This window comes from Phenylobacterium sp. SCN 70-31, from assembly GCF_001724605.1.
In the GTDB taxonomy this organism is placed as follows: Bacteria; Pseudomonadota; Alphaproteobacteria; order Caulobacterales; family Caulobacteraceae; genus Phenylobacterium.
Genome location: NZ_MEEX01000020.1, coordinates 1 through 84,537 on the forward strand (window position 1 = coordinate 1; position 84,537 = coordinate 84,537).

Below are 84,537 nucleotides of genomic sequence, written 5' to 3' on the forward strand. Positions count from 1 at the left end.
GATCCCTGCATCTCAAACAGGATGGGCTGGCTTCGTCCCTCGCCCCATCATCACCACCGCGTGCGGAACCCACCCCTGCCGCGCGAGCGGCTTAGTCCCCTGGCGCGCCCGAGACTTTCCTCCTCCAAAGCTCGAACACCAGAGAGTGCCAATAGCTAGCCTCGCCGTTTCCCGCATCCGCTGGCGCAGCGGGCTCAAGCGTGCTGGAGACATGGGAACACTCCCGTCTGAGAGGGATGGACCTCTGATCTCAGACAAGAGTGGGCCGGCCGCGTCGCGCCTCATCATCAACACCGCGTACGCCACCCACCCATGCCGCGCGAGCGGGTTAGTCCTCCTGGCGCAAGGACGCCGCTAGGTCGACCGCCATTCGCCTCAAGTCAGCTCCAGCCCGGCCATCCGTCCGTCGGCGCGCCAGGTTTCGAGGATGCGGATGAACTCGAAGGGGCTGCCGCCGTAGAAGCCGTTACGGATGGCCCGGCCCGAAGCGTCGCCCTCGTGGTTGAAGTAGTTCGGTGTGCACTCGGGATCGAGGGCGGCCCGGTTTCGCGTCACATTCAGGATAGCGCCGACCCAGTCACGCTCCGCGCCTTCCGACGGCTCGATCGTGCGAACGCCGCGCTCGATGCAGGTCTTCAGGACCCCGGCGAGATGGCGACTCATCTCGTCAAGCATGTGGGTGAAGTTGGTCGTGCTGGCCTGCTGGGCGTTGCCGATGATGAAGCGGTTGGGGAAGCCGCGGCTGTGCAGGCCGAACAGGCTGGAGACACCATCGCGCCAGGCGTAGGTCTGGCTGACGCCGCCGCGGCCGTAGGTCTCGAACCCGCAGCGGGCGGCGTAGTCGGTGCCGAACTCGAAGCCGGTCGCGAAGATCAGGCAGTCGACGGGGTAGGCGACGCCGCCGACGATTACCGCGTCCTCGGCGATCCGCTCGATCCCGCGCCCCTCGGTGTCGACCAGAGTGACGTTCGGCCGGTTGAAGGTCGGCAGGTAGTCCTCCGAGAAGCAGGGTCGCTTGCAGAGGTACTTGTAGTAGGGCTTCAGCCGCTCGGCCGTCTTGGGATCGGTGACGATCCCGTCGATCCGCGCGCGCAGGCTGTCCATCTTCTGCAGGTCCAGCGTGTCGCGCAGGCGCGTGAGCGTCTCGCCGCTCAGGGGCTGGCCGTCCGGGCCGACCGGCGGCTCGGGCGAGGTCATCAACGTGAAGTCATGCACACGCGCACGGTGCCAGCCGGGCATGAGCGCGGCGGCCCAGGCCGCGTCGGTCGGCGTGTCGATCCGCTCGTCGATCGAGGAGGGCGTGCGCTGAAAGACGTAGAGGTCCTTCGCCCACTCGCCCAGGTGCGGGATGCATTGCACCCCCGTGGCGCCGGTGCCGACCACGCCGACGCGCTTGTCCGCCAGCCGATGGAGCCCGCCGCGCTCGTCGCCGCCTGTGTAGGCGTAGTCCCAGCGGCTTGTGTGGAAGCTGCGCCCGCGGAACGTCTCGAGGCCCGGTACGCCCGGCAATTTCGGGCGGTGCAAGGGACCGGTCGACATGCACACGAAGCGCGCCAGGAAGGTGTCGCCGCGCCGGGTTGAGACCTGCCATCGGGCCAGGGGCTCCTGCCAGCGCAATTCCGTGACCTCGGTCTGGAACCACGTGCGCTCCGGCAGGCCGAACTGTGTGGCGATGCGGCGGCAGTGGTCGAGGATCTCGGAGCCCGGGGCGTACTTTCTGGGCGGCACATAGCCGGTCTCTTCCAGCAGCGGCAGGTAGCTGTAACTCTCCACGTCGCAGGAGATGCCGGGATAGCGGTTCCAGTACCATGTGCCGCCGACGTCGCCGCCCTTCTCGACGAGGCGCACGTCGCCGACGCCGGCTTCCAGCAGCCGCGCGGCCAGCATCAGTCCCCCGAAGCCGGCGCCGATGATGAGCACGTCCATCTCGGCCTTGACCGGCGCGCGGTCGATGGGGGCGTCGATGTAGGGGTCGTCCAGATAGTGCTGAAGCACGCCGCTCGCCGCCGCGTACTGGCCGACGCCGTCGGACCGCAGCCGGCGGTCGCGTTCCTGCCTGTAGCGCGCGTGCGCCTTCGCCACGGCGTCGGCGACGCTGTCGGGTGCGCCATTGACCACTTCATCCATCCGCCAGCCCCACTCGAAACGTGCATTTTATTTACGTATGAGTATCAATTGTTACGAGATTGATGGCAAATGCGCTAGCTCTGATCGCGGTCTTGCGACATTTTACGAACTGGGACGGCCCGCCGCGGGTCTGTCGATAGGAGGGGGCGATGGGCGAGCGGCTGAGGGAGTGGCGGCGCGGCTGGCGCACGATGGGGGGCGCTCTGCTCAGCGCCGGCGCGGGGATCTCGATCTTTGGGGCGGTGAACGGCTTCTTCGTGAAGCCGCTGACGGCCGAGTTCGGCTGGACCCGCGGCCAGGCGACGCTGTCGTCCGGCGCGATCCTGCTCACGGCCCTGCTCATGCCGGCGCTGGCGGCGGTGGTCGACCGGGCGGGACCACGCCGCGTGATGCTGGCGGGCGGCGTGCTGTTCGCCGCGGCCTATGTGGCGCTCGCCTCGATGCAGGGCGAGATCTGGATGTATGCGGCGATCATGCTGCTGATCGGGCTGACGGCCGGCCCGGCGACCGCGCTCTTGGTGGTGACCCGTCCGCTCGTCGCGGCGTTCACCCACTCCAGAGGCCTCGCCATCTCGGCGGGCATGAGCGGCGCGGTCTTCGTCTGCCTGCCGCTGCTGCCGTGGCTGCAGCATCTGATCGCCACCTACGGCTGGCGGGCGGGCTACCTCTTCATGGCGCCGCTGTCCCTGGTCATGGGCGTGGCTGCGTTCCTGCTGTTGCCGGGTCGCGTCGCTGTCGCCGGCGCCGACGTGATCGAGGGCGGCGAAGGCCTCTCGCTCCGCGAGGCGATCCGCCAGTCGCGCTTCTGGCTGCTGCTGCTCTCGACCGTGGCCGTCAGTCTCGTGGGCGGGGCGTTCAGCACCCAGCTCCAGCCTCTGCTGTCCGATCGCGGCGTGCCCGGCGTCACCGCGGCGCTGTTCGGCTCTCTCTACGCGGGCTCGGTGGTGGCGGGACGCGTGATCGCCGGCCTGATGCTGGACCGCCTCTGGTCGCCAGCGGCCGGGGCCATCTGCCTCGCCACCGCATCCGTGGGCGCTGTCTTCTTCCTGTTGGCGGGGCCCGACCAGACCTTGCTGGCGGTAGGCGTCGCCCTGGTCGGTGCGGCGGCGGGGGCGGAGGCCGACATGATGGCGTTCTTCGCGGCCCGCTACTTCGGCCTGCGTGCGTTCAACGCGATCCTGGGCCTGCTCGGCATGTCGTTCGGCCTGGGCATCGCCTTCGGTGGGATCGGCGCTGGTGTGCTGTTCGACCTGGAAGGCTCTTACGATACGATGATCCGACTGGCGGTGGGCCTGGGCGTGGTGAGCGCGGCTGCGCTGCTGCTGTCCGGACTGGCCGGCCGGCGTCAGGCCTCGGCTACGTGAGGCGAGGCGACCGGCGCGAGACCGATCCGCATCAGCGCGGCCACTTCGTCGGCCACCGCGCGGCGCTCGGGCTCGTCATAGGCCACAGCCCCCCCCGCGAGCCAGGTGCCGATACCCGGCAGGACGAGCATCAGCATGTCGAGGTCGACGTCCTCGCGCATGGCCCCGTCCGACTGCATGCGCGCCAGGCGATCTCGGGTGCGGCGGAACAGCGTGTGGCTGTGGGCGTCCATCTGCGTCTTCTGCTCGGCGTTCAGGGCCTCGGAACCGATCAGCGGCCGCAGCGGGCTGATCTCGGGATCCAGGCGGGCCAGCGCGCCGGCGCGTGAGATGGCGAACGAGGCGTCCTCGGCCGAAAGGCCCAGCGCGGCGGCCTCGTCCTCGCTGAAGAAGAAAATGCGATAGGCGCGCTCGTAACAGGCCGAGACCAGCGCCTGCTTGTCGCCGACGTGCTGGTAGAGCGCGCGCTTGGTGGCGTTGGCGGCCTCGGCGATCTCGTCCAGCGAGGTGGGATCCACCCCCTTGGCGTTGAACAGTCGCGACGCCGCCAGCAGAATCGCCTCGCGCTTGGCGGCGGCCAGTCCGGCACGGTCGAAGGCGGCGATCCGCGCGGGGCGCAGCGGCGACAAGTCGATCCAGGGTGGATCGACCCGGGCCGCGCGATCGGTCGCGACACCGTTCTCAAGCAGGCCGACGATCGCGTCGATCAGCGCCGGGCGGTCGGCGCTGACGTCGCGGGTCCAGTGGGCGGCGAGCGGCGCCCAACTGATCGCGCCGAGGATGCAGCGGGCCGCGACCACGGCGTCGCAAGGGCGCACTTCGCCGGCCGCGACGCCGGCTTTCAGTAGGCTGGCGAGGCGCGCGATGACGCCCTCATGCAGGCTGACGACGGTTTCGCGCTCGGCGGGGCGCAACAGGCCGATCTCTCCCAGCGCGGCGATTTCAGGCTCGCGAGGATCGAGCGCCGCGGCGATGAAGCCAGAAACGACCTGGAGGGCGGGGCGGCCCGACCGGGCGGCCTCGCCGAGCGCCCGCGCCAGGATCTCGCACGAGCGGCGATAGACTTGGAAGACCAGGTCCTCGCGATCCTCGACGTAGTGGTAGAGGGCATTGCGCGACACCCCCAGCGTGTCGGCGATGTCGGTCAACGAGGTCATTAGCACGCCGCGAGCGTTGAGTTGCTTGGCGGCCTCGTCGAGGAGCTGGTCGCGACGCAGCTTGGCGGGGAGCCGGCGCGGCGGCCGGGGACGTGAGGTCTTGCCGCCCGGGCGGTCCGCCTTGGCGCGTCCGCCGTCGCGATCGCCCGACCCTGCCATCCGCTCTCCAATCGACGTTCCAGTCTCCTGATGTAGGCGATCCGGGATGCCCGCGCAAAGCGAAACGCATCGCCTTGTGGGCCCAGCGACGTCGATGCTTATCGAGTTGACCCCACATTCCGGTTGACATGATTTACGCATAATCGTCTTTTGATACGTGAACGTAAATTAAAGAGCGTCCAGCGACGCGATTTGGGGGATTGGGGATGGGTCGGTTCACGGCTGAAGGGGCGTTCGGCGCGGCGCTGGTCATCGCGATGGTTTCCGGCCCGGTGCTGGCGGCCGAGGCTGGCCAAGTCGAGGAGCTCGTGGTCACTGCGTTCAAGCGCGAGGAAACCGTCCTGAAGGCGCCCGCCGCGATCAGCGCCCTGTCCGGCGCGGCGCTGCAGGCTCGCGGCCTCGACGGGCTGGACGATATCCAGTTCGCGGTGCCCAGCCTCCAGAGCGGCAAGATGCTGGGCACGACGGCCGTGGTCATCCGCGGCGTCGGCCTGCTGAACCAGGGCTCGCCGGGCGTGGCGATCCACACCGACGGCGTCTACCAGCCGCGTCCGACCATGGGCGACCTCGTCCAGGCCGACCTGGAGCGCGTGGAGGTGCTGCGCGGTCCGCAGGGCACACTCTACGGCCGCAACGCCAACGGTGGCGCGATCAACTTCATCACTCGGGCGCCGAGCGACCAGGTCGAGGGCTACGTCCAGGGCTCGGTCGCGAGCTATGCCGAATACCGGCTGCAGTCGGTGGTCAACGTGCCGCTGGGCGACCGCGTCCGGACGCGGACGGTCGTCAACCTGCAGGACCGCAACAAGGGCTTCGTCGAAAACGTCGCCAGCGGCCCGGACATGGATGAAGGCAAGAGCCTTTCGGCCCGTATCCGCACCGCGATCGACATCACCGAACGGCTGACCGCCGACATCTCGCTGGCGGCGCTCCACGACGACGGGCCGACCAGCTACTTCGTGCTGAACGCGCCGCCGACCGCGGCCTCGGTCGCCCGCTATCCGTTCCTGGGCGGCATCGTCCTGCCCGCCGGCAAGCGCCAGACCACCGCCAACGGGCGCAGCGAATTCAAGCGCAGCTACAGCTCGGCCGCTGCGACGCTCAGCTGGAATCTGGACGATGTCGAGGTGCGCTCGATCTCGTCCTACGCGCGGCTGTCCGACGACTTCCGCACCGACTCCGACGCCTCGAACGTCGACGCCTTCGCCCAGCACAACGTGAACATGTCGCGGGTCTTCACCCAGGAGCTGAACGTCTCCGGGACCTGGGGGCCGCTGGACATGGTGGTCGGTGCCTACTTCATGAACGACCGCGCGCCGGCCTACCTCAACATCGACTTCCCGCTTGGGCTGACCCCGCTGACCCCCGGTTCCGCGCTGACCTTCGGTGCGCACCGCGCGCAGACCAAGGCGTACGCGATCTTTGCCGACGGCAGCGTTCGCGCCAGCGAGCGGCTGCGCCTGCTGGGCGGCGTCCGATATTCGGTGGATGAACAGGAGGTGGCGCTGCGCCACACGCTCACCATCGCGGCCGGCCCGACGCGTATCGTCAGCGTGACCTGCCCCTTGCAGGACTTCGACAAGCAGTTCGAATCCTTCACGCCGCGAGCCGGCGTGCAGTACGACCTCGACGGTCAACGCAACGTCTACGCGACCGTCTCGCGCGGCTTCAAGGCGGGCGGGTTCAACCTCGCGTCCTGCGGCCAGTCGTATAGGCCGGAGAAAGTCACGGCCTATGAAACCGGCTTCAAGGGCCGGCTTCTGGACGGCGCGCTGACGCTGGGCTCGGCGGCGTTCTACTACGACTACACGGACCTGCAGTTGCAGCAGATCGTGGGGCTCACCGCCGCCGTCACCAACGCGGGCAAGGCCAAGGTGCGCGGTGTGGAGTTCGACGCCGTCTGGACGCCCGACGACCACTGGACCCTCAACGCCAGCGGCGCGCTGCTGAAGGCCACGTATAGCGACTTCGTCAACGTCGACGGTCTGGCGCCGACCCTGGGCGTCCAGGACGTAGCGGGCAACTATCTCAACAACGCGCCGAAGCGCTCGCTGAACGTCGGCGCGGCCTATCGCATCGAAGCGATCGCCGGCGGCACGCTGACCGCCCGCGTCGACGCCAGCTACCGCTCGCGCATCTACTTCCGCGAGTTCAATACGCGCCTGGACTCGCAGGGGTCCTATACGCTGGTGAATGCGAACCTGGTCTGGGACAGCGCCGACGGCGACTACCGGGTGCGTCTCTTCGGCACGAACCTCTTCGACAAGGCCTATGTGAACCGCATGGGGTCGGCCGACACGCTGGGCGCGCGCTATGTCGCCTTCGGCGCCCCGCGTCAGGTGGGCGTCGAGCTTCGTCGCAACTTCTGATCTGCCGGCCGCGGCCGGCAGGGCCGCGGCTCCCCCTATGCTCGGAGACTTCGAATGCCGCAGATCATCGCGAATGGCCTCGCGCTCGAGTACGAGGAGGCTGGCTCCCGCGACGGTGAGCCGCTGCTGCTCATCGCCGGCCTGGGCACCCAGCTCACGCGCTGGTCGCCGGGGTTCGTCGCGGCGCTGGCGGCCGAGGGCTTCCGCGTCATCCGCTTCGACAACCGCGACATCGGCCTGTCGCAGAAGGTCGACGACCTGGGCCTGCCCGACATGGCGGCGATCTTCGGCGCGCTCGCGGCCGGACAGCGGCCGGCCACGCCCTACACGCTGGGTGACATGGCCGCCGACGTCGTCGGACTGATGGACGCTCTGAAGATCGAACGGGCGCACCTGGCCGGCACGTCGATGGGGGGCATGATCGCCCAGACTGTCGCGGCGGAGAGTCCGGAGCGGGTGCTGTCGCTCACCTCGATCATGTCGACGACGGGCAACCCGGAGCTCCCGAAGCCCCTGCCGGCTGCGGCCGCCGTCCTTGCGGCTCCGCCGCCCGTGAACCCCGACTTCGAGGCGATGGTGGAGCGTGGCATGGCCAGCCTTCGGGCCTTCTCCAGTCCGGGCTTCCCGTTCGACGAGGCCCTTCAGCGCGAGAACCTGAAGCGCGACATGCTCCGCGGCTTCCATCCGCCGGGGCTGCAGCGCCAGTCCGCGGCGGTGATGACGGCCGGTGATCGCCGCGCGGCGCTGCGCACAATCACGGCGCCGACGGCCGTGGTGCATGGCGTGGACGATCCGCTGGTGCCCGTCGCCTGCGGTGAGGATACGCACGCCAACATCGCGGGCTCCGACCTCACGCTCATCGATGGCATGGGACATGAGATCCACGCCGCGGTGCAGGATCGGGTGGTGGCCGCTATCGCCGCGGTGGCCGCCCGCGCGCGCACGGCGGCCTGAACGGAGATGGGTGAGGTGAGAGCCATGTGGTCAGCGCTCGGACGTCTTGTCGCCCTCGCGACGCTGACGGTCGGCACGGCGGGCGTTGCGGCGCCGGCCCTGGCGGCTGCGACGACGGATCCGGGCGAGGCGTCTTACAAGACCTACTGCGCCGCCTGCCATGACATGCCGGACGTCACCCGCGCGCCCAGCCGCGCGACGATGGCGCGGATGTCCGGGGGTCAGATCCTCAACGCCATGATGACGGGCAAGATGACCGCCCAGGCCGCGGCGCTGAGCTCGAAGGAGATGGAGGCGGTCGCCGCCTACCTGTCGCCGCCGCGCCAGGCCGCCCACGACTGGGTCAAGACGATGTCGTGTCCGGCGCAGCGCCGCACGCCGAACCTGGCCGCTGCGAGCCCGGTCGGAAACTTCGGCTTCGACCCGAAGAACCGGCGCAACCTGTCGTTCGCCCAGAGCGGCTTCAAGCCGGGCGATCTGTCGCGGCTGCGGCTGGCCTGGGCCATCGCCTTCCCCGACACCGTGTCGATGCGCTCGCAGGCGGCGGTGGTGGGCACGACGCTGTTCGTGCCGGTGGGCGAGAGCGGCGGACGGCTGTTCGCTTTCGATGTCTCCGACCGCGCCAGGCCCTGCGTGCAGTGGGTTTATGAGGCCGGGCGGACGCTGCGCAGCAGCGCAGCCTTCGGCGTGCGCTCGGACGGCCGCGCCGTGGTCATGGTCGGCGACGCGGCAGGCCACCTGCACATGGTCGACGCCCGCACGGGCAAGCGCCTGTGGGAGACGCAGAGCGGGCTCTTCCCTACCTCGATCTCCACGGGCACGCCGGTTCTGGTCGGCGACCGCGTGATCGCGCCGTCATCGCAGTACGAGATCATGGTCGGCGCCTCGGACGCCTACGAGTGCTGCAAGGTCCACGGCGGCGTCGTGGCGCTCGACGCCATGACCGGCCGGCGCCTCTGGACCTATCGCACCATGGAGGCCGCCAGGCCGGTTCGTGATCGTGGCGACGGCCAGATGCTGTGGGGACCGTCCGGCGCGCCCGTCTGGACCTCGCCGGCCATCGATGTCGGCCGCGGCCTGGTCTATGTCGGCACCGGCGAGGCGACGTCGCCGCCGGCGCATCGCAACACCAACGCCCTGATCGCGATCGACCTGGCGACCGGCAAGGAAGCCTGGTCGTTCCAGGCGACGGCCGACGACATCTATCTGAGCGGCTGCAACCGCGCCCCGGTCGGCCGCAACTGCGTGCCGGCGACCGAGACCGTCTATCGCGATGTCGACTTCGGCGCCTCGGCCGTCCTCGCCAAGCGACCTGCCGGCGGCGACCTGCTGCTGGGCGGCCAGAAGTCCGGCGCCGTCTGGGCGATGGATCCGGACCGCGGGACGGTGGTCTGGCGCACCGACCTGGGCGCCGGCGGGCCGGGCGGCGGCGTCCATTGGGGCATGGCGGCGGACGATCGCCGCGTCTATGCCCCGATCACCCTGCCCGGCGACCCGATCCCCGGCCAGGACGTGCCCGCCCACATCAAGCACGGCCTCTACGCGCTGAACCTGGACAGCGGCGCGATCGACTGGGCCTTCCATGTCGGTCCGACCTGCCCGCCCGAGCAGAAGGCGTTCACACCGTACTGCCAGCTCTACTTCGGGATGTCCGGCGCGCCCACCATCGTCGGGGACGCGGTGATCACGGGCGGCATCGACGGCCGGCTCTACGTCGTGGAGAAGGCGAGCGGGCGCCTGCTCTGGCACTACGACACGGCCCGCAAGTTCGACACGCTCAACGGCGTCGACGGCAACGGCGCGGCAATCGACAACGCCTCGATCGTCGCCGTGAACGGCCTGCTGATCGTAAACTCCGGCTACGGCCAGTTCGGCATGGGCGCAGGTAACGTCATGCTGGCGTTCGAGGCGGTCCCGTAGTCCGTCGGGTGACACCCTCATGCCGCTGTGCTTCGCCTTCCGCCAGTAGAAGGTCTCCTCGCTGATCCCGTGCCCCGGCACACCTCCGGCGTCGGGCTTCCAGCTTCCTTCTTCCAAGCGCTCTTTCCACCCGGTTTGCACGTCGTGGTTTCGGCCTGCTTCCAAAGGCGAACCGACCCGGTCGGTGGCGACCGGCGAGTTCTACATCGGCTGACGGCACAGGAAGCGATGTAGCGGGGGCGAACTCGCCGCTATCCTGTCCGGCGGGAACGCGCTGCGAGCGCTATTCGCCGCCCGCGCCCGAGGCGCCCTTTCGCGGAAGCGGAGCAACGCGCCGCAGAACGTCGCGAATTGCGATGCTGGAGTGGATGCGCGCCACGCCTGGCAATCGGGACAGGATCTGGTGATGGATCTGTTCGTAGGCCGCCGTGCCTTCGGCTGAGGTGCGCAGGATGTAGTCGGCGTCGCCCGTCATGAGGTAGCATTCCTCGATCTCCGGGTGCTTGCGGATCGCCGCCTCGAACTGTCGCATGGCGTCCTCGGTCTGACGCTCCAGCGTGATCCGCACGAACGCCACCACCTGTGCGGCCTGCTGATCCGCGATCAGGGCGGTGTAACCCAGGATGACCCCGCGATCCTCGAGGGATTTGAGGCGTCGCAGACAGGACGAGGGGGAGAGTCCCACCTCGGCCGCCAGCGCGGAGTTCGGCCGGCGACCATCCAGGCGCAGGATTCGTAGAATTTTTTGGTCGATGTGATCCAGGACGATCATATTATGCGAATTTACCTGCAAGATATTGCAACATGAAGTCAAATATGCGGGATAATCCACCGGTTTGGTGGGATATTCTGCAATCGTCCCGATATTTTTCACCGCGTCGATGGGTGTCGGGGAATATTCATGGGTCGTTGGGGTGACGAAGACGTCAGCGCACGCCTTACGGTCGATCTGGATGCTGTCGTCGAAAACTATAGGCGCATAGAGTCGACGTCCGCGCCGGCCGCGGTGGCTTCCGTCGTCAAGGCCAACGCCTACGGGCTTGGCGCCATTGCGGTGAGCGGCGCCTTGTACGCCGCCGGATGTCGACGGTTCTTCACCGCTCAGTTGGGCGAGGCGCTCGCCCTGCGAAACGCGCTACCGGACGACGCGACGTTCTACGTGCTCAATGGGCTCTGGCCGGGGACCGAGATCGAAGCGGCCCAGGCCGGCATCGTCCCTGTGCTCAATTCGCTCGACCAGGTGCGACGGTGGCGCCGCGTCGCGGCGTCGTGGGGCGGCCGCCTGTCGGCGATCCTCCAGATCGACAGTGGCATGTCCCGGCTCGGACTGACCAGGGAGGACGTGCGGGTGCTCGCCGGCGACCCCGACCTGCTGTCCGGGTTCGAGGTTCAGTTCGTGATGACGCACCTGGCCCTGGCCGACACCCCCGGCTCCTGTTGGAACGACATCCAGCTCGCGACCTTTGAAAAGCTGTCGAATCTGCTGCCAGCCATTCCGCGCAGCTTCGCCAATTCGGCGGCGGCGCTCACGCGCCCACAACGTCCTGGAGATCTCGTCCGGGCCGGCATCGGGCTCTACGGGGGACAGGCCATCGCCAGCGGCCCGAACCCGATGCGGCGCGTCGTCGATCTGAGCGCGAGGGTGCTACAGGTCCGCGACGTACCGGCCAATACGGGCGTGGGCTACGGCATGACCCATGTGACGAGGGCGCCAGCGCGCATCGCGACGATTGCAGTGGGCTATGCGGACGGCTGGCCGCGCAGGCTCGGCGGTCGTGGCGCGGCCTTTCTGGATGGACGCCGGTTGCCTGTCGTCGGCCGGATCTCGATGGACAGTATGACGCTGGACGTCACGGATCTCCCGCGTTCGGCGCTGGACGCCGGCGATTTTGTCGAACTGCTGGGGGAGAACCAGTCCCTGGAAGACGTCGCCGCCCAGGCTGGAACGATCTCGTACGAGATTCTCACAAACCTCGGACCTCGCCTCGATCGCACCTACGCGCGGTACGGCGCGGGTCCTCTTGATGGGCGTGTTTACGCATGAAGGTTGTCGTTCTCGGCGCCGGCGTGATCGGCGTCTCGACGGCGTGGTTCCTGGCCACGTCAGGCCACGAGGTCGTTGTCGTGGACCGCCAGTCCGACGTCGGTCTGGAGACGAGCTTCGCGAACGCCGGCGAGATCTCGCCGGGCTATGCTTCGCCGTGGGCGGCGCCGGGGGTTCCGCTGAAGGCGATCCGGTGGCTGATGATGGCGCATGCGCCGCTCATCCTGCGTCCCAAGGCCGACCTGGCGATGCTGAGTTGGTTCATGGCGACGCTGCGGAACTGTACAGGCGCGCGCTATGAGTTGAACAAGCGCAGGATGGTGCGGCTCGCCGAGTACAGTCGCGACCAACTGATCGCGCTGCGTCAGGAGACGGGGATCGGGTACGACGAGCGGACGAAGGGAACGCTCCAGCTCTTCCGAAAGCCCGCGCAGTTGGATGCCGCCGCCAAGGACATCGAGGTCCTGCGCGCGGACGGCATACCCTTCGAGATTCTGGACCGAGCGGGCTGTTTGGCTGTCGAGCCCGGCCTTGCTCGCAGCCGGGAGGATATCGCCGGCGGGCTCAGGTTGCCGGGCGACGAGACGGGGGACTGTTTCAAATTCACCAACGCACTCGCCCGGCTAGCCGAGGCGCGTGGCGTGCGCTTCGAGTTCGGCCGCCGCGTCCTTCGGCTTCGGGAGGGGGATCGCGGCGTGGCGGCGGCCGTGACGGACCAGGGCGAGATCCACGGGGACGCCTTCGTCGTGGCGCTGGGGAGTTACTCGCCGGCGCTCGTACGTCCGTTCGGACTGCGGCTGCCCGTGTACCCCGTCAAGGGCTATTCCCTAACGGCCGATATCGCAGCCGAAGGCCTGCCGCCGGAGAGCACCTTGCTCGACGAGACGTACAAGATCGCCATCACCCGTCTGGGCGATCGCATCCGTGTGGGCGGAATGGCGGAGGTCTCGGGCTTCGAACGAACGCTCGACGCGCGCCGGCAACGGACACTGGACTACTGCCTGGAAGGTCTGTTCCCGGGAGCGGCCGACCTGTCGCAAGCCACATACTGGGCCGGCTTGCGGCCGATGACGCCGGACGGCACGCCGGTGGTCGGCGCCACCCATGTCCCCAACCTCTATCTCAACACCGGACATGGAACGTTGGGCTGGACCATGGCCTGCGGTTCGGGGCGTATCGTGGCCGACCTGATCGGCGGCCACGCGCCCGGCATACGGTCGGACGATCTGGCTATCGCGCGGTATGCGAGGTAGCGAGACCGGCCCCTGCGCCACAGGGACCGGAACAGACATCCTCGAGCCAGACCTGCGTGCCGCAGAGCCGGACGTCGCCATTCATGCCGTCCCGCCAACGATCCCTTGTCTCGCGGATTAAGTGACGATAGCGTTACTTGTGAGCGGGGCGGGATGGACCTCGCCTCAGGGAGGATCTCATGAACAACCTCACGCGCCGTAGCGCCGGCCTTGCGGCTCTCGCCGGTCTGGCCGGCGGGACCGCAACGCAGGCCGCGCCGGGCAAGGGCGGGGCGTCGCTGCCCCCGATCGTCATCTATCACCTGGAGGGACGGCGCTCGGAGCGCGTGGTCTGGCTGATGGAGGAACTCGGGTTTCCGTATCGGCTGGAATTCAAGCGCGGCGACCTGCAGGGCTCGATGGACCTGATCCGCGAATTCAGCCCCATCGTCCCGATGGCTCCGACCGTGAAGTACGGCGACCAGATCCTGGTCGAGTCGGGCGCGATCCTCGAACTCATCGTCAACCGCCATGCGCCGGGGCGGCTGCAACCCGGCCTCTCCAGTCGCGACTATCCCCACTACCTGATGTGGATGCACTTCGCGGAGGGGTCTCTGGCTTCGCGCCTGTTCTCGGACTACCGCGCCTGGATGGCCAGGCCGCCGAAGGAACGCTCGCGGATGGTCGACTCCGAGGCCGTGGTCGAGTTCGCCGAAGCGTTCCTGCGGGAGCACCCGTGGTTTGGGGGGGCCGCCTTCTCGGCCGCCGACATCATGATGCACTTCCCGCTGCGGGTGGCGACCGATCTCAACCTGGTGGACCGCGCGCAGTTTCCCAAGGTGGCGGAATGGAAGGCCCGGGTGGAGGCGCGGCCCGCCTATCGGCGGATGCTGGCCAAGGCGCGTCCCGACGGGATGATCGGATCGCTGCCCCCGCTGCCGCAGCATGCGCCTTCGGGACCGCGCCCTGCACAGCCGCGCTGACCCGCGCAGGCGGAGGCCCGGGCCGACCGACCGACGGGTGGCCGATCCACGTCCTCCGTCGGACGGCGCACGCGCCGGAGACGAGGGACATCGGGGCGCGCGCCACCTGCCTCGACGCTGGACGCGGGCAGGCGGCCTCGGGGAAGATAGGGCGCCGGCGCAAGGGCGGTCGGCGGAGCCGGGCGGGGGCGCGTGGACAGGTCTGACAGATCGGAGCGGTCGGTGAAGGCCGTGCAGAAGCGCGTCAAGGGCGCCGAGCGGAGGGACTTGTTCCTGGAGGCCGCAGCGTCCATCGTCCTGGATCAGGGCGTCGGGGCGGTGACCATGGAGGGCGTGGCCCAGCGGTGCGGCGTGAACAAGTCTCTGCCCTACCGCTACTTCGCCGACCGTGACGCCGTGCTGGCGGCGCTGTTCGACCGCGAGCACGCCCGGTACGCGGCGTGGTGGGCCGAGGCGCTTCCGGCCGACCCCACCTTCGAGGCGGCGGTCAGGGCCGCGCTGCGCCATTGGTGCGCCCGCGCCGACGACACGCAGCAGCTCTACTTCAAGCTGGTCACCGACAACGGGCGCCTTCGCGAGCGGGCCCGGGGCATCCAGGAGGAGAACGTCCGGGGCTGGGCGGCCGGGCTGGTGCGCACCTATGGCCTGCCGCCGGCGGTGGCGCGCCAGTATGCGTGGTTCATGGTGACCGGCGTCACCGGTTTCCTCGCGGCCCGCGACGGAGACGACGATGCGCTGATCGACACCGTGACGATCGCCGTCGTGGCCGGCGCGGAGGCGTTGAAGGCGCGGCACGCGGCGGCCTGACCGCCGCAGGGGACTTGCGGGCAGCCCATAAGTAACGTTATCGTTACTTATGGGCGGGGAGTCGCCGCCCCGGAGGACACGATGAAGCTGTACGGCGAAGACAATCCCGCGCCCAACCCCCGGCGCGTCCGTATCTTCCTGGCCGAGAAGGGGGTGCAGGTGGAGCTCGAGCGGGTGCCGATGCGCGAGCGGGCTCACAAGTCGCCGGCGTTCCTGGCGCGCAACCCGCTGGGGCAACTGCCCGTGCTGGAACTCGATGACGGCGGCCATCTCAGCGAGAGCGTCAGTATCTGCCGATATCTGGACGACGTCTCGCCCGGACCGTCGCTGTTCGGTGAGACCGCGTTGGAGCGGGCTCGGATCGACATGTGGATACGGCGGATCGAGTTTCAGTTGATGGCGCCGATCGGCCAGATCTGGCGGCACACCCATCCCCTGACCGCGGCGCTGCTGACCCAGTATCGGGACTTCGGCGAATCGAACCGGCCCCGGATCGCACAGATCTATGCCTGGCTGGACGACGAACTGCGCGAGCGTCCCTTCATCGCCGGCGACCGCTATTCGATGGCCGACATCGTCGCCCTGACCACGATGGACTTCGGCCTTTTCATCGGCGTGGAGATGCCGCCGGGCGCCGCCGCAGTACGCGAATGGCACGAGCGGGTGTCGGCCCGGCCCAGCGCCCAGGCCTGACGCGGCGATTGTGGGCGCGCTTGTCACGCCCAATAAGTGACGGTAACGTGACTTAGACTTAATTTGTTCGCCAGCTGGCGCGGAGCACCGGACGCAGGTTCCGGCGAGCTCCGCTCGCCGGTCCCTGGCGCCAATCAAGAGCCGCCGATGGCGGCGAGGGGAAGGAACTGTGATGACCACACTCATCGGCTCGCGCCGCGCCGAGCGCCTGCATCTGCGCCTGGGCGTCGCTATCGGCGCGCTCGGCGTCGCCATCGGCGGGCCCGTCGGCGCCCAGGAGGCCGCTTCAACCATCGACGAACTGGTGGTGACCGCCCAGAAGCGCGCCGAGAACGTGCAGGACGTTCCGCTGTCGATCACCGCAGCGACGGGTGAGACCCTGGAGGCGTTGCGCGTCACCCAGCCCCAGCAACTGACCCTCATCGACCCCAGCGTCCGCTTCAAGCAGAGCCTCAGCAACAGCACGTCCGGTTTCCTCATCCGCGGCATCGGCACCAGCAGCTTCTCGGCCGGCATCGAACAGAGCATCTCCACCGTCGTCGACGGCGTTGTCCTGGCCGATCCGGGAAGCCTGTCGACCCTGGCCGACGTGGAGCGCGTCGAGATCCTGCGCGGGCCGCAGGGGATGCTGTTCGGCAAGAACGCGTCGGCGGGCCTGGTGCATTTCATCACGAAGCGGCCGGTGCTGGGAGACAACGCCGGGCAGGTCCGGGTCGAGCTGGCGGAACGCGGCGAGCGCAATTTCGAGGCCATCGGCAATGTGGCGTTGGGCGAGACCGCCGCCCTGCGTCTGGTGGTCGTTCACAACGAACGCGACGGCCTCATCAAGAATCTGGCGAAGTCCGGAGCCGACACCGACCCGCGCGAGGTGACCGGCGCGGCGCTGAAATTCCTTTGGCGGCCGACCGAGTCGCTGACCGTCTTCGCCAGCGCCGACGTCTCCCAGAGCGACACCTTCTGTTGTTCGTCCACATGGCGGAAGGTGACGCCCGGCTACGCGCCGGCTCTGGTCAACGCCCAGTACGGAATCGTGGCCGGACCGAAGAACCTCAGCGTGGCGGCCAACGGCGACTTCTACGGCAGCAGCCGCACCGAGGGCCTGGCGCTGCATCTCGACTACGAACTGGGCGACTTCACGGTCAGCTCGATCTCGGCCTATCGCAAGGCCCGCCGGGTGGGCTTCTACGACGGCGACCTGACGACCGTGAGCTACATCGACACCAACGGCGGGGCGGGGGAGACCGAGTGGTTCACCCAGGAGCTGCGCCTCACCTCGCCGGTCGGCGAGCGGTTCGACTACGTCGTGGGCCTCTACTACTTCGACTCGACGGCCGACTCCGAGATCACCCAGCGTGGCCAGCTCACCTGGATCTTGCCGGCGTCGAACGGACAGGTGGTGCGGGTCGTCCCGACCCAGCCGGCCGGCACGGTCTTCCAGACCTCGACGTTCAACACCATCCGCTCGAAGAGCTACGCGGCGTTCGGCCAGGCCACGCTGCATGTGACCGACAAGCTGGACATCATCGGCGGTCTGCGGGGCACCCACGACGACGTCCGCCTGGACTACCGCCGCGACCCGGTCCCCGGCACGGTGTTCATTCCCGGTTCGGTGGCGCTGCGCTTCGACCAGTCCATCAAGAACGACAATCTCTCGTGGCGGATCGGCCCGCGCTACAACTTCACCTCGGAGATCATGGGCTATGCGACGGTGTCGCGCGGCTACAAGGGGCCGGGCTTCAGCGGCCTGGGCGCCACCGTCTTCGGCGCGAACCAGCGCGTGCTTCCCGAGATTCCGACCAGCTACGAGGTGGGCCTGAAGTCGACGTTCTTCGACCGTCGCCTGCTGGTGAACGTCTCGGCCTACAACACCAAGGTCCGCGACTTCCAGGCTCAGGTCTCGGACCTGTCCAGCCCCACCTATTCCAGCCGCATCACCAACGCCGGTTCGATCCGGACGAAGGGCGTCGAGTTCAACCTCGTCGCGCGGCCCGTGGCGGACCTCAGCGTCACGTTCGGCGGCGCCTACACCCACGCCCGCTACCTCGATTTCAACGGCGTGCAGTGCTACTTCGGCCAGCCGAAGGTGGCTCAGGGCGGGCCCTGCACCGCGCCGCCGGCCAACCCCACGTCCATCGACGGCTTCTTCAACGCCAAGGGCCTGAGGCTGGCCGCCGTCCCGACCTGGGTGCTGGGCTCGACCGTCTCCTACGAGCGCCAGCTGACCGACCAGGTGCGCGCGTTCGGCCAGGTGAACTGGAACTGGCAGAGCGACACCAACTACTCCGCCAACGGCGATCCCGGGACGATTCAGAAGGCCTATGGCCTGGTCGGCGGGCGCGTGGGCGTGAGCGGGCCGGACGACCGGTGGACGTTCGCCATCTTCGCCAGCAACCTGTTCGACAAGCGCTGGGCCGCGCAGATCACCCCGTCGCCGGTGACCGCGCTGAATCCCGGCGGCTACCTCCAATACTTCAGCCCTGACTCGGTCCGCCGCGTCGGCGCGAGCTTCCAGACGCGGTTCTGACGTCGAATGTCCGCGGCGCCCCTCGCGCCGCGGACATCTGCCGATCGGCCGGAGTTCGACCTGAAAGGCGGAGCCCCTCGGCGGGGGCTCAGATCCGGACTTTCGCCCAGTCGCAGATCAGCGTGGCGGCCGCGTTTCGCACCTCCGGGCTGTCCTCGAAGTAGTGGGCGCCTGGGATCAGTTCGAGGGTTTTGTCCTTCGAGCCCAGGAAGCTGTAGATGTCGCGGGCGTCCTGGGGGAACACGCCGGTGTCGGCCGTCCCCTGGACCACCAGTGCGGGTTCGCTGAACTTCTCCAGGTGCGGCTTGCCCTGGCACTTCGAGGTCTCCAGGCTCCACATCGAAAGCCATGTCTTGATGTTGTTGGCCCGTCCGATGGATGGCGTCTTGTTGGCCACCGCCGGATGTCCGCGGTAGCACATCGGCGTCGCGCGGTCGGACGGGTCGATGGTCCCATCCATCATCCGCAGGTCGCCCCAGCAGCGGAACAGGGGGAAGACGCGGTCGGGAATGCCGGCCTCGTTGAGACGCTTGAGCTCGGCCTTGGCCCAGTCGGTGATCCGCTGGTTGCGGGCCTTCTGCGCGGCGCGGTAGCGCGCGATGAACTCGGGCGTATAGGGCGGCTTGTTGGCCTCGCTGAAGGGATCCAGTTCGGGATCGGTCGGGATCGGGTCGAATTCGTCGATCACCGAGGCGTCCATCCAGTCGGTCAGCACCTCGGGCCGGCCTTGGTGCGCATTGAGCGACACGTACAATTCGGCCTTGGGCAGGGTCTCGTACGCCTCGCGCGCCGCGCCGGTGAGCGCCCCCGCCAGCGTCGGCCGGATGGCCTCGCCCTGATAGGCGCCCATCAGGGAGCCGCCCCCCGAATTGCCAAGGATGATGACCGTCTCCACGCCGGCGACCTCGCGCAGCCAGCGCATGCCGACGCCGATGTCGAGGATCGCGTGCTCCAGCAGGAACTGATCCTCGAAGCCGCGATAACGGGTGTTCCACCCCAGGAAGCCGAAGCCCCGGGTGGCGAGGTAGGGGGCGATGTAGTGTTCGGAGAAGTCGACGTTGTAGTGGGTGGCGATGAAGGCGGCCTTGGGCTTCTGGCCCTTCGGCGTCCAGTATATGCCCTGGCACGGATGGCCGCCGGCCTGGATGCGTGGCGCCGTCGGTGACGGGAAGCCAAGAAACTGGGTGTCCACCTTCGACAACAGATCGCTCAAGCCTTCCATCGGCGCTTCCCCTGATCCTATAGTTCGGTATCTAAGCAATAGCCGTGGGAGGTGATGATGCAAGGCCTGATGCAGGACATTCCGCTCACTCTGGACCGCATCATCGACCACGCCGCCCGCTGGCACGGCGACCGCGAGATCGTCAGCCGCGACGCCGAAGGGCGGATGAACCGCACCACCTACGCCGCCGCCCACCTCCGTGCGAAGCAGGTGTCGAACGCGCTCAGGGCGCTGGGCGTCGGCATGGGCGACCGCGTGGCCACGATGGGCTGGAACGGCTACCGGCATTTCGAGGCGTGGTACGGCGCCGTCGGTATCGGCGCGGTGCTTCATACGCTGAACCCGCGCCTGTTCCCGGAACAGATCGCCTACATCATCAACCACGCCGAGGACCGGCTGATCCTGGCCGATCCCGCGTGCCGGCCGCTGATCGAGCAACTCCTGCCGCAATGCCCGACGGTGGAGCGGGTGATCTGGTTCGACGAGGATTTCGACGCCTGGATCGCGGGGCAGCCGGCCGAGTGCGCCTGGGGCGGGTTCGACGAGCGCACCGCCGCCGGCCTCTGCTACACCTCGGGCACCACCGGCAATCCGAAGGGCGTGCTCTACGGCCACCGCTCGAACTACCTGCACTGTCTTATGACGCTCCAGGCCGACGCCCTGGCGCTTTCGGCTCGCGACACCGTGCTGCTGGTTACGCCGATGTATCACGCCAACGCCTGGGGCGTGGTCTATTCGGCGCCCGCGGTGGGCGCGAAGCTGGTGCTGCCGGGCCAGAGGATGGACGGCGCCTCGGTGCACGAGCTGATCGAGACCGAAGGCGTCACCTATTCGGCCGCGGTGCCCACGGTCTGGCAGATGCTGTTGACCCATCTCAAGGAGACGGGCGGGAAGCTCTCGACGCTTCAGCGGGTGACGATCGGCGGGTCGGCCGTGCCCGAAAGCATGATCCGCACGTTCCGCGACGACTACGGCGTGGACGTGATCCAGGGCTGGGGGATGACCGAGACCTCGCCCCTGGCCACGGTCTCGATCCCCGACGCCCGGGTGGCGGCGCTGAGCGACGAGACGCAGCTCGCCTACAAGCTCAAGCAGGGGCGGCTGATCTGCGGCGTCGATCTGAAGCTGGCGGACGACGCGGGCCGCACGCTGCCGCACGACGGCAAGACCTTCGGGCGACTGATGGTGAAGGGGCCGACCATCGCCTCGGGCTATTTCCGCGGAGAGGGCGGCGCGGTGCTGGACGCCGAGGGCTTCTTCGACACCGGCGACGTCTCGACCATCGACCCGCACGGCTACATGCAGATCACCGACCGCGCCAAGGACGTCATCAAGTCGGGGGGCGAGTGGATCAGCTCCATCGAGGTCGAGAACCTCGCCGTGGGGCATCCGGCGGCCGAACTCTGCGCGGTGATCGGGGTGGCCCACCCCAAGTGGGACGAGCGGCCGGTCCTGCTGGTCAAGCTCAAGCCCGGCCAGGACGCGACCCGCGAAGACTTCCTGGCCTTCCTGGACGGCAAGATCGCCCGCTGGTGGACGCCCGACGACGTCGTCTTCGTGGACGACATTCCCCTGGGCGCCACGGGCAAGATCGACAAGAAGCTGCTGCGCCAGCGCATGGCGGACTATCGCCTCCCCGAATCCGAGAAGGCCTGACGTCGGATCGGGCGCTGGATTGGGGCGCCGGGTCGGAACCCAGGGTCAGACAGGCGCGTCCGACGACACGTCGTCCACCTCGGGGGCCAGGTTGCGACCCACGTGCTGCAGCAATCGCCGCAGCGTCAGGACCTCGTCTTCGGTCAGGCCGGCGAGGGCGATCTCGTTCACCTCGGCGATACAGGGCGCCAGGGTCTCGCGCAGGGCGCGGGCCTCGGGTGTCAGGTAGACGTGGGTCTTCCGCCGGTCTTCGGCGCTCTGACGGCGCACGACGAACCCGCTCCGCTCCAGGCTCTTCAGCGCGGTGACGGTGGTCGGCTCGCGCATGCCCACGCGCCGGGAAAGCTCGCGCTGGGTCAGGCCCTCCTCGCGCCACAGTACGCGCAGGAACCGCCACTGTCCGGCCGTGACCCCGTGGGGCGCGGTCCTGCGCTCCAGCGCCCGGGAGAAGTTCCGGAACGCGATCCGGGTCAGGTAGCCGATGCTGTTGTTGGGGTCGGCGTAGAGATCCGCCGTCGACTCCTTGCTCATGACGGTTCCTTCGCATCCAAACCGCCCCGCCGCAACGTGAGGCTGTGACCGACCCCGGTCAGGCGGCGCCGAACCACGTCGCAAGAAGGCGGGCGGTGGTCGCCGGCTTCTCAAGTGTCGTCAGGTGGCCGCAGTCCTCGATCACTTCAAGCCGCGCGCCGGGAACGCCGGCGACGATCTCGGCCTGATGCGCTTCGGTGGTGATGCCGTCCTGGCGGCCCCAGATGACCAGGGTGGGGCAGGCGATCTGTCCCAGGCCAGGGCGGCTGTCGGCCCGGCTCATGATCGCCCGCTGCTGCCGCAGGAAGGTCTCGGCTCCGGTGTCTCCTGCCATACCCCGCACGATGTCCAGCAGGGGGGCGTCCTCCCGGCGTGCGGGATGGACCAGGATGGGAATGCGCTCCTCGGCCACCTCGGCGAACTTCCCGGCCTCCACCAGCCGGATATAGCCCATGCGACGTTCGGTCTGCGCCGGGCCGTCGTTGGGCGCGAGGGTCGAGAGGAGGGCGAGACGGCGCACCCGCTCGGGCGCCTGGCGCAGGACCTCGAAGGCGACGAAGCCGCCCATCGCCTGACCCGCCAGGTCGAACCGGTCGGGGGCGGTCGCCAGCAGCCGCTGCGCCATGCCGGCTATGGTGTCGTCCTGTATATGGTCCGCCAGGACGACGTCGTGACGGGTCTTCAGGGCCTCGGCGGAGTCCCCCCACGCGGCGTGGGTCATGAGCTGGCCTGTGACGAGGACGACGGTCATCAGACCACCCGATTGACCAGAGGATCGCCGGCCCGCAGGCGGCGGCAATTGTCGAAGGCCACGTCCAGGCTGCGCCCCAGCGTCTCGGGCGTCAGCCAGGCGGCGTGAGGCGCCAGGACGACATTGGGAAGGGCGAAGAGCGGCGCGCTCGGGTCGACCGGCTCGGTCTCGAAGACGTCGAGCCCGGCGGCCGCCAGCCGGCCGGCGGCCAGGGCTTCGGCCAGCGCGGCCTCGTCGACCAGTTCCCCGCGCGCGGTGTTGATCAGGATGGCGCCGGGCTTCATGCGCGCCAGGGCTCCGGCGTCCAGGATACGCCGGGTCTGGTCGGTGAGCGGCGCGTGCAGCGACAGGATGTCAGCCTCAGCGAGCAGTGTCTCGAAATCGACAGCGCGCCCGACCGCGTCGGGCTTGGGGCTGCGGGCGGTGTAGACGACGTCCGCGCCCAGGGCCTTCAGCACCGGCGCCAGCCGTGTCGGCACGCCGCCATAGCCGAGGAAGCCCACGGTGCGGCCGGCGACCTCGCCGACGCTGTCGATCACGCCCAGATCCGGTCGCCAGCCGTCTCCGGCGCGCACCAGCGGGTCGAAATAGGTGAGGCGGCGCAGCGCGGCGAACATCAGCGCCAGCGTCATCTCGGCCACCGCCTGGCTGTTCGTCCCCGGCATGTTGGCCACGGCGATTCCGCGCGCCTTCGCGGCCTCCAGGTCGATGGTGTTCACGCCCACGCCCAGCTTCTGGATCAGCCGCAGGCCCGGCGCCTGGTCCATCATCGCGGCCGTCACGGGCTTCAGAACGTGCAGCAGCACCTCGGCGTCGGCGATCTCGCAGGCGAAGGCGGCCTCGTCGGCTTCGTCCACGGCGGCCCAGTCGAAGCCGTCGGTGAAGGCGCGCGTCTTCAGGTCGGCGACGAAGCCGGGACTGGCGCGGTATTGCAGGACGGCCTTCACGCCAGCGTCTCGGCGACCGAGGCGGGCAGGGCGCCCGCGCCCGCGAAGACCGCGTCGGCGCCCATCTCCTCTTCGATCCGGAGCAGTTCGTTCCACTTCGCCATCCGCTCCGAGCGGGTGAACGAGCCGACCTTGAGCTGGCCGGCGTCCCAGCCGGTGGAGAGGTGGGCGATGCTGACGTCCTCGGTTTCGCCCGAGCGCGCCGAGACGATGGCGCTCCAGCCGAGGGCGCGGGCGGCTTCGAGCGCGGCCTTGGCGCGCGACACCGTGCCGGCCTGGTTCACCTTCACCAGCACCGCATTGCAGGCGCCGGCCGCGGCCGCCTTGCGGACACGCTCCGCATTGGTGACCAGGAAGTCGTCGCCGATCACCTGCACACGCTGCCCGAACCGCGCAGTGGCGTCGGCCATGCCCGCCACATCGTCCTGACTCACCGGGTCCTCGATGGACAGGATCGGATAGCGCGCCGCCCAACCGGCCACGCGATCGACCATCTGGGTGGTGGAGAGTTCGGCGCCGTCCAGGGGCAGGCGGTAGCCGTCGCCGTGGCCCAGTTCGTTGGCGGCGACGTCCAGCGAAATGAAGACGTCGTGGCCGGCGCGCCAGCCGCTGCGGTCGATGGCGCGGGCCAGGGTTTCGAGGGCCTCCTCGTTCGAGGCGAAGAGGGGCCACCATCCGCCTTCGTCGGCGACACCGGCCAGTCGCCCGCTCTCCTCCATCAGGGCGCCGGCGGCGCGATAGACGTCGGCCGTGATCTCGAAGGCCTGCCGCACGGTCGCGGCGCGGGGGCACATGACCATGAAGTCCTGAACGTCCGTCCGGCGTCCGGCATGGGCGCCGCCGCCGAAGATCTGCACCTCGGGGAGGGGAATACGCACCCGCGCGTCGCCGGCCAGGTAGCGCCACAGCGGCAGCCCCTCGGCTGCCGCCGCGGCGTGCAGCGCGGCCAGGGACACGGCGACCGCGGCGTTGGCGCCCAGGCGCGCGAAGCCCGGCGTCCCGTCCAGGGTCTCGAGCGCAGAGTCGAGCCCGGCCTGATCGCGCACGTCACGGCCCGTGAGCGTGCGGGCGATCTCGCCGTTCACCGCCGCCACGGCGCGGTCCACGCCGAAGCCGCCGAACCGTTCGCCGCCGTCGCGCAGGTCCAGCGCCTCGTGGGCCCCGCGGGACGCGCCGGCCGGCGCCATCGCCCGGCCCCGCGCCCCACCGGCCAGCGTGACGTCGGCCTCGACGGTCGGGCGCCCTCTGCTGTCCCAGATCTGCCGGCCGCGGACGTGGGTGATCGTATGCTTCATCGGGCTCCCAGGTGTTGATGCAGGGCGTTCCGCACATCGGCGAACCGCCCGGTGTCGCGCGTGAGGACCGCGACGGCGGCCTCACGGACCGTCGCCTTGTCCCGCGGGTCCGTCAGGTATTCCACCGGCGACTTGCCGTCGACCCTGGCCAGCAGCAGGCCGGCGAGAAGGGGCGCGGCCCGGGCTTCCAGATCGCCGGGCGCCTCCCAGTCGACGCCGGCGAGATAGCCGTCGAGCAGGGCGCCGAAGGCCTCGGCGAAGGCGGCGGCGTGCGCGGGCTTCCACACCGCCTTCAACAGGAGGTGGTTGGCGCAGAAGGCGATGTCGAAGGCCGGATCGCCGTACCAGGCGCATTCGGCGTCCAGCAACACCGGGCCGGTCGGGCCGACCAGGATATTCTTGGGGCTGACGTCGCCGTGGACCAGGGCCAGCCGGTGCGACCGCGTGGTCTCGGCCAGGTTCCGGAGGCGCGGGGCGATGTCGGGATGGGCCTGCGCCGTGTGCTCGAGATAAGGAGCCAGACGCAGGGCGTCGAACAGCGGCGTCGTGTCGAACGCGGCCGCGATCGCCGCATCGCGGGCGGTCCGCGAATGCACGCGGGCCAGGCCGGCGCCAAGTGTCCGGGCAAAGGTGGGATCGACACGGCCGGCCGCCAGCTCGGCCTTCCACACCGGGTGATCGGCCGGCTCGAACCACGTCATGGCGAACAGGTGGCGGTCGGCGTCCTCGGCCAGGACGCGAGGCAGGACAGGCCCGCCCAGGTCGGCGGCCGCGCGCAGATAGGCCGCCTCATAGGCCGAGCGCTCGACCGGGGCCTGCCAGTCGGCGGCGACCTTGAGCTGTTCCAGGGCGCGCTTCACGCAGATCGGGCCGCTCGCCAGGTCGGCCCGGAACACGTCGCTGGACACGCCGCCGGACAGCGGCGTCAGGACCGGCGTCTCGTCGGCCCTCGCCAGTCCGGCCGCGCGCAGCCAGTCCAGGATGTCGTCCTTCCCCCCCATCCGGGGCGTCAGAACGTCTGGCGGAAGACCGCCACGTGGGCGCTGTCCAGGTATTCGTCCAGCCGCGCGATCCTGCCGTCGCGCAGGCGACAGATGATGGCGGCGGGCAGGCTCACGCGCTTTCCGTCCTTGCGGACGCCGCGCAGCACGTGCTGCTGCACGAAGCCGCCCGGGAACACCTCGACCCGCCGCTCGTCGTAGACCCGCTCGTCGATGCGCCCGACCATGCCCTTCAGCGTGGCCAGGTTCTCGTCGCGCGTCTGGATGGCGTCGTCGAAGTTGTGCCAGATCTCGACATCGGGCGTGTAGCTGTCGCCCACGGTCTCGACGTCGCCCTGCTCGATGGCGTCGAAGAAGCGCTTGGCGAACGCGCGCATCGCGGCGTCATCCATCCTCAAGTCCTCCCTGTCGGTCGTCCGCTCTATTCAGCGGGCTGCAGTTTGCGGCGCTTGGCCAGCGGGGTGATCACGCTTTCGTCCCGCACGCCGTCGGCCTTCATCGGCGCATGGGCCACGTCGTCGTCGTCGAACGGCTTGCCCACCCAGGAGGCGAACTCCAGGCACACGCCGTCGGGATCGAAGAAGTAGACCGAGCGCACGAAGACGTCGTCGGTCACCTCGGCGCTCGAGCCGCTCGGGGAATTGTCGTGGTTGAGGATGGGAGAGACGGTGATCCCCTTGTCCTGCAACTTCCGCACGTAGTCGTCGAACTTCTCGGCGGGCACGTCGAAGGCGATGTGGTTCATCGACCCATGCGCGCTCATGAAGTCGCCCTGGGTCGGGAGCGCGCTGGGCGCGGCGTGACCCGGTTGGGCCGGCGGCGCGTGCTTGAACCAGAAGAACGCCAGGCTGTCGCCGTTGCCGATGTCGAAGAAGAAGTGCTGCCCCAGGTCGCGGGGCAGGTCGATGGTCTTGGTCAGGGGCATCCCCAGGATGTCGCGGTAGAACTTCACCGTCTCGGCCATGTCCTTGCAGACCAGGGCCAGATGGTTCACGCCGCGGATCTCGAACTCGCTGTTGGTCTTCGCCATTGCGATCCTCCCTTGCGGAAAACTTACGTTGTTAGGGTTCTAAGCGTCAACTTTGTTGACGATGTGACTATCAGCTGCGGCGAGCGCCGCCCAGGAAGTCGCCGGCGTTGAAACTCTCGGGCGCGGCGATCTCGACGATCGGCTCCTCGCGGTTGTCGTACTCCATGCGCAGCGCCCGCGTGATCACGGCGTGCATGGCGTACAGCGTGGTGATGTAGGTGAACTCGAAGATCTCCTCGTCGCTCCAGAAGGTCTTCAGCTTGTCGAACACCGCCGACGGCGTGCGGCCGTCGCCCGCGGTCAGGCAGTCGGCGTAGGCCAGCACCGCGCGTTCCTTGTCGTCGAACACGTCCGAGACCGTCCAGTGCGGCACCGCGGCGATCTTCTCCTCCGAGACCCCCAGGCCCCGCAGCGACTTGCAGTGCTGGGAGAAGACGAACTGGCTGCCCTTCACCCAGCCGGCGCGGGTCTGGCCCAGTTCGCGCAGCACCGGGTCGATCTTGCGGTCGGGATGGCGATAGACCGCGAAGCCGTCGACGGCATGCTGGAAGATGTCGGGACAGAGGGCGAAGATGGTCCACCAGTCGCCGGGGGTTCCGGTCGCCGTGCCCGGGTTCGCCACCGGATCGCGGCCCTCTCCGAACAGGCGGTCATAATAACGGTGGATCACCTCTGCGGTCACTTCGGAGCGGGGAACCTGGCGGAGTTCGGGCATGTGTTCGTCCTTCGCTGTGTGTCGGCCCGGCGGCCGTATCGTTGGCGGGTGGGAAAGGAGAAGGCGCGGCTCGCGCCCGAGTCACCCCGATAATTTTTGTCGGTCCGCGGCCAAATTTTTGTCCGTCCCGCTCCCGCCGTCCGAGATGCGGTGTCAGGCGTCCGAGCCCGACAGCGGCGGATCGAACAGCAGCGGTGGGCCCCAGTCCCGCCCCAGGACGCGCGACATCTGGCGCAGGTCGTCCTCTCCGAGGCGGCGCGCCAGCTCCTCGGTCTGCATGCGGATCGCCTGCTGGGCGTCGATGTGCATCGTTTCGCCCAGGTTGGTCGGCGTGACGATCTTGACCCGTCGGTTGGTGGGATCGTCCGCGAGCGATACGATGCCCAGTTCGATCATCTGGTTGATTGTGGCGTGGATCGCCTGGCGGCTGACGCCCATGTTCCGCGCGATCTCGGAAGGACGATTCACGCCGAGGACGATGTGGGCCATCACCATCGACTGCGGGCGGGTCACCTTCGGCCAGCCCCGGGCCCGGAAGTAGTTCTGCAGGCTCTCGTCGCACCAGTAGAAGGCCTGCAACAGCGAGAGCAGGAGCGGCTTCGAATTTTCCTCTGACGCCACCTACGCCCGCCCCACGGTGTCCCTCCGGTTTCAGTGGGCCGGTTCCCCGGCTTTGTCAAAAGCGTTGACACTTCGCCCGAAGGCGCCGGCAAATCACTTCGACATCTAATCATATGAGCGGGGGAGGGAGTTCACGATGAGCGAAGAGGCCTTGACCGGACAGTCGTCGGCGGAGTCCGAAGCCGACGATGCGCCCTGGGCCCCAAGCGAGGCGTACGGCTTCTATGTGGTCGGCGTGTTGATGCTGGCCTACATGTTCTCGTTCATCGACCGCGTGCTCCTGAGCCTGGTGATCGACCCGATCCGCGCCGACCTCGGCCTGTCCGAGACGCAGATAAGCCTCCTGATCGGCTTCGCCTTCGCGGCGTTCTACACCTTGCTGGGCCTGCCCTTCGGGCGATGGGTCGACACGCGCGGCCGCCGCAACCTCATCGCCCTGGGCATCGCGCTCTGGAGCCTGGCGACGGTAGCCTGCGGTCTCGCCAACAGCTTCTGGCGTCTGTTCGCCGCACGTATGGCTGTGGGGGTGGGGGAGGCGACGCTCTCGCCGGCGGCCTACTCGATCATCCCCGACTATTTCTCGCCCCAGAAGCTGGGCCTCGCGATGGGCGTCTACTACTGCGGCGTCACCCTCGGCGGCGGCCTCGCCATGCTGGTGGGGGGCGTCGTGGTCCAGTGGGCCGCCGCCGCCGCGCCGGTGCTGCCGGTGGTCGGGCAGGTCGAGGCCTGGAAGGTCCCGTTCTTCATCGTGGGCTTCCCCGGCCTGCTCGTGGCGCTCCTCGTCCTGCTGACCGTGCGCGAGCCGCCGCGCCGCCTCGAAAAGTCCGGGGCCGCCTCGGCCGCCCCGCCGGTGCGCGAGGTGATCGCCTATGTCTGGGAGAACCGGGGCGCCTACGGCCCGGTGTTCGCGGGCTTTTCGGCGGTGGTGATCGGGGGCTACGCCTTCAACGTCTGGGGACCGGCCTATTTCATGCGGGTCCACGGCTACGATCCGGCCGAGGTGGGCGTGATCTTCGCCCTGGCGCTGGGGGTCTTCGGCACCCTGGGAGTCCTTTCGGGCGGCGTGATCTCGGACTGGATTTCACGCTCGGGCAAGCTGGACGCGCCGATTCGCGTCTCCATGTGGGGCGCGATCATCCAGGCTCCGCTCTTCGTGGGGGCCTACCTGTCGCCCTCGCCGATCGTGGCGGCGGTGCTGTTCATCGTGGCCATGTACTTCGGCAGCGTCTACGGGGGGCTCCAGGCCGCCGCGGTCCAGTCGATGACGCCGAACCGCATGCGGGGCCAGGTGGCCGCGCTCTACCTCACCATCGCCAACATGGTCGGCCTGGGCCTTGCGCCCACATGGACCGCCTGGATGACCGAGAACCTGTTTGGCGGGCCGCAGGGAATCGGCAAGTCGCTGGCGCTCACCACGGCCATCGCCGTCACCACGGGCGTCGTGCTCATGGCGCTGGCGCTGAAGCCGGCGGCGAAGCGGATCGCCGCGCTGAGATGAGGGGACTACTCCGCCGCCTGCCGGCTGCGGGCGTTCCGGGTGGTGAAGGTGCGCCAGTCCGATTCCCGCGTCACCACCCCCTCGAAGGAGGCCAGGTCCACCTGGCGGACCGACGCCGTCGTTCCGATGGCCGGTTCGCCCTTCTGGACGGCCTTGGCGGCGGCGACCATCTGGCGTCGGAACTGCACGATGGCCACGTCGGAAGAACCCAGGTGGTCCGCCGAGCGGTCGGCGATCGGGCCCATGGTCTCCCACATCGCCATGTCCTGCGCCGGGATGCCGTGGATGCCGGTGAAGTCCCCGGCCCGCATGGCCTCGCGATCCTGAAGGTAGCCGTTCTCCAGGTTGCGGACCTTTGTCCAGTCGGCGTTCAGGTCGACGCCGGGCACCGCGGCGCAGAACGTCCGCCAGCTGTCCTGGCTGATCCCCTTCGTGGGATGCCAGGCCACCCAGTAGAACATGCAGTTCACGTCATCGATCGGCACCAGCATCTGGGCCAGGTTGTATTTGTCGTTCGGCGGGATCAGCACCGTGAACGGAGCGATGAACACCGTGGTGCGGATGTAGACGTGCGTCTCCGGATTCACGATCGGCCGGCGGATCGCCGCATAGTGGAAGCCGTAGTCGGTGACCTCGGCCTCGAGGCGCGGCGCCTTGTCGTTCGACGGCCGGAGCCACGCGGTCTCGGTGGCGGTCGAGCCTTCGACCTCCGCGGTCGGCATATTGGTGGAGTGCAGGCTCGAAGAGTGGGCGGAATCGATCGCGCCTTCCAGCACCTGGGCCCAGTTGCAGGCCGCATGCATCTTCACGATCGAGACCTTCGTGTCGGGCTCGGGCGCCCAGGCCGGCGTCTCGAACGGCCGGACGGCGTCCGCTTCGCCCATCCACACCCAGACGAAGCCGCCCGCCTCGTGTGTCGGATAGGCCCTGGCGCGCAGGTTGCGCATGCGGCTGTCGGGTGGCTCGGACGACATGTCCACGATCTCGCCGTCGGTGGCGAACTTCCACCCGTGATAGAGACAGCGCAGGCCGCAGTCCTCGTTGCGGCCGAAGACCAGCGAAGCGCCGCGGTGGGGGCACTTCTCGTCCAGCACGCCCACGCGCCCGCGGGTGTCGCGGAAGACCACCAGGTCGACGCCCAGCAGGCGGCTCTTCACCGGCGCGCCGTCAGCCTCGACTTCTTCGGACATGCAGGCGGGAAGCCAGTGCTGGCGCATGATCCGGCCCATCGGGGCCTCACCTTCCACGCGGCACAGGAGGTCGTTGTCGGCGGGTCTCATGGGCGGTTCCGGGCGCTCTTGGGGGCGTCGTTGAAAAGACTTAGATATCGAAGTAATTACCTTCCGGAGGCCGCGGAGTCCAGTGCGGCCCCGGACACGTGACGGGAGCAGCATGACCGACCGCATCCTCCGTTTCGGGGTCATCGGCCTGTCGCGTGGATTCGTGCTGACCCGGCCGATGTTCCTGAAGGACCCGCGCGTCCGCCTCGTCGCCGCCGCCGATCCCCGGCCCGAGGCCCGCGCCGCCTTCGAGGCCGAGTTCGCCGGACGCGCCTACGAGACCGCGGCCGATCTGTGCGCCGATCCCGAGGTCGATGTGGTCTACGTCGCCTCGCCGCACGGCCTGCACGTGGACCATGCGACCGCCGCCGCGCGGGCGGGCAAGCACGTGCTTGTCGAGAAGCCCATGGCCCTGACCCTGGCCGACTGCCGCACCATGCGCGCCGCCGCCGCCCAGGCGGGCGTCCGCCTGCTGGTCGGCCCCAGCCACGGCTATGACGCGCCCGTCGTCCGGGCCGCCGAGCTGATCCGGACCGGCCGCTTCGGCGCGCTGCGGATGCTGACCCTCATGAATTTCACCGACTTCATGTACCGTCCCCGGCGGCCCGAGGAACTGGATCCGGCGGCCGGCGGGGGCGTGGTCTTCAGCCAGGCGGCGCACCAGGTTGACGTGGCCCGCCGCCTGGCGGGCGCGCCGGTGGCGAAGGTGCGCGCCCAGGCCCTGGGTTGGGACCCCGAGCGCCGCGCCGAGGGCGCCTACCAGGCCCTTCTGACCTTTGCGAACGGCGTTTCGGCCAGCCTCGTCTATTCCGGATATGGCCGCTTCGACACCGACGCTCTCGTGGGCTGGGTGGGCGAGCTGGGCCAGCGTCGCTCGCCCGACGACTATGGCGCCGCCCGCCGCCGCCTGACCGGCAGCGGTGACGAGGCCGAGCTGAAGCGCCTGCGCGCCTACGGTTCGGGAGCTGCGGCGGAACCCGAACGGGTGGGGCACGAACATTTCGGCTTCGTGCTGGCGAGTTGCGAGGGCGCCGACCTGCGGCCCACCGCCACCGCGATCGAGGTTTACGGCGACGCGCGCGAGGTGATCGACCTGCCGCCGGCCGAGGCGCCGCGCCAGGGTGTCGTCGACGAGGTCTGGGCCGCGGTGGTCGAGGGCCGCCCGGCCACCCACGACGGCGCGTGGGGCCAGGCCAACCTGGCCGCCTGCCTGGCCATTCTGGAATCGAGCCGGGAGGGCCGCGACGTCCTCCTGCCACATGGGGGAGACGAACCTTGAGCCGACTGCGCCTGACCCTGGCCTGCTGGGACTACGACCGCACCCGCGCCCTGGCCGACGGCCGGGTCCGTCCCGAAGGGATAGACCTCAACCTGCTGCCGCTGGAGGTGGAGGAGACCTTCTTCCGCATGCTGCGCGGCCGCGAGTTCGACGCCTCGGAGATGTCGCTCTCTTCGTACTGTGTCTCGCTGCTGCGCGACGATCCCGCGTTCATCGCCATCCCGGTGTTCCCGTCGCGGTTCTTCCGCCACTCCTGCATCTTCGTCTCGGCGAAGAGCGGCATCCGCGAGCCGAAGGATCTGGTCGGCAAGCGGATCGGTGTCCCCGAGTACCAGATGACGGCGCCGGTCTGGATCCGAGGCATCCTGGCCGACGAGTACGGTGTCGATCCCGCCAGCGTTGAGTACTTCACGGGCGGCGAGGAGGAGCCCGGCCGCGACGAGAAACTGAAGCTGGACCTGCCGTCGCAGTTCCGCGTGACCCCCATTCCGGCCGACAAGACCCTGTCGGCCATGCTGGCCGAAGGCGAGATCGACGCGCTGCACACCGCCCGGACGCCTTCGACCTTCTATTCGCGCCCCGACGACGTGAGCCGCCTGTTCCCGGATTTCGTGCCCGTGGAGAAGGCCTACTACCAGCGCACGGGCCTGTTCCCGATCATGCACGTCATCGCCCTGCGGCGGGACGTCTATCTCGAGAACCGCTGGATCGCGCGCTCGCTCTACAAGGCCTTCGTCGAAGCCCAGAAGGTCGCCTACGAAAACCTGCGGGTCACCTCGGCGATGATCTCCATGCTGCCCTGGCAGGTCGCGGCGGTGGAGGAGGCGGTGACCGAACTGGGCGCCGACTGGTGGCCCTATGGCGTGCAGGAGAACCGTGCGGTGCTGGACACCTTCCTGCGCTACCACCACGAGCAGGGTCTGTCGAAGCGCCGCCTGCAGGTGGAGGAGCTGTTCGCGCCCGAGACCTTCGAAGCGTTCAAGATCTGAGGCGGCCGTGGACCTCGCCTCCGAAGAAAGCCTGGGTTTCCAGGTGCGACGCTGCCACCGCGCCTTCGACCGGTTGCTGAACGCCCGCCTGGCCCGGCATGGCCTGTCGTCCGGCTTCTGGGGCTTCCTGCGGGCGCTCTGGCAGGAAAGCGGCGTCACCCAGGCGCGGCTGTCGCAGCTCAACAACGTGACGGCCCCCACGGCGGTCACGACCCTGAACGCCATGGCCCGTGCGGGCCTCGTGCGCCGCGAGCGCGATCCCGCCGACGGGCGCAAGCTGCACATCTTCCTGACGCCCCGCGGACGGCGGCTGAAGGAGGATCTCGTGCCGATGGCGCAGAGGATCAACGAGGCCGCCTCGGCCGGGATTTCGCCGGAGGACCTGCGCACGACGCTCCGGGTGCTCGATCGCATCAGCGCCAATCTCGCCCGCGAGATCGAACAGGAGGCCGCGCCGTGATCACCTTCTACGGCGGGCCGACGCCCAACGGCCGCAAGGTCGCGATCCTGCTCGAAGAGCTGGAACTGTCCTACGCCTATCGTGGCGTGGACATCCTGGCGGGCGACCAGTTCGAGCCTGGGTTTCTGGCGCTGAACCCCAACAACAAGATGCCGGTCATCGTCGATCCCGATGCGCCCGGCGGCGAACTGGTGCTCTGGGAGTCCGGAGCGATCCTCTGGCACCTGGCGGAGACGCGCGGCCGGTTCCTGCCCGTGGAACCGAGAGCGCGCGCCGTCTGCCATCAGTGGCTGATGTTCCAGATGTCGGGCGTCGGCCCGATGTTCGGCCAGAACGCGCACTTCAGTTTCTACGCCGAAGAGAAGCACCCCTACGCCATCGCCCGCTACGCCAACGAGGTGGACCGCCTGCTGCGGGTGCTGGACGAGCGACTGGCCGAGAGCCGTTTTCTGGCGGGCGACGCCTACACTATCGCCGATATCGCCACCTATCCGTACACCCTGCGCCAGGCCGACACGCGTCGGACCGAATGGGTCAATCTCGCCCGCTGGTCCGACGAGATCGGCGCCAGGCCGGCGGTGCGACGCGGCATGGATGTGGGGCGCGAAGAGCTGCGCAAGGAGACGATCGAGGGCGGGCTGGCCGGGCTTACCGACGATCAGCGCTCGATCCTGTTCGGAGCCCGGCAGTACCGGCGGCGCTAGCGGTCGGCGCGCAGGGCCGTCTCGAGGCGTTCCAGGCCCTTGGCCACCGAGGCGGCGTCGGCTCCGAAGCCGATGCGCAGATGGCCGGGCGCATCGAAGTATTCGCCGGGCGTCACCAGCACGCCGTGGTGTTCGTAGAGCTTCCGGGAGAGAGCCCGGGTGTCGTCGACGCCGGTGACGCGTGGGAAGAACATGCAGCCGTACGGAGGCAGTTCGCCCTCGATGAGGCCGGCCTCGGCCATGGCCTGGGCATGGCGGGCCACCAGCGGCCGGGTCTGCGCCAGTGACCGCTTCCAGTGGGCCTCGAACACCTCGCGCGCCTCGAGGACGTGGGCGGCCAGCGCGTGGGTCAGCTTCGAGACCCCCATGTCGCCGTCGGGCGCCGCCTCCCGGATGCGCGCCACCAGGGCGGGCGCGGCGGCCAGCCAGCCGAACTTCAGCGCGAACAGGCCGAAGACCTTGGTCAGGCTGGAGACCGTGACGATGTTGTCGGCCAGCCGGGCGGCCGGCTGCGGCGGAACGCTGGCGCCCTGCCCGGCGGGGCGGGTCGCGAAGTCGGCGTAGACCTCGTCCACGATCAGCGCCGCGCCGACGCGTCCCGCCACCTGGGCCGCCCCGGCGATCTCCGCGGGGCTGAGCAGGACGCCGCTGGGGTTGTGGAGGTTGGTGACGAGCACCGCGCGGGTCTGTGGGGTCAGTCGCCGGGCCAGGTCGTCGAGATCCAGGGCGAAGGTGGGCGCAGCGCGTCGGAAGCCTTCGACCTGTGCGCCGGCGTCCCGCGCGCTGCGGGTCAGGATATCGAAGCCCGGCTGTTCCACCAGCACATGCCCGCCGTCACTCGCGAGCGCCTTCAGGGCCAGGGCCAGAGCGCTGGTGGCGCCGGTCGTCGTGATCAGTCCGTCGGGCGACAGGCCGTAGCGATGCGCCAGCGCCTCGACGGCGTAGCGGTTGCCGTCGGCGAAGACGCTGACGTATCGCGGCGACACGCGAAGGGAAAAGGCGTCTCGAACGACCTCCATCAGATCGGCGGTGGGTTCCGAAATGGTGCTCTCGAAGAGGATGGCGGTGTCGGGGTCCGCTTCGCGAAGGCGCACGGCGCCCCGGACCCAGTCGGAATAGCTGGCCGCGTCGAACAGGGTATCGGCTCCGGCGCGACGCCGCGCTTCCGCTGCGCCGGGATGTTGGACGTTGTTCAAGTAGCGGTCCCAATGCGCGCGCGGCCGAAGTGCTGCAGCCTCTATAGCTTAGGCGCCGTGGGCGGAGTTTCTTTGCGATCTCGACCCCTGACGAGGGAAAATGCGCCGCCCCTATGCGCTTGCTTTTCGGGGTGAGCATAACTCATGCGGCAGGGGAGGGGCTCGGCGGACGGGGCGGGCGGCGGCGTCGGACGGCTGCACAACAACGAAAGGATAATTCGCGCGCGTGTGGCTAGGCTTGCCGCGTCAGACCCGTCTCCGGAGCCATCCCGCCGATGAAGCGCCCGCTGTTCCTCGTCGCCCTAGCGGCCGTCCTGTCGCTTCCGGCGGAGATCGCCGGCGCGGCGACCGTCGAGGCGTCGGCCACAGAGCCTGCCACGGCGGCGCCGGTTCCCCGGATTTCGGCGACCCGGAACGCGGGGGTCTTCGGCGGCCAGTCGCTGCGCTACACGGCCACCGTCGCCGAAGTGGTGGTGAACGATACCGAGGGGCGGCCCGTGGGCCTGGCCACCACCATCGCCTACGTCCGCGACGGGGTGAGGGACCGGGCGAGGCGGCCCGTCATGTTCCTGTTCAACGGCGGCCCCGGCGCCTCGTCCTCGCCGCTGCACATGAGCGCCATGGGCCCTTACATCCGGCCCAAGGCCGCGCCGGGAGATCGGGCCAGCGGCGGCTGGGCGCCCAATCCCGCCAGCCCTCTGGACGCCGTGGACCTGGTGTTCATCGACCCCGTCGGCACGGGCTTCTCGCGCACCCTGCCGGGCGCCGACACCAAGGCGCTCTACAGCACCTCGGGCGACGCCGTCGCGGCGGCGCAGGTGATCCGCGCCTGGTTGAAGGCGAACGGCCGCGAGGCCTCGCCGCGCTTCCTGGCCGGCGAGAGCTACGGCACGACGCGGGCCGCCCAGGTCGTCCGCGCGAACCCCGATCTGCGCTTCGACGGCGTGCTGCTGATCGCCATGGCGGCCGAGAGCCCCGGTCGCGAGATGCCTCATGTGGTCAGCCTGCCCACCATGGCCGCCGGCGCCTGGAGTCACGGGAAGATCGACCGCGCCGGCCGAACGGTGGACCGGCACTTCGACGACGCCGTCCGGTTCGCCCGCACCGATTACGTCAGCGCCCTGATCCAGGGTTCCAGCCTGCCGCCGGCCGAGCGCCGGCGCGTCGCCGAGCGTATGTCGGCCCTGGTGGGCCTGCCGGCCGACCTCATCGAAGAGAAGAACCTGCGTCTTTCGAAGAACGACTGGATGTTCAACGTTCTGAAGGATCGGGGGCTGCGCACCGGCCTGCTGGACGTGACTATCACCGCGCCGCTGGAGCCGGGGCAGGACGGGGCCATCGACGACCCGGCCCTGGGCGTCGTGCCCCGCCGCGCGGCCGGCGCGCCCGCCGGCCCCCCGCCGTCGCCGGCCGCCATCGGGCCGGTGGAGAGCCCGGTGGTCGGCCGCTACCTGACCGAGGTGCTGAAATACCCCGGCGTCGGGCCGTATTACGGTGTGAACTTCGCGGTGAACGCGGCCTGGACGCACGAGCGCGGGCTGAACCCCTTCGAGGGCCTAGCCCAGGCGATGCGGGCCGACCCCGCGCTGCGGCTCTTCTGGGCCGCCGGCTACTACGACCTGACCACCCCGGCCTACGCCGGCCGCTACACCCTGGACCAGGTGGGCGTGCCGCCCGGCCAGCTCACCGCCGCCTACTTCGCCGGCCCGCACGGCGTCTACGAGGGCGAAGAGAACCTGAAGCGGTTCACCGACGCGGTGCGGGCGTTCGTGGCGCGTAGTGGGCTTCATCGCCCGCGGCGCTGTGAGGTCTCAGCGCTTACGCAACAACATCGGGCGCCGACTTTCACCGCCCGGTCGGCAGCGGACTCCGCCGACGTCGCTTGAGGGTCGCTAGCGGACACGTGCTCACTTCCTTTGAGGAAGCCGCCCTGCATCGCCAATAAGCCTCTCAAGGTGAGCAACTGCCGCATGGGCAATCCCGAAAATTGACGTGTCGGGCATTAGCGACCCCAGGTGCTCCGTCGGCGGCGTAAAGGTGTGGCCCGAACGGCTATCGGTGATTGCCTTTGGGGTGCCCTTCAGAGCAAAGTAGATGACCTCGCTGGGATCGTGCGTATTGCGGAAGGTCACATCTCCATTCGGCTCGAAGGTTACATCAACTTCAAGCCTAAGGCCCTCAACCACCCGAATGTCGTAGGCGTGTTCTATAGAGCGTTCGATACCATGCTCCTCCGCGTTGCGAGCATACAATACGAAGCTCAACAGCGGGTCTGATCTTTGCTCACCGAGCACGCGTGCGAACCATCCCTCACTCGTGGAATCGCCCTTCGCCCCCGCTCCGAGCTTGGCAAATACGAGCCTTGTGGCGACGAGGAAATTTGCCCAACTATCGTCCAAATCCGAAAATTTTCTCGCCTTTTCCATTTCTATGAGAGAATTCTTTGCGCGCCTCAGGCGCGCTTCAGCCTACTGTAGAGCGACAGTCTTCATCCATTACGTATCGCGAAGCCCGCCGACGCTAGCAAGCAAACGACTCAAGATCGCCTAAGGATCGTGAACCGTCATCGCCTTCTGGTCTCGAAGCTGACCTCACCTAAATCGCGACGGTGGCCCGTCCGGTCTTGCAAAGACCCCGGCCCGACCTACTTCGACGCCGCCCGGATCAGCGTGCGGACGTCGTCGGCGAAGGCTTCGGCGGTGTCGCCCAGGTAGAGCATGTGACCCGACGCATAGCGGCGCAGCATGACGCGGTCGGCGGGGAGGCCGGCCTGCTGAATCTCGTACTCGGCCGGCGCCGTGTGGGTGGCGAGGTCGTAGTAGCCCGAGGCCACCAGAACCCGCATCGTCTCGTTGCGACGCATGGCGACGGCCAGGTCCGTCGCGAAGCTCTGGCCCGGCGGCACGCCCGTCCGGTTCCAGTTCCAGGCGGGCAACAGGTCCTTCCAGACGATGGCGCCGTAGGGCCGCTCCATGCGGATCTTCAGGTCCTCGGACGCCATCTGGTGGAAGGCGGCGACGAAGCCCGGGACATAGCGGCCCATCGCCGGATCGTCGCCGACCGGATCGCCGCCGCTCCCGGCCAGGGGCAGGGTGTAACGGCTGTCGTAGACGCCCACCTGCAGGCCCCGGTCGGCCAGCAGCCGGCGCGAGAACTCGGCGTCGGAGAGGCGCAGCGACTTCGCCCAGACCTCGGGCGCCAGGCCCGTGTAGCCGGCCAGGCGTGCGGCCATCGCGTCGCGCTCGGCGACGGAGAGCTGGCCCGCGCGATCCCGCTTCAGCGCCTCGGCGTAGTCGCCCTGGGCGAAGGCCCGAACCTCCTGGTGGAAGGCCTCCAGGCTGCGGCCCCTGCGGTCGATGCGCTCGTGATACCAGGCGGTGTCGGCCAGGGCGGGCAGTTGCAGCGCCTGACGCACCTCGGCCCCGCCCGCCTCTCCGGACGCGCCGCGCGCGCCCAGCGTGGTCCCCAGCAGCACGACGCCGTTCAGGGTGACGCCGCGCATCAGGCCCACATACAGAGGCCCGCCCATCAGCGCCCGCGGCAGGACGGCGGCCCGGATCGAGCCGTAGCTCTCGCCCATGACGAACTTGGGCGAACCCCAGCGGCCATGTTCGGTCAGCCACAGCTCGATGAACTGGGCCACGGTGTCGGCGTCTTCGTCGACGCCCCAGAAATCGGCGGTGGAGCCTTTGCCCACGACGCGCGACCAGCCGGTGCCGACAGGGTCGATGAACACGAGGTCGGCCACGTCCAGCACGCTGTAGGGGTTGTCGGCGACGCCGAAGGGCGGCGTGTTGGACGGGTTCACCTCGCGATCCAGGACGACGCGGCGCGGCCCCACCACGCCCATGTGCAGCCACAGCGACGACGAACCCGGCCCGCCGTTGAACACGAACATCACCGGCCGTCTGGGGTCGCGCGGCCCGTCCCGGAGGTAGGTGAACGAGAACAGCGAGCCGATGGGGTCGCCCGCGCGGTTGTACAGGTAGGTCTCGCCGGCGATCGAGGTGTAGGCGACCTTCTGGCCCTTCACGGCGATCGTGCGCTGGGCCGTGAACCGCTTCGGCGCGGCCAGGGGCTCGACCGGGCCGGGCGGCGTCGGCCGCGACATCGGGATGGCGAAGGGGCCGGCAGCCTGTGACGGTGCGGCCTGTGACGGTGGGACCTGTGTCGGAGGAGATTGCGCCGGCTGGGATGTCTGGGCGAAGGCCGGCTGCACGGCCAATGAGACTCCAGCCAGGGCGACTGTGGCGAGGAACAGGGCCGTCTTCATGCGGGCGGAACCTTGGGCAGGGCTTCGAGCAGCCGGTCGACATCGTTCATGTCGTTGAACACCGAGAGCGAGACGCGGAAGCGGTTGGCGCCCACGGTCATCCGCACGCCGGCCCTGGCCAGGGGCTCGGCCAGCCCGGCGCGGGCGTCCTTCAGCGCGAAGGCGACGAGGGGCGTGCGGCTGCCCTCGGGCGTGAGCGGGCGGTAACCGCGGCGACGCAGCTCGCCCTGGATGGCGTCGGCCATCGGCTGCCGCCAGGCCTGGATCGCCGGCACGGTCAGATCGTGGATGAAGCCCAGGCTGTGTTCGAGCTGGACGACCCCCGTCCACGATGTCGTGCCCATGGCGAACAGGCCCTCGGCGCCCTTGGCGTGGCCATAGTCCGCCGGACGTTCCCCTGGAGGATCAAAGGGGTAGAGGTGGGTCTGAAAGCGTCCGCCGACCTGATGATAGCCCCACCAGGGGCGTTCGATCCGATCCCGGACCTCGCGGCGCACATAGAGGAACGCCAGGCCGAAGTCGCCCATCAGCCACTTGTAGGACGAGCAGGCCGCGAAATCGACGCCGCTCGCCCGCAGGTCCAGCGGGGTCGAGCCCGCGCCGTGGACGATATCGGCGTAAACGAGGGCGCCGTGGGCGTGGGCGATGTCGCACACCCGCTTCAGGTCGTGCTCGAAGCCGTTGACGGTCGAGACGTGGCTGAGCGCGACCAGCCGCGTGCGGGCGTTCACCGCCGCCTCCAGCGCGGCCATCTCGATCCGTCCGTCGCCGGTCATCGGCAGGGTGACGACGTCCATCCCCGCCTTCGCCAGTTCGCCGTAGGTGTAGAACGAGCCGAAGAAGTGCAGGGCGTCGGTCACGATCCGCCCGCCGCCGCGCGGGACGCCCAGCGCCGCCAGCACCAGATTCTCGCCCATGGTCGTGGACTGGATGAGGCAGAGTTCGTCCGGCGCCGCGCCCACCAGGGCGCCGAAGCCCTCGATCGCCGCGCGTTCCTTGGCGCCCATGTCGTAGCCGGTCCATGTGGCGTCACGGGTCTTGAAGCGCAGGTACTCCTCCAGCGCCGCCCTGGCGCCGAGGGGCATCGGATGGGTGGAGCCGGAGTCGAGATAGACGTAGGGCATCTTCGCGAACGCCGCCTTCGCCGGCAGCTTCGCGGTGACTCCCGAGGCATCGGCCGAGGCGGCGTGCGCGACCGCCGGGACTGTGGCGGCGCCGGCGACCAGGGCTCTGCGGGTGACGTCCATCGAGGCTCCTTGCCGAGCGCAGGCTAGCGGGGGGCGGCCGAATTATCCTTCCGAAGTTGAAGTCCGGCCTGGTCGGCGGCGAATGATTTATCCAACCCTCATCGGAACTGCCGTGCGGTGAGCGGCACCGCCATCGTGCTCTTCTGGGCCGACAGCGTCACGATGGAGCGCACGTCCACGACGCCTGGCAGCTTCAGCAGCACCGAGAAGATGAAGTCCTGATACCAGGTCACGTCGGGCGCCAGGATCTTCATCATGGCGTCCATCTCGCCGAAGACGGTCCAGCATTCGAGGATTTCAGGTATGCTGTTGATCGCCCTATAAAACTGGGCTCGCTCCTGTTCGGTGAGGGTGGTCATCTTCACCTGGGCGAAGATCTGCATCTTGAAGCCCAGCTTTTCCTGGTCGACCACGGCCACCACCGCCTTGATGTAGCCTTCCTCCCGCAGGCGCTGGATGCGCCGCCAGCAGGGCGACTGCGACAGCCCCACCCGCTCTGCGAGTTCGCCGGTCGACAGCGACGCGTCCCGCTGCATGATCTCCAGTATTTTGATGTCGATGGCGTCCAGGGCGGGCATAGAAATCTCTCCTTAGGGTGCGCCCGCGCATAGCGGTTGCACGTCCAGCCTGTGTCAAGGCAGAGACGCGTTGCTGGTTCGGGATCCACGGGTGGCGCCGGGGGCGCATTGGCCATGCGCCCGGTTCCGACAGGCTGCATGATCAATCTGTGTCGGCCGGACTACGGTTCCAAGAACGAAAAGAAAAACCGGCGGGCCGGTCCTACCGTTCGAAGAGGGCAGGGGTCCGGCTGGGGACACGCGTAAACGCGGCTTCGGCGCTCACGTCACACCTGGGGGAACAGGATGAGCGGCAATTCCATTCGCGGGCGGATGCTGGCGTCGACGGTGCTCGGCGGGCTGATGCTGATCGGCGCCGAACCGGCGATGGCTCAGGCTTCGGAGACGGGCGCCTCCGAGGTGGGCGAGATCGTCGTCACCGGGTCGCGCATCCGGCGGGCCGAGACCACCACCGACGCGCCGGTGACGGTCCTCGACGCCCAGACCCTGACCGATCGGGGCTTCATCCAGGCCGGTCAGGCGATCAACGAACTCACCGCCAACATGCCCCAGTTCTCGATGGCGGCCGGCAGCGGTTCGGCGGCGGGCAACGGGCAGCAGTTCCCCAACCTGTTCGGTCTCGGCGCGGGGCGCACCCTCACGCTGGTGAACGGACGCCGGTTCGTGACCACCTCGGCCGGCGCCGGCGCCGGCGCCGGCGCGGGTGAGCGCGTCGTCGACACCAACACCATTCCCACGGGCCTGATCCAGCGCGTGGATATCTCCCAGGCCGGCGGCGCGGCCGTCTATGGTTCGGACGCCATCGCGGGGGTCGTGAACTACATCCTGAAGCAGGACTTCGAGGGCCTCGAGTTCGACGCCCAGTACGGCATCAGCTCGCGCGACGACTACCCGCAGTACAGCATGCGCGCCACGGCGGGCCGCAACTTCCTCGACGACCGTGCGAACGTCGCGATGAACGTGGAATGGTCCAAGACGCGCCCGCTCTACGACTACGACCGCCCGCGCTCGAACCTGGGCCGGGTGACGATCTCCAACCCGCGCAACACCGGTCCGGCCGACGGCATCCCGGGCGTCACCGAGAACCTCAACACGCGGTTCGTCAGTTTCAACGCCAACGGCGTCCTGTTCAATCCGGGTCCGCCCTTCGCCAGTTCGATCTACCGCGTGAACGGCGTGCCGCAGCAGTTCAACGCCGCGGGCACGGGCCTCGTCCCCTACGACATCGGCAATCTGCTCAACAACGCCGTGCCGCCTTTCACCAGCGGCGGCGATGGAAACCCCTACCAGGAGCTTGCTGCACTTTATGCCGGCGTCGAGCGCTGGAGCGGCACGGTCATCGGTCACTATGACATCACCGACCGTGTCAAGCTGTCGGGCGAGCTGCTGTTCGCGCGGGTCGAGACGCGCGACCCCTATGGCAACCAGGCCAGCAACACCGTCCTGAACAACGCGGCCAGCGGCGCGGGAGCCATCTCGATCTCGCGCACCAACCCGTACCTGTCGCCGGCCGTCCTGGCCGTGATCGGCCCGGCGGGCGCGCCGCTCTCGTTGTCCAAGTGGTGGAGCGACCTGCTTCCGACGCGCGAACAGAACTACCAGACCGACACGGTTCGCGCGCTGGTCTCGCTGGACGGCGACTTCGATCTCGGCGACCGCAACTTCTACTGGAGCCTCTCGTTCAGCCACGCCGAGGCGGACGGCAGGATTCGCGGCTACGGCGTCTACACGGCGCGCTTCAACAACGCGATCAACGCGGTCCGGAACGCCCAGGGCCAGATCGTCTGCGGCATCAACGCCGACGCCACGACGGCCAACGACGACCTCGCCTGCGCCCCGATCAATCCGTTCGGCGTCGGCAACGTGAGCCCCGAGGCGCGCCTCTACGCCACCACCCAGATCGGTCAGGACTACCTCAACACCCAGGACGATTTCCTCGCCACCTTCGGGGGTGACCTGTTCACTTTGCCCGCCGGCAAGATGAAGTTCAGCTTGGCCTATGAGCACCGTGAGGAGAAGGCCAAGTTCGTCCCGCTTCAGTCGATGCAACGGGGCCTGGTCGGTTCCCAGGTGCCGACCCTGGCCTCGGGCGGCGCCTACAACACCGACGAGTTGTCGGGCGAACTCCTGGTGCCGGTCCTGGGCGGGGACTTCTCGCTGCCCTTCGCCCGTACGGTCGAACTGAACGGCGCCTATCGCTACGTCGACAACTCCATCGCCGGCAAGGAAGACGTCTGGGGTGTGGGCGGTCGCTGGGAAGTGGTTCGGGGCTTCGCGTTGCGGGCCTCGCGCAGCCGTAACTTCCGCGCGCCCAACCTGGACCAACTCTTTGCGCCCCAGCGCACTGTGCTCGCCAACTCGGGCAACGACCCCTGCGACGCCGACCGGATCGCCGGCGGCCCGAACCCGGCCGTGCGTCTGGCGAACTGCCAGGCTCTGTTCGCGGCCAACCCGGGTTACGGTCCGCTGGCCACCTTCCAGAACCAGTCCGAGAATTTCTCGCGCGCCCTCGTCACCTCGGGCGGCAACCCCGATCTGCGCAACGAGATCTCCAAGACCTGGACCTACGGCTTCGTCTTCCAGCCCAGCTTCATCCCGGGCCTGACCATCGTCGCCGACCGGGTCGAGGTCGATCTGAAGGACGGCCTGTCGGCCTTCACGCCGCAGAGCTTCATGGCGACCTGCTACGACAGCGCGCCGCAGCCGGCCGACATCTGCGCCACCTTCACCCGCGACGCCGACGGCAACACCGCGACGGCGCGCTCCACCACGTTCAACGCCGGCCGGATCACGTTCCGCGGCGAGGTGTACAACATCAACTACACCTTCCCGATCGGGCGCTATTTCGACGATCGCGACCTGGGCGAGCTGGAACTGAACCTCGAAGCCACCCGGATCGAGAAGTACGAGATTTCGGTGACGGGCGTGGACCGCACGCGGGTCGACAACACTTCGTCCACGCCCGACTTCGGCCCGTCGCCCGACCTGTCGATGCGGCTGGATGCGCGCTATCGTAAGGGGCCGTTCCGCTTCAGCTACTCGATGAATTACCTGTCGCCGGTGAAGCAGACCTACACCTCGACGATCGAGGACACCCCGACGCCGACGATCAAGGAGAACATCCGACACAACGTGTCGGCCTCGTACGACTATCTCAACTACACTTTCCGCGCCGGGGTCACGAACCTCACGGACGAGGAGCCCTCGTTCCCGACGCGGAACTATGGGGACATCCTGGGGCGGCGGTACTTCGTGGGCCTCCGCGCCAGCTTCTGAACCGCGCGGCCTTCCCCCCGGATCGCGCGCAGAGGCGGCGACGACGCATCCCACGCGTCGTCGCCGTTTCCCGTTTTCCCCCGGGGGCGGAGAAGGGGCGGGGAGTATCGCCGGAGGGTTCGATATGGTCGCCAGCATCGCAGGCCTGAACGTGTTCGACGCCGCCGCCGTGCGGGAGAGTCTGACCTGCGAGGCGGCCATCCCCCTGGTGCGCGAGGCGATGATCGCGCTCTCGGACGGCCGGGTCCGTCAGCTTCTGCGCAGTTTCATCGGCCTGGGCGAGGGGCGTACGTTCGCCATCATGCCCGCCGCCCTGTCCGAGCGCGGGGCGTTCGGCGCCAAGCTGGTCAGCGTGTTTCATGACGGCCAGGGCCGGAAGGCGCACGAAGGTCTGGTCGTGCTGTTCGATGGCGGGTCGGGCGCGCCTGTGGCCCTGGCCGACGCCGGAGAGGTCACGGCGATCCGCACCGCCGCCGCCAGCGCCGTCGCCACCGACGCCCTGGCGCGCAAGGACGCGCGTGTCCTCGCCATCGTCGGAACCGGCCGGCAGGCCGAGGCCCACTTCGCCGCCCTGCGGCAGGTGCGCGACTTCGACGAGGTTCGGGTCTGGGGCCGCGATCCGGCGCGGACGGCCGACTTCGCCCGCGAACACGATCTGACGTCGGGCGATCTGCCCGGCGTCCTGTCCGGCGCGGACGTCGTCTGCACCGTCACCGCGGCGACGGACCCGGTGGTGCGGGGCGCGTGGATCGCGCCCGGAACCCATGTGAACGTCGTGGGGTCCAGCGGGCCCGGCCAGGCCGAAATCGATGGCGCGCTGGTGGCCGTGGCGCGCTTCATCGTGGATCACCGGGAACATGTGCTGGCGCATGGCGGCGAGTTCCTCCGCGCCAAGGCGGCCGGCCTGGTCGGCGACGACCACATCGCGGGCGAAATCGGCACGGTGCTGACCGGGAAGATCGCCGGTCGTGCGTCAGATTCGGACGTGACGATCTACAAGTCCCTGGGCCACGCGGTCCAGGACCTGGCGGTCGTGACGTGGCTGCATGAGAGGGCTCAGGAATGCGCGTGATCGATCGCGAGGAGGTCGCGCGGAAACTGACCTACGAGGTCTGCATCCCGCTGGTCCGCCAGGCCATGATCGCGTTCTCGCGCGGCGAGACGCGGCAACTTCTGCGCTCGATCATCCCGCTGGCCGACGGCCGCATGTTCGGGATCATGCCGGGCGCCCTGGGTGAGCGCGCGGTGTTCGGCGCCAAGCTGATCAGCGTCTTCCCCGACAACTTCTCCAAGGGACTCCAGTCGCACCAGGGGGTGGTGGTCCTCTTCGACGGCGAGACCGGGGTTCCCGTCTGCGTCGCGCACGCCGGAGAGATCACGGCGATCCGCACCGCCGCGGCCAGTGCGGTGGCGACCGACGCCCTGGCGCGGCCCGCGGCGTCGCGGCTGGCCGTCCTGGGGTACGGCGAGCAGGCGGCCACCCACATCCGCGCGATCGCCCAGGTTCGGCGTCTGTCGCGGGTCTCGGTGTGGGGCCGCGATCCCGGCCGGGCGGCCGCCTTCGCCGAGCGCATGGGCGCCGAAACCGGTGTCGCCACCGTGGCCGCCAAGGATGTTGAGACCTGTGTCGCCGAGGCCGAGATCGTCTGCACGGTCACCAACGCCCGGGAGCCGATCCTGCTCGGTCGCTGGATATTGCCGGGCGCCCACCTGAATTTGGTGGGCTCCAGCTACGCCGGGCCCACCGAGGTGGACCACGACGTGGTCACCGTCTCCCGCTTCATCGCCGACAGCCGCGAAGGCGTGCTGGCCCAGGGGGCCGAGTTTCTGAAAGCCAGGGAGGCCGGCCTGGTGGGGGACGACCACGTCGTGGGCGAGATCGGACAGGTGCTGGCCGGGGACATCCCCGGCCGCCAGTCGCCCGACCAGATCACCGTCTACAAATCCCTGGGGCACGTGGTGCAGGATCTGGCGGCGGTCAAGGCGCTGTACGACGCGAAGTAGGAGACGCCGACCACTAGGGGCTCCGGCGTCCCCAACCTCACAGATTTCTCGCAATTGCCGGCGTTCGCAGACGCGACGATCACCCATCGTGCCGGGCTGTCTGTGCGGTCCGGAACTGGCCTGCGCTTCAGCCCAAGGTCGCAGGCTGGAACAGCTCCACCACATTGCCGGACGGATCCTCCGCCAGGATCTGTGCGCCGCCCGGGCCGCGGACGATGTCGTTGCGGAACGCCACGCCCTCGGCGCGTAGACGTTCAACCTCGGTGACGATGTCGCCGACGATGATCTGGAAGCGGTTCCAGCCGCCGGGTTCGGGCTGGCGGCCGTCCGGCATGGGGTAACCTGCGGAACTGCCCTTGCCGCTCAGCAGCAGGCGGATCGGACCGCGTTCGACCGCGGCGAAGACGGGAGAGATGTTGGGCAGTTGGCGGAAGCCGAAGTGACGGACGTACCAGTCCACGCAGGCCAGTACGTCACCGACCATGTATCGGATATTCACGGGGTTCATGATCGCGGGGGTCTCGCTCATCTCGGGTCCTTCCCTCTAGGTCACGGCGCGAGGGTGCGCCGGAGCAGGTTCAGCAAGGCGGCTATCGCCGCCTCGCGCCCGGCGCCTGCGGCGATGGTGTCAGCGGTCTCGTGTGTAGCGGCGAAGAGCAGGCGCGCCGTGGCGTCGGGATCGACCGGACCGAAGGATTTCGCTTCCTGGCCGGCGCGGATGATCGCCGCGATGCGTGCAATGCCGTTGTCGGCCAGCGGTCGCCGTTCGGCGAAATCGGAATGGAAGATCGCCTCTCCGAAACCGCGTCGTGACAGCGTGAAGTCGATGAAGGCGATGGCCTGGGCGTCCACCAGTCCGGGCCAGTCCACCGGGCTCTCGACCTCGGTGGGCAGGGGATGGGTAACGTCGAACTCGGACACCAGGCGACCGCGCACGGTTTCTAGCAAGTCATCCCATGTCGGGAAGTAGAGGAAGAAGGTGCCCTTCGCGATCCCCGCCGCTCGGACGACATCTTCGACCCTCACATCGGCGCCGTGGGCCTGGAGCAGCCTCTCGGCGGCTTCGACGATCTCCAGCCGGCGCGCCTCGGGCGAGAGGCGCCGCCGAGGCGGCTTACCCATGACGATCACCCTAATGACCAAGGGTCATTAACTGCTCGTCGTCGGCCAGTGTCAAGGGCCTGGGGAAGGGTTACCGGCCGCTCACAAGCGCACGGATATCGTTGCTGAACTGCACCCGGACGGGCGCTTCCCGATACATCATGTGGCCGCCGGGGTAGCAGCGGAACGACATGGCGGCCTTGAGAGCGGGCGGCAGGTTTCGGGCGGTCTCGTCGTCGCCGGCGCAGTTGGCGAGCGAATCGTAGAGTCCAGAGGCCACCAGCACCCTCAGCTGCGGATCGAGCGCCGCCGCCTCGGCCGTCGCGGGCAGCGGCGGCCCCAGCTTGGGCGGCCCGGCGCCCGTCCGTACCGCCTCGGCGATAGCCGCCTGCCGTTCCTCGGGGGTGACGGGGCCGGTGGCGTAGTCCCAGCGCGCGCCCACGCCCTGGGGCGCCTTGCCGTCCGGCAGGTAGCCGTCGGTAAGAGGTTCGAGCCCGACATAGGGGAGGTCGGTACGATAGCCGAGGTCGCCGCGCAGATAGGCGAGGATGGCGTCCCGGGCGGACACGCGCGGCTCGTCGGCGATGCGCATGTCGAAGACGTTCAGCGTCTTGCCGGGGACGAGCTCGGTGCGGAACTGCCGCGGCGTGACGATCAGGGTCTGGCGGTCGATCCTCGCAATGGGGATGCCGATCAGGCGCGAGAGCCCGGCGGCGATGGTCTCGCGCTCGTCGGTCGTCAGGCTGTCGCGCCGGGCCAGCGCGGGGCCGTAGACGTCGCGCGCCCAGGCCTCGGCGGTCCGGCGCACCGCCTCGGGCGTCGCCCCCACGTCGGGGGCCAGCCGGCCGTGGTGAAGCGCGGTCGCGGCATAGCCCGCGATCCGCAGATGGCTGACCGGCGCGTCGTCCCCCAGCCGGGAGAGGCCCGTGCCGCCCGAGACGAGGCCCAGGCCTGCCACGGGAATGCCCCGCGTCATCAGGGCGTGGCCGACATTGGCCGCGCGCCCGGCGCCCCAGCTCTCGCCGATCAGGTAGAGCGGCTGGGCCTCGGCGCCGTGGAGCAGCCGCCAGGACCGGACGAACTCGGTCACCGACGCCACGTCGCCACGCGTCCCGTAGAATGCCTGGGCGTCCTCGGCCCTGGCCGGTCGGCTGAACCCCGTGCCGATGGGGTCCACGAAGACGAGGTCGGCGTGGGTGAGCCAGGTCTCGGCGTTGTCCACGAGGCGCGCGCCTTCGCCGCGTTTCGGCCCGGCCACCTCGAAGTGCAGGGTCGCCGAATTGGCGCCGGGTCCGCCGTTCCAGACGAACGCCAGGGGGCGCGGCTTGCCGGACGCGGGGACGCGGTAGGCGATGTAGAACATGAACCCGCGCGGCTGACCGGTCTCGGCGTCGCGGATGGCGATGCGTCCCGTCTCGGCCTCGTAGCGCAGCGGCTTGCCGCCGATGAGGATCTCGTGCCGCGTGACGACGGGGCGCTCCGCGGTGGGCAGCGCCAGGGCCGGCGTGGCGAAGGCCAGCGCCAGGGTGAAGGCGGAGGTGAGCGCGCGTCGCATGCCGGCCTCTACCGCGGCGCGCCGCCGGTCACCCAGGCGCGGATGTCGGCGTTGAAGGCCTTCAGCGTGGGCTCGTGGGTGTAGGCCATGTGTCCGCCTTCATACTGGCGCTGGAAGACCCGGTCGCGCGGCCAGTCGCTCTTGGTCACCATGTAGCGGGCGGGGCCGACGGTGGTGGTCAGGTCGTAGACGCCCGTGCCGATCATCAGGCGGAACTTGGGATTGGCCCGAAAAGCCGGGCCGATGCGCGCCTGGTAGTCGTAGTCGAGGAACGGACCGCCCGGCCCCAGCGTGCCGTCCCACGCCCAGCCCGAGGTTCCGGGCGCGCCGCTGCGGTAGTCGTCGGGCGAACGGGAGACGCCGAGGTTCTGCTGGTAGTGGGCCAGCATGGCCGGCCGGGTGAGTCCGATGACCGGACCGAAGGGGTCCTGGGGCCGCTGGCCCGCCGCGGGCGCAGCACCGGCGTAGCGGGCGTCGTACATGCCGAGGAGCTGATCCTCGCCCTTCAGCAGCTCGCGCAGGAAGGCGATCTTGGTGATCTGCAGGTCGTTGGCCAGATAGTAGTCGGCGCCGATTCCCGTCATCGCCTGAAGCTTGTCCGCCACCGTCCTTCGCTCGGCGGCCGGCAGGTCGTGGCCGCGGAGCAGGGCCTGGAGGTATTCGCCCATCCCCCAGGCGTAGGACTCGTCGACCGCCGCCTCGATGGGGCGGCCTTTCCAGGCCGGCGCGCGCCCGTGATAGGCGGCGACGGCGGCCAGCGCCGTGAGGTTGGTGGCGTAGGCCAGGACGTTCTTCGCCCGCTGGCTGGTTTCGATCATATTGACCGCCTGGCCGAAGAGGAACACGCCCTCCAGCGGCATGAGGTCCGCCAACTGGCCGGCCATGAGCGCGGCGCGCAGGGTGCCGTAGCTCTCGCCCAGCACGTACTTCGGCGAGGCCTCGCGGCCGTTGGCGCGGCACCAGGCGACCACGAAGTCCGAGACGGACCGGGCGTCGCCCTCGACCGAATAGAAATAGTCCCGCTTTCCGGCCGGCAGGATCCGGGACCAGCCGGTCTCGGCCGGGTCGATCAGGACGATGTCCGCCACGTCCAGCACCGTCTCGGTGTTGTCCACCAGTTCGAGGCCCAGGGCCGGCGCCCTGGGGTCCTGGGCGACGCGGTAGCGCTTGGGACCGAGCGCCAGCATGTGCAGGGTCGCCGACGAGGAACTGGGTCCGCCGTTGAACGCGAAGAGAACCGGACGCTTCGCGGGATCGGCCTTCTCGGCGACATAGGATGTGGTGACGAACCGGGCCGTGGGCTGGCCGTCGGCGCCCGCGATCAGGGTTTCGCCGACCGTGGCCGCGTAGGCGACCTTCCGGCCGTTGAAGACGCCGGTGCGGCGGGTCACGACGGGCGCCGAAGACGCTGTGGCCGAGGCCGCGGGCTGGGCCTGCGCCAGGGCCGTCGCCCCGGCCGCGGCGACGGCGCCCGCCGCCAGAAGGTCGCGCTTGGTGAAGCCCGCCATCGTCGTCTCCCGTAAGCCCGTTTTCCGTGAGCCGCCTCAGGCTAGCGAGGCCGTGGCGGATTTTCATTGCGTTGTGGCGTAGGGCCGCCACCGGGCGGGAATAGGCTATGTGGCGTGTCCGCGCGCTCTGCATTGAACTTGTCGCGGTTCGGGGGGCGATCCGGCAGATCGAATAGAAATGCCGCCGCGCCGAGGTACGATGTTGCGAGCTCGACCTGTCTTGTCCGTGCTTGCCCGACCCTTGCTCGCCCGACCCTTGCTCGCCCGACCCTTGCTAGCCTGACCTTGCTCCACTGACCCTGGGGATGACCGAATGCCCATCCGCGCCGCTTTCGTCCTGGCCGCGCTGGCCCTCGCCACGGCCCAGCCAGCGGCCGCGGCGACGCAGAGGTTCACGGTCCTGGCCAACGGCGAAAAGGTGGGCCACCTGGTCGCCGAGCACGAGGGGCGCGCCGCATCGGTCGACTACGCGGTCAGCAACAATGGGCGAGGGCCCAAGGCGAAGGAGCAGATCCGGTTCGATGCGGCCGGCATGCCGGTTTCCTGGACCATCGAGGGATCGTCGCTGTTCGGCAGCCCGGTCAGCGAGCGGTTCGCCTGGACCGACGGCCAGGCCGAGTGGACGAGCCAGGCGGATCAAGGGCGTCGGCCGGCGGCGAAGCCCATCCTCTACATCGGCAACGACGTCAGCCCGTGGATGCTGGGCGTCTATGTGAAGGCCCTGCTGAAGGCGCCCGGCCGGACGCTTCCGGTCCTGCCCTCGGGCGAAATGCGCCTGACGGAGGTGCGGAAGATCACCCTGCCGGGGGGACAGGGCAAGGAGCCGGTCTCGCTGACGGTCTACGAGCTGTCCGGCATCGACCTCAGCCCCGACTATGTGCTCGTCGATTCCCGGGGCGAGCTGTTCGGCACTGGCGGCGGGCGCCTGATCCGGGAGGGCTACGAGGCCCATGCGCCGCGGCTCGAGGCGCTCCAGCGGGAAATCTCCATCCAGCGCGCCGAGGATGCGGCGAAGGCGCTGGCCCACCGGTTCGACGGGCCGGTCCGCATTCGCAACGTGCGCATCTACGACCCCGAGAGCATGACCGTGGGCGCCCCGTCCGAAGTGTTGGTCTTCCGGGACCGCATCGCCGGCGTGGCCCCGATGGGCGCGTCGACCCCCATGCGCCCGGGCGAAACCCTGATCGACGGGCAGGGCGGCGTGCTGATGCCGGGCCTGCACGACATGCACGCCCATTCCAGCTTCTCGTCCAACCTCTTCAACCTCGCGGCCGGGGTTACGGCGGTCCGGGACCAGGGCAACGACAACGACGCGCTGCTGGAGATGATGGAGGGCCTGCGCACCGGCCGGCTGATCGGCCCGCGGATCGTGCGCAACGGCTTCCTGGAGGGGCGCAGCCCGTTCTCGGCGCGCAACGGCCGCATCGCCGACAGCCTGCCCCAGGCGCTGGACCACGTCCGCTGGTACGCCGACCATGGCTACTGGCAGATCAAGATCTACAACAGCTTCAATCCAGACTGGGTGGCGCCGGTGGCGGCCGAGGCCAAGCGGCTGGGCATGGGCGTCAGCGGCCACGTCCCCGCCTTCTCGTCGCCCGACCGGGTGATCCGCGACGGCTACGACGACATCGCCCACATCAACCAGCTCATGCTGGGCTGGATTCTGGACCCGAAGGAGGACACGCGCACGCCGTTGCGCCTCACCGGCATGGCCCGGGGCAAGGACCTGGACCTCTCGTCGGAACGTGTCCAGGCGACGGTGCGGCTGATGAAGGAGAGGGGAACGGCGCTCGACACCACCGCCATGATCCTCGAACGCCTGATGCTGTCGCGCTCGGGCGAAGTGCAGGCGGGCGACGCGCCCTACCTCGATCATGCGCCGATCGGGTACCAGCGCTACCGGAAGCGCAATTTCGTCACCATCAACAGCCCTCGGGACGACGCCGACTACCAGGCCGGGTTCCGGAAGGTGCTCGAGGTGGTGAAGATGCTGGACGACGCCGGCGTCCAGCTTCTGCCCGGAACGGACGACGGGACGGGTTTCTCGTCCCATCGCGAGATGGAGCTCTACGTCGAGGCTGGTATCCCGGCGGCCAAGGCCCTGCGGATCGGCACGCTCGATGCGGAGCGCTATTTCCGCCGCGATGGTGACCTGGGAACGATCCAGCGCGGCAAGCTGGCCGACTTCATCCTGATCGGCGGCGATCCCACGGCCGATATCCGCGACATCCGCAAGGTGCGGATGACCATGGTGGGCGGCGTGGCCTTCTATCCCGCCGAGATCTACGAGCACCTGTCGGTGAAGCCCTTCGCGCCGCCGCCGCCCGTCTCGAAGGCGCCCTGAGCGTGCCGGCTCCGAGGCGCGACGCGCGGACGATCCGGACCCTCGAGCCGCCTCGGTCCGAGCTGCCCGTGCGGCGCGCCGAAAAGGTTCACAAGATCGGCTGCTACACGGACGATCCGCCGGCGCCCGAGGCCGCCTGCCGGTTCTGAGGGGGACGACATGACCGAACAGCTTCGCCACGGGGTCAAACTCATCGACCTCGTCATGTTGGGCGCCGGCACGGCGATTGGCGCCGCCATCTTCTCGGTGCTGGGGCCGGCCGCCCAGGTCGGGGGGAACGGCATCCTCATCGCCGTGGGGATCGCGGCCCTCCCGATGGTGCTGTTCGGCCTCGTCTACGCGTTCATGGCCTCGGCCGTGCCGAAGACCGCGGCGTCCTACGAATGGCAACGCGAGTTCACCCACCCGCTGATCGCCTTCGGGATCGTCTGGCTGCGCGTTCTGTCGAACGCGGTGGTGATGATCATCCTGGCCCAGGTGCTGGTGAACTATCTCGGCATGGTGATTCCGCTGCCGGCCAAGCCGGTGATGCTCGCGTTCTTCGTTGCGGTCTGTGCGATCAACTACATCGGCGTGGCCGTCGCGGCGCGGGCCCAGACCATCCTGATGCTGGGCCTGCTGGCGGTGTTCGCCGTCTTCGTGGCGGCCGGAGCGCCCAGCATGAAGCCGCAGCTCTTCGTCGAGGCGGCGTCCGGCGGCTGGTTGCCGATCCTTGCGGCGCTTCCGCTGATGATCCAGCTCTTCCTGGGAATCGAGACCGCCACCGAGGTCGGCGAGGAGGTGGCCAACCCCAAGACCACCGTGCCGCTCGGGCTGGCGCTCGGGCTGCTGCTTACCGTCGTGGTCTATCTGTCCATCTCGTTCACCGCGCTCAGCCTCGTCGGCCCCGAAGCGCTGGCCGCCAGTCAGGCGCCGCTGCTGGATGCAGCGAAGGTGGCGCTGGGGCCCGTGGCCACGCCGCTCATCGTGGTGGCCGCGGTGCTGGCCCTGACCAAGTCGATGAACGCCGTCTTCCTGGTCTTTTCGCGCTTCCTGTTCGCCATGGGCCGCTCGGGCGTCCTCCCCGCGGCGCTGGGGAAGATCCATCCCCGGTACGGCACGCCCCACGTGGCGATCATGGTGGCCTTCGCCGCCTCGGTGGCGGGCCTCCTGCTGCCCTCCAGCCTGCTGTTCCTGCTGATCGCCGTGAACATCCCCACCATGATGAAGTACCTGGGCTCGTGCCTGGCCGCCTTCAACGTCGCCAGGGATCACCCCGACGTGCACGCCCAGGCCCGCCTGCGCTTCGGCCGGGGCACGGTGATGACGCTCTCGGTCCTGGGCATGGCGGCGGCCCTGGTCATCGCGGCCCTGGGCTTCAGTTCGGACTGGCGGCCCTACGTCCTGCTTTCCGTCTGGCTCGCGATCGGCCTGGCCTACTACGCCTGGCGCCGGAGGACGACCGCGCGCGCGGTCTGAGCGGGCGCAGCGGGCGGCCGCCCGCCCCGACACCTCTCCCGCGACACGGCCTGGGAATTCTTCCCGCAACCGGCGAGCGAACTTGCCTCCGCCGGAGGTTTCCGGTGGAGTATCGCCAAGCTCGGGGGCGAACGGGGGCCAACCGGCGATTCCTGCGTAGGGGGACCGTCCGTGCCGGTTGTCACGACTTTCGAAGCGCTGCTGTCGCAGTACACCTGGAACGGCGTTCAGGTGGCTGGACGGCCCGTTTTCCTGACATTCTCGTTCGATCAGGTCGCGGCCACGTCCGCAGGCGGCCGCCTGCCGTCGGCCTTCCTGGCGAGCTTCCGGGCTTTCTCGGAGAGCGAGCAGGAGCTTGCGCGGCGCGCGCTCGCCATTTGGGCCGACGCCAGCGGCGTCACCTTCTTTGAAGTCGGTCCCGGACAGGGCGATCTTCGTTTCGGGTCCTACGATTTCACGCTCGCGCCACCCCAGCTGACCGACTTCGCCGCCTTCGCCTACTTCCCGCAGGTCTTTGATTTCGCGGACGGCGCCTGGGAGGACGACTGGGGCGGCGACATGTTCTTCGATTACGGCTTCGCCGATTTCGAGACCCTGTTGCACGAGATCGGCCACGCTCTGGGCCTGGATCATCCGTTCGAGGGGCCGATCACGCTGGACCGCTCTGTCGACAGCACGGACCAGACGGTCATGAGCTATACGGCAGGCGCCTCCGAGGTCACCGGAATTGGACCGCTGGACCGCGAGGCCATCCAGTTTCTCTACGGTCCGCCGTGGTCGGACGGCAGCCAGGCCGCATCCTGGTCGTGGGACCCGGTGAACAAGGTGCTGACCCAAGCCGGGGGTGACGCCAACGACCGGCTCGCCGGCGTCGCCGTCGCCGACCGCATTCAGGGCGGCGCCGGCGACGACTACATCATGGCCCGCGGCGGTGCGGACTCCGTGGATGGCGGTCCCGGCAACGACACCGTGTCCGGGGGGGACGGGGCCGACACCGTCCTTGGCGGCGCCGGCGACGACATCCTCGACGGCGACAACGGCGACGACGAGCTGTTCGGCGGCGCCGGTGACGATGAGCTTTGGGGGATGAACGGCGCCGACACGCTGCGCGGAGAGGATGGCGACGACTACCTCAGCGCCGGGGCTGGGGCGAACCGGCTGTTCGGCGGCAATGGCGCCGACACCCTGGTGACCAGTTCGGGCGCCGACACCGTGGATGGCGGCGCGGGTGACGATGAACTCTGGTTCGTCCATTCGACGACCGCGCCGGCTTCGCTGAGCTACGCCAGTCTGACCGCTGCGGGGGGCGTCTACACCAGTATCGAACTCATCGCGATCTTCGGGGGCCCGGGCGACGACACGATTCAGGGTGGTCATCTGCCGGACTATCTGTCCGGCGGCCAGGGCGCCGACTCCATCGTCGGGGGCGCCGAGGCCGACGAACTGTATGGCGGGGCGGGGTCGGACACGCTGTCCGGCGGAGATGGGGCCGATGTACTGGCCGGCGGTTCGGGCGACGACTGGCTGATCCCCGGCGCCGGCGCAGATGATATCTGGGGAGGTCCCGGCGTCGACACCGTCGATTACTCCGCCGATCGCGGGCCGGTCGACGTCACGATCAACCAGCCGCGCGTGGTGGACGGGGCTTCCGAGACGATGGCGGAGGTCGAGAACCTCGTCGGCTCTCCCTATGCCGACCGTCTTCGCGGCGATGCAGGCGACAATCGCCTGTTCGGCGGTGGCGGCAACGACACTGTGATCGGCGGCGACGGCGCGAACTATCTGCGTGGCGACGAAGGTAACGACAGCCTGATGGGCGGCGCCGGCTTCGACGACATCAACGGCAACATGGGAGACGACACCGCGTCGGGCGGGCCGGGCGACGACTGGGTCGTGGGCGGCAAGGACCAGGACCGCCTGTTCGGCGACGAGGGCGACGACCTCGTCTATGGCAACCTGGGCGACGACACGCTCGACGGCGGACCCGGGAACGACGTGCTCCGCGGCGGGCAGGGGAACGACACCCTGACAGGCGGCGCCGGGAACGACTTCATTTCGGGCGACCGCGGCGACGACACGGTGGCGGGCGGCGCCGGCGCCGACATCTTCCACATCTTCGCCGAGGCGGGGATCGAGCGCGTCGTCGACTTCAACCTCGCCGAGGGCGACAGGGTCATGCTCGCGCCGGGGAGCCAGTACACCGTGAGCCAGGACGGCGCCGATACCGTGATCAGCCTCGTCGGGGGCGCGCGGATGATCCTCGTCGGCATTTCGATGAGCGGCCTGACGGGCGACTGGATATTCGGCGCCTGACGCGGCGCCGAGGCGTCCTCGCCTGCGCCGCCTGCCTTTGACGGCGAATGATGCTAGCTGGTGCGGCGGTAACCGGCGGGGAGGTCATGGCGCGCACGGTCGGGCAGGCAGGAGGCGTTCGGGGGCGGCGGCGCAAGGGGGAGGGGCCGGATCTGCGCGAGTCCATCCTGGATGCGGCCGAGGCGCTGTTCTCGCGGCACGGCTTCTATGGCGTGACGGTCAGGCAGGTGGCCGCCGAAGCCGGCGTCGATACGGCGCTGATCCACTACTACTTCGGCGCCAAGCGGGAGCTGTTCGAGAGCGTGTTCGCCCGCCGGGCCGAGATCCTCAACGCCGCACGCCTCGACGCCCTTCGCGCCTACGCCGAATCTCAGGCCGGGCGTCTCTCGGCGGAGGGGATCATCGAGGCGTTCATCGATCCGCTCATCCAGCGCGCCCTCACGAACGACGAGGGCTGGCGGAACTACTTTCGGCTCGTCGCCCTGGTGAACAACACGCCGGCCTGGGGGGGCGAGACCATGCACCGCTTCTTCGATCCGGTCGTCCACAAGCTCATCGACACCCTGGCGCTGGCCCTGCCGCGGGCCGAGCGGCAGGACCTCTACTGGGCGTATCAGTTCCTGACCGGGGCGATGATGCTCACGTTGTCCGAGACCGGTCGCATCGATCAGCTTTCGAACGGGCTATGTCGCTCCACCGACATGGAGGCCATCCGCGAACGACTCTACGTCTGGTGCGCGGCGGGCCTGGAGGAACTGGTCCGACGCGGCCGTTGAGGCGCGGACGGCCCGCCGATTTGGCGGTGCAACATCCGGTCGCACCCCGTTGTCCGACTGCCCGGGACGATCTCGCGGATCGCAGGGACGCGCACCTGCCGAGAAAGTCGAGACCGTATATTTTATCAAATAAAACAAATATATGAATGTGAATTCCGATGGCTGTCCGTCTGGGGGCGGGCGTCGCCTCGGTCACCTTTCCCGCCGCGCCGAGCGCGGCCTGCGGGCGACATTTCATGTTGAGGTGAAATTGGGGCTTGCGTGCATTGCAGCAAAGGCGCAGAAAGGTCCTGCCCTTTTGGGCGTTTCCTCCCTAATGAACTGGCCGCGCCTCCGGGCGCGGCCTTTTTTTCATGCTTCCACGCCCCGGACGGTTCCTTGCCCAACGGTGTTCATCCGGCCCGGAAGGAAGCCTCGCGCCCGGTCTGGTTGCGCTCCGCGCCGCCTCCGGACCCCGCGGCCGACGCTTCGGGGGCGTCGAACGTCTTCAGATTCGACGATGTCACCCAAAATGGGGGTTACATCTCGCTCGACCGCGGCTTCGCCGCCGTTGCTCATCCCCGTGGCGCCCGTTTCCCCCGCGCCTCGGGCGACAGGCTGAGACCTCCCGGCGCCGTCTCGCGCGCCGATCGGACGCCGGCGCGATCGAAACGCTCGGCGCAGTCGCGCTTTTGGCGGCATTTCGGTCAGAATTTGCGGTTTGCAGGCCTCGAAGAGCATTGGTACGAGGCGAACGGCCTCGACTGTCTCCAGGTGGCTGTGTCTGGGGGCGCGGGGTTCCGCCGGAGTCGACTAACCCCCTGACGCACCGTGAGTTCCCGGCGGGGTGCGCCGGATGATCGCCGTTCTGGAAAGCGCCCGCCAGGGTTGCTTGCTTTCCCGTTTTCGATGGTCGAGTTTCGAATTTATGGGGGGGCGAATGATTCAAGACTCAGAGCATGGCAAGCGTCTGGCCCAAAACCTCGTCGAACTTCTTGCTCCGTACGAGGAAGAATTGATCCAGCTCGAGCAGGACGCGCCGGCGTTTGGTCCACTTCGGAGGGCCTTGGGTATTGCCATTGCTGAGGCTTGTTACGTCATCTCGGATGTGCCTACGCGAGCGGAGAACGTTGTTCCGCCAGCCGATGACCCGGCGAGCCAGACGCGATAGAGCAGATCCGCCCCAAGGAGATCCAAGACTACTCATGGCCAGCAAACCAGAAGCCGCCGCGGACCCGATCGACGTGGCGGTCGGCGCGCGGATCAGGCTGTTGCGAAAGGTTCGGGGCTTGTCGCAGCAAGCCCTGGCGGAAGCCGCCGGCGTGACCTTCCAGCAGATCCAGAAGTACGAACGCGGGGCCAACCGCGTGTCGGCGTCGATGCTGCAACGCATCGCAAAGACCCTGGGCGTTCCGGTCGCGGAGATGTTCGGAGAGACTTCGCCGTCCAGCGGCGCCGTGGACGAGGTCGCCGCGCTTCTGGCCGAACCCGGGGCGCTCGAACTGCTGAAGGCCTATGCGGGCCTGCCGCGAGGGGTCTCACGCTCTGCGCTGGTCGAGTTCGTGCGCAGCCTGCGCCAGCCGACCTGACCGCGACGAGTTGGGCTCAGCTTTCGGCGGACGCCCTTTTTCGTGCGCTCTGGCCTCCGGCCCTGGTCGCCACTTTGGCGGGCGAGGGCGGTTTCAGGCCGCGAAAGCCCCGACGCGCGCGGAATTCTCCGCATGCGGTTCTTCCGCATGATCGATGGAGGGGGTGATCGGCTTGGCCGCGCGCCGGCGACCTAACGCCCCGCCTGTTCCTGCGCGTAGCCGAGCTGTTCGTTCAGGCGGTCCAGCACGGTGATGGCCGCCTCGGGGACGACGGTGCCGGGCGGGAAGATGGCGGCGACGCCCATGTCTTCCAGAGCCTTGAAGTCCTCGGGCGGAATCACGCCGCCCACGAACACCAGGATGTCGGGCCGGCCCAGCTTGGCCAGTTCCGACTTCAGTTCGGGCACCAGGGTCAGGTGGCCGGCGGCCAGCGAGCTGGCGCCCACGGCGTTCACGCCCTTTTCCACCGCCTCGGCGGCGGCTTCGGCCGGCGTCTGGAACAGGTCGCCGATCTCGACGTCGAAGCCCAGGTCGGCGAAGCCCGAGGCGATCACCTTCTGGCCCCGGTCGTGGCCGTCCTGGCCCATCTTGGCCACCATGATCCGCGGCTTCCGGCCGTCGGCCTGGACGAAGGCTTCGGCCATCGCCTTCGCGCGCTCGCCCGCGGGCGTCGCGCCGGCCTCGCGCAGATAGACGCCCTTCACAGCGTCGGCGTTGGCCTTGTGGCGGCCGAACACCTTCTCCATCGCGTACGACATTTCGCCCACGGTCGCCTTGGCGCGCGCGGCGGCCACGCACAGCTCCAGCAGGTTGGCCTTGCCGGCGGCCCCGGCGGTCAGCGCGTCCAGCGCCGCGGCGAGGGCGTCGGGATCGCGCTCGGCCTTCAGTCGGTTCAGCTTGGCGATCTGGGCGTTGCGGACGGCGGTGTTGTCCACCTTGAGGACCGGAATGTCGTCCTCCACGTCCGGGCGATAGCGGTTCACCCCCACCACCGACTGCTTGCCGGAATCGATCCGTGCCTGGGTGCGGGCCGCCGCCTCTTCGATGCGGCGCTTGGGAAGGCCGGCCTCGATGGCCTTGGTCATGCCGCCCAGGGCCTCGACCTCGGCGATGTGGTCCAGCGCGCGTTCGGCCAGGTCGGCGGTCAGGCGCTCGACGTAGTAGCTGCCCCCCCAGGGATCGACCACGCGGGTCTGGCCGCTTTCCATCTGGATGAACAACTGGGTGTTGCGGGCGATGCGCGCCGAGAAATCCGTCGGCAGGGCCAGGGCTTCGTCCAGCGAGTTCGTGTGCAGGCTCTGGGTCTGGCCGCCCGTGGCGCCCATGGCCTCGATGGCCGTGCGCGGCACGTTGTTGAACACGTCCTGGGCCGCCAGGCTCCAGCCGCTTGTCTGGGTGTGGGCGCGCAGGGCGAGCGAGCGGGAGTCCTGCGGGTCGAAGGTTTCCTTCATCAGCTTCGCCCAGAGCAGGCGGCCGGCCCGTTGCTTGGCGACCTCCATGAACATGTTCATGCCGGCGCACCAGAAGAACGACAGGCGCGGCGCGAACTTGTCCACCGTCATGCCGGCGGCGACGCCCGCGCGGACGTACTCGATCCCGTCGGCCAGGGTGTAGGCCAGCTCGAGGTCCAGCGTCGCCCCGGCTTCCTGCATGTGGTAGCCGCTGATCGAGATCGAGTTGAAGCGCGGCATCTCCTTCGCGGTGTAGGCGAAGATGTCGGCGATGATCCGCATCGAGGGGCCGGGCGGATAGATATAGGTGTTCCGGACCAGGAACTCCTTCAGGATGTCGTTCTGGATCGTGCCGGTCAGCTTCTCGTGCGGCACGCCCTGTTCCTCGGCCGCCACGATGTAGAGCGCGAGCACCGGCAGAACGGCGCCGTTCATCGTCATCGACACGCTCATCTTGTCGAGCGGGATGCCGTCGAACAGCGTGCGCATGTCGAGGATGGAGTCGATGGCCACGCCGGCCATGCCCACGTCGCCGGGCACGCGCGGGTGGTCGGAGTCGTACCCGCGGTGGGTGGCCAGATCGAAGGCGATGGACAGGCCCATCTGACCCGCCGCCAGGTTGCGGCGGTAGAACGCGTTGGAATCCTCGGCCGTGGAGAAGCCCGCGTACTGGCGGATGGTCCACGGGTTGGTGGCGTACATGGTGGGGTAGGGGCCGCGCACGAACGGCGCCAGTCCCGGGTAGCCGCCCAGCGCCGTGAACGCCGCGGCGTCGTCGGGTCCGTAGGCCGGCTTGACGTCCACGCCCTCGGGCGTGGCCCACGGCGCGCCCGAGGGCCGGGAGAAGACGCCCACATCGCCGTCGAACGGCAGGGTCGAGAAGTCGGGGAAGCTCATCTCGAAGTCCCTCCCGCGGTCTTGCCCGCGGTCTTGAAAGTGAAGCCGCGCATCATGCGCCCGCCGCCTCGTAGGCTTCCGACAGCCGCACGGGCGTCAGCGCCGCGCACCGGCCGTCGGGGCCGGGGAGGCGGGCGTCGGCGGGGTCCGGCGTCGCCGGCGCCGCCGGATCGACGTCCACCGGCGCCTCCTCGGTGGGCGGGAAGGCGGTGACGCCCAGGATCTTGGGCGCGCCGCGCGCCGCGTTCGCGGCCTCGACCTCGCGGGCGATCAGGCCGGCTTCCAGCGCCGCGATCAGGCCGCCCGCGGCCTCGATGGCCTGGAGTTTCGCCCACGCCGCCCGGGCGATCTGGTCGGTCAGGGCCTCGACATAGCCCGATCCGGCTGCGGGATCGGCCACGCGTCCGATCTCGCCTTCCTCCATCAGCACGAGCTGGGCGTTGCGGCTCTGGCGTCGTGCGAAGGCGGTCGGCAGGCCCAGCGCGTCGGTGAAGGCGCCCAGGATCACCGCGTCGGCGCCTCCGGCCGCGGCGGCGAAGCCGGCGGCGGTCAGGCGGATCATGTTGGTCCAGGGGTCCTTGGCCGTGAGCATCCGCCGCGACGAGCGGGCCTCGATCCGCGCGGTGGCGCCGGCCCCGCTGGCGGTCGCGATGCGTGCGAACACCTGCCGCGCGGCGCGCATCTTGGCGAGGCTCACGAAGTAGTCGGCGTCGGCGGCGAGGCCCAGGGTGATCCGGCCGAACGCCTCGCCCACGGGCAGGCCCGCACGGACCAGGGCCTTGGCGTAGGCGATGGCCGCCGAGCCCGCGAACGCCACCTCCAGCGCCTCGCCGCCGCCGGCCTCGTGCGCGATCCGGCCCGAGGCCAGGAAGAGCTGGGCGTGGGGATAGGTCTGGGCGAGGCGCACGCCCACGGTGGCGGCGCTGACCAGATGGCTCTCGATGGGGCCGGGGCTGGCGCCCGCCGCGGCGAAGGCGCTCAGCGGGTCCATATGCAGGTTCAGCTTCGCGCCGGGCGACGACTTGGCGACGGCGTGCAGCGCGTCGGCCGCCTTGGCGCCCAGGAACCCGGCGTCCAGGCCCACCGGCGCGAGCTCGACCACCACATCCTTCAGCGCGCGGCTCAGGGCCTCGGGGGTCGCGTGTCCGGACACGATCACCGAAGCGGCGCCGCCTTCGAGGTCGGCCAGCAGTTCGGCGTTCACGCGCGCCGGGTCCGGGTGGGCGGAAAGCGTCCGTAGGTCCCAGGGCCGCTCGGCGTCGTAGGGGCGGACGGGGAAGCCGGCGGGCGCGGGCGCGGCGGCGTACAGCGGCGCGATGGGGAGACCTTCGACGGTGGCCTTGGTCAGGCTCTCGAACGGCTTGTCGCCCAGCGTCTTGGCCACCAGGGCGCGCCAGGCGTCCTCGCCGGCAGGCGTGATTCCAGGGTCGAGACGGGCGATGTCGGCCATGCGGCGAGATGCGCTTCCACGCCCGCGGGCGTCAAGTTCACGCAAGGGGAGAGTAGGGGCCGCTACAGCTCCTGGATCAGCCGCCAGAAGCGCTTGGTGGTCACATACTCGCGGTTGCCGATGGCGTCGGGCTCCGCCCCGTTCAGCACCGCGCCGATGTCGGCCGCCATCGCCGGGCTGCGGACATAGTAGCTGTGCCGCGCCAGCGGGTCGCCGCGCCCGCCCACGTGCCGGCAGTCCACCAGCACGATCTTCTTCGGGATCAGGTCGATCAGGCGCGGGCCGTCCGAGCCCAGGCGGTCGGGGTTGGACTTGGTCTTGTCGGAAACCAGCAGGGCCCGGTCGTCGGGGTTGAAATAGACCGTCACCTGCCGCCCCAGCCGTGGCAGCAGCCGCAGCTTGGTGTCGGTTTCGAAGGCGTCGTCGTCCTCGTCGGGCGCGGCCAGCATGATCTCGTGGAAGACGCGGGTGAGCGCCTTCGGATCCTTGGCCAGCGCCGCCTGGAGCCCCTGGCGCAGGACGTAGCAGCCCATGCTGTGCGCCAGCAGGTGCAGTCGCCGCTCGCAATAGGCCTGCTGGTTCAGCTCCTCCAGGTAGTCGCACAGTTTCAGATAGGTCCGGGCCAGCGCCGGCCCCGACGCGCGGGCGTCCTCCCGGTCGCTGTAGTACGACATCAGCGGCACCGCCTGGCCGTCCGACGGCCAGCTGAAGACCACGATGTTCACGGGGGCGCCGTTGACGCGGACGTCCTGCGCCAGCCGTGCGCCGGCCTCCAGCGCGCCGGTGAAGCTGACGTTGAAGCCGTGGATGAAGACGAGGGTGTCCGACTTCTCGCCGCTCATCAGCCGGCGCAGATCCTCCAGGAAGCGCTCGGACCCGCCCTTGATTCCCGTCGCCGTCTTGCGTTCGGCGTAGACGGTGACCCCGGTCAGCTTCGGCCCCCCGGCGCCGGCCTCGAAATCGGCATAGCCGAATCGCAGCGCGGCGACCCCGTCCGGATTGAACCGCGGCCCGAAGGCCTGGAGCTTGTTGCCGGCCTGGTAGTTCCTGTTCGTCGCGAAGAAGACCCTGACCTGCGCCATCACAGCCCCAAAGCACATCCTTTGCGTGAAGAGAACAACTTGCGGGTGATTTCGCAACGGCTGGTGACGATATCGCCTTCCGTCGCGCCAGGGTGTCACGATCCGGCAAGACCGGCTTGACGCTCGCAATCGTCTGCGTACAACGTAAATAGAACACTCCTTCCCCCTTTTTCGAGGATGCGCTCCATGGCTCTGCCGCCCGTTCTGCGTGATCGTCTCCGCCTGCCGGTGATCGGCTCGCCGCTGTTCATCATCTCGGTTCCGGACCTGGTGATCGCGCAGTGCAAGGCGGGAATCGTGGGGTCGTTTCCGGCGCTGAACGCGCGTCCGGCCTCGCTGCTGGACGAGTGGCTGCACCGGATCACCGAGGAACTGGCGGAATGGGACCGCGATCATCCCGACACGCCGTCGGCCCCCTATGCGGTCAACCACATCGTCCACAAGACGAACGACCGGCTGGAGCACGACCTGGAAGTCTCCTGCAAGTGGAAGGCGCCGGTGGTCATCACCTCGCTGGGCGCGCGCGAGGACGTGAACAAGGCGGTCCACGCCTCGGGCGGCGTGGTGCTGCACGACGTCATCAACTCCACCTTCGGCCGCAAGGCGGTGGAGAAGGGGGCCGATGGCCTGATCACCGTGGCGGCCGGGGCCGGCGGGCATGCCGGGGTGCTGTCGCCGTTCGCGCTGGTCCAGGAGATCCGCGAGTGGTTCGATGGCCCGGTGGCGCTGTCGGGCTCGATCGCGAACGGACGTGCGATCCTGGGCGCCCAGGCCATGGGCGCCGACCTCGCCTACATCGGCTCGGCGTTCATCGCGACCCAGGAGGCCAACGCCGACCCGGGCTACAAGCAGATGATCGTGGACTCGTCCGGCGACGACATCGTCTACACGAACCTCTTCACGGGCGTTCACGGCAACTACCTGCGGCCCTCGATCGTGGCGGCGGGCCTGGATCCCGACGACCTGCCGCATTCCGATCCCTCGAAGATGAACTTCGGCTCGGGCGGCAACCAGAAGGCCAAGGCCTGGCGTGACATCTGGGGCTGTGGCCAGGGGATCGGAGCGCTGAAGGAAGCCCCGACGACGGCCGAATACGTCGCCCGTCTCGCCGCCGAATACGAGGAGGCCAAGGCCGAACTGGCGCTCAAGACTTCGTTCACCGCCGGTCGGGCGCTGCTCGCCGCCGAGTAGGGGTTTAGGAAAACTGCGTCGGCTTCCAGCTTATTCAGACTGATTCCATAGGAATAAGAGGTCTAAAGGTCCCCCTCTGAAAACGAGGGGGATCCCGCATGACTTCGCTTGCGCTTCGACGCGCCCGTCCGGCCGCCGTCCTTTCGGCTTTGCTGTGCAGCGCCGCGCCGGCCGCCCTGGCCCAGACGACTGCCCTGGCCCAGACGACGGCCCTGACCCAGACGGCGGCGCCCGCCGCGGAGAACCACGCCGCCGTGGTCGCCGCGGTGGCCGAGGCCGCGGACTCCACGACGGTCGGGGAGATCACGGTCACGGCGCGCCGTCGCGAGGAGACCGTGCAGGACGTCCCGCTGGCGGTGTCGGTGGTGGCCGGCGACAAGGTCGATGCGACGGGCGCCTTCAACGTCGGCCGCCTCCAGCAGCTCGCCCCGACGCTCCAGTACTATTCGTCCAACCCGCGCAACACGGCGGTGAACATCCGCGGCCTGGGCGTGCCGTTCGGCCTGACCAGCGACGGCTTCGAGCAGGGCGTCGGCTTCTATGTGGACGACGTCTATTACGCCCGCGTGGCCAGTGCGACGCTGGACTTCCTCGACGTCTCGCGGATCGAGGTGCTTCGGGGACCGCAAGGCACGCTCTACGGCAAGAACACCACGGCCGGCGCCGTCAACATCACCACCAACCAGCCGACCTTCGACTTCGAGGCCAAGGCCGAAGTGTCGTTCGGCAACCTCGACTTCAAGCAGGCCAAGGCGGCCGTCTCCGGTCCTCTGAGCGACACCCTCGCGGCGCGGTTCGCCGTCTCCACCACCACGCGGCGGGGTACGATCTACAACATCACCAGTCGCCAGTGGGCCAACGGCCAGGACAACCTGGGCCTCCGAGGCCAGGTCCTCTATCGGCCCAACGACGACCTCGCGATCACGCTGGCGGCCGACTACAACAAGCAGGACGCCGAGTGCTGCGCCCAGATCTTCGTCCGCACCGGCGCCACCCAGCGCCCGCTGAACCGGCAGTACGCCGCCCTGGCCGCCGCCCAGGGCTACACCGTCGTCAGCACCAACCCGTTCGACCGGCTGACCGATGTGGACGCCAACCTGAACGCCGGCAACGAGATCGGCGGCGCCTCGGTGCGGGTGGTGTGGAACCTCGGTCCGGGAACCCTGACGTCGGTCACCGCCTGGCGCTACTGGGACTGGAAGCCGGAGAACGACCGCGACTTCCTCGGACTGCCGATCGTCACGAAGTCGCAGAACCCGTCCCAGCAGGATCAGTATTCCCAGGAGTTGCGCTACAACTACGGCAGCGAGCGCCTGGACGTCGTCGTCGGGGCGTTCGCCTTCAAGCAGCGGATCGACACCCAGGGAACCGAACAGCACGGGCCCGCATCCAGCCGCTGGAACATCAATCCGACCAGCGCGCTGGCCAACGATCCCACCGTCCTCGACGGCCTGGTGGCGCGCAACACCCAGTTCCTGAAGAACACCAGCTTCGCGCTGTTCGGACAGGCGAGCTGGAAGGTCAACGACCGCTTCACCATCCAGCCGGGGGTGCGGCTCAACTACGACAAGAAGGAGGGCTACTACGAACGTCTCGTCTTCGACGGCCAGGGCCTTCCGGTGCTGTTCAGTCAGACCGATGCGCGCAAGGTCGCGCAGCGCGGGGTCTTCGCGCCGCAGGTGAGCGCCCCCGAATTCAGCGACTGGAACTTCAGCTACGACCTGACGGCCAGCTATGCGTTCGCGCGAGAGATCCGGGGCTATGCGACCTACGCCAAGACCTTCAAGACCGGCGGCATCAACCAGAACGGTCTGCCCACCGATACTGCGGGCAATCCCATCCTGGCGGCCGGCTCGATCAAGCCCGAGGACGTCGACCACTTCGAGGCCGGGCTGAAGACCCAGTTCTGGGACCGGCGCGCCACCCTCAACCTCGCGGCCTACCGCACCGACATCAAGGACTACCAGGCGACGGTGACCAACGGTCAGCTCGGCGTGCTGCGCGGCTATCTGGCCAACGCCGGCAAGGTTCGCAGCCAGGGCTTCGAGTTCGACTTCTCGGTCCAGCCCAGCGAGCGGTTCACGGCCTATGTGAACGGCGCCTACGTCGACGCCACCTACCGCAAGTTCGTCGATGCGCCGTGCCCGCCGGAGCTTTCGGGCGGAACGACGGTGGCCGCGGGCCAGACGCCGAGCGCGCCCGGCACGCCCGGAGGCCTCAGCCCCGCCAACTGCGACATCTCGGGACAACGCCTGCCGGGCGTGTCCAAGTGGAGCTTCTCGTTCGGCGCGGAAGCCAACTTCCCGAGCACATTCCTCGGGCGGGAAGGGGAGGTCTACCTGGGCTACGACGGCAGCTACCGGTCGAACTTCTCGTCCAACGCCTCGCCGTCGATCTACACCTGGGTGGATGGCTATTCGCTCTCCAGCTTCCGGGTCGGTTTCCGCACGCCGGAGGGGATCAACGTCTTCGGCTGGGTGCGCAACGCCTTCGACGAGAAGTACTTCGAGCAGCTCGCCGTAGGGCCCAGCAACACGGGCCTGATCGCCGGCCAGCCGGGCGACCCGAGGACTTACGGCCTTACTCTGAAGGCCGCGTTCTGAGGCGGGTGTCGGACGTGGAAGGCGCCTGTGCCCCGTGCGGGCGTCTTCCTCGTCGTCACCTCCCGGAAGCGGGCCCGCGGGGATGCGGAGCCAGAAAATCTGCGCGCGCTTGCAGCTTAATCCCTGTTATTTTATCGGAATAATATGATCTATCACTCCCGCGCGGATCGGGGGCGCGCCCGCCGCGTTGCCTGTCTGGGCCGCGCGGCCTGTCTGGTATGTTCTCCGGAACCTGCGGGAGCCGTCGTCATGTCGATCGATCCACCCCGGAGTCGCCGCTGGCTCATGACCGGCGCTCTGGCCGCCGGGGCGGCCGCGCCCGTTCCCGCTCTCGCACAGCGGGGCAGGGCGGTGTCGCTGCTGAACGTCAGCTACGACCCCACGCGCGAACTCTACAAGGACGTCAACTCCGCTTACGTCGACTATTGGAAGCGGCGCACGGGCCAGACGCTGACGATCAATCAGAGTCATGGGGGCTCGGGTCGGCAGGCGCGGGCGGTGATCGACGGGCTGGCGGCGGACGTCGTCACCCTGGCCCTGGCCTACGACATCGACGAGATCGCCGCGCGCGCGAAGCTGCTGCCCGGGAATTGGCAGTCGCGCCTGCCCGACAACTCGGCGCCCTACACCTCGACGATCGTATTCCTGGTGCGGAAGGGCAATCCGAAGGGCGTCCGGGACTGGGCCGATCTGGTCCGCCCCGGCGTACAGGTGATCACGCCCAATCCGAAGACCTCGGGCGGCGCGCGCTGGAACTACCTGGCCGCCTACGCCTGGGCGTTGCGCCAGAAAGGCGGGATGCCGCAGTCCGCCGAGGCCTACCTCACCCGCCTGTTCCGCAATGTGCCCGTCCTGGACACCGGCGCGCGCGGATCCACCACCACCTTCGCCGAGCGCGGCATCGGGGACGTCCTGCTGGCGTGGGAGAACGAGGCCTACCTTGCCCTCGACGAGTTCGGGGCGAAGTTCGACATCGTCTACCCCAGCCTGTCCATCCTGGCCGAACCGGCGGTGGCGCTGGTCGACCGCAACGTCGATCGGAACGGCACGCGCGTGCAGGCGCGGGGGTATCTGAACTTCCTCTACAGCCCCCTGGCGCAGAACCTCATCGGCAAGCACCATTTCCGGCCGCGCAACGCCCAGGCGCTGGCGAAGTACCGGACGAAGTTCCGCGACCTGCCGCTCGTCACCATCGATGGACAGTTCGGCGGCTGGAAGAAGGCCCAGGCAGAGCATTTCAGCGACGGCGGCGTGTTCGACCGCATCTACAGGCGCTGACGGCCCATGACCGCCGCCGCCCTGCCGAGCGCGCCGCCCCGGTCGCGCCGCCGATGGAAGCAGCCCAGCATCCTGCCGGGCTTCCCGCTCGCCATGGGCTGGACGCTCACCTGGCTGGGCCTGATCGTCGTGCTCCCGCTCACCGCCCTCATCCTGAGGCCGTGGGAGCTCGGCGTTGGCGGCGTCTGGGCCACCCTGACCGAGCCCCGGGTCCTGGCCGCGCTGCGACTCAGCTTCGGCGCCGCGGCCCTGGCCGCCCTGACGAACCTGCCCCTCGGCCTGCTCGTCGCCTGGACGCTGACCCGCTACGAGTTTCCCGGACGACGCATCGTCGACGCCATCGTCGATCTGCCCTTCGCCCTGCCGACGGCCGTCGCCGGTATCGCGCTCACGGCGCTCTATGCGCCGACCGGTCCCCTGGGCGCGCCCCTGGCCGCCGCCGGGATCCAGGTCGCCTACACGCCGGTCGGGATCTATCTGGCGCTGATGTTCATCGGCCTCCCGTTCGTGGTGCGGACGGTGCAGCCCGTCCTCCAGGACCTGGACCGCGAGGTCGAGGAGGCGGCCCAGACGTTGGGCGCCACGCACCTCCAGCGGTTCGCCCTCGTGATCCTGCCGGCCGTGCTGCCGGCGCTGATCTCGGGCTTCAGCCTGGCCTTCGCCCGGGCGGTCGGCGAGTACGGCAGCGTGATCTTCATCGCCGGCAACATGCCCCTGAAGTCCGAGATCGCCCCGCTGCTGATCGTCATCAAGCTGGAGCAGTACGACTACGCCGGCGCCGCGGCCGTGGGTCTGGCCATGCTGGTCATCTCGTTCGGGGCGCTCCTGGCCGTGAACGGCCTCCAGCTTCTCCTGGCCCGGCGGGGCCGCGCATGAACCCCGCCGTCCGCCTGCCGGGCTTCGCGCCCCTGATGCTGCTGGGCGCGCTGGCCGTGCTCGGACTTCTGATCGTGCTGCCGCTGGGGGTGGTGTTCCAGCAGGCGCTCAGCCAGGGCCTGGGACGCTATCTCGAGCCTCTGACGCATCCCGATTCCCTGGCCGCGATCCGCCTGACCCTGCTGGTCGCCGCGATCTCGGTGCCGCTGAACGCGGTGTTCGGCGTGGCCGCCGCGTGGGCCATCGCGCGGTTCGAGTTCCGGGGAAAGAGCCTGCTTGTCACCTTCATCGACCTGCCGTTCTCGATGTCGCCGGTGGTTTCGGGCCTCGTCTGGGTGCTGCTGTTCGGCGCCCAGGGTTGGTTCGGCCCCTGGCTCATGGAGCACAACGTCAAGATCATCTTCGCCACCTCGGGCCTGGTGCTGGCTACGGTGCTGGTGACGCTGCCCTTCGTGGCCCGCGAACTGATCCCGCTGATGCAGGACCAGGGCGCCGACGAGGAGGCCGCCGCGCTGACCCTCGGCGCCGGGGGCTGGACGACCTTCCGGCGGGTCACCCTGCCCAATATCCGCTGGGCGCTGCTCTACGGCGTCCTGCTCTGCAACGCCCGCGCGATGGGCGAGTTCGGCGCGGTCTCGGTCGTCTCCGGCAGCATCCGGGGCCAGACGACCACTTTGCCGCTGCACGTCGAGGTGCTCTACAATGACTACGAATTCGTCGGCGCTTTCGCGGCGGCCTCTGTCCTGGCCGGCCTCGGCCTCGTCACCCTCGTCCTCAAATCCTTCCTCGAATGGCGTCATTCCGGTGAACTTTCGGCCAGCCGACGACACTAGCGCCGCCACGGCCCTCGAGATCAAAGGCGTCTCCAAGGCGTTCGGGCGGTTCCCGGCGCTGAAGAGCGTGTCTCTTCAGGCGCGCGAACGCGAATTCCTGGCGCTCCTCGGCCCCTCGGGTTCGGGCAAGACCACCCTGCTGCGGGTGCTGGCCGGTCTGGAGACGCCGGATTCCGGCGAGGTGCGGTTCGGCGGCGAGGACTTCCTGGCGCTGCCCGTGCGCCGCCGCCGCGTGGGCATGGTGTTCCAGCACTACGCCCTGTTCCGCCACATGACCGTGGCCCAGAACATCGCCTTCGGCCTCACGGTGCGAAAGGCCGCCGAGCGTCCGTCGAAGTCCGAGATCGCCGACCGGGTGAACAACCTGCTCCAGCTCGTCCAGCTCGAAGGCCTGGACAAGCGCTATCCCTCCCAGCTCTCGGGCGGTCAGCGTCAGCGCGTGGCGCTGGCCCGGGCGCTGGCCATCGAGCCCAGGATGCTGCTGCTGGACGAGCCGTTCGGCGCCCTCGACGCCCAGGTCCGCCGCGAGCTGCGTCGATGGCTGCGCGAACTGCACGACCGCGCCGGCGTCACCACCGTCTTCGTCACCCACGACCAGGAGGAGGCGCTCGACCTCGCCGACCGGGTGGCGATCCTGAAGGACGGGGAGCTGGTCCAGCTCGGCACGCCGAACGAGGTCTACGAGAACCCGGCAGATCCCTTCGTCTTCGACTTCCTGGGCCAGACCTGCCGCATGCCGGGCGTGGTGGCGCAAGGGCGGCTCCAGGTAGCCGACTGGGTGTCCGAGGCGCCGGCCGGCGCGCCGCAGGGCGCGGTCGAAGTGTTCTTCCGGCCCGACGAGGTGTCGTTCGGCGCGCCCGATGCGCCGGGCCTGCTGGCCCAGGTGAAGGGCGTGGCGCAGCGCGGCCCCGACGTGCGCATAGACTGTCGGGTCGGCGAGGCCGACGTGGAGTTCCAGGCCCACGGCCCGACCTTGCCGCAGGGCGTCGGCGCCGGCCGCTCGGTCCGCGTCCTGCCGCTGAGGCCGCAGGTCTACGCGGCCTAGCTAGACCCGAGCGCGCCGCAGGCGCGGGATTCAACCGCGAACGAACGCGAAGGAACGCGAACGCGCCGTTGTAGCACCACCCGCTGACCTTCGCCCCGGACCTTTTTCGCGTTCGTTCGCGTTCGTTCGCGGTTCCTTTCAGGCCGCCTTCGGCGGGGGCGGCGCGCGGCCGTTCATCTCGTCGCCGGCGTCCGCCGACAGCCGCACGAACCACAGCATCGAGATCATGGTGAAGAGGCCGCACGCCACGAATGCGGGGGCCACCACCTCGGCGGTCAGCCGCGTCTCGCCGTGCAGCGTCATCAGCAGGTGCAGCAGGCTGGCTGCCAGCCCGATCCCCACCGCCTGGACCAGTTGCTGGACCATCGCCGAGGTGGTGGCCGCCCGGCTCATCTCGGGCGGGTCGATTTCGGCGTAGGCCATGCCGTTCAGCGCGGTGAACTGGAGCGAGCGGAAGAAGCCCCCGATTCCCAGGATCGCCATGATCGCCCAGTGCGGCCATTCGGGGCGGAACAGCGCATAGGACATGAAGCTGACGCCGACGATCACGGCGTTGACCAGCAGCACCGTCCGGAACCCGAAGCGGCGCAGGATCGGCGGTGCGGCCGTCTTCATGGCCAGGGCGCCGGCTGCGGAGATGAAGGTCATGGTCCCGGCGGCGAACGCCGACAGTCCGAACGACACCTGCAGCAGCATGGCCAGCAGGAACGGATTGGCGCCGATGGCCGTGCGCATGAAGGCGCCGCCGACCGTGGCGGCGTTGAACGTGGGCTTGCGGAAGATCGAGAGGTCGACCACCGCATGCGGCGTCCGGCGCGCGTGCCAGCCGTAGGCGCCGAGGCTCAGCGCGCCCAGGGCGAGGAGGCCCGCGACCCGCCACGGCGAGACGGCCTCGGCCCCCAGGCTCTCGAAGGCGAAGATCAGCGCCGCCAGGCCCAGGCCGGTCAGCAGGATGCCGGGGATGTCCACCGGAGTCGGGGCTTCGGCCCGCACCTCGGGGATGTAGCGGCGCACGAGGAACAGCCCGGCGGCCGCGATCGGCAGGTTCATGAAGAAGATCCAGCGCCAGTCGGCGAAGGTGACGATGGCGCCGCCGACCACCGGCCCGATCACCGGCCCCAGCAGCGCCGGCATGGTCACCACCGACAGTGCGCCGACCAGTTCGGACTTCGGCGTGCTGCGCAACAGGATCAGGCGGCCCACGGGCATCATGGTGGCGCCGGCGGCGCCCTGGATGAACCGGGCGGCGATCATCGACCAGAACCCCGGCGCGAAGCCGCACGCCATCGAGCCCACCGCGTAGAGCACGATGGAGGCCAGGAAGACGCGTCGCGCTCCGAAGCGATCGGCCAGCCAGGCCGACAGCGGCAGGAACACCGCCGCCGATAGCATGTAGACCGTGATCGCCACGTTCAGCCTGAGCGGCTCCACCCCGAATGTCCGGGCCATGGCGGGCAGGGCGTTGACGATCACCGTGGCGTTCAGGGTCTGCATCAGCAGCGCCGAGCCGATGATCGCGGGCGCCATCCATCCGCGCGTGATGCGCCCGGAGTCGCGGGGCGCGGCGGCCTCCGGGGCGGTCTGAAGCGGCTCGTCGCTCGGGCTCACAGGTCGGCCAGCCGTTCCAGGGCCGGCGCCGCTTCGGCCAGCAGATGGCGCTCCGCCGGCGTCAGTTGCGCCAGGCGCTCGACCAGCCAGTCGTTCCGCTCCCGGCGGATCTCGTCCAGCTTGCCCTGGGCGGCCGGGGTGATGGTCAGGCCGCACCGGCGTCCGTCGCTGTCGTCCCCGCGGCGGGCCAGGAGGCCGGCGGCTTCCAGCCGCTTCACGTGCAGGCTCATGGTCGGCCGGGTGATCCGCTCGGCGTCGGCCAGGGCGCTCACCCCGATGCCCGGCTGCTTGCGCACCTGGACCAGCACCAGCACGTCCTGGGCCGACAGCCCGGTGCGCTGTCCGGCCTGCCGCAGCCGGCGCGAGACATGCAGCACCGCCGGCCGGACGGCCTCGGCCAGGGCGACGATGTCGGGTGGGGTCTGCGGCATCCGGCGTCTAGATAGTTAGGTTGACTAACTATCTAGTTCGCGTGACGTCCGTACGCAAGTGTCCGTCCCAGGGAAGGCCGCCTTGTCGGCGACCTTCCGAAAGGTTCGACAAAAGCCGTTCTCAGAGAACGCTCAACATCTCGGCCACCAGCGGGTGGCGGACGATGTCGCGGTCGCCCAGGCGGACCACGGCGACGTTACCGATCTCCTCCAGCTTCGACGCCACGGGCGCCAGGCCCGAGATCTCGGGCAGCAGGTCGGACTGGTTCGGGTCGCCCGTGACCACCATCGTCGAATGCCAGCCCAGGCGCGTGAGCAGCATCTTGAGCTGCACGTAGGTGCAGTTCTGCGCCTCGTCGATCACCACGAAGGCGTTGTTCAGCGTGCGACCGCGCATGAAGCCCACAGGCGCGATCTCGATGGCCCCTTCGCTCATCAGCGCGCGCACGCGCTTCATCGACAGCCGGTCCGACAGCGCGTCGTAGAGCGGCCGGAGGTAGGGGGCGAGCTTCTCCTCGGCGTCTCCGGGCAGGAAGCCGATGCTCTCGCCGGCTTCCACCGCCGGGCGCGAGAGCACGATGCGGCCGACGCGCCCGCTCTCCAGCGCCTCCACCGCCTTGGCGATGGCGAGGTAGGTCTTGCCCGTGCCCGCCGGGCCGAGCGCCAGGACGAGGTTGCGCGCGTCGATGGCGTCCATCAGCGCCTGCTGGCCCTCGGATTTCGCCTTGATGGTCTTGAGATAGCCCTGATCGCGACCCGGAACGCGGTCGTCGTTGTGATGCGCCAGCGGCGACCAGCCGCGATCGAGCGGCAGCCGGCGGATCTTGTCGTCTCCCTCGAACTGACCGGCGTCGAACGCGCCTTCGCGCAGCTGTCGCTTCAGAGCCCGCTTGCTCATAAGGCCTCCTCAGGGGGCTGGAAAAATCGGGGCAAGAAAAAAGGGCGTCCCATGTGGGAGCGCCCTTCGGATGGTGGAGGAGAACGGCGGCGACGCGGTGCGCGGCCCGGCGACCCGTGAGGCGGTCCTGCCTCGCTTGCGTGACCGGGCGATGGGGCCCGGGGGATCGACAGACTCTGCGCCATCCAACTCCGTCCAGCGCGGGATGCGGGGCGAAAACCCCCGCGGCGGCTTACGGGAAGGCTTTCGCCCCCTCGAATCGCCCGACTAGAATGATCCTAACGCCCTTTCCGAGTCGTTAAACAGGGGCGCTTGCAAAGAAGAGGGGTCGAGACTTGGCTGTCTACAACTTGGGCAATGTGACACCTGAGCTACCGAATGATGACGAATACTGGATCGCGCCGACGGCGTCCGTTATGGGGCGGGTGATTCTGAAGAAGAACGCGTCGGTCTGGTGGGGCGCCACGCTGCGCGGCGACAACGACCCCATCGTGGTGGGCGAGGGCTCCAACATCCAGGACGGCAGCGTCCTGCACACCGACACCGGCTCGCCCCTCACCATCGGGCAGGACGTGACCGTGGGCCACATGGTCATGCTTCACGGGTGTACGATCGGCGACGGCAGTCTCGTGGGCATCGGCTCGATCGTGCTGAACGGCGCAAAGATCGGAAGGAACTGCCTGATCGGCGCCGGCGCCCTGATCCCGGAGGGCAAGGAGATCCCGGACAACTCGCTGGTCATGGGCTCCCCCGGCAAGGTGGTCCGCGAACTCAGCCCCGAACAGGCGTCCCGCATCGCCTGGGGCGCGGCGCACTACGTCGAGAACTGGAAGCGCTACCGGCGGGATCTGGCCCTGACGGGTTGACCTCCCCAGCGGCGCCCGCCAAGGGTCCGGCCCATAGAGGGAGAGAACGTCATGGCCTACGAGTTCATCAAGGTCGACCGCGAAGGGCCGATCACCACCATCACGCTCAACCGTCCCGACGTGATGAACGCGATGCACTCGCCCGCGCACTTCGAGATGGACGAGGCGCTGAACGCCTTCGCCGCCGACCCGGACCAGTGGGTGGGGATCGTCACCGGCGCGGGCGACCGCGCCTTCTCCGCCGGCAACGACCTCAAGTATCAGGCGTCCGGCGGCGAGATGAAGAGTCCGCCGTCCGGCTTCGCGGGCCTGACCTCGCGCTTCGACCTGACCAAGCCGCTGATCGCGGCGGTGAACGGGGTGGCCATGGGCGGCGGGTTCGAGATCGCGCTCGCCTGCGACATCATCGTGGCGTCGGACAAGGCCGTCTTCTCCCTGCCCGAGCCGCGGGTGGGCCTGGCCGCCCTGGCCGGCGGCCTGCACCGGCTGCCCCGCGCCATCGGGACCAAGCGCGCCATGGGCATGATCCTGACCGCCCGCCGGGTCTCGGCCGCCGAGGGCAAGGACCTGGGCTTCGTCCATGAGGTCACGACGCCCGAGGACCTGATGCGCGTGGCCACCGATCTCGCCAGGAGCATCTGCGAACTCGGCCCGATGTCGGTCCGCGCCTCCAAACAGGCGGTCTACCAGGGTCTGGACGAGGCCAGTCTGGAAGCGGCGCTGAAGGGCCAGAACAAATACCCGGCCGTCGCCGCCCTCTACGCGTCCGAGGACTTCAAGGAGGGCCCGCTCGCGTTCGCCCAGAAGCGCGCGCCGCAGTGGCAAGGGCGTTAGGCGTCGGGAACGACCGCCCCGGGGAGAGGGGGCTCAAGGCTTCGCTTGACTGATTGGCACAAAAAGAGAACATTCTGACATAGCTTCGGGGGAGGCCGTGTTGGAAAAGCTGTCGGCATACTTTTCGTTCAAGGGGCGGACGAACCGCCAACTCTACTGGTTCACCGTCCTTTGCGCCTATGCCGCAGTCCTTGTCGGGGTTTTCGCGGTCTCGTTCATTCCGGTCGTCGGACCGATCGCAGGCGCCATCGGCTTCGTCCTCCTGATTTGGGTGGCGCTGGCGGCGGCGGTTCGCCGGTTGCACGACCGGAACAAGTCCGGCTGGTGGCTCGTCGCGATGTACCTGCCCATCGCGGTCCTGGGTGGGCTATCCGGCGTCATGTCGAGGTCCGAACCGGAGGCTGCGGCGGCGGTGAATCTCCTCACGCTGCCGTTCTCGCTCTGGATTCTCATCGAACTCGGCTTCCTGAGAGGAACAAGCGGCGCCAACCGCTTCGGTCCCGATCCGCTCCAGCCGCCCGCCGAGGTTTTCAGCTAAGGTGTGGCTCCTTCCTGGGTGAGGATGGCGCGCGCCCGCGAGGCTGGCCCGTGTCGGGAGGCGGATGCACCCTCACGCGGAAGGTTGACGCATGCGTCATTTTTTAGGGCGGGCCACCTTGTCTCCTCCCGCGGCCTTTGCCAGTTTGCCGCCAACTAAACAGTGATCGGGGGAGGGCGGGCCGTGGCGGACCGTTTCGACTACATCGTCATCGGCGCCGGCTCGGCGGGCTGCGTGCTGGCCAATCGCCTGACCGAGGACGGAACGACCAAGGTCCTGCTGCTGGAGGCCGGCGGCAAGGACAAGTCGCTGATGGTCACGATGCCCGCGGGCGTGGGCGGACTGATCAGCAAGCAGAATCCGTTCAACTGGGGCTTCTGGACCGAGCCCGAGCCCAACCTCGACAACCGCAAGCTCTGGTGGCCGCGCGGCAAGGGCTGGGGCGGATCGTCGTCGATCAACGGCATGATCTACATCCGCGGCCACGCGCGCGACTACGACCAGTGGCGCCAGACGGGCCTCGCCGGCTGGGGCTATGCGGACGTCCTGCCGTACTTCAAGCGCTCCGAGAGCCTGGAGGGCGGCGGCGACGCCTGGCACGGCGGGGAAGGGCCGCTGCATGTCTCCAAGGCCGCTTCACCGAATCCCATCTATCGCGCCGCCATCGAAGCCGGCGCCCAGGCCGGGTATCCGGTCACCAAGGACTTCAACGGGTATCAGCAGGAAGGCTGGGGTCCCTACCAGCTCACCATCCACAAGGGCGAGCGGTGGAGCGCGGCGCGGGCCTATCTCTACCCGGCGCTGTCGCGCCCGAACCTCACTTGCCTCACGGGCGCGCGGACCAGCCGCATCCTCATCGAGGGCGGCCGCGCGGTCGGCGTCGAGGTCGTCACCGACAAGGGCGAGCACAAGACCTTCCACGCCGATGGCGAGGTGATCGTGTCGGCGGGGGCCGTGCAGTCGCCACAGATCCTCCAGCTTTCGGGGATCGGCGCCGGCGACGACCTGGCCCGGCATGGGATCAAGGCTGTCCACGAGCTGAAGGGCGTGGGCGAGAACCTCCAGGACCACCTGGACGTCTGCATGAACTGGGAATGCCCGCAGCCGATCACGATCCATTCGCTGCGCAAGGGCGCCAGGACGCTGCTCATCGGCATGGACTACGTGTTTCGCCGCCAGGGGCTGGGCCGGGAGAACATGCTGGAGTCGGGCGCCTTCCTGCGCTCGCGTCCCGATCTCGACCGGCCTGACCTCCAGGTCCATACCGTGCTGGCCATGATGCAGGACCACGGCAAGGTGGCGATCAAGAAGGACGGCTTCACCTTCCACGTCTGCCAGCTTCGCCCCGAGAGCCGCGGCCGGGTGAGCCTGCGCAGCGCCGACCCGCTGGCGGACCCTGCGATCTTCGCCAACTACCTGTCGGCCGAGGAGGATCGCCGCGCGATGCGGCAGGGCGTGAAGATGATGCGCGAGGTGGCCGCCCAGGCGGCCCTGAAGCCCTACATCAAGGAAGAGTACTCGCCGGGCGCGGGCGTGCGGTCGGACGCCGACATCGACGCCTGGATCCGCCGCTCGGCCGAGACGATCTATCACCCGGTGGGCACCTGCCGCATGGGCGCGGCGGGCGATCCGATGGCGGTGGTCGACGGCGACTGCCGGGTGCAGGGGCTGTCGGGCCTGCGGGTCGTGGACGCCTCGGTCATGCCGACGCTGGTGGGCGGCAACACCAACGCGCCCACGATGATGATCGCCGAGAAGATCGCCGACTCGATCCGCGGCCGCGCGTTCCTTCCGCCGGACGACGCGCCGGTCTACGAGGACGGCCGCCAGGCCGCCTGAGCCGAAGGCCCGCCGTTCGCGCTTCGTGAACGGCGGGCGGGCGCCGCTCGCGAAGCTGTCGCGCGCCTTCGCGCAGAGGCGGATCCGGTCCAACGCGGTTTTGGCGACGGGTGGGGCGTCGCTTCACCAACCGGACCCGCACATGATCTTGCGTACCCTTCTGGCTGGCCTCGCCGGCCTGTGCCTGACCACGACAGCCGCCGCCGAGACCGCGGAGCTCACCGTCACCTTCAAGGGCATGACCGCGCACCAGGGCGCGATCCTGTTCGTGCTCTCCGACAGCGAGGCCTCGTACGACAACAAGGCGCCGCCGCGGGCCAGCGGCATGGCGCCGGTGCGCGGCGCGGAGGCGTCGCAGACGCTCACGGGCCTGGCGCCCGGCCGCTACGCCATCAAGGCGTTCCACGACGTCGACGGTGACGGGAAGATGGGGACGAACCCCTTCGGCATGCCCACCGAGCCCTTCGCCTTCTCCAACGACGCCCCCGCCGTGATGGGGCCGGCGCCGTGGGCGGCGGCGGCCTTCGAGGTGAAGGCCGGCCGCAACGTCCACCAGATCACCATCGACTGAGGCCGCGCCATGGATCGCCGCGAACTCCTCTCCGGCCTCGCCGCGACGGCGGCGGCCAGCATCGTCACCCCCGAAGTCGCCCGCGCCACGGCCCAGGCCGACCGGGCGGCCGCCTCCGGCCTGGACTGGCGCGTCGCCTTCGCCGACCTGGACGCCGACATGCCGCGCACGCCGATGCGGCGGGTGCGCGGACGCGCGCCGGCCGGCCTGTCGGGCGCGCTGTATCGCAACGGCCCCGGCAAGTTCCACAGGCCCGGCGGCTCGGTCGCCCACTGGTTCGACGGCGACGGCCTGGTGCGGGCCTTCCGCATCGCCGACGGCCAGGCGACGCTCGAGGCCCGCTTCGTCGACACGCCCAAGCGCCGCGCCGATACGGCGGCGAACGCCGTCGTCACCTCGGGGTTCGGCACGCCGGCCGGACCCGGCGCGCGGCTGCGCAACGGCGACGACGCCAACGCCGCCAACATCTCGGTGATGCGCGTGGGCGACGAGCTGTGGGCGCTGTGGGAGAGCGGCTCGCCGATCGCCCTCGACCCGGCCGATCTCTCGACCAAGGGCCTGCGGACCCTGCGACCGGACCTGGCCCACGCCCCGTTCCTGGCCCATCCGCGCCGCGAGCCGGGCGGCGACATCTGGAACCTGGGCGTCTCGGGCGCCCGGGCGATGGTGTGGCGGCTGGGGGCGGACGGGACGCTGAAGTCGGCGCAGATGGTCGAGCTGCCGATGGCGAGCTACGTCCACGACTTCACCGCCACGCAGCGTCACCTGGTGCTGATCCTCCAGCCGTGGGTGCAGTCGATGATGGTCCAGCCGTTCGCCGACAGCTTCGAATGGAAGGCGGGCCTGGGGACCAAGGTGCTGGTCCTCGACAAGGACGACCTCTCGGCGCGGCGGGTCTACGAGCTGCCCGCCGCCTTCGCCTTCCACTATGGGGCGGCCTGGGCCGAGGCGGACGGGACGATCCGCTTCGACGGCTGCTTCAGCGAGGACGCCAGCTTCGCCACGGAGAACGGCCGCCGGCTGATGCAGGGGACGTGGACGCCCGAGCCGTCGCCGGACCTGAGCCTGGTCACGCTGCGGCCCGACGGCCGCGCGAGCCTGAAGCCCACGGGGGTCTCCGCCGAGTTCCCGCGCACCGACGGCCGGGTCGCGGGCGGACCCCGGCGCTGGACCCTCCACGCCACGGGCGGGGGCCAGGCCACGCCGCTGTTCAACGGCGTGGCGACCCACGACTGGAAGGACGGCCGCAGCGACGCCTTCCTGTTCGGCGCGCACCAGCTCACCGAGGAGGCCGTCTTCGTGGCCCGGCCGGGCGGGACGGCCGAGCTGGACGGCTGGCTGCTCATGCCCTCGGTCAACACGCGGGCGAGGGCCACGGAGCTGCACGTCTTCGACGCGCGGCGGGTCGCCGACGGGCCGCTCTGCACCTGGCGCGCCGACCGGGTGCTGCCGGTCAGCCTGCATGGCGGGTTCGTGCGGGCGTAGGGAAGGGGCCCCGTGCCCCCTCCGTCGGCTTCGCCGCCACCTCCCCCGCCTTGCGGGGGAGGAGCGGGTTCAATCCGCCGTCTTGTCCGGCACGACGATCAGGCGGAAGGCGGCGTCGGGCTTGAGCCAGGCCTGGGCGGCGCGGCGGACGTCGTCGGCGGTCACCTGGCGGGTACCGGGGACGATCTCGCGGGTGGCGTCCAGGCGGCGGGGGTCGGCCTGGGCGCCCGACAGCTCGGTGAGCCAGTAGCCGTTGGTGAGCTGGGCGCGCTGGAGCGCCTCGATCCGCGGGGCCTTGGCGCGGGCCAGTTCGTCGGCGTCGACGTCCGTCGAGCGCAGGTCGGCGGCGATCCTGGCGACGTCGTCGAAGAAGCCCGGCAGCTTGTCCGGCGGCGCCTCGATGGTGGCGGCGATGAAGCCCCAGCCGGTCCAGACCAGGCTGTGCAGCGAGCTGACGTTCGGCGAATAGGTCACCCCCTGGGCCTCGCGGAGCTGCTCGGTCAGGCGCAGCTTCATCACCTCGCGCAGGACGGCGGTGTCGCGCGCCTGCTGTGGGTTCGCCCAGTAGTCGGTGGTGGCCCAGGCCATGTAGCCCATCGCCTGGTCGGCGCGGCCCTTGTGGGTCAGGACCAGGGGCTGGGCGTTTCCGCCGGGATAGGCGACGGCGCGCTCGGCCGGCGGCAGGTCCCGGGGCGCGGGTCGGCGCGGCAGGGCGCCGAAGGTGGCCGCCACCCGGGCGATGGCGTCGTCCACGGTGATGTCGCCCACGATCACCACCTCGACCGCGCCGCGGGCCAGGTCGCCCGTGACCGCGGCCTTGAGGTCTTCGAGGCGGCCGTTCGCGATCTCGTCCCGACTGGGGAAGGTCCAGCGGCGGTCTCCGGAGTGGATGATGGCCTGGAGATCGCGGGCCAGGACGCCGCCGCTGGTGGCCTCGTACTGGTCGTGGATCGTCCGGCCGCCGGCCTTGATCCGGGCGAAGGCGGCCTCGCGCCAGGCGGGCTCGGTCATGTAGGCGGCCAGCACCTGAAGCTGGACGGGCAGGTCGCCGGTGCGGGTCGCGCCCGACAGGACGAAGGCGTCGTCGGTGAAGCTGAAGCGGCCGCCGTAGACCCGGGACGCCAGCACCCGCTCCATGTCCTCGACGCCGATCTTCGCCAGGCCGCCCTCCATCAGGGCGGCGGCGGCCCAGTAGGGACTCTGACGGTCGCGGGGCAGGCCGGCCATGCCGCGGCCCACGTTCACGCGCACCAGCACCTCGTCGTCGCGGAAGTCGGTGGGCTTGACGGTCAGGCGGACGCCGTTCGCGAAGCGGACGAAGGTGGTCCCCAGGTCGGCGATCTCGCGGCGCTCGGCGACGCGGCCGGGCTTGCCGAAGCGTTCGTAGGGCCAGGCGGCGGCCGTGGCCTGGGCCGGCGGCGTGACGGCCACCGCCTGCGATTGGGCCAAGGCGGCCAGCAGCGCGCCCTCGCCGCCCTCGACCGGCGTCGGCGAGGCCATGAAGACCAGCGGCCCCTGGCCCTGGAACACCTCGCGCAGGGCGCCGTCGACCGTCCCGGCCGTCAGGCCCTTCACCGCGTCCTCGAACAGGGCCAGGTCGTCCTCGGGCGAGGTGACCACGGTGTGGTCGGCCAGCGAGGCCAGGATCTCGCCGGCCAGGTCGGCCGGGCGGCGGGTGGCGGCGCCGGCGGCGGCGGCGCGCAGGCGGGCCCGCGTCTCCTCGATCTCGCGGTCGATCTCGTCCTGGCGGACGCCGTACTGGACGATGCGGCGCTGCTCGCGCTCGGCGGCGGCCAGGGCCTCGCGCCAGCGCCCGGCCTCGGCGTTGACCCCGACGGTGGCGATCTCGGCGGCGTCGTCCTGCTGGAACTTCGAGGCGCCGGCGGCCAGGAACGGCGGGTCGGCGCTGCGCGCGATGACCGAGTATCGGCGGTTCAGGACGGCCAGGCCCAGGCCCCGGATCAGGTCGGCGCGTCGCTGGGCGGCGGTGTCGGGCGCCAGGTCGGGCGGCGCGACCCAGGCGATCTGCAGCGACTGGGTGACGCCGGGGTCCACCACCAGCCGGGCCTCGGCGCCGCGGACGGCCACCGGCCCCTGGGCCGGGGCGGCCTGGGCCGGCGCGCGGGCGGTCCAGCCGGCGAAGGCGTCGCGGATCTTCTGCTCCATCCGGTCGAGATCGAAGTCGCCCACGGCCACGAAGACCGCGCGCTCGGGCCGGTACCAGGCGTCGTAGAAGGCGGCGATACGGCTGGCCGGCGCCGTCTTCAGCACGTCCACCGAACCGATCGGCAGGCGGGTCGGCAGGCGCTGGTCCTTCAGCAGGAAGTCCAGCCGCCGGACGAGCACCCGGTAGCCGGGGGTGTCGCGGGCGCGTTCCTCGGACAGCACGATGCCGCGCTCGCGGTCGACCGCGCCGGGGTCGATGGTGAGGTTGAAGGCGGTCTCGCGCATCAGCTTGAGCGAGGTGTCGACCGTCTCGTCGTCGGTGCGCGGCAGGTCCAGCTTGTAGACGGTCTCGGAGAAGCCGGTCGAGGCGTTGGTGTCGGCGCCGAAGGCCAGGCCCAGGCGCTCGAGGATCTTCACCATCTCGCCTTCCTTGACCTCCTTCGAGCCGTTGAAGGCCATGTGTTCGAGGAAGTGGGCGAGGCCGCGCTGGTCGTCGGTCTCCATCATCGAGCCGGCGTCGATCCAGAGGCGGAAGGCGGCCTGGCCGGGCGGAACCGCCTGGCGGCGGAGGGCGTAGCGCATGCCGTTGGGCAGGGCGCCGAAGCGGATCGCCGGGTCGGCGCGCAGGTCGGACCGCGCCTGGGCCCATTCGNTCGCCGGCGGGGGCGGGGGTGGGACTTTGGGCGGGACTCTGGGCCGGGCCTTGGGCGGGGGCGGGCGAGGCGGCGAGGAGGGCCAGGGCGGCGGCCAGGGCGGCGGTGAGCGCGGGGGCGAGCGCGGGGCGGGCGGCCCGGAAGGGATTCATCTCGGAGGGCTTATCAGTTCACGGACCGGCCCGCACCTTCGCCAAGCGGTGCGGCGGCGGCAAGGCGCGAATGCGGCGGAGAGGCGGGGGGACGTCGGAGATGCGTCGGTCGTTGCGGCTGTTTGGAACCACAGAAGACACGGAAAACACGGAAGGGGCCTGGGTGTCCTGAGCCTCCGCGGGAGCGGAGGCTCCGTCATGGGACCGCGGAAAACGCGGAAGGGCGCGGAAAGCGCAGCTTCGCCTTCCGCGTCTCTCCGCGGGCTTCCGCGGTTCTCGGC

The 84,537-nt window shown here is 69.3% G+C and carries 69 protein-coding genes; 39 read left to right on the forward strand and 30 right to left on the reverse strand.

The window, feature by feature from the left end:
• Positions 1 to 375: 375 nt before the first annotated feature.
• Positions 376 to 2,127, reverse strand: coding sequence for an NAD(P)/FAD-dependent oxidoreductase (locus ABS78_RS15055; protein WP_293380879.1), 1,752 nt, complete (start codon positions 2,125 to 2,127; stop codon positions 376 to 378).
• Between the two features lie 149 nt (positions 2,128 to 2,276).
• Here ABS78_RS15055 and ABS78_RS15060 point away from each other — a divergent pair, with 149 nt between their 5' ends.
• Positions 2,277 to 3,491, forward strand: coding sequence for an MFS transporter (locus tag ABS78_RS15060; RefSeq protein WP_293380882.1), 1,215 nt, complete (start codon positions 2,277 to 2,279; stop codon positions 3,489 to 3,491).
• Here the strand turns inward: ABS78_RS15060 and ABS78_RS15065 are convergent.
• On the reverse strand, positions 3,473 to 4,807 hold the full coding sequence (locus tag ABS78_RS15065; RefSeq protein ID WP_293380885.1) for a TetR/AcrR family transcriptional regulator: 1,335 nt from the start codon (positions 4,805 to 4,807) through the stop codon (positions 3,473 to 3,475). The two genes, ABS78_RS15060 and ABS78_RS15065, sit on opposite strands and share 19 nt — an antisense overlap.
• A 206-nt stretch (positions 4,808 to 5,013) precedes the next feature.
• On the opposite strand from ABS78_RS15065, the gene ABS78_RS15070 reads away from it, so the two are divergent.
• Genes ABS78_RS15070 through ABS78_RS15080 form a run of 3 tightly spaced genes read left to right on the forward strand, consistent with a single transcriptional unit; the run spans position 5,014 to position 10,050 of the window.
• Complete coding sequence (locus tag ABS78_RS15070) at positions 5,014 to 7,176, forward strand: TonB-dependent receptor (protein WP_293380889.1); 2,163 nt, start codon at positions 5,014 to 5,016, stop codon at positions 7,174 to 7,176.
• 54 nt (positions 7,177 to 7,230) lie between these two features.
• Positions 7,231 to 8,130 (forward strand): alpha/beta hydrolase, encoded by a 900-nt coding sequence (locus tag ABS78_RS15075; protein ID WP_293380892.1) that lies wholly within the window; start codon positions 7,231 to 7,233, stop codon positions 8,128 to 8,130.
• Positions 8,131 to 8,154: 24 nt separating this feature from the next.
• The gene (locus ABS78_RS15080; protein WP_293380895.1) at positions 8,155 to 10,050 is read left to right on the forward strand and encodes a PQQ-binding-like beta-propeller repeat protein; all 1,896 of its coding nucleotides are present in this window, start codon (positions 8,155 to 8,157) and stop codon (positions 10,048 to 10,050) included.
• Between the two features lie 283 nt (positions 10,051 to 10,333).
• Here the strand turns inward: ABS78_RS15080 and ABS78_RS15085 are convergent, their stop codons facing one another.
• The gene (locus tag ABS78_RS15085) at positions 10,334 to 10,822 is read right to left on the reverse strand and encodes an Lrp/AsnC family transcriptional regulator (RefSeq protein WP_293380898.1); all 489 of its coding nucleotides are present in this window, start codon (positions 10,820 to 10,822) and stop codon (positions 10,334 to 10,336) included.
• 129 nt (positions 10,823 to 10,951) lie between these two features.
• Here ABS78_RS15085 and alr point away from each other — a divergent pair, with 129 nt between their 5' ends.
• The 6 genes from alr (at position 10,952) to ABS78_RS15115 (ending at position 18,333) form a co-directional block, all read left to right on the forward strand.
• Positions 10,952 to 12,094 carry an alanine racemase gene (gene alr, locus ABS78_RS15090; RefSeq protein WP_293380901.1) on the forward strand — a complete coding sequence of 381 codons (1,143 nt, stop codon included), beginning with the start codon at positions 10,952 to 10,954 and terminating at the stop codon, positions 12,092 to 12,094.
• On the forward strand, positions 12,091 to 13,347 hold the full coding sequence (locus ABS78_RS15095) for a D-amino acid dehydrogenase (protein ID WP_293380904.1): 1,257 nt from the start codon (positions 12,091 to 12,093) through the stop codon (positions 13,345 to 13,347). Before alr ends, ABS78_RS15095 begins: the two co-directional genes overlap by 4 nt.
• A 179-nt stretch (positions 13,348 to 13,526) precedes the next feature.
• Positions 13,527 to 14,309: a glutathione binding-like protein gene (locus tag ABS78_RS15100; RefSeq protein ID WP_293380907.1), complete on the forward strand. Its 783-nt coding sequence runs from the start codon at positions 13,527 to 13,529 to the stop codon at positions 14,307 to 14,309.
• Between the two features lie 222 nt (positions 14,310 to 14,531).
• A complete protein-coding gene (locus ABS78_RS15105; protein ID WP_293380910.1) occupies positions 14,532 to 15,116 on the forward strand; it encodes a TetR/AcrR family transcriptional regulator in 585 nt (194 codons plus the stop codon).
• Between the two features lie 81 nt (positions 15,117 to 15,197).
• Positions 15,198 to 15,809 (forward strand): glutathione S-transferase family protein, encoded by a 612-nt coding sequence (locus tag ABS78_RS15110; RefSeq protein ID WP_293380913.1) that lies wholly within the window; start codon positions 15,198 to 15,200, stop codon positions 15,807 to 15,809.
• A gap of 172 nt (positions 15,810 to 15,981) precedes the next feature.
• Entirely contained in the window at positions 15,982 to 18,333 is a 2,352-nt protein-coding gene (locus ABS78_RS15115) for a TonB-dependent receptor (protein WP_293380916.1), read from the forward strand.
• Between the two features lie 88 nt (positions 18,334 to 18,421).
• On the opposite strand, the gene ABS78_RS15120 is transcribed toward ABS78_RS15115, so the two are convergent.
• A complete protein-coding gene (locus tag ABS78_RS15120; RefSeq protein WP_293380919.1) occupies positions 18,422 to 19,546 on the reverse strand; it encodes a hypothetical protein in 1,125 nt (374 codons plus the stop codon).
• Positions 19,547 to 19,612: 66 nt separating this feature from the next.
• Here ABS78_RS15120 and ABS78_RS15125 point away from each other — a divergent pair, with 66 nt between their 5' ends.
• Complete coding sequence (locus ABS78_RS15125; protein WP_293380922.1) at positions 19,613 to 21,211, forward strand: long-chain-fatty-acid--CoA ligase; 1,599 nt, start codon at positions 19,613 to 19,615, stop codon at positions 21,209 to 21,211.
• A 45-nt stretch (positions 21,212 to 21,256) separates the two neighbouring features.
• Here ABS78_RS15125 and ABS78_RS15130 read toward each other — a convergent pair whose 3' ends face one another.
• The 9 genes from ABS78_RS15130 to ABS78_RS15170 all read right to left on the reverse strand — a co-directional run bounded on the left by ABS78_RS15130 (position 21,257) and on the right by ABS78_RS15170 (position 28,102).
• A complete protein-coding gene (locus ABS78_RS15130) occupies positions 21,257 to 21,742 on the reverse strand; it encodes a MarR family transcriptional regulator (RefSeq protein WP_293380925.1) in 486 nt (161 codons plus the stop codon).
• Between the two features lie 58 nt (positions 21,743 to 21,800).
• Positions 21,801 to 22,493, reverse strand: a complete 693-nt coding sequence (locus tag ABS78_RS15135; protein WP_293380928.1) for an alpha/beta fold hydrolase — start codon at positions 22,491 to 22,493, stop codon at positions 21,801 to 21,803.
• The gene (locus ABS78_RS15140) at positions 22,493 to 23,440 is read right to left on the reverse strand and encodes an NAD(P)-dependent oxidoreductase (protein ID WP_293380931.1); all 948 of its coding nucleotides are present in this window, start codon (positions 23,438 to 23,440) and stop codon (positions 22,493 to 22,495) included. The genes ABS78_RS15135 and ABS78_RS15140 overlap by 1 nt, the downstream gene beginning before the upstream one ends.
• Complete coding sequence (gene eno / locus ABS78_RS15145) at positions 23,437 to 24,735, reverse strand: phosphopyruvate hydratase (RefSeq protein WP_293380934.1); 1,299 nt, start codon at positions 24,733 to 24,735, stop codon at positions 23,437 to 23,439. The genes ABS78_RS15140 and eno overlap by 4 nt, the downstream gene beginning before the upstream one ends.
• Positions 24,732 to 25,736, reverse strand: coding sequence for an aminoglycoside phosphotransferase family protein (locus ABS78_RS15150; protein WP_293380937.1), 1,005 nt, complete (start codon positions 25,734 to 25,736; stop codon positions 24,732 to 24,734). Before ABS78_RS15150 ends, eno begins: the two co-directional genes overlap by 4 nt.
• Positions 25,737 to 25,744: 8 nt before the next feature.
• Complete coding sequence (locus tag ABS78_RS15155) at positions 25,745 to 26,128, reverse strand: nuclear transport factor 2 family protein (RefSeq protein ID WP_293380940.1); 384 nt, start codon at positions 26,126 to 26,128, stop codon at positions 25,745 to 25,747.
• A gap of 29 nt (positions 26,129 to 26,157) precedes the next feature.
• Positions 26,158 to 26,766 (reverse strand): VOC family protein, encoded by a 609-nt coding sequence (locus tag ABS78_RS15160; RefSeq protein ID WP_293380942.1) that lies wholly within the window; start codon positions 26,764 to 26,766, stop codon positions 26,158 to 26,160.
• A gap of 70 nt (positions 26,767 to 26,836) precedes the next feature.
• Positions 26,837 to 27,481: a carboxymuconolactone decarboxylase family protein gene (locus ABS78_RS15165; RefSeq protein ID WP_293380945.1), complete on the reverse strand. Its 645-nt coding sequence runs from the start codon at positions 27,479 to 27,481 to the stop codon at positions 26,837 to 26,839.
• Between the two features lie 153 nt (positions 27,482 to 27,634).
• Positions 27,635 to 28,102, reverse strand: a complete 468-nt coding sequence (locus ABS78_RS15170; RefSeq protein WP_293380948.1) for a MarR family winged helix-turn-helix transcriptional regulator — start codon at positions 28,100 to 28,102, stop codon at positions 27,635 to 27,637.
• A 136-nt stretch (positions 28,103 to 28,238) separates the two neighbouring features.
• On the opposite strand from ABS78_RS15170, the gene ABS78_RS15175 reads away from it, so the two are divergent.
• Positions 28,239 to 29,600: an MFS transporter gene (locus ABS78_RS15175; RefSeq protein WP_293380951.1), complete on the forward strand. Its 1,362-nt coding sequence runs from the start codon at positions 28,239 to 28,241 to the stop codon at positions 29,598 to 29,600.
• Positions 29,601 to 29,605: 5 nt separating this feature from the next.
• Here the strand turns inward: ABS78_RS15175 and ABS78_RS15180 are convergent, their stop codons facing one another.
• Entirely contained in the window at positions 29,606 to 30,880 is a 1,275-nt protein-coding gene (locus ABS78_RS15180) for a Rieske 2Fe-2S domain-containing protein (RefSeq protein ID WP_293380954.1), read from the reverse strand.
• A gap of 112 nt (positions 30,881 to 30,992) precedes the next feature.
• Here ABS78_RS15180 and ABS78_RS15185 point away from each other — a divergent pair, with 112 nt between their 5' ends.
• From ABS78_RS15185 to ABS78_RS15200, 4 genes are read left to right on the forward strand one after another with little or no spacing between them, the layout of a single operon-like run.
• Positions 30,993 to 32,159: a Gfo/Idh/MocA family oxidoreductase gene (locus ABS78_RS15185; protein WP_293380957.1), complete on the forward strand. Its 1,167-nt coding sequence runs from the start codon at positions 30,993 to 30,995 to the stop codon at positions 32,157 to 32,159.
• Positions 32,156 to 33,148 carry an ABC transporter substrate-binding protein gene (locus ABS78_RS15190; protein WP_293380960.1) on the forward strand — a complete coding sequence of 331 codons (993 nt, stop codon included), beginning with the start codon at positions 32,156 to 32,158 and terminating at the stop codon, positions 33,146 to 33,148. Before ABS78_RS15185 ends, ABS78_RS15190 begins: the two co-directional genes overlap by 4 nt.
• A gap of 7 nt (positions 33,149 to 33,155) precedes the next feature.
• Positions 33,156 to 33,608 carry a MarR family transcriptional regulator gene (locus ABS78_RS15195; RefSeq protein ID WP_293380963.1) on the forward strand — a complete coding sequence of 151 codons (453 nt, stop codon included), beginning with the start codon at positions 33,156 to 33,158 and terminating at the stop codon, positions 33,606 to 33,608.
• Complete coding sequence (locus ABS78_RS15200) at positions 33,605 to 34,312, forward strand: glutathione S-transferase N-terminal domain-containing protein (RefSeq protein WP_293380966.1); 708 nt, start codon at positions 33,605 to 33,607, stop codon at positions 34,310 to 34,312. The genes ABS78_RS15195 and ABS78_RS15200 overlap by 4 nt, the downstream gene beginning before the upstream one ends.
• Here the strand turns inward: ABS78_RS15200 and ABS78_RS15205 are convergent.
• Complete coding sequence (locus ABS78_RS15205) at positions 34,309 to 35,508, reverse strand: pyridoxal phosphate-dependent aminotransferase (RefSeq protein WP_293380969.1); 1,200 nt, start codon at positions 35,506 to 35,508, stop codon at positions 34,309 to 34,311. The two genes, ABS78_RS15200 and ABS78_RS15205, sit on opposite strands and share 4 nt — an antisense overlap.
• A 275-nt stretch (positions 35,509 to 35,783) precedes the next feature.
• Between ABS78_RS15205 and ABS78_RS15210 the strand changes: the two genes are divergently transcribed.
• Positions 35,784 to 37,394, forward strand: a complete 1,611-nt coding sequence (locus tag ABS78_RS15210) for a hypothetical protein (protein ID WP_293380972.1) — start codon at positions 35,784 to 35,786, stop codon at positions 37,392 to 37,394.
• 21 nt (positions 37,395 to 37,415) lie between these two features.
• On the opposite strand, the gene ABS78_RS15215 is transcribed toward ABS78_RS15210, so the two are convergent.
• The 4 genes from ABS78_RS15215 to ABS78_RS15230 form a co-directional block, all read right to left on the reverse strand.
• Entirely contained in the window at positions 37,416 to 37,934 is a 519-nt protein-coding gene (locus ABS78_RS15215; protein ID WP_293380975.1) for a hypothetical protein, read from the reverse strand.
• Positions 37,935 to 38,152: 218 nt separating this feature from the next.
• The gene (locus ABS78_RS15220) at positions 38,153 to 39,781 is read right to left on the reverse strand and encodes a hypothetical protein (RefSeq protein ID WP_293380978.1); all 1,629 of its coding nucleotides are present in this window, start codon (positions 39,779 to 39,781) and stop codon (positions 38,153 to 38,155) included.
• The gene (locus ABS78_RS15225; protein ID WP_293380981.1) at positions 39,778 to 41,028 is read right to left on the reverse strand and encodes an aminotransferase class V-fold PLP-dependent enzyme; all 1,251 of its coding nucleotides are present in this window, start codon (positions 41,026 to 41,028) and stop codon (positions 39,778 to 39,780) included. The genes ABS78_RS15220 and ABS78_RS15225 overlap by 4 nt, the downstream gene beginning before the upstream one ends.
• A 98-nt stretch (positions 41,029 to 41,126) precedes the next feature.
• Positions 41,127 to 41,606 (reverse strand): Lrp/AsnC family transcriptional regulator, encoded by a 480-nt coding sequence (locus ABS78_RS15230; protein ID WP_293380984.1) that lies wholly within the window; start codon positions 41,604 to 41,606, stop codon positions 41,127 to 41,129.
• Positions 41,607 to 41,891: 285 nt separating this feature from the next.
• Here ABS78_RS15230 and ABS78_RS15235 point away from each other — a divergent pair, with 285 nt between their 5' ends.
• The 3 genes from ABS78_RS15235 to ABS78_RS15245 all read left to right on the forward strand — a co-directional run bounded on the left by ABS78_RS15235 (position 41,892) and on the right by ABS78_RS15245 (position 46,886).
• Positions 41,892 to 44,882, forward strand: coding sequence for a TonB-dependent receptor (locus ABS78_RS15235; RefSeq protein ID WP_293380987.1), 2,991 nt, complete (start codon positions 41,892 to 41,894; stop codon positions 44,880 to 44,882).
• Positions 44,883 to 45,006: 124 nt separating this feature from the next.
• A complete protein-coding gene (locus ABS78_RS15240; protein ID WP_293380991.1) occupies positions 45,007 to 45,954 on the forward strand; it encodes an ornithine cyclodeaminase family protein in 948 nt (315 codons plus the stop codon).
• Complete coding sequence (locus tag ABS78_RS15245; RefSeq protein WP_293380994.1) at positions 45,945 to 46,886, forward strand: ornithine cyclodeaminase family protein; 942 nt, start codon at positions 45,945 to 45,947, stop codon at positions 46,884 to 46,886. The genes ABS78_RS15240 and ABS78_RS15245 overlap by 10 nt, the downstream gene beginning before the upstream one ends.
• Positions 46,887 to 47,013: 127 nt before the next feature.
• On the opposite strand, the gene ABS78_RS15250 is transcribed toward ABS78_RS15245, so the two are convergent.
• From ABS78_RS15250 to ABS78_RS15265, 4 genes are all read right to left on the reverse strand, one after another.
• On the reverse strand, positions 47,014 to 47,415 hold the full coding sequence (locus tag ABS78_RS15250; protein WP_293380997.1) for a VOC family protein: 402 nt from the start codon (positions 47,413 to 47,415) through the stop codon (positions 47,014 to 47,016).
• Positions 47,416 to 47,435: 20 nt separating this feature from the next.
• Entirely contained in the window at positions 47,436 to 48,008 is a 573-nt protein-coding gene (locus ABS78_RS15255) for a TetR/AcrR family transcriptional regulator (protein WP_293381000.1), read from the reverse strand.
• 70 nt (positions 48,009 to 48,078) lie between these two features.
• A complete protein-coding gene (locus ABS78_RS15260) occupies positions 48,079 to 49,542 on the reverse strand; it encodes a peptidase S10 (RefSeq protein ID WP_293381003.1) in 1,464 nt (487 codons plus the stop codon).
• A gap of 8 nt (positions 49,543 to 49,550) precedes the next feature.
• Complete coding sequence (locus ABS78_RS15265; protein ID WP_293381006.1) at positions 49,551 to 51,050, reverse strand: hypothetical protein; 1,500 nt, start codon at positions 51,048 to 51,050, stop codon at positions 49,551 to 49,553.
• Between the two features lie 313 nt (positions 51,051 to 51,363).
• On the opposite strand from ABS78_RS15265, the gene ABS78_RS15270 reads away from it, so the two are divergent.
• From ABS78_RS15270 to ABS78_RS15300, 7 genes are all read left to right on the forward strand, one after another.
• On the forward strand, positions 51,364 to 53,394 hold the full coding sequence (locus tag ABS78_RS15270) for an amidohydrolase family protein (protein WP_293381009.1): 2,031 nt from the start codon (positions 51,364 to 51,366) through the stop codon (positions 53,392 to 53,394).
• A gap of 2 nt (positions 53,395 to 53,396) precedes the next feature.
• Complete coding sequence (locus ABS78_RS15275; RefSeq protein ID WP_293381012.1) at positions 53,397 to 53,543, forward strand: hypothetical protein; 147 nt, start codon at positions 53,397 to 53,399, stop codon at positions 53,541 to 53,543.
• Between the two features lie 10 nt (positions 53,544 to 53,553).
• Entirely contained in the window at positions 53,554 to 54,852 is a 1,299-nt protein-coding gene (locus ABS78_RS15280; protein ID WP_293381015.1) for an amino acid permease, read from the forward strand.
• Between the two features lie 171 nt (positions 54,853 to 55,023).
• The gene (locus tag ABS78_RS15285) at positions 55,024 to 57,165 is read left to right on the forward strand and encodes a matrixin family metalloprotease (protein ID WP_293381018.1); all 2,142 of its coding nucleotides are present in this window, start codon (positions 55,024 to 55,026) and stop codon (positions 57,163 to 57,165) included.
• 86 nt (positions 57,166 to 57,251) lie between these two features.
• The gene (locus ABS78_RS15290; protein ID WP_293381021.1) at positions 57,252 to 57,941 is read left to right on the forward strand and encodes a TetR/AcrR family transcriptional regulator; all 690 of its coding nucleotides are present in this window, start codon (positions 57,252 to 57,254) and stop codon (positions 57,939 to 57,941) included.
• An 835-nt stretch (positions 57,942 to 58,776) separates the two neighbouring features.
• A complete protein-coding gene (locus ABS78_RS15295; protein ID WP_293381024.1) occupies positions 58,777 to 59,091 on the forward strand; it encodes a hypothetical protein in 315 nt (104 codons plus the stop codon).
• A 34-nt stretch (positions 59,092 to 59,125) separates the two neighbouring features.
• Entirely contained in the window at positions 59,126 to 59,509 is a 384-nt protein-coding gene (locus ABS78_RS15300; RefSeq protein WP_293381027.1) for a helix-turn-helix transcriptional regulator, read from the forward strand.
• 191 nt (positions 59,510 to 59,700) lie between these two features.
• On the opposite strand, the gene scpA is transcribed toward ABS78_RS15300, so the two are convergent.
• The 3 genes from scpA to ABS78_RS15315 form a co-directional block, all read right to left on the reverse strand.
• On the reverse strand, positions 59,701 to 61,857 hold the full coding sequence (gene scpA, locus ABS78_RS15305; protein WP_293381030.1) for a methylmalonyl-CoA mutase: 2,157 nt from the start codon (positions 61,855 to 61,857) through the stop codon (positions 59,701 to 59,703).
• Between the two features lie 52 nt (positions 61,858 to 61,909).
• Entirely contained in the window at positions 61,910 to 63,307 is a 1,398-nt protein-coding gene (locus ABS78_RS15310) for a methylmalonyl-CoA mutase family protein (RefSeq protein ID WP_293381033.1), read from the reverse strand.
• A gap of 62 nt (positions 63,308 to 63,369) precedes the next feature.
• Entirely contained in the window at positions 63,370 to 64,389 is a 1,020-nt protein-coding gene (locus ABS78_RS15315) for an alpha/beta fold hydrolase (RefSeq protein WP_293381035.1), read from the reverse strand.
• A gap of 186 nt (positions 64,390 to 64,575) precedes the next feature.
• Here ABS78_RS15315 and ABS78_RS15320 point away from each other — a divergent pair, with 186 nt between their 5' ends.
• The 6 genes from ABS78_RS15320 (at position 64,576) to ABS78_RS15345 (ending at position 72,215) form a co-directional block, all read left to right on the forward strand.
• Positions 64,576 to 65,580 (forward strand): nitronate monooxygenase family protein, encoded by a 1,005-nt coding sequence (locus ABS78_RS15320; protein WP_293381038.1) that lies wholly within the window; start codon positions 64,576 to 64,578, stop codon positions 65,578 to 65,580.
• A gap of 98 nt (positions 65,581 to 65,678) precedes the next feature.
• Positions 65,679 to 68,183, forward strand: coding sequence for a TonB-dependent receptor (locus ABS78_RS15325; RefSeq protein WP_293381041.1), 2,505 nt, complete (start codon positions 65,679 to 65,681; stop codon positions 68,181 to 68,183).
• Between the two features lie 249 nt (positions 68,184 to 68,432).
• Positions 68,433 to 69,461: a sulfate ABC transporter substrate-binding protein gene (locus tag ABS78_RS15330; protein ID WP_293381044.1), complete on the forward strand. Its 1,029-nt coding sequence runs from the start codon at positions 68,433 to 68,435 to the stop codon at positions 69,459 to 69,461.
• Between the two features lie 6 nt (positions 69,462 to 69,467).
• Positions 69,468 to 70,337 carry a sulfate ABC transporter permease subunit CysT gene (gene cysT / locus ABS78_RS15335; RefSeq protein WP_293381046.1) on the forward strand — a complete coding sequence of 290 codons (870 nt, stop codon included), beginning with the start codon at positions 69,468 to 69,470 and terminating at the stop codon, positions 70,335 to 70,337.
• Positions 70,338 to 70,372: 35 nt separating this feature from the next.
• Positions 70,373 to 71,170 carry a sulfate ABC transporter permease subunit CysW gene (cysW, locus tag ABS78_RS15340; protein ID WP_363083366.1) on the forward strand — a complete coding sequence of 266 codons (798 nt, stop codon included), beginning with the start codon at positions 70,373 to 70,375 and terminating at the stop codon, positions 71,168 to 71,170.
• Positions 71,142 to 72,215, forward strand: a complete 1,074-nt coding sequence (locus ABS78_RS15345) for a sulfate/molybdate ABC transporter ATP-binding protein (RefSeq protein WP_293381051.1) — start codon at positions 71,142 to 71,144, stop codon at positions 72,213 to 72,215. Before cysW ends, ABS78_RS15345 begins: the two co-directional genes overlap by 29 nt.
• Positions 72,216 to 72,353: 138 nt before the next feature.
• Here the strand turns inward: ABS78_RS15345 and ABS78_RS15350 are convergent, their stop codons facing one another.
• The 3 genes from ABS78_RS15350 to ABS78_RS15360 all read right to left on the reverse strand — a co-directional run bounded on the left by ABS78_RS15350 (position 72,354) and on the right by ABS78_RS15360 (position 75,152).
• The gene (locus tag ABS78_RS15350; protein WP_293381053.1) at positions 72,354 to 73,823 is read right to left on the reverse strand and encodes an MFS transporter; all 1,470 of its coding nucleotides are present in this window, start codon (positions 73,821 to 73,823) and stop codon (positions 72,354 to 72,356) included.
• Complete coding sequence (locus tag ABS78_RS15355; RefSeq protein ID WP_293381055.1) at positions 73,820 to 74,254, reverse strand: MarR family transcriptional regulator; 435 nt, start codon at positions 74,252 to 74,254, stop codon at positions 73,820 to 73,822. The genes ABS78_RS15350 and ABS78_RS15355 overlap by 4 nt, the downstream gene beginning before the upstream one ends.
• A 121-nt stretch (positions 74,255 to 74,375) precedes the next feature.
• Entirely contained in the window at positions 74,376 to 75,152 is a 777-nt protein-coding gene (locus ABS78_RS15360; protein WP_293381058.1) for a PhoH family protein, read from the reverse strand.
• 335 nt (positions 75,153 to 75,487) lie between these two features.
• On the opposite strand from ABS78_RS15360, the gene ABS78_RS15365 reads away from it, so the two are divergent.
• The 6 genes from ABS78_RS15365 to ABS78_RS15390 all read left to right on the forward strand — a co-directional run bounded on the left by ABS78_RS15365 (position 75,488) and on the right by ABS78_RS15390 (position 81,285).
• Positions 75,488 to 76,018: a gamma carbonic anhydrase family protein gene (locus ABS78_RS15365; RefSeq protein WP_293381061.1), complete on the forward strand. Its 531-nt coding sequence runs from the start codon at positions 75,488 to 75,490 to the stop codon at positions 76,016 to 76,018.
• A gap of 51 nt (positions 76,019 to 76,069) precedes the next feature.
• Positions 76,070 to 76,852 (forward strand): enoyl-CoA hydratase-related protein, encoded by a 783-nt coding sequence (locus tag ABS78_RS15370; RefSeq protein ID WP_293381064.1) that lies wholly within the window; start codon positions 76,070 to 76,072, stop codon positions 76,850 to 76,852.
• A 100-nt stretch (positions 76,853 to 76,952) separates the two neighbouring features.
• Positions 76,953 to 77,390: a DUF805 domain-containing protein gene (locus ABS78_RS15375; RefSeq protein ID WP_293381067.1), complete on the forward strand. Its 438-nt coding sequence runs from the start codon at positions 76,953 to 76,955 to the stop codon at positions 77,388 to 77,390.
• Positions 77,391 to 77,573: 183 nt separating this feature from the next.
• Positions 77,574 to 79,229, forward strand: coding sequence for a choline dehydrogenase (locus ABS78_RS15380; RefSeq protein ID WP_293381070.1), 1,656 nt, complete (start codon positions 77,574 to 77,576; stop codon positions 79,227 to 79,229).
• 142 nt (positions 79,230 to 79,371) lie between these two features.
• Positions 79,372 to 79,800, forward strand: coding sequence for a DUF2141 domain-containing protein (locus ABS78_RS15385; protein ID WP_293381073.1), 429 nt, complete (start codon positions 79,372 to 79,374; stop codon positions 79,798 to 79,800).
• Between the two features lie 9 nt (positions 79,801 to 79,809).
• On the forward strand, positions 79,810 to 81,285 hold the full coding sequence (locus ABS78_RS15390) for a carotenoid oxygenase family protein (protein WP_293381076.1): 1,476 nt from the start codon (positions 79,810 to 79,812) through the stop codon (positions 81,283 to 81,285).
• 69 nt (positions 81,286 to 81,354) lie between these two features.
• Here ABS78_RS15390 and ABS78_RS15395 read toward each other — a convergent pair whose 3' ends face one another.
• The gene (locus tag ABS78_RS15395; protein WP_363083370.1) at positions 81,355 to 84,033 is read right to left on the reverse strand and encodes an insulinase family protein; all 2,679 of its coding nucleotides are present in this window, start codon (positions 84,031 to 84,033) and stop codon (positions 81,355 to 81,357) included.
• Positions 84,034 to 84,537: the final 504 nt, after the last annotated feature.

Coding starts and splice junctions, on each gene's coding strand:
- ABS78_RS15065 (WP_293380885.1), bottom strand. CDS start 4,807: ATGGCAGGGTCGGGCGATCGCGACGGCGGACGCGCCAAGGCGGACCGC.
- ABS78_RS15280 (WP_293381015.1), top strand. CDS start 53,554: ATGACCGAACAGCTTCGCCACGGGGTCAAACTCATCGACCTCGTCATG.
- ABS78_RS15115 (WP_293380916.1), top strand. CDS start 15,982: ATGACCACACTCATCGGCTCGCGCCGCGCCGAGCGCCTGCATCTGCGC.
- ABS78_RS15220 (WP_293380978.1), bottom strand. CDS start 39,781: ATGAAGACGGCCCTGTTCCTCGCCACAGTCGCCCTGGCTGGAGTCTCA.
- ABS78_RS15245 (WP_293380994.1), top strand. CDS start 45,945: ATGCGCGTGATCGATCGCGAGGAGGTCGCGCGGAAACTGACCTACGAG.
- ABS78_RS15390 (WP_293381076.1), top strand. CDS start 79,810: ATGGATCGCCGCGAACTCCTCTCCGGCCTCGCCGCGACGGCGGCGGCC.
- ABS78_RS15180 (WP_293380954.1), bottom strand. CDS start 30,880: ATGAGACCCGCCGACAACGACCTCCTGTGCCGCGTGGAAGGTGAGGCC.
- ABS78_RS15250 (WP_293380997.1), bottom strand. CDS start 47,415: ATGAGCGAGACCCCCGCGATCATGAACCCCGTGAATATCCGATACATG.
- ABS78_RS15160 (WP_293380942.1), bottom strand. CDS start 26,766: ATGGCGAAGACCAACAGCGAGTTCGAGATCCGCGGCGTGAACCATCTG.
- ABS78_RS15060 (WP_293380882.1), top strand. CDS start 2,277: ATGGGCGAGCGGCTGAGGGAGTGGCGGCGCGGCTGGCGCACGATGGGG.
- ABS78_RS15255 (WP_293381000.1), bottom strand. CDS start 48,008: ATGGGTAAGCCGCCTCGGCGGCGCCTCTCGCCCGAGGCGCGCCGGCTG.
- ABS78_RS15395 (WP_363083370.1), bottom strand. CDS start 84,033: ATGCGCTACGCCCTCCGCCGCCAGGCGGTTCCGCCCGGCCAGGCCGCC.
- ABS78_RS15215 (WP_293380975.1), bottom strand. CDS start 37,934: ATGGAAAAGGCGAGAAAATTTTCGGATTTGGACGATAGTTGGGCAAAT.
- ABS78_RS15260 (WP_293381003.1), bottom strand. CDS start 49,542: ATGCGACGCGCGCTCACCTCCGCCTTCACCCTGGCGCTGGCCTTCGCC.
- ABS78_RS15230 (WP_293380984.1), bottom strand. CDS start 41,606: ATGCCCGCCCTGGACGCCATCGACATCAAAATACTGGAGATCATGCAG.
- ABS78_RS15290 (WP_293381021.1), top strand. CDS start 57,252: ATGGCGCGCACGGTCGGGCAGGCAGGAGGCGTTCGGGGGCGGCGGCGC.
- scpA (WP_293381030.1), bottom strand. CDS start 61,857: ATGAGCTTCCCCGACTTCTCGACCCTGCCGTTCGACGGCGATGTGGGC.
- ABS78_RS15210 (WP_293380972.1), top strand. CDS start 35,784: ATGAAGCGCCCGCTGTTCCTCGTCGCCCTAGCGGCCGTCCTGTCGCTT.
- ABS78_RS15130 (WP_293380925.1), bottom strand. CDS start 21,742: ATGAGCAAGGAGTCGACGGCGGATCTCTACGCCGACCCCAACAACAGC.
- ABS78_RS15310 (WP_293381033.1), bottom strand. CDS start 63,307: ATGGCCGACATCGCCCGTCTCGACCCTGGAATCACGCCTGCCGGCGAG.
- ABS78_RS15235 (WP_293380987.1), top strand. CDS start 41,892: ATGAGCGGCAATTCCATTCGCGGGCGGATGCTGGCGTCGACGGTGCTC.
- ABS78_RS15085 (WP_293380898.1), bottom strand. CDS start 10,822: ATGATCGTCCTGGATCACATCGACCAAAAAATTCTACGAATCCTGCGC.
- ABS78_RS15360 (WP_293381058.1), bottom strand. CDS start 75,152: ATGAGCAAGCGGGCTCTGAAGCGACAGCTGCGCGAAGGCGCGTTCGAC.
- ABS78_RS15150 (WP_293380937.1), bottom strand. CDS start 25,736: ATGGGGGGGAAGGACGACATCCTGGACTGGCTGCGCGCGGCCGGACTG.
- ABS78_RS15100 (WP_293380907.1), top strand. CDS start 13,527: ATGAACAACCTCACGCGCCGTAGCGCCGGCCTTGCGGCTCTCGCCGGT.
- ABS78_RS15315 (WP_293381035.1), bottom strand. CDS start 64,389: ATGGCGCAGGTCAGGGTCTTCTTCGCGACGAACAGGAACTACCAGGCC.
- ABS78_RS15070 (WP_293380889.1), top strand. CDS start 5,014: ATGGGTCGGTTCACGGCTGAAGGGGCGTTCGGCGCGGCGCTGGTCATC.
- ABS78_RS15095 (WP_293380904.1), top strand. CDS start 12,091: ATGAAGGTTGTCGTTCTCGGCGCCGGCGTGATCGGCGTCTCGACGGCG.
- ABS78_RS15165 (WP_293380945.1), bottom strand. CDS start 27,481: ATGCCCGAACTCCGCCAGGTTCCCCGCTCCGAAGTGACCGCAGAGGTG.
- ABS78_RS15125 (WP_293380922.1), top strand. CDS start 19,613: ATGCAAGGCCTGATGCAGGACATTCCGCTCACTCTGGACCGCATCATC.
- ABS78_RS15055 (WP_293380879.1), bottom strand. CDS start 2,127: ATGGATGAAGTGGTCAATGGCGCACCCGACAGCGTCGCCGACGCCGTG.
- ABS78_RS15320 (WP_293381038.1), top strand. CDS start 64,576: ATGGCTCTGCCGCCCGTTCTGCGTGATCGTCTCCGCCTGCCGGTGATC.
- ABS78_RS15330 (WP_293381044.1), top strand. CDS start 68,433: ATGTCGATCGATCCACCCCGGAGTCGCCGCTGGCTCATGACCGGCGCT.
- ABS78_RS15240 (WP_293380991.1), top strand. CDS start 45,007: ATGGTCGCCAGCATCGCAGGCCTGAACGTGTTCGACGCCGCCGCCGTG.
- ABS78_RS15265 (WP_293381006.1), bottom strand. CDS start 51,050: ATGGCGGGCTTCACCAAGCGCGACCTTCTGGCGGCGGGCGCCGTCGCC.
- ABS78_RS15270 (WP_293381009.1), top strand. CDS start 51,364: ATGCCCATCCGCGCCGCTTTCGTCCTGGCCGCGCTGGCCCTCGCCACG.
- ABS78_RS15175 (WP_293380951.1), top strand. CDS start 28,239: ATGAGCGAAGAGGCCTTGACCGGACAGTCGTCGGCGGAGTCCGAAGCC.
- ABS78_RS15355 (WP_293381055.1), bottom strand. CDS start 74,254: ATGCCGCAGACCCCACCCGACATCGTCGCCCTGGCCGAGGCCGTCCGG.
- cysT (WP_293381046.1), top strand. CDS start 69,468: ATGACCGCCGCCGCCCTGCCGAGCGCGCCGCCCCGGTCGCGCCGCCGA.
- cysW (WP_363083366.1), top strand. CDS start 70,373: ATGCTGCTGGGCGCGCTGGCCGTGCTCGGACTTCTGATCGTGCTGCCG.
- eno (WP_293380934.1), bottom strand. CDS start 24,735: ATGAAGCATACGATCACCCACGTCCGCGGCCGGCAGATCTGGGACAGC.
- ABS78_RS15075 (WP_293380892.1), top strand. CDS start 7,231: ATGCCGCAGATCATCGCGAATGGCCTCGCGCTCGAGTACGAGGAGGCT.
- ABS78_RS15135 (WP_293380928.1), bottom strand. CDS start 22,493: ATGACCGTCGTCCTCGTCACAGGCCAGCTCATGACCCACGCCGCGTGG.
- ABS78_RS15295 (WP_293381024.1), top strand. CDS start 58,777: ATGATCGCCGTTCTGGAAAGCGCCCGCCAGGGTTGCTTGCTTTCCCGT.
- ABS78_RS15225 (WP_293380981.1), bottom strand. CDS start 41,028: ATGGACGTCACCCGCAGAGCCCTGGTCGCCGGCGCCGCCACAGTCCCG.
- ABS78_RS15325 (WP_293381041.1), top strand. CDS start 65,679: ATGACTTCGCTTGCGCTTCGACGCGCCCGTCCGGCCGCCGTCCTTTCG.
- ABS78_RS15370 (WP_293381064.1), top strand. CDS start 76,070: ATGGCCTACGAGTTCATCAAGGTCGACCGCGAAGGGCCGATCACCACC.
- ABS78_RS15080 (WP_293380895.1), top strand. CDS start 8,155: ATGTGGTCAGCGCTCGGACGTCTTGTCGCCCTCGCGACGCTGACGGTC.
- ABS78_RS15300 (WP_293381027.1), top strand. CDS start 59,126: ATGGCCAGCAAACCAGAAGCCGCCGCGGACCCGATCGACGTGGCGGTC.
- ABS78_RS15385 (WP_293381073.1), top strand. CDS start 79,372: ATGATCTTGCGTACCCTTCTGGCTGGCCTCGCCGGCCTGTGCCTGACC.
- ABS78_RS15110 (WP_293380913.1), top strand. CDS start 15,198: ATGAAGCTGTACGGCGAAGACAATCCCGCGCCCAACCCCCGGCGCGTC.
- ABS78_RS15185 (WP_293380957.1), top strand. CDS start 30,993: ATGACCGACCGCATCCTCCGTTTCGGGGTCATCGGCCTGTCGCGTGGA.
- ABS78_RS15155 (WP_293380940.1), bottom strand. CDS start 26,128: ATGGATGACGCCGCGATGCGCGCGTTCGCCAAGCGCTTCTTCGACGCC.
- alr (WP_293380901.1), top strand. CDS start 10,952: ATGGGTCGTTGGGGTGACGAAGACGTCAGCGCACGCCTTACGGTCGAT.